Annotated in this window: 79 protein-coding genes, 1 pseudogene, 1 riboswitch and 1 other annotated feature (1 of these 82 running past the window's edge); of the genes and pseudogenes, 47 read left to right on the plus strand and 33 right to left on the minus strand. The window is 48.3% G+C overall.

Features of this window, described 5'->3' with window-relative positions:
* The 9 genes from ACFYU8_RS00005 to ACFYU8_RS00045 form a co-directional block, all read left to right on the plus strand.
* Window positions 1-2,760, plus strand: a 2,760-nt coding sequence (locus ACFYU8_RS00005) for an amino acid adenylation domain-containing protein (RefSeq protein WP_391364930.1), incomplete at its 5' end; no start/stop codon positions are given.
* Between the two features lie 4 nt (window positions 2,761-2,764).
* Window positions 2,765-25,978: a linear gramicidin non-ribosomal peptide synthetase LgrC gene (lgrC, locus tag ACFYU8_RS00010; protein WP_390297143.1), complete on the plus strand. Its 23,214-nt coding sequence runs from the start codon at window positions 2,765-2,767 to the stop codon at window positions 25,976-25,978.
* 74 nt (window positions 25,979-26,052) lie between these two features.
* The gene (gene lgrD / locus ACFYU8_RS00015) at window positions 26,053-41,307 is read left to right on the plus strand and encodes a linear gramicidin non-ribosomal peptide synthetase LgrD (RefSeq protein ID WP_390297140.1); all 15,255 of its coding nucleotides are present in this window, start codon (window positions 26,053-26,055) and stop codon (window positions 41,305-41,307) included.
* 104 nt (window positions 41,308-41,411) lie between these two features.
* Complete coding sequence (locus ACFYU8_RS00020) at window positions 41,412-41,606, plus strand: PLD nuclease N-terminal domain-containing protein (RefSeq protein ID WP_007729128.1); 195 nt, start codon at window positions 41,412-41,414, stop codon at window positions 41,604-41,606.
* A gap of 32 nt (window positions 41,607-41,638) precedes the next feature.
* Entirely contained in the window at window positions 41,639-42,556 is a 918-nt protein-coding gene (locus ACFYU8_RS00025) for an ABC transporter ATP-binding protein (RefSeq protein ID WP_390297137.1), read from the plus strand.
* Window positions 42,556-43,341: an ABC transporter permease gene (locus tag ACFYU8_RS00030; RefSeq protein ID WP_390297134.1), complete on the plus strand. Its 786-nt coding sequence runs from the start codon at window positions 42,556-42,558 to the stop codon at window positions 43,339-43,341. Before ACFYU8_RS00025 ends, ACFYU8_RS00030 begins: the two co-directional genes overlap by 1 nt.
* 15 nt (window positions 43,342-43,356) lie before the next feature.
* On the plus strand, window positions 43,357-44,118 hold the full coding sequence (locus ACFYU8_RS00035) for a CPBP family glutamic-type intramembrane protease (protein WP_390297131.1): 762 nt from the start codon (window positions 43,357-43,359) through the stop codon (window positions 44,116-44,118).
* Window positions 44,119-44,127: 9 nt separating this feature from the next.
* Window positions 44,128-44,445, plus strand: a complete 318-nt coding sequence (locus ACFYU8_RS00040; RefSeq protein WP_390297128.1) for a heavy metal-binding domain-containing protein — start codon at window positions 44,128-44,130, stop codon at window positions 44,443-44,445.
* A 3-nt stretch (window positions 44,446-44,448) separates the two neighbouring features.
* A complete protein-coding gene (locus ACFYU8_RS00045) occupies window positions 44,449-44,673 on the plus strand; it encodes a hypothetical protein (protein WP_007729139.1) in 225 nt (74 codons plus the stop codon).
* 132 nt (window positions 44,674-44,805) lie between these two features.
* On the opposite strand, the gene ACFYU8_RS00050 is transcribed toward ACFYU8_RS00045, so the two are convergent.
* Window positions 44,806-45,987, minus strand: coding sequence for a NupC/NupG family nucleoside CNT transporter (locus ACFYU8_RS00050; RefSeq protein WP_390297125.1), 1,182 nt, complete (start codon window positions 45,985-45,987; stop codon window positions 44,806-44,808).
* Window positions 45,988-46,194: 207 nt separating this feature from the next.
* On the opposite strand from ACFYU8_RS00050, the gene ACFYU8_RS00055 reads away from it, so the two are divergent.
* Window positions 46,195-46,731 carry a DL-endopeptidase inhibitor IseA family protein gene (locus ACFYU8_RS00055; protein ID WP_390297122.1) on the plus strand — a complete coding sequence of 179 codons (537 nt, stop codon included), beginning with the start codon at window positions 46,195-46,197 and terminating at the stop codon, window positions 46,729-46,731.
* A 56-nt stretch (window positions 46,732-46,787) separates the two neighbouring features.
* Here ACFYU8_RS00055 and asnB read toward each other — a convergent pair whose 3' ends face one another.
* Window positions 46,788-48,635 carry an asparagine synthase (glutamine-hydrolyzing) gene (gene asnB, locus ACFYU8_RS00060; protein ID WP_390297119.1) on the minus strand — a complete coding sequence of 616 codons (1,848 nt, stop codon included), beginning with the start codon at window positions 48,633-48,635 and terminating at the stop codon, window positions 46,788-46,790.
* Between the two features lie 131 nt (window positions 48,636-48,766).
* On the opposite strand from asnB, the gene ACFYU8_RS00065 reads away from it, so the two are divergent.
* From ACFYU8_RS00065 to ACFYU8_RS00105, 9 genes are all read left to right on the plus strand, one after another.
* Window positions 48,767-50,518, plus strand: a complete 1,752-nt coding sequence (locus ACFYU8_RS00065) for a LytS/YhcK type 5TM receptor domain-containing protein (RefSeq protein WP_390297116.1) — start codon at window positions 48,767-48,769, stop codon at window positions 50,516-50,518.
* Window positions 50,518-51,246: a LytR/AlgR family response regulator transcription factor gene (locus tag ACFYU8_RS00070; RefSeq protein WP_390297113.1), complete on the plus strand. Its 729-nt coding sequence runs from the start codon at window positions 50,518-50,520 to the stop codon at window positions 51,244-51,246. The genes ACFYU8_RS00065 and ACFYU8_RS00070 overlap by 1 nt, the downstream gene beginning before the upstream one ends.
* Before the next feature lie 150 nt (window positions 51,247-51,396).
* The gene (locus tag ACFYU8_RS00075; protein ID WP_390297110.1) at window positions 51,397-51,744 is read left to right on the plus strand and encodes a DUF485 domain-containing protein; all 348 of its coding nucleotides are present in this window, start codon (window positions 51,397-51,399) and stop codon (window positions 51,742-51,744) included.
* On the plus strand, window positions 51,744-53,270 hold the full coding sequence (locus tag ACFYU8_RS00080; RefSeq protein ID WP_390297107.1) for a solute symporter family protein: 1,527 nt from the start codon (window positions 51,744-51,746) through the stop codon (window positions 53,268-53,270). Before ACFYU8_RS00075 ends, ACFYU8_RS00080 begins: the two co-directional genes overlap by 1 nt.
* 96 nt (window positions 53,271-53,366) lie before the next feature.
* Window positions 53,367-54,923 carry a solute symporter family protein gene (locus tag ACFYU8_RS00085; RefSeq protein ID WP_390297104.1) on the plus strand — a complete coding sequence of 519 codons (1,557 nt, stop codon included), beginning with the start codon at window positions 53,367-53,369 and terminating at the stop codon, window positions 54,921-54,923.
* 47 nt (window positions 54,924-54,970) lie between these two features.
* On the plus strand, window positions 54,971-55,282 hold the full coding sequence (locus ACFYU8_RS00090) for a hypothetical protein (RefSeq protein ID WP_390297101.1): 312 nt from the start codon (window positions 54,971-54,973) through the stop codon (window positions 55,280-55,282).
* Between the two features lie 109 nt (window positions 55,283-55,391).
* Window positions 55,392-56,249 carry a patatin-like phospholipase family protein gene (locus ACFYU8_RS00095; RefSeq protein ID WP_390297098.1) on the plus strand — a complete coding sequence of 286 codons (858 nt, stop codon included), beginning with the start codon at window positions 55,392-55,394 and terminating at the stop codon, window positions 56,247-56,249.
* A gap of 121 nt (window positions 56,250-56,370) precedes the next feature.
* Complete coding sequence (locus tag ACFYU8_RS00100) at window positions 56,371-57,432, plus strand: HD-GYP domain-containing protein (protein ID WP_390297095.1); 1,062 nt, start codon at window positions 56,371-56,373, stop codon at window positions 57,430-57,432.
* A 163-nt stretch (window positions 57,433-57,595) separates the two neighbouring features.
* Window positions 57,596-58,462, plus strand: coding sequence for a universal stress protein (locus tag ACFYU8_RS00105; protein ID WP_390297092.1), 867 nt, complete (start codon window positions 57,596-57,598; stop codon window positions 58,460-58,462).
* A gap of 60 nt (window positions 58,463-58,522) precedes the next feature.
* On the opposite strand, the gene ACFYU8_RS00110 is transcribed toward ACFYU8_RS00105, so the two are convergent.
* Both ACFYU8_RS00110 and ACFYU8_RS00115 read right to left on the minus strand, forming a co-directional pair.
* Entirely contained in the window at window positions 58,523-59,770 is a 1,248-nt protein-coding gene (locus tag ACFYU8_RS00110; RefSeq protein ID WP_390297089.1) for an MFS transporter, read from the minus strand.
* Between the two features lie 62 nt (window positions 59,771-59,832).
* Window positions 59,833-60,426: a TetR/AcrR family transcriptional regulator gene (locus tag ACFYU8_RS00115; protein WP_390297086.1), complete on the minus strand. Its 594-nt coding sequence runs from the start codon at window positions 60,424-60,426 to the stop codon at window positions 59,833-59,835.
* Window positions 60,427-60,576: 150 nt separating this feature from the next.
* Between ACFYU8_RS00115 and ACFYU8_RS00120 the strand changes: the two genes are divergently transcribed.
* Window positions 60,577-61,419, plus strand: a complete 843-nt coding sequence (locus ACFYU8_RS00120) for a deoxyribonuclease IV (RefSeq protein WP_390297082.1) — start codon at window positions 60,577-60,579, stop codon at window positions 61,417-61,419.
* Window positions 61,420-61,469: 50 nt separating this feature from the next.
* Window positions 61,470-61,871: a hypothetical protein gene (locus ACFYU8_RS00125; protein ID WP_390297079.1), complete on the plus strand. Its 402-nt coding sequence runs from the start codon at window positions 61,470-61,472 to the stop codon at window positions 61,869-61,871.
* Between the two features lie 207 nt (window positions 61,872-62,078).
* Here ACFYU8_RS00125 and ACFYU8_RS00130 read toward each other — a convergent pair whose 3' ends face one another.
* Together ACFYU8_RS00130 and ACFYU8_RS00135 are read right to left on the minus strand one after the other, a co-directional pair.
* Window positions 62,079-62,255: a hypothetical protein gene (locus tag ACFYU8_RS00130; RefSeq protein ID WP_167402479.1), complete on the minus strand. Its 177-nt coding sequence runs from the start codon at window positions 62,253-62,255 to the stop codon at window positions 62,079-62,081.
* Window positions 62,252-63,673, minus strand: a complete 1,422-nt coding sequence (locus ACFYU8_RS00135; protein ID WP_390297076.1) for a sigma-54 interaction domain-containing protein — start codon at window positions 63,671-63,673, stop codon at window positions 62,252-62,254. Before ACFYU8_RS00135 ends, ACFYU8_RS00130 begins: the two co-directional genes overlap by 4 nt.
* A 282-nt stretch (window positions 63,674-63,955) precedes the next feature.
* Here ACFYU8_RS00135 and ACFYU8_RS00140 point away from each other — a divergent pair, with 282 nt between their 5' ends.
* The 6 genes from ACFYU8_RS00140 to ACFYU8_RS00165 all read left to right on the plus strand — a co-directional run bounded on the left by ACFYU8_RS00140 (window position 63,956) and on the right by ACFYU8_RS00165 (window position 68,867).
* Window positions 63,956-64,621 carry a CoA transferase subunit A gene (locus ACFYU8_RS00140; protein ID WP_390297073.1) on the plus strand — a complete coding sequence of 222 codons (666 nt, stop codon included), beginning with the start codon at window positions 63,956-63,958 and terminating at the stop codon, window positions 64,619-64,621.
* On the plus strand, window positions 64,621-65,283 hold the full coding sequence (locus ACFYU8_RS00145; protein WP_390297070.1) for a 3-oxoacid CoA-transferase subunit B: 663 nt from the start codon (window positions 64,621-64,623) through the stop codon (window positions 65,281-65,283). The genes ACFYU8_RS00140 and ACFYU8_RS00145 overlap by 1 nt, the downstream gene beginning before the upstream one ends.
* A gap of 44 nt (window positions 65,284-65,327) precedes the next feature.
* Window positions 65,328-66,146, plus strand: coding sequence for a transporter substrate-binding domain-containing protein (locus ACFYU8_RS00150; protein ID WP_390297067.1), 819 nt, complete (start codon window positions 65,328-65,330; stop codon window positions 66,144-66,146).
* Between the two features lie 88 nt (window positions 66,147-66,234).
* Entirely contained in the window at window positions 66,235-66,900 is a 666-nt protein-coding gene (locus ACFYU8_RS00155) for an amino acid ABC transporter permease (protein WP_390297064.1), read from the plus strand.
* A gap of 17 nt (window positions 66,901-66,917) precedes the next feature.
* Window positions 66,918-67,658, plus strand: a complete 741-nt coding sequence (locus ACFYU8_RS00160; protein WP_390297061.1) for an amino acid ABC transporter ATP-binding protein — start codon at window positions 66,918-66,920, stop codon at window positions 67,656-67,658.
* A 27-nt stretch (window positions 67,659-67,685) separates the two neighbouring features.
* The gene (locus ACFYU8_RS00165; protein WP_390297059.1) at window positions 67,686-68,867 is read left to right on the plus strand and encodes a thiolase family protein; all 1,182 of its coding nucleotides are present in this window, start codon (window positions 67,686-67,688) and stop codon (window positions 68,865-68,867) included.
* 298 nt (window positions 68,868-69,165) lie between these two features.
* On the opposite strand, the gene argS is transcribed toward ACFYU8_RS00165, so the two are convergent.
* Complete coding sequence (argS, locus tag ACFYU8_RS00170; RefSeq protein WP_390297056.1) at window positions 69,166-70,881, minus strand: arginine--tRNA ligase; 1,716 nt, start codon at window positions 70,879-70,881, stop codon at window positions 69,166-69,168.
* A gap of 48 nt (window positions 70,882-70,929) precedes the next feature.
* Window positions 70,930-71,194 (minus strand) — a binding site (T-box leader).
* Between the two features lie 43 nt (window positions 71,195-71,237).
* Window positions 71,238-71,732: a hypothetical protein gene (locus ACFYU8_RS00175; RefSeq protein ID WP_390297053.1), complete on the minus strand. Its 495-nt coding sequence runs from the start codon at window positions 71,730-71,732 to the stop codon at window positions 71,238-71,240.
* A gap of 186 nt (window positions 71,733-71,918) precedes the next feature.
* Here ACFYU8_RS00175 and ACFYU8_RS00180 point away from each other — a divergent pair, with 186 nt between their 5' ends.
* Both ACFYU8_RS00180 and ACFYU8_RS00185 read left to right on the plus strand, forming a co-directional pair.
* Window positions 71,919-72,491, plus strand: coding sequence for a sigma-70 family RNA polymerase sigma factor (locus ACFYU8_RS00180; protein WP_390297050.1), 573 nt, complete (start codon window positions 71,919-71,921; stop codon window positions 72,489-72,491).
* Window positions 72,482-74,710, plus strand: a complete 2,229-nt coding sequence (locus ACFYU8_RS00185) for a YcdB/YcdC domain-containing protein (protein WP_390297047.1) — start codon at window positions 72,482-72,484, stop codon at window positions 74,708-74,710. The genes ACFYU8_RS00180 and ACFYU8_RS00185 overlap by 10 nt, the downstream gene beginning before the upstream one ends.
* Window positions 74,711-74,777: 67 nt before the next feature.
* On the opposite strand, the gene ACFYU8_RS00190 is transcribed toward ACFYU8_RS00185, so the two are convergent.
* Window positions 74,778-74,885 carry a YjcZ family sporulation protein gene (locus ACFYU8_RS00190; protein WP_390297044.1) on the minus strand — a complete coding sequence of 36 codons (108 nt, stop codon included), beginning with the start codon at window positions 74,883-74,885 and terminating at the stop codon, window positions 74,778-74,780.
* A gap of 213 nt (window positions 74,886-75,098) precedes the next feature.
* Window positions 75,099-75,200, plus strand: a riboswitch (SAM riboswitch).
* Window positions 75,201-75,316: 116 nt separating this feature from the next.
* Between ACFYU8_RS00190 and metH the strand changes: the two genes are divergently transcribed.
* Window positions 75,317-78,763, plus strand: a complete 3,447-nt coding sequence (metH, locus tag ACFYU8_RS00195; protein WP_390297041.1) for a methionine synthase — start codon at window positions 75,317-75,319, stop codon at window positions 78,761-78,763.
* A gap of 34 nt (window positions 78,764-78,797) precedes the next feature.
* Window positions 78,798-80,663: a bifunctional homocysteine S-methyltransferase/methylenetetrahydrofolate reductase gene (locus ACFYU8_RS00200; protein ID WP_390297038.1), complete on the plus strand. Its 1,866-nt coding sequence runs from the start codon at window positions 78,798-78,800 to the stop codon at window positions 80,661-80,663.
* Window positions 80,664-80,727: 64 nt separating this feature from the next.
* On the opposite strand, the gene ACFYU8_RS00205 is transcribed toward ACFYU8_RS00200, so the two are convergent.
* The 5 genes from ACFYU8_RS00205 to ACFYU8_RS00225 all read right to left on the minus strand — a co-directional run bounded on the left by ACFYU8_RS00205 (window position 80,728) and on the right by ACFYU8_RS00225 (window position 85,309).
* Window positions 80,728-81,714: a phosphotransferase gene (locus tag ACFYU8_RS00205; protein WP_390297035.1), complete on the minus strand. Its 987-nt coding sequence runs from the start codon at window positions 81,712-81,714 to the stop codon at window positions 80,728-80,730.
* A 74-nt stretch (window positions 81,715-81,788) separates the two neighbouring features.
* Window positions 81,789-82,367 (minus strand): mismatch-specific DNA-glycosylase, encoded by a 579-nt coding sequence (locus ACFYU8_RS00210; protein WP_390297032.1) that lies wholly within the window; start codon window positions 82,365-82,367, stop codon window positions 81,789-81,791.
* A gap of 114 nt (window positions 82,368-82,481) precedes the next feature.
* Window positions 82,482-82,631, minus strand: coding sequence for a hypothetical protein (locus ACFYU8_RS00215; protein WP_390297029.1), 150 nt, complete (start codon window positions 82,629-82,631; stop codon window positions 82,482-82,484).
* A 262-nt stretch (window positions 82,632-82,893) separates the two neighbouring features.
* On the minus strand, window positions 82,894-83,613 hold the full coding sequence (locus ACFYU8_RS00220; protein WP_106652816.1) for a 3-ketoacyl-ACP reductase: 720 nt from the start codon (window positions 83,611-83,613) through the stop codon (window positions 82,894-82,896).
* Between the two features lie 175 nt (window positions 83,614-83,788).
* Window positions 83,789-85,309: a carboxypeptidase M32 gene (locus ACFYU8_RS00225; RefSeq protein ID WP_390297025.1), complete on the minus strand. Its 1,521-nt coding sequence runs from the start codon at window positions 85,307-85,309 to the stop codon at window positions 83,789-83,791.
* A gap of 265 nt (window positions 85,310-85,574) precedes the next feature.
* Here ACFYU8_RS00225 and ACFYU8_RS00230 point away from each other — a divergent pair, with 265 nt between their 5' ends.
* A complete protein-coding gene (locus ACFYU8_RS00230; protein WP_390297022.1) occupies window positions 85,575-87,173 on the plus strand; it encodes a peptide chain release factor 3 in 1,599 nt (532 codons plus the stop codon).
* Between the two features lie 177 nt (window positions 87,174-87,350).
* On the opposite strand, the gene ACFYU8_RS00235 is transcribed toward ACFYU8_RS00230, so the two are convergent.
* Window positions 87,351-88,109 (minus strand): alpha/beta fold hydrolase, encoded by a 759-nt coding sequence (locus ACFYU8_RS00235; protein ID WP_390297019.1) that lies wholly within the window; start codon window positions 88,107-88,109, stop codon window positions 87,351-87,353.
* Between the two features lie 179 nt (window positions 88,110-88,288).
* On the opposite strand from ACFYU8_RS00235, the pseudogene ACFYU8_RS00240 reads away from it, so the two are divergent.
* Window positions 88,289-88,647: pseudogene (locus tag ACFYU8_RS00240) on the plus strand (histidine phosphatase family protein).
* Here ACFYU8_RS00240 and ACFYU8_RS00245 read toward each other — a convergent pair.
* The 3 genes from ACFYU8_RS00245 to ACFYU8_RS00255 are packed head-to-tail and all read right to left on the minus strand — an operon-like array spanning window position 88,644 to window position 90,873.
* A complete protein-coding gene (locus ACFYU8_RS00245) occupies window positions 88,644-89,183 on the minus strand; it encodes a GNAT family N-acetyltransferase (RefSeq protein WP_390297016.1) in 540 nt (179 codons plus the stop codon). The pseudogene ACFYU8_RS00240 and the gene ACFYU8_RS00245 sit on opposite strands and share 4 nt — an antisense overlap.
* Window positions 89,184-90,272 (minus strand): M24 family metallopeptidase, encoded by a 1,089-nt coding sequence (locus ACFYU8_RS00250; RefSeq protein ID WP_390297013.1) that lies wholly within the window; start codon window positions 90,270-90,272, stop codon window positions 89,184-89,186.
* Between the two features lie 49 nt (window positions 90,273-90,321).
* Entirely contained in the window at window positions 90,322-90,873 is a 552-nt protein-coding gene (locus ACFYU8_RS00255; RefSeq protein ID WP_390297010.1) for a helix-turn-helix domain-containing protein, read from the minus strand.
* 170 nt (window positions 90,874-91,043) lie between these two features.
* Here ACFYU8_RS00255 and ACFYU8_RS00260 point away from each other — a divergent pair, with 170 nt between their 5' ends.
* Together ACFYU8_RS00260 and ACFYU8_RS00265 are read left to right on the plus strand one after the other, a co-directional pair.
* Window positions 91,044-92,192 (plus strand): MFS transporter, encoded by a 1,149-nt coding sequence (locus ACFYU8_RS00260; protein ID WP_390297007.1) that lies wholly within the window; start codon window positions 91,044-91,046, stop codon window positions 92,190-92,192.
* A 196-nt stretch (window positions 92,193-92,388) separates the two neighbouring features.
* Window positions 92,389-93,372 carry an ABC transporter substrate-binding protein gene (locus ACFYU8_RS00265; protein ID WP_390297004.1) on the plus strand — a complete coding sequence of 328 codons (984 nt, stop codon included), beginning with the start codon at window positions 92,389-92,391 and terminating at the stop codon, window positions 93,370-93,372.
* 53 nt (window positions 93,373-93,425) lie between these two features.
* Here the strand turns inward: ACFYU8_RS00265 and ACFYU8_RS00270 are convergent, their stop codons facing one another.
* From ACFYU8_RS00270 to ACFYU8_RS00290, 5 genes are all read right to left on the minus strand, one after another.
* Window positions 93,426-94,220 carry a DUF817 domain-containing protein gene (locus ACFYU8_RS00270; protein WP_390297001.1) on the minus strand — a complete coding sequence of 265 codons (795 nt, stop codon included), beginning with the start codon at window positions 94,218-94,220 and terminating at the stop codon, window positions 93,426-93,428.
* Window positions 94,221-94,258: 38 nt separating this feature from the next.
* Window positions 94,259-95,065 carry an alpha/beta hydrolase gene (locus ACFYU8_RS00275; RefSeq protein WP_390296999.1) on the minus strand — a complete coding sequence of 269 codons (807 nt, stop codon included), beginning with the start codon at window positions 95,063-95,065 and terminating at the stop codon, window positions 94,259-94,261.
* Entirely contained in the window at window positions 95,062-96,063 is a 1,002-nt protein-coding gene (locus tag ACFYU8_RS00280) for an ABC transporter substrate-binding protein (RefSeq protein ID WP_390296996.1), read from the minus strand. Before ACFYU8_RS00280 ends, ACFYU8_RS00275 begins: the two co-directional genes overlap by 4 nt.
* 46 nt (window positions 96,064-96,109) lie before the next feature.
* Window positions 96,110-97,300, minus strand: coding sequence for a helix-turn-helix domain-containing protein (locus ACFYU8_RS00285; RefSeq protein WP_390296994.1), 1,191 nt, complete (start codon window positions 97,298-97,300; stop codon window positions 96,110-96,112).
* Between the two features lie 151 nt (window positions 97,301-97,451).
* Window positions 97,452-98,279, minus strand: coding sequence for a sulfurtransferase (locus ACFYU8_RS00290; RefSeq protein ID WP_390296991.1), 828 nt, complete (start codon window positions 98,277-98,279; stop codon window positions 97,452-97,454).
* A 99-nt stretch (window positions 98,280-98,378) separates the two neighbouring features.
* On the opposite strand from ACFYU8_RS00290, the gene ACFYU8_RS00295 reads away from it, so the two are divergent.
* Window positions 98,379-98,978, plus strand: a complete 600-nt coding sequence (locus tag ACFYU8_RS00295; RefSeq protein ID WP_390296989.1) for a DUF502 domain-containing protein — start codon at window positions 98,379-98,381, stop codon at window positions 98,976-98,978.
* Between the two features lie 65 nt (window positions 98,979-99,043).
* Here the strand turns inward: ACFYU8_RS00295 and ACFYU8_RS00300 are convergent, their stop codons facing one another.
* Together ACFYU8_RS00300 and ACFYU8_RS00305 are read right to left on the minus strand one after the other, a co-directional pair.
* Window positions 99,044-99,286: a hypothetical protein gene (locus tag ACFYU8_RS00300; protein WP_007724492.1), complete on the minus strand. Its 243-nt coding sequence runs from the start codon at window positions 99,284-99,286 to the stop codon at window positions 99,044-99,046.
* Window positions 99,287-99,351: 65 nt separating this feature from the next.
* Window positions 99,352-99,795, minus strand: coding sequence for a DUF2621 domain-containing protein (locus ACFYU8_RS00305; protein ID WP_390296986.1), 444 nt, complete (start codon window positions 99,793-99,795; stop codon window positions 99,352-99,354).
* A 167-nt stretch (window positions 99,796-99,962) separates the two neighbouring features.
* On the opposite strand from ACFYU8_RS00305, the gene ACFYU8_RS00310 reads away from it, so the two are divergent.
* The 3 genes from ACFYU8_RS00310 to ACFYU8_RS00320 all read left to right on the plus strand — a co-directional run bounded on the left by ACFYU8_RS00310 (window position 99,963) and on the right by ACFYU8_RS00320 (window position 101,855).
* Complete coding sequence (locus tag ACFYU8_RS00310; RefSeq protein ID WP_390296984.1) at window positions 99,963-100,337, plus strand: ATPase; 375 nt, start codon at window positions 99,963-99,965, stop codon at window positions 100,335-100,337.
* A 106-nt stretch (window positions 100,338-100,443) separates the two neighbouring features.
* Window positions 100,444-101,403, plus strand: a complete 960-nt coding sequence (locus ACFYU8_RS00315) for a tetratricopeptide repeat protein (protein WP_390296981.1) — start codon at window positions 100,444-100,446, stop codon at window positions 101,401-101,403.
* A 65-nt stretch (window positions 101,404-101,468) separates the two neighbouring features.
* On the plus strand, window positions 101,469-101,855 hold the full coding sequence (locus tag ACFYU8_RS00320; RefSeq protein ID WP_390296978.1) for a VOC family protein: 387 nt from the start codon (window positions 101,469-101,471) through the stop codon (window positions 101,853-101,855).
* Window positions 101,856-101,936: 81 nt separating this feature from the next.
* Here the strand turns inward: ACFYU8_RS00320 and ACFYU8_RS00325 are convergent, their stop codons facing one another.
* Genes ACFYU8_RS00325 through ACFYU8_RS00335 form a run of 3 tightly spaced genes read right to left on the minus strand, consistent with a single transcriptional unit; the run spans window position 101,937 to window position 104,526 of the window.
* Window positions 101,937-102,743 (minus strand): ABC transporter permease, encoded by an 807-nt coding sequence (locus ACFYU8_RS00325; protein ID WP_390296975.1) that lies wholly within the window; start codon window positions 102,741-102,743, stop codon window positions 101,937-101,939.
* Window positions 102,724-103,527, minus strand: coding sequence for an ABC transporter ATP-binding protein (locus ACFYU8_RS00330; RefSeq protein ID WP_390296972.1), 804 nt, complete (start codon window positions 103,525-103,527; stop codon window positions 102,724-102,726). The genes ACFYU8_RS00325 and ACFYU8_RS00330 overlap by 20 nt, the downstream gene beginning before the upstream one ends.
* Before the next feature lie 6 nt (window positions 103,528-103,533).
* Window positions 103,534-104,526 carry an ABC transporter substrate-binding protein gene (locus ACFYU8_RS00335; RefSeq protein ID WP_390296969.1) on the minus strand — a complete coding sequence of 331 codons (993 nt, stop codon included), beginning with the start codon at window positions 104,524-104,526 and terminating at the stop codon, window positions 103,534-103,536.
* Window positions 104,527-104,652: 126 nt separating this feature from the next.
* Here ACFYU8_RS00335 and rnz point away from each other — a divergent pair, with 126 nt between their 5' ends.
* The 4 genes from rnz to ACFYU8_RS00355 all read left to right on the plus strand — a co-directional run bounded on the left by rnz (window position 104,653) and on the right by ACFYU8_RS00355 (window position 106,748).
* Window positions 104,653-105,594, plus strand: a complete 942-nt coding sequence (gene rnz / locus ACFYU8_RS00340) for a ribonuclease Z (protein WP_390296966.1) — start codon at window positions 104,653-104,655, stop codon at window positions 105,592-105,594.
* 28 nt (window positions 105,595-105,622) lie between these two features.
* Window positions 105,623-105,847 carry a hypothetical protein gene (locus ACFYU8_RS00345; protein ID WP_390296963.1) on the plus strand — a complete coding sequence of 75 codons (225 nt, stop codon included), beginning with the start codon at window positions 105,623-105,625 and terminating at the stop codon, window positions 105,845-105,847.
* A gap of 26 nt (window positions 105,848-105,873) precedes the next feature.
* Entirely contained in the window at window positions 105,874-106,530 is a 657-nt protein-coding gene (locus ACFYU8_RS00350) for a YczE/YyaS/YitT family protein (protein WP_390296960.1), read from the plus strand.
* 128 nt (window positions 106,531-106,658) lie between these two features.
* Window positions 106,659-106,748: a YjcZ family sporulation protein gene (locus ACFYU8_RS00355; protein WP_100169674.1), complete on the plus strand. Its 90-nt coding sequence runs from the start codon at window positions 106,659-106,661 to the stop codon at window positions 106,746-106,748.
* Between the two features lie 111 nt (window positions 106,749-106,859).
* Here the strand turns inward: ACFYU8_RS00355 and ACFYU8_RS00360 are convergent, their stop codons facing one another.
* A complete protein-coding gene (locus ACFYU8_RS00360; RefSeq protein ID WP_390296957.1) occupies window positions 106,860-107,126 on the minus strand; it encodes a stage VI sporulation protein F in 267 nt (88 codons plus the stop codon).
* Window positions 107,127-107,313: 187 nt separating this feature from the next.
* On the opposite strand from ACFYU8_RS00360, the gene ACFYU8_RS00365 reads away from it, so the two are divergent.
* Window positions 107,314-108,234, plus strand: a complete 921-nt coding sequence (locus tag ACFYU8_RS00365; RefSeq protein WP_390296954.1) for a S8 family peptidase — start codon at window positions 107,314-107,316, stop codon at window positions 108,232-108,234.
* 69 nt (window positions 108,235-108,303) lie between these two features.
* Here the strand turns inward: ACFYU8_RS00365 and ACFYU8_RS00370 are convergent, their stop codons facing one another.
* Window positions 108,304-108,630 (minus strand): hypothetical protein, encoded by a 327-nt coding sequence (locus tag ACFYU8_RS00370; protein ID WP_390296951.1) that lies wholly within the window; start codon window positions 108,628-108,630, stop codon window positions 108,304-108,306.
* 69 nt (window positions 108,631-108,699) lie between these two features.
* Between ACFYU8_RS00370 and ACFYU8_RS00375 the strand changes: the two genes are divergently transcribed.
* Both ACFYU8_RS00375 and ACFYU8_RS00380 read left to right on the plus strand, forming a co-directional pair.
* The gene (locus tag ACFYU8_RS00375; RefSeq protein WP_390296948.1) at window positions 108,700-109,146 is read left to right on the plus strand and encodes a YaiI/YqxD family protein; all 447 of its coding nucleotides are present in this window, start codon (window positions 108,700-108,702) and stop codon (window positions 109,144-109,146) included.
* Between the two features lie 2 nt (window positions 109,147-109,148).
* Window positions 109,149-109,817, plus strand: a complete 669-nt coding sequence (locus ACFYU8_RS00380) for a phosphatase PAP2 family protein (RefSeq protein WP_390296945.1) — start codon at window positions 109,149-109,151, stop codon at window positions 109,815-109,817.
* A gap of 8 nt (window positions 109,818-109,825) precedes the next feature.
* On the opposite strand, the gene ACFYU8_RS00385 is transcribed toward ACFYU8_RS00380, so the two are convergent.
* Entirely contained in the window at window positions 109,826-110,707 is an 882-nt protein-coding gene (locus ACFYU8_RS00385) for a LysR family transcriptional regulator (protein WP_390296942.1), read from the minus strand.
* Window positions 110,708-110,841: 134 nt separating this feature from the next.
* On the opposite strand from ACFYU8_RS00385, the gene ACFYU8_RS00390 reads away from it, so the two are divergent.
* A complete protein-coding gene (locus tag ACFYU8_RS00390; protein WP_390296939.1) occupies window positions 110,842-112,059 on the plus strand; it encodes an MDR family MFS transporter in 1,218 nt (405 codons plus the stop codon).
* Between the two features lie 281 nt (window positions 112,060-112,340).
* On the opposite strand, the gene ACFYU8_RS00395 is transcribed toward ACFYU8_RS00390, so the two are convergent.
* Window positions 112,341-113,729, minus strand: coding sequence for an amino acid permease (locus ACFYU8_RS00395; protein ID WP_390296936.1), 1,389 nt, complete (start codon window positions 113,727-113,729; stop codon window positions 112,341-112,343).
* Window positions 113,730-114,231: 502 nt separating this feature from the next.
* A protein-coding gene (locus tag ACFYU8_RS00400; protein ID WP_390296933.1) for a sigma-54 interaction domain-containing protein crosses the window boundary here: on the minus strand, window positions 114,232-115,343 show its 3' portion. 307 nt of this gene lie beyond the right edge of the window; only the last 1,112 of its 1,419 coding nucleotides appear in the window; the start codon falls outside the window, past its right edge — the gene reads right to left on this strand; it ends in the stop codon at window positions 114,232-114,234.

A 115,343-nucleotide genomic window follows, 5' to 3' on the forward strand; every position in this document is an offset into this window, starting at 1 on the left:
AGTCTCGCTTACGTGATCTACACCTCTGGTTCTACCGGGTTGCCAAAAGGAACGCTTGTCATCCATCGAGGCATTGTCCGTCTCGTCAAAGGAACTGACTACGTGACAATCACCGAGCAGGACGTTTTCCTGCAAGCATCGACAGTATCGTTCGATGCGGCGACCTTTGAGATTTGGGGCAGCTTGCTGAATGGGGCAAAGCTGGTGCTGATGCCGCCTGATCTGCCTTCCTTAGAAGAACTGGGACAAGCCATTCAGACTCACCAGGTTACGACGCTTTGGCTGACGGCGGGACTGTTCACACTGATGGCTGATCATCACAAAGAGTACCTGACAGGGGTTCGGCAACTGCTCGTTGGTGGAGATGTCGTCTCAGTTCCTCACGTAAGAAAAGCTTTGGAAATCGAAGGAGTCACGATTATCAACGGGTACGGTCCAACGGAAAATACGACATTCACCTGCTGCTATCCGGTCACAGAGCTGCCAGAGACGATCAGTTCTTTCCCGATTGGCCGCCCCATCAAGAATACGACTGTGTACGTGCTGGATGGCAAAATGCAGCCCGTCCCGATTGGTGTAACAGGTGAACTGTACATTGGCGGAGATGGTCTGGCGAAAGGATATTGGAATCGACCTGATTTGACGGAAGAACGCTTTGTACCCAACCCGTTCTCAACCGATCCACAGGCACGACTCTATCGGACTGGTGACTTGGTTCGTTACCTGCCAGATGGTCTTATCGAATTCATCGGCCGAATCGATAATCAGGTAAAAATCCGCGGATTCCGCATCGAGCTGAGTGAAGTTGAGTCAGTTTTAGCCAAACACCCTGCGCTTGCCGCATCCGTAGTCATTGTCCGCGAAGATGAACCGGGCAAGAAACAGCTCGTCGCTTATGCGGTCAAAGAAGCGGAGAAAGAAATAGACACAGCCGAACTGCGCCAACACTTCAAAGCACATGTTCCGGATTATATGGTGCCATCTGCTTTCGTCATGCTGGATGAATTGCCGCTTACGCCAAACGGGAAAGTAGACAGAAAAGCACTTCCAGTCCCTGTCTATGATCGCAGCCAAGCTGTTGATTCGTTTACACAGGCTACCAACCTAATCGAACAAAGACTGACGGAAATCTGGTGCGCCGTTCTGCGAATGGATCGCATCGGCATTCACGATAACTTTTTTGAGCTTGGGGGCGACTCCATCCTCAGCATTCAAATCGTCGCGCGTGCAAACAATGCTGGCATCCATCTAACTCCGAAGAATCTTTTTGACCATCAAACGATTGCAGATTTGGCAAAGGTTGCAGGCCAAAGCACGAAAATAGAAGCAGAGCAAGGAATGGTAACAGGTGAAGCTCCACTATTGCCGATCCAAAAATGGTTCTTCGAGCAAGAGCAGCCAACACCACATCACTGGAACCAATCGATGCTCCTGCAAGTGAACGAACAATTGGACGAAGAGCATCTGGAGCAAGCGATTACCCACCTGCTCAATCACCACGACGCCCTCCGCCTGCGTTATACCTACACAGATGGACAGTGGAAGCAGACACACGCAGAAGTCGAATCGGAAGTTTTGCTCATCGTGGAGGATCTTAGTATGATCTCGCCAGCTCAGCACATGAGAAGAATCGAAAAACTTTCACACCAGGCACAAGCGAGCCTAGATTTGGAAAACGGACCGCTCATGAAGATCGTGTACTTCGATCTCGGGTATGATCGACCGGGCCGTTTGCTGATTGTCATTCACCATTTGGCGGTAGACGGCGTATCGTGGCGAGTGCTGATCGAAGACTTGCAAACGGCATACATGCAGGCTGTGAAGGGAACAGAGATTCAATTGCCAGCAAAGACAAGCTCCTACAAGGCATGGGCAGTAAAAATGAATGAGTACGCATCTTCTGAACGTATTGTCGCTGAAAAGGAGTACTGGATAGCTGCAGCAGACGAGATGGTGTCCTTTACACCACCAATCCATGACGGTGAGTTGAACATAGAAGGAAACTGCCGGACGATTACGATTTCAATGGAGGAAGAAGAGACAGAAACCCTGCTACAGAAAGTACCGTCCCGTTACCGCGCGCAAATCAATGATGTTCTATTGACCGCGTTAGCACTGGCATACGCCAAATGGACTGGAGAACAATCCCTACTAGTCGCCCTAGAAGGTCACGGTCGTGAAGAATTGTTCTCCGAGGTTGATCTCTCCCGCACGGTCGGCTGGTTTACGTCAATGTATCCACTCCTGATTCGTCTGGATCAGAACATGTCTCAGGAAAATGTGCTGGTAAGAGTCAAAGAGAAGCTTCAACAAATTCCGAACAAAGGCCTTGGATACGGCATCCTGCGCTACTTGACAAAAGATAGCGAGGTGTCCGAAAAGCTAGCGGCTATTCCGCAACCACCGATTAGCTTCAACTATCTGGGACAGTTCAATCAGGCGGGAGAAGGAGATTCCCTGTTTGGATTTGCGACAGGAGAAAGAGGCTCCAATATCAGTCCGGACAACAGACGGGCTCATCTGATTGATGTGGTAGGGGCAGTCACAGGAGGCAAGCTGAACCTAAGCTTCCTCTACAACGAGACATTGCATAGCGAAGCGAGCGTCGAGACTTTCGCCCGTCATTTCACGGAAATCCTGCGTTCACTGATACAAGCGGAGAAACAAAGCTATAGAACCGAAGACTTCGAGGATGCAGACTTGAGTCAGACGGCGTTAAACAAGGTTCTCTCCAAGCTGAAGAAAAGAAAGGGGAATTAATCCAATGGGGGATTTTACTGATCTATACACCTTATCCCCGCTGCAAGAAGGGATGTTGTTCCATTCGCTGTACTCTGAGGGTTCAGCCTATATGGTGCAGAACATTGCCATTCTTACAGGCGAGCTTGACATCGTCAACTTTGAAAAAGCCTGGAACAAAGTGGTGCAAAGACATTCCATTTTGCGTACTGGATTCCTTTGGGAAGAGGTAGAGAAGCCGCTTCAGGTGGTCTTCGAAAGTGTTCCTTTTTCCATACAACAGGAAGACTGGTCACATCACACCGATGAAGAGCAGAAAACCATGCTGACATCGTTTTTGCAAAAAGAAAAAGAGGCAGGCTTCGACTTGAGCGAAGCCCCTCTCATGCGAGTGACGGTCATTAAAAAGGCCAAAGATGTGCACCAGTTCATCTGGAGCTTCCACCATTTGCTCTTGGATGGATGGAGCAGCCCCATTCTTTTTCAGGAAGTCCTCGATTTCTATGAGGCGTACTGCCAAGGCAAGGACTTGAGACTTCCACAGCCAAAGCCATTCAAAGATTATATCTCCTGGCTTCGCCGTCAGGACAAGACAGAGTCTGAAAAGTTCTGGCGCGAGTTCCTAGCGTCCGTCGAGAGTCCCACACCTCTTCCCTTTGAATCTTATCCCTTGAGAGGTTCAGAGCAGGAAAAAGGGATTCATGAATCGACTCGAACCTTGACTAATGAAGTCTCGAAAGCTCTCTTAAAATTAGCTCGAACTTATAAGGTAACGATCAACACCATCGTGCAAGGGGCATGGGCCATTCTCCTCAGCCGTTTGAGCGGAGAAGAAAGCGTGGTATACGGCGTAACCGGTTCCGGGCGCCCGAGCGATCTGCCAGGTGTAGAGCAGATGGTTGGTATGTTTATCAACACATTGCCGATGAAAACGAAAGTCGAGCCTGAGCAAACGTTGGATCAGTGGTTCAAAGAGTTACAGGATCAGCAATCTAGAGTCCGACAGTATGAATACTCTCCATTGGTGGATATCCAGGGCTGGACGGATGTACCGCGTGGACTACCACTGTTTGAAAGTATTTTCGTATTTGAGAACTATCCGCTGGGAGAAGGGGAAGAGAGGGAATTCGGTTTTTTCATCTCTAGTGTACAGCACTTCCAAGAAGTAGATAATCCGCTCACGATTGTCGGGATTCCGGGCGAGCAGTTTAGCATCAAAATGATGTACAGGACAGACCGCTTTGAGCAGGTGGCAATCGAACGGACACTTGACCAAATGGCATCCATTCTAGTAGCAATCGTCGAGAATCCGAAACAATGCCTGTCCTCTATCTCTTTTCTCAGTCAAGAAGAAAGACAGCATCTACTGGTCGGGCAAAACGATACCGCGAGCGACTACCCTCGGGATAAAACCGTTCAACAACTGTTTGCCGAAACAGCAGCCCAATACCCAGATCGTATCGCCGTCGTGTCGGGGGAAGAGCAGTTGACCTATGCCGAGCTGGAGGCAAAAGCCAATCAGCTTGCCAACTACTTGCAAAAGCAAGGAGTAGTAACGGGTACTTTTGTCGGACTTTGCGTAGAGCGCTCGTTAGAGATGCTCGTTGGTATGCTCGGGATTCTCAAAGCAGGTGGAGCGTATGTGCCACTCGACCCTGCGTATCCGCAAGAACGTCTTGCTTTCATGATGGCAGATGCCCAGATTTCAATTTTATTGACACAGGAGCATTTGTCTTCCAAGTGGCAAGAACAAGAGCTTACCATTTTCTATCTCGATCATGCTGGGGAAAAATGGGCAGAAGAAAGTACACTTGCTCCTCAAGCAGATATGACCGCGGACAGTCTCGCTTACGTCATTTACACATCTGGTTCAACAGGTACACCAAAAGGAGTGCTGGTCGTCCATCGCGGAATTGTTCGCCTGATCAAAAACACGAACTACGTGGCCATTACGGAAGAGGACGTGTTCCTGCAAGCCTCTACCATATCGTTTGATGCTGCTACCTTTGAAATTTGGGGTGCGTTGTTAAACGGAGCGAAGCTGGTGTTGATGCCGCCACATCAGCCTTCACTCGATGAACTGGGAGAGGCGATTCAGAATCACAAGGTGACTACACTTTGGCTGACGGCTGGTCTGTTTACGGTCATGGTTGACCACAAGGTGGAGTACTTGCGCGGCGTGCGCCAACTACTTGTCGGTGGAGATGTTGTCTCCGCATCACATGTACGCAAGGTACTTTCACTTGACGGTATCACGGTGATTAACGGCTATGGCCCGACGGAAAACACGACTTTTACTTGCTGCAATCCCGTCATGGAGCTTCCAGAAGGCGTCAACTCCTTCCCGATCGGCCGACCGATCAGCAATACCACGGTGTACGTATTGGACAAACATCAACAACCTGTCCCTCTGGGTGCAGCAGGCGAATTATTTATAGGCGGGGAGGGCCTCGCTCTTGGTTATTTGAACAATCCGGAGTTAACCGCAGAACGGTTTGTGGAGAATCCGTTTGACCCACAAGGAAATTCTCGCTTGTACCGTACGGGTGACTTGGTTCGTTATTTGCCTGATGGCACGATTGAGTTTATCGGGCGTATCGACAATCAGGTAAAAATCCGCGGCTTCCGCATCGAATTAGGTGAGGTGGAAGCAGCACTCAGCTTGCATCCGTCCGTGAACGAAGTTGTGGTCATGGTCCGTGAGATTAAGCCGGGCGAGAAGCATTTAACTGCGTATCTTACCGTTTCAGGAGACATCACGCTCGAAACTACTGATTTGCGTGCATGGACAAAAACGAAGTTGCCAGAATTCATGAGGCCATCATTTTATATTTTCCTTGATGCGATGCCTTTGACGGCAAATGGTAAAATCGACCGCAAACAACTGCCGGAACCGGAATGGACAAATCCAGCTTCCGCCAAAGGCTACATAGAGCCGCGCAATCAGGTAGAAGAGCTGATTGCCAACATATGGTCGCAGGTGCTCCGAGTCGAAAAAGTGGGGATTCACGATAACTTTTTCGAGCTTGGTGGACATTCACTTTTGGCGACACGAGTCATTTCACGTCTACGAGAGGCGTTTGGAATAGAGCAGACGGTTCGCTCCATTTTTGAACATCCGACCATTGCAGCATGGAGTGAACAGGGAGCAGCACTTCTTTTGGGAGATAAAGAAGCGATTGGTGGATCGATTCAGCCTGTGTCAAGACAGAGCAATCTGCCGTTGTCTTTTGCCCAACAGCGATTGTGGTTCTTTGATCAATTCATGCCAGAAAGTCCGATGTACAACATCCCATCTGCGCTTCGCATGCAAGGTGAACTCGACGTAGTGGCATGGGAGAAGAGTTTACAGGCGATTATTTTGCGTCACGAAAGCTTGCGTACCACGTTCCACGAAATAGACGGACAATCCATACAAGTGATTCATCTGCATATGGACTGGAAAATGGACATTCTGGACTTACGCGACCTATCAGCTGAAAAGCAAGAACAAAGGATAGAGCAGTTGGCTGAAGCCGAAACTGCCCGAGCATTTGCCCTTGGACAAGGACCGCTGATACGCGCGACGATGATCCAAACAGATGATCACGCATATGTCTTCTTGATCAACATGCACCACATCATCTCTGATGGTTGGTCGATGGGCATATTCTATCGCGAATTGCTTGCCAATTACGAAGCTTTCAGTAAACAAGAAACACCAGAGCTAGCAGAGCTACCGATTCAATATGCGGATTTTGCCACATGGCAGCGTGAGTGGATGGATGGCGAAATCTTAGAGCAACAGGTTACTTATTGGAAAGAAAAACTGAGTGGAGCAGAACCGCTTCTAGCACTGCCGACAGACCGTTCGCGCCCTGCTGTGCAATCCTATAAAGGAGCCATTTACACCAAGACCTTTTCTGCGGACTTGCTCGCCAAAATGAAAGTACTTAGCCAAGAGTCCAATTCTACCTTGTTTATGACGTTGCTGGCTGCATTCCAAACCCTTCTATACCGCTATAGTGGTCAAGAAGACATAGTTGTGGGAAGTCCGGTAGCTGGGCGCAATCGTCAAGAAACCGAGAATTTGATTGGATTCTTCGTCAACACTTTGGCACTCCGAACCAACGTAACAGGAGATGTAGCATTTACAGAATTACTGGCACGAGTTCGCGAAACAGCGTTGGAGGCATATGCACATCAAGATTTACCTTTTGAAAAATTGGTCGATGAGTTACAGCTAGAGCGTAGCCTCAGCTACTCGCAGTTGTTCCAGGTCATGTTTGTCCTGCAAAACTTCCCGCTGGAGGAAGCAGTAACGTCCGGCATTCAGCTCACACCATTGGATTCTGAGCGACATTTGACGACCTCCAAGTTTGACCTCACATTGACAATGAGAGAGCAGGCAGACGGACTTGTGGCCTCCTTTGAGTACAGCACAGATTTGTTCGACAGATCGACGATAGAGCGAATGACTGGACATTTGCAAAATCTGCTTGAGGCTATCATCGCCCAACCAGAGGAGTCGATTGAAAAACTTGATCTTCTAAGGGAGAGCGAACGAAATAAACAGGTGGTAGAGCTTAACAACACAGGGAGCGACTACCCTCGGGATAAAACTGTTCAACAACTGTTTGCCGAAACAGTAGCCCAATACCCAGATCGTATCGCCGTCGTTGCTGGGGAAGAACAGTTGACTTACGCCGAGCTGGAGGCAAAAGCCAATCAGCTTGCCAACTACTTGCAAAAGCAAGGAGTAGAAACGGGTACTTTTGTCGGACTTTGCGTAGAGCGCTCGTTAGAGATGCTCGTTGGTATGCTCGGGATTCTCAAAGCAGGTGGAGCGTATGTGCCACTCGACCCTGCGTATCCGCAAGAACGTCTTGCTTTCATGATGGCAGATGCCCAGATTTCAATTTTATTGACACAGGAGCATTTGTCTTCCAAGTGGCAAGAACAAGAGCTTACCATTTTCTCTCTCGATCATGCTGGGGAAAAATGGGCAGAAGAAAGTACACTTGCTCCTCAAGTAGATATGACCGCGGACAGTCTCGCTTACGTCATTTACACATCTGGTTCAACAGGTACACCAAAAGGAGTGCTGGTCGTCCATCGCGGAATTGTTCGCCTGATCAAAAACACGAACTACGTGACCATTACGGAAGAGGACGTGTTCCTGCAAGCCTCTACCGTATCGTTTGATGCTGCTACCTTTGAAATTTGGGGTGCGTTGTTAAACGGAGCGAAGCTGGTGTTGATACCGCCACATCAGCCCTCACTCGATGAACTGGGAGAGGCGATTCAGAATCACAAGGTGACTACACTTTGGCTGACGGCTGGACTGTTCACGGTCATGGTTGACCACAAGGTGGAGTACTTGCGCGGCGTGCACCAACTACTTGTCGGTGGAGATGTGGTCTCCGCATCACATGTACGCAAGGTACTTTCGCTTGGCGGTATCACGGTGATTAACGGTTATGGCCCGACGGAAAACACGACTTTTACTTGCTGCAATCCCGTCACGGAGCTTCCAGAAGGCGTCAGCTCCTTCCCGATCGGCCGACCGATCAGCAATACCACAGTGTACGTATTGGATAAACATCAACAGCCTGTCCCTCTGGGTGCAGCAGGAGAATTATATATAGGCGGGGAGGGCCTCGCTCTTGGTTATTTGAACAATCCGGAATTAACCGCAGAACGGTTTGTGGAGAATCCGTTTGACCCACAAGGAAATTCTCGCCTGTACCGTACGGGTGACTTGGTTCGTTATTTGCCTGATGGCACGATTGAGTTTATCGGGCGTATCGATAATCAGGTAAAAATCCGCGGCTTCCGCATTGAACTAGGCGAAATCGAGACGGTGTTGCAGAGCCACCCGGCTGTAAAAGAAACATTACTCATGGTGAGAGAGGAAACTCCTGGAGACAAGCGCCTTGCCGCCTACCTCGTTTTTGCAGAAGAAAAAGAGGTTAATCACATTGAGATGCGATCATATCTCAAGGATAAGTTGCCAGAGCACATGATCCCATCCGCCTTCGTGAAGTTGGACAGCTTCCCGCTGACACCAAACGGAAAAGTGGATCGCCGGGCGCTACCAATCCCTGACTATTCCCGAAATGAGGCGGATAGCGGTTATGTAGCACCTACAACGGATCTGGAAATGAAATTGGCGGAAATCTGGAAAAGTGTGCTGGGTGTTGCGAACATCGGCATCTACGACAACTTTTTCGAATTGGGCGGCGACTCCATTCTCAGTATCCAGATCGTTGCAAGAGCCAATCATTTAGGAATTCGTTTCACACCCAAGCAACTTTTTGAAAATCAAACCATTGCAGAATTGCTACGCGTTGTTACTGATTTGAGCCAAGCAACAGATACAAAATGGAAGAATGAACAGGGCGCTGTTACTGGATATGTACCGCTCACTCCAATCCAAAATTGGTTCTTTGACTCCAATCAACCGTCGCTACACCACTGGAATCAGTCGTTACTGCTGACTGTTCAGCAACCAGTAGACCTTGTTGTATTGGAGCAAACAATCGAGAGCCTACTGGCCCATCATGATGCGTTGCGTATGCGCTTTTCACACCATGACGGCATGTGGACGCAAATGATGGAAGGTCTTGAAGAGAACGTTCCATTCCGTAGCGTGAATCTGTCTAACCTGCCTAAACAGGAACAGGAGTCCAGGCTGGAGGAAATCTCCCAAGAAGTACAAGCGAGCTTAAATATCACAGAAGGCCCCATCGTACAAGCTGTGTACTTCAACATGGGCGAAGAGCAAGCTGGCCGACTGTTGCTCGTCATTCACCACCTAGTTGTTGACGGTGTATCGTGGCGTATTTTGCTGGAGGATCTGCAACATACCTATGATCAAATAGTGAACGGTCAAGACGTACAAATTCCAGCAAAGACGACTTCGTTCAAGATGTGGGCTGAGCAATTAGTTGAGTATGCCAATTCAGACGCTATCCAGCAAGAAAAAGAGTCCTGGCTTAAACAAGTTCACGAGGCGAGTCCGATCCCGATTGATCACTTTTATGAGCCGAGTCAGAATACGGAAGCGACAACCAAGCAAGTAACATTCTCTTTAAATGCAGGAGAGACCCGTGCTCTGTTGCAGGAAACACTTTCTCCTTACCGTTTGAGAATGAACGATGTATTACTCGCTGCCTTAACAAAAGCGATGCACCGCTGGACAGGGAAACAGACGTTGTATTTCCATCTCGAGGGGCATGGACGCGAGGATATTTTGGAAGGAGCAGATTTATCCCGAACCGTTGGCTGGTTCACGAGTATGTATCCTGTACAGCTTACACTTGACGAGACGAAACCGTGGAGCGAACTGCTGAAAGCGCTCAAAGAACAGCTTCGAACAATTCCGCAAAATGGAATTGGCTATGGTATCCTGCACTACTTAAGTCAGGATGACGAGCTGAAAGAGCAGTTGAAGTCTCGAATGAAGCCAGAGATCAGCTTCAACTACCTCGGCCAGTTTGATCAGGTAGTTTCGTCTAACGCTAAGTTTGGCATGGCTGCTGAATCGAGAGGCTCAAATCTTGCACCCGATTCCATTCGCGCTCATTTAATTGATGTAAACAGCGTCATTTCCGGAGAACAACTGCATATCACTTGGTTTTACAACGAAAACATCCACGAGAAAAGTACGGTGGAAGCAGTTGCTCGTGATTATATGGACGCCTTACGTGAGATTATGGCACATTGCCGCTCCGAAGAAGCAGGAGGCTATACTCCTTCTGACTTCCCGTTGTCTCGTCTGGATCAGCGTACACTCGACACCTATGTGAATAGAGATCACTCCATCGAGAACATATATCCACTGACGCCGTTGCAGGAAGGAATGCTTTTCCATTCCCTATACGAACAAGAGGGCGGAGACTATGTGGTTCAATTCTCCATGACGATCCATCATTTGCACGTCGATGCTTTCCAACAAGCATGGCAAAAAGTCATAGATCGTCATTCTATTCTGCGTACCTCCTTTATCTGGGATGGAGTAGTCAATCCGCATCAAATTGTCCGCAAGCACGTACGAGTGACAGTTGATGAAAGAGATCTGCGACATTTACCAACGGATGGGCAGAAAGCAGCGTTAGACGCATTTTTGGAAGAGGATCGCAAGCGGAACTTCTCGATTACAGAACCACCTCTCATGCGTTTGACTTTGTTCAGGATTAGCAACGAAGCTTATCGCTTTATCTGGAGCTTCCACCACGTACTACTGGACGGTTGGAGCTTGCCGCTCGTCCTGAAAGACTGGTTTGCCGCTTATCTAGCGCTGGCAGATGGAAGAGACATTCAGCTTGGGGCTGTACAACCTTTTTCCCAGTATGTTGCGTGGATCCAGCGTCAAGACTTGCAAGCTGCGGAACGCTTCTGGCGCAAGCATTTGAAAGGGATATACGGGCCGACACAAATAAATCTCGGACAAGCTCTCCAATCCCTTGGTGAACCAAAAACCTACGACGAGCGCTTTATCCGATTCTCGACCGAGTTTACAGAACATCTGCAATCATTTGCCCGTCAGCATCAGGTAACGTTGAATACATTCATACAAAGTGCGTGGGGTATGATCCTCGGAGCTTACAGTGGTGAGACAGATGTCGTATTCGGGGCAACTGGTTCAGGACGTCCAGCCGATTTGCATGGCGTAGAAAATATGGTTGGTTTGTTCATTAATACGCTTCCGGTTCGAATCACACTCGATCCAAGCAAAACCGTTCGGGTATGGCTGCGCGAATTGCAAGAAATACAATTGGAGATTCGCCAATATGAGTACACGCCGCTAGTTGACATCCAGAGTTGGAGCGAATTCGAGCGTAACACATCGCTGTTCGAAAGTATTTTTATCTTTGAGAACTACCCGATCGACGAGTCTGTAAAAGAAGTGGACAGCAGTATTCAAATTTCTGATATAGACTCTGCGGAGCAAACAAACTATCCACTCACCGTAGTATGTGGCCCTGGCAAAGAATTTGTCCTCAAAATCGTTTTTGATCAAAACCGATTCGATCATGTACGTATCGAACGTGTCCTAGAGCAAATGACTCTTCTGCTCCAATCGATGACAGCAAATCCTGATCAACCTCTGGCTGATGTGCGCATGATCAGCGGGATCGAACAAGAGCAGGTTTTGGTCGAGTGGAACGAAACGAAGGTGGATTATCCAAACGGGCTTTGCATTCATCAAGCATTTGAACACCAAGTAAAAAAGACGCCAGATGCGATCGGACTTATGTACAAAGAGATGGAAATGACGTATGCCGAACTGAACCAGCGAGCGAACCAATTGGCGCATCATCTTCTTGCCCAAGGCGTGAAATCAGATACGCTCGTCGGAATTTGCATCGAGCGCTCTCCTGAGATGATCGTCGGGATTCTCGGTGTGATGAAGGCAGGTGCCGCCTATGTTCCAATCGACCCGGCACATCCGCAAGAGCGTATTGCCTACATGATCGAGGATTCGCAGGCAAACATCGTGTTGACCCAGCAATCTCTGGCAAACCATTTACTTACAACTAAGGCTCAGGTAATTTGCCTTGATAGTAATGCTCTAGAGAATGAACCTGTTCACGATGTGATGTGTGGGGTTACAGAACAAAATCTTGCTTATGTCATTTACACATCTGGTTCCACTGGCTTGCCGAAAGGTGTTATGGTCGAACACCGTAGTGCGATGAATATGGCTTATTACCTGATCGAGTTGTTCCAAGTCCAGCCTTCTAGCCGCGTCCTGCAGTTATGTTCGTTCAGCTTCGACGTATCTGTCGCTGAGATCGTCATCGCTTTGATTTCGGGTGCGACCTTAGTCATTGAGGATCGGGAAATGCTATTGCCAGGCCCTGAACTCATCTCTGTCTTGCAAGAAAAAGAAATCACAACGGTTATGACAGTGCCCGCTGTACTCGCGGCATTACCTGACGCCGACCTACCTGATCTGAAAACATTAGTGATCGGCGGCGAAGCACCAAGCTATGAGCTCATCACTCGCTATGCAAATCATCGTCAATTTTTCAATTGCTACGGACCAACGGAGGCAACCGTTTGCACCACGTTAATGCTAATGGATTCAAATCTGACGAACACGCCAATTGGCCGCCCAATCGCCAATGCTACCATCTACGTATTAGATGCCAATCTGAAGCCTGTCCCTATAGGCGTATCAGGTGAGCTGTACATTGGTGGAAAAGGCTTGGCACGCGGTTACTGGAATCGTCCAGAGCTTACAGCGGAACGCTTTATCACTCATCCGTTTGGAACGGAAGGCGAACGTCATTATCGCACAGGCGATCAGGTGCGCTATCTGCAAGACGGTAACCTCGAATTCATCGGACGTATCGATAATCAGGTCAAAATTCGTGGCTACCGCATCGAATTAGGCGAAATCGAAAACGCAATGAGAAAGCACTCTGCGATTCGAGAAGCTGTCGTTATCGTACGAGAAAATCGTTTGGCTGCTTATCTGATAGCAATGAGTGAAGAGAAGCCAGCCATAGAGGAGCTCGCTCTCTATCTGAAAGAGACATTGCCAGATTACATGATTCCAGCAGGCATAGTCTGGATGGAGGCTATTCCGCTTACGGTCAACGGAAAAGTAGACCACCGAGCACTACCTACACCAGATTGGGGACTTTTGACCACACAACAAGAGTATGTCGCACCTCGCACACCAACAGAAGAAATAGTGACTAACATTTGGACACAGGTGCTTTCCGTTGAGCAAGTCGGGATTCACGACGATTTCTTTGAACGAGGGGGCCATTCCCTCCTAGCTACCCAAGCAATTTCCCGTATGCGTCAAGCTTTTGGCGTAGATATGCCGCTTCGTACGCTGTTTGATTATCCGACAACGGCTGCGATCAGCGAAAAAATTACGACATTGCTACAAGGGGAAGCGATACTCACTGACATCCCGCTCGTGCCCGTGTCGCGTGACGGACACTTGCCACTCTCGTTTGCACAACAACGTTTGTGGTTCTTGGACAAGCTGTTGCCAGACAGTTCCGTATACAACATCCCATCTGCTGTTCGTCTGCACGGTGAGCTAGACGTCGAGGCATGGGAACGCAGTCTTAAGCTGATCATCCAACGTCATGAGAGCCTGCGAACAACTTTCTCTGATATCAATGGAGAAGCAGTTCAAGTCATTCACTCGAAGATCGAGTGGAGCCTGGGAAGAATCGACTTACGAGACTGGAACGAAGAGGAGCGAGAAGTAGAAGCATTGCGTCTCGCCATAGAAGATGCAGAACAGTCGTTTCATCTGAATCAAGGGCCGTTATTACGCGCAAAACTGATTTGCATTGATGAACAAGCGTATGTATTTTTGCTCAATTTACACCACATCATTGCGGATGGCTGGTCCATGAGTGTATTCATGGGTGAGTTAGTCTCCATCTACGAAGCGTTATCTGCTGGAGAAACACCACAGCTTGCCGAAATGCCGCTACAATATGCAGATTATGCCACATGGCAACGCAATTGGTTACAAGGAGAAGTATTGGAGCAACAATTGACGTACTGGAAAAATCAATTAGGCGATGCAGAACCACTTCTGAGATTGCCGACAGATCGTCCACGTCCTGCCGTTCAGAGCCATAAAGGGGCGATGCATACGATTAGGCTCTCAGAAAAACTGCTCGCCGATCTAAAAGCGCTCAGTCGTGAAGAAGGATCAACCTTATTCATGACCTTGCTAGCTGCCTTTCAGACCCTGCTCTATCGCTACAGTGGTCAAAAAGACATCCTCGTCGGAAGTCCGGTCGCAGGACGAAATAGACAGGAAATGGAGTCACTTATTGGTTTCTTCATTAACACCTTGGTAATGCGTACGGACATGTCTGGGGAACCAACCTTCCGAGACTTGCTTGCAAAAGTACGAGAGACCGCACTGGAAGCGTATGCGCATCAAGACCTGCCGTTTGAAAAACTGGTAGATGAACTGGAGCTGGAACGAAGCCTAAGCTACTCACCGTTGTTCCAAGTGATGTTCGTACTGCAAAACATCCCGATGGAAGTACAAGAATTGTCCCAGATTCGCATCGAGCCTTTCCACAGAGGTCAGGAGGGCGTAAGCGCCAAGTTTGACATCACCTTGACGACCGTAGAAGCAACTGATGGACTTATCGCAACATTCGAGTACAACACCGATCTTTTTGATCCAGCAACGATCGAGCGTATGGGGAAACATTTCTCCAACCTGCTGGAGGCGATTTCGGTAAATCCGATGCAACCGGTCACAGCCATACCTCTCTTGAGTGATATGGAAAAGGAGCAACTTCTCCTTCAATGGAATGATACAAATGTACCTTTTGAACGTGAAACATGCGTGCATGAAAGGGTTGCACTGATTGCACAGGAGTTGCCAAACCAGTTAGCTGTTGTTTCCGAAGAAGGGCAGATCACCTATGCAGAACTGGATGCCAAAGCGAATCAGGTAGCGAACTACCTGCAAAAACAGGGAGTATCCTCCGAAACGCTTGTCGGCATCTGCGTAGAACGTTCCATCGATATGCTCATCGGTCAACTGGGAATACTCAAAGCTGGCGGTGCTTATGTCCCAATGGACACGGCGTATCCACAAGAGCGTCTTGCTTTCATGATGAAAGATGCCAATATGCCAGTTGTATTAACCCAAGAACGACTGTTAGGGCGATTGCCGGAAGGAACTGCGTCATTCATCTGCTTGGATCGTGATTGGAATATCATTTCGGAAGAGAGCAGCGAGGCACCGAATATTGAAATGACAACAGAGAATCTGGCGTACGTCATCTACACGTCTGGCTCTACTGGAACGCCAAAGGGGGTAGAGATCGAACACGCCGCTTTGTTAAATCTCATTTTCTGGCACCAACGGTCGTACAGCGTAGATTCAAATGATCGAGCTTCACAAATCGCAGGAACAGCCTTTGATGCATCTGTTTGGGAAATCTGGCCATATCTAACAAAGGGAGCAACGCTGTATCTCCCATCTGAAGAAATCCGGCTTGTACCTGAGGAACTCAGAGATTGGCTTGTTGCATCGGGTATCACGATTAGCTTTTTGCCAACGCCATTGGCGGAAAGATTGCTTACCTTGGAATGGCCAATCAACGCTAAGCTGCGCTATATGCTCACAGGGGGCGACAAGCTACACGATTACCCACCAGCAACAATGCCGTTTACTCTTGTGAACCAATACGGTCCAACCGAAAACGCGGTTGTCGCCACAGCAGGTGCCGTTCCGACAGAAGCTACTCATGTATTCGCACCATCAATCGGACGTCCAATAGACAATGTGCAGGTATACGTCCTTGATGAAAAGCTAAAACCTGTGCCGATTGGTGTAGCCGGAGAGCTCTATATTGCAGGAGACAGCTTGGCACGGGGTTATCTGAAGCGCCCTGATCTAACCAAAGAGAGGTTCGTAGCCAATCCATACTCACAAAAACCGGGAGCGCGCATGTACCGAACTGGAGACCTGGTTCGTTACCTGCCAGATGGAAACATAGATTTCATTGGTCGTGCAGACGATCAGGTGAGCATTCGAGGATTCCGGGTCGAACTAGGTGAAATTGAAACAGCTCTGTACACTCATCCAGCGGTAAAAGAAACCATCGTCCTCGTACGTGAGGATATTCCGGGCGTAAAACGACTTTCTGCCTACGTCGTACTTGGAGAAAAACAAGAGATTCAAGCAAGTGACTTCCGTAGCTATCTAAAGGAAAAGCTGCCTGAGTATATGGTGCCAGCTGCATTTGTCATCATGGGTAACCTGCCGCTGACGCCAAACGGTAAGGTAGATCGACAAGCATTGCCTCTACCTGATTTATTACACACTGAAACAGAAGGCAGTTTTGCTGCTCCGACAACTGCTATTGAGGCTACGCTTGCAGATATATGGAAAAAAGTTCTAGGTATTAATGAAGTTGGTATTTATGACAACTTTTTCGAGTTGGGTGGAGACTCCATCTTGAGTATCCAAATTGTTTCTCGAGCCAATCAGGCTGGAATTCGTTTGACACCGAAACAGCTCTTGAGAAATCAAACCATCGCGGAATTGGCAAGTGTCGTGACAGCGACTGGCGGCATACAAACAGTAAAAATCCAAGCAGAACAAGGCATCTTGACGGGAGAGGTGCCGCTCACGCCAATTCAATCGTGGTTCTTCACGACTGAACAACCGTCGATCCATCATTGGAATCAATCCTTGCTTTTGACGGTTCAACAACCCGTTGACCTGACTGTTCTAGAGCGTGTCATCGAGAGTCTGCTCACTCATCATGACGCATTACGTATGCGTTATAACCATACGGAGCAAGGCTGGACCCAACATATGGAAGGACGTCCTGAGACCATTCCATTCCGTAGTGTGGACCTGTCCGCTGTTCTAGAAGAAGAACAAGCCGATCGTCTGGAGCAAATCGCAAACGAGGTGCAATCAAGTCTACATGTAAGTGAGGGACCCGTTTTCCAAGCCGTTTACTTCCATTTTGGAGCGGACCAACCTGGTCGTCTGCTGATTATTGCCCACCATCTGGTGATAGACGGTGTTTCCTGGCGCATTTTGCTAGAGGATCTGCAAACTGCTTACGGGCAACTTGTAAACGATCAAGAGGTGCAATTCCCAGCGAAGACGACTTCATTCAAGTCATGGGCAGAGCAATTGCAATCCTATGCGAATTCCGAAGCGCTCGAGCCGGAAAAAGCGTTCTGGCTGGGCCAGAGTGATGAAGTGAGTCCACTTCCAATTGACCGTGCCTTCGAGCTAAGTCAAAACACAGAGGCAACCTCCAAACAAGTCAGTCTTGCGCTTACCATTGAAGAAACTCGCGCGTTGTTGCAGGATACGCTTTCGCCTTATCGCCTGCAAATCAATGATGTGTTGCTTACCGCTTTAACTAAAGCAATGAATCGGTGGACAGGTGAAATGATAGTAGCCATTCATCTGGAAGGACACGGACGCGAGGAAATTATCGAAGGAGCAGACTTATCCCGCACGGTTGGCTGGTTTACGAGCATGTACCCGGTACAGCTTTCGATTGACCCTTCGAAGCCGTGGGGTGACGCTTTGAAAGCGGTCAAGGAACAGCTTCGTCACATTCCAAAGAAAGGTGTCGGCTACGGCATTTCCCGATACCTCAGTCAGGATGAGGAGTTGAAAAAACTCCTAGGTGAAAAGCCGAAGCCAGAAATCAGCTTCAACTACCTCGGACAGTTTGATCAGATCGTTCAAGCCGAATCGAGATTTGGCATGGCGCAAGAATCAAGAGGCTCCAATCTGGGGAAAGACACAATACGTCAGCACCTGATTGATGTAAACAGTGTCATAACCGGAGAACAACTCCATGTCACATGGATATATAGCGAAAACATTCATGAGGAAAGCACGATTCAAGAGCTTGCTTGCAACTATCTGGAAGCTTTGCGCCAGATCATTGCGCACTGCCAGTCCGAAGAAGCAGGCGGCTATACGCCATCTGACTTCCCACTAGCGCGAATGGATCAACGTGCTATCGACAAGCATCTGGGACAGGATCGCCTGATCGAGAACGTCTATCCACTGAGTCCATTGCAAGGTGGCATGCTGTTCCACTCCCTGTACGAGCAAGAGGGGGGAGACTATATTGTTCACTTTGCCATGACGATGGAGGGCTTGCACGTCGATGCGTTTGAACAGGCGTGGCAAAAGGTAGTGGATCGTCATCCGATTCTACGTACCTACTTTGTTTGGGAAGGTTTAGAGGCACATCAGATTGTACGCAAACAAGTAAATGCATCTGTAGAAAAAATCGACCTTCGTCATTTGACGACGGAGCAGCAAAAAACGGAACTGGCGCACTATCTAGAAGCTGACCGTAGACGAAATTTCGAGATTGCTTCTCCACCACTCATGCGTTGGACGTTGTTCCACTTACGTGAGGGAATTTATCGCTTCACTTGGAGCTTCCATCATGTATTGCTTGATGGTTGGAGCGTACCAATTGTACTAAAAGACTGGTTTAGTGCTTATGTGTCCATAGCAGAAGATAGAGAGGTTTCGTACAGCTTCGTCCAACCATTCTCTGCGTACATCGATTGGATACAGCGCCAAGACTTGAAAGCTGCTGAACATTTTTGGCGCGAACAGCTCAAAGACTTCCACGAGTCTACACCATTAGCGATGAGTAACCACTCAGGCGGCCGGGAAAATATGCCGAAAGTGTACGAAGAGAAAGAAATTCGCTTATCGGCGGAAATGACTTCACGTTTGCAAGCCTTTGTCCGTACACATCAGTTGACATTGAATACGCTTGTCCAAGGGGCATGGGCTCTCATCCTGAGCCGATACGGCGCAACGGATGATGTCGTCTTCGGTGCAACAGTTTCCGGTCGTCCGGCTGAGCTGCCTACCGTAGAGGGCATGGTAGGTCTCTTCATCAACACCCTGCCGATTCGTGTATTGATAGATGCGAACAAATCGGTGCGGGAATGGCTACGCGAGATTCAAGAACATCAAGTGGAGCTTCGCCAGTTTGAGTACACACCGTTGGTTGACATCCAAGGCTGGAGTGAAATGGCGCGTAATGCTGCCCTGTTCGAGAGCATCTTCGTTTTTGAGAACTACCCGATTGGTGAATCGGTAAAAGATGAACATTATCAGCTGCAATTATCTGACGTGGAGACGATGGAACAAACGAATTATCCAATCACCGTCGTATGCGGTCCGGGTAAAGAGTTCATCCTTAAGATCAAATACGACCAAAGCCGATTTGCGTCTGAAAATATCGAACGTGTACTGCACCAAATGTCTTACTTGCTCGAATCCATGATGGCAAAACCTGAACAGTGTCTCGCAGAGGTGTCGATGATCAGTGAAAGCGAGCTCCAGCAGGTATTAGTCGAATGGAATGACACGAGCGTGGATTATCCGACCCAGCTTTGCATACATCAGGCATTCGAGAAACAAGTTGAAAAGACACCTGATGCTATTGCACTCGTCTACAAGAAGATGGAGTTGACCTATGCCGAGCTAAACAAACGTGCAAACCAGCTGGCACACAGGCTGATTGCATGGGGTGTGCAACCGGATAAGCTAGTTGGCATTTGTGTCGATCGCTCTCCAGAGATGATCATTGCTTTCCTCGGTGTGATGAAAGCAGGGGCTGCTTATGTGCCTATTGATCCGGCGCATCCGCAGGATCGCATTGCCTACATGATCGAAGATTCGCAAGCGAACATTTTGTTGACGCAAGTATCGCGAAAAGACATGCTACCAGTCCCTTCTAAACAGGTGATTTGCCTCGATAGCGATGAACTGGCAGATGAGCCTACCACAAACGTGGATATCAGCGTCAATGAGCATCATCTCGCATACGTAATCTATACTTCTGGATCAACTGGATTGCCCAAAGGGGTAATGGTCGAGCACCACTCCGTTATCAATTTGACACATGCCCTGATCCATTCGTTCCAAATCGATGCGACGAGCCGGGTTTTGCAATTCACATCATATAGCTTTGATGTTTCTGTCTCCGAGATCGCTATGGCCCTGCTCGCTGGTGCCACACTAGTCATTGAGGATCGCGAATTACTTTTACCTGGTCCGGAGTTGATCCAAGTCCTGCTGGAACAACGCATCACGACGGTGACAATGGTTACCTCCGTACTATCTGCCTTGCCACAAGCGGATTTGCCAGACCTGAAGACCCTGATTGTCGGTGGGGAAGCGTTAAGCCGTGAGCTTGTCGCCCGTCACGCGAAGGATCGCCAGTTCTTTAACTGCTACGGACCAACAGAAACAACTGTCACCGCTACTCTCATGCGTTGTCAGAATAACGGCGAAAATCCATCGATCGGCCGACCCATCGCCAATGTGGAAGTGTATGTACTGGATGCATACCGGCAACCTGTGGCAATAGGCGTACCAGGCGAGCTGTACATCGGCGGCAAAGGAATAGCCAGAGGGTACTGGAATCGTCCTGAGCTTACGGAAGAACGCTTTATCCATCATCCGTTCGGCAAGGAAGGAGAACGCCTCTACCAGACTGGTGACCTGGTTCGCTATACGGAAGACGGACATCTCGAATTCCTCGGACGAATCGACGACCAAGTCAAAATTCGTGGTTATCGAATCGAGCTGGGCGAAATCGAAAATAGACTCAGACAGCATCCAGCCGTTCAAAATGTCGTAGTTATCGCGCGTGAGGAGCGGGAAGGAGACAAGCGTTTAGCAGCTTATCTCGTTGCAGCAAACGAACAACAACCGGGTGATGCTGAGCTTATACACTACCTGAAAGAGACCCTACCGGAATACATGGTTCCATCAGGTTACGTATGGATGGCAGAGATTCCGCTCACGGTTAACGGGAAAGTAAATCGCCGTGCCCTTCCAGCACCGGATTGGGGACACGGTGGGACAGAGAAAGAATATGTGGCACCGCGTACACCAACAGAGGAAATCGTTGCCCATATTTGGTCGCAGGTTCTTGCCGTTGAGGGAATTGGAATTCACGATGACTTCTTTAATCTAGGTGGACATTCGCTCTTGGCTACCCAAACCGTTTCCCGCCTGAAAGAAACATTTGGTGTGGAAGTACCACTCCGTGCCTTGTTCGAAAATCCTAGCGTGGCACAAATGAGCGAAAAGTTAACCGGTTTACTGGAAGCCAAATCGAAAGTTGCCAGCATTCCACTCGCTCTCGTTTCTCGCGACCAGCATCTACCGCTTTCATTTGCACAGCAACGCTTGTGGTTCTTGGATCGCTTAATGCCGAACAGTGCCTTGTACAACATCCCCTCTGCCATGCGGATGCAAGGACACCTCAACATACATGCATGGGGACGCAGTCTGCAGATGATCATCGAGCGACATGAGAGCTTGCGAACAACCTTCACTGACATCAACGGGGAAGCGATACAAGTCATTCACCCAGAAATCGCGTGGAGCATGGGCAAGATTGATTTGCGTGATCTACCAGAAGAGGAGCGTGACACCGAGGTACATCGCCTGGAGAGAGAAGAGGCAACCAAGCCATTTGACCTAAGTACAGGACCGTTACTGCGGGCCACGATCATCCAGATCGGCGAAGAGAATTTCGTCTTCCTGCTTAACATGCACCATATCGTATCTGACGGCTGGTCGATGAACATTTTCATACGAGAGCTGGTTGCGATTTATGAAGCGCTTTGTAAGGAAGAAACGCCGCAACTCACCGACATGCCACTACAATATGCAGACTTTGCAGCTTGGCAGCGTGAATGGCTACAAGGAGAGGCGCTGGAGCAACAACTCGCATACTGGAAAGCGAAACTGAGTGGCAGTGAGCCGCTATTGGCCTTACCGACAGATCGTCCGCGTCCACCTGTACAGACATATAATGGAGCCTTATACACGACGAGTTTCTCAACTGAGTTTGTGGAAAAATTACACGCGCTCAGCCGACAAGAAGGCGCCACGCTCTTTATGACCTTGCTCGCGGCATTCCAAATCCTGCTTCATCGCTACAGCGGTCAAGACGACATTATCGTCGGAAGTCCGGTTGCTGGACGCAATAGACAAGAAACGGAGTCATTAATTGGCTTCTTCATCAACACTCTGGCGATGAGAACCGATATGTCTGGCGCTCCAACCTTCCGTGAACTACTTGCAAGAGTGCGCGAGTCTGCACTGGAAGCATATACCCATCAAGACCTGCCCTTTGAAAAGTTGATAGATGAGCTGGAGTTGGAACGCAGCCTAAGCTATTCGCCGCTCTACCAAGTCATGTTCGCTCTGCAAAACTTCCAAATGCAGACTCATGAACTTGAGGGCATTCGGATTGCTCCGTTTGAAAGCAAGAGCCAAGAAGTGATGTCCAAATACGACATCAGCTTGACTATGGCAGAAACGCCAAACGGCCTGATCGCTACGTTTGATTACAATACAGATTTGTTCGACCAAACAACGATGGAGCGAATGGTGACTCATTTCCATCATTTACTGGAGGGAATAGTCGCCCAACCTGATCGATCGATCATGGCGTTACCACTGCTTCGTCCGGATGAACGTGAACAGCTTATACTCGCGTGGAACAACACAGCTACAAATTACACGTATGAGAAGACAGTACACGAGCTAGTCGCCGAAATGACAAGGAAAATACCGAATCAACTGGCAGTCGTCTCCAAAGAAGGCTCGCTCACCTACGCAGAGCTGGATTCTAAAGCGAATCAACTGGCGAACTACTTGCAACAACAGGGGGTTACGACAGAGACTCTCGTTGGTATTTGCGTCGAACGCTCTGTCGAGATGCTGATCGGCCAATTAGGGATTCTCAAAGCAGGCGGCGCGTTTGTTCCGATGGACCCATCTTACCCAAAGGATCGCCTTGCTTTCATGATGGATGACACGAACATGCCGATCGTATTGACCCAAGAACGCTTGCTTGAAGCATTGCCAACAGGTGATGCAACGTTTATTTGTCTCGATATCGATTGGGATTTGATTGCCAATGAGAGCACTGAATCACCCGAAATCACGACGACAACGAACAATCTTGCCTATGTCATTTACACCTCCGGTTCTACCGGAACACCAAAAGGAGTGGAAATCGAGCAACGCGCTCTTTTGAATCTCATCTATTGGCACCAGCACGCTTACAACGTCACGCCAGAAGATAAAGCATCACAAATCGCCGGAACAGCCTTTGACGCCGCTGTTTGGGAAATTTGGCCGTATCTGACGGCTGGAGCCACGCTGTATCTGCCACAAGAAGAGATTCGTCTCGTACCGGAAAAACTGCGTGATTGGCTCGTCGACTCAGGAATCACGATCAGCTTCCTGCCAACGCCATTAGCAGAGAGCTTGATGTCTGTTGAATGGCCGACCGATTCAGATTTGCGCTACATGCTGACAGGCGGTGACAAACTGCATCACTATCCATCGGCTCATCTGCCATTTACATTGGTAAATCAGTATGGGCCAACGGAAAATGCCGTCGTAGCTACAGCAGGCATCGTACCTGTACAAGCTGGTCAGATAGCTGCACCAACAATCGGACGCCCAATCGACAATGTGCAAGTATACGTTCTTGACGCAAAGCTGCAACCTGTGCCGATCAGTGTTGCAGGCGAACTGTACATCGCAGGGAACAGTTTGGGTCGCGGATATCTAAAACGTCCTGATCTGACACAAGAACGCTTTGTCGAAAATCCGTTCGCTCACATTCGAGGGGCAAAAATGTACCGCACAGGAGACCTTGTCCGCTACCTGCCGGACGGCAACATCGAGTTTATCGGTCGTGCCGACGATCAGGTGAGTATCCGTGGTTTCCGCGTCGAGCTGGGCGAGATTGAAACCGCCCTGTACACTCACCCTTCGATCAAAGAAACGATAGTCCTTGCCCGTGAAGATATGCCAGGTGTGAAACGACTGGCCGCGTATGTCGTGCTAGAAGAAGGTGGAGAGGATCAAGCTGGCAACTTCGACAGCTACCTCAAAGAAATACTGCCGGAGTACATGGTACCAGCCGCATTCGTAATCATGGATGCTCTGCCACTCACTCCAAATGGCAAAGTAGACCGTCGTGCATTACCTATACCGGAGTACACAGTGAGTAATGGAGAATTCGTTGCTCCAGAGACGTTTGTCGAGAGAGTATTGGCCGAAATATGGAAAAAGGTTCTAGGCGTAGAGCAAGTTGGAATTCACGATAACTTCTTCGAACTCGGTGGTGATTCGATTCTAAGCATTCAGATCGTGTCCCGCGCAGCCCAATCTGGAATCCGCTTGTCACCGAAGCTCTTGTTCGAAAATCAGTCGATTGCCGAGTTAACACATGTAATCGGGGAGTCGGTTAACATTTTCGCCGAGCAAGGCATCGTCACAGGGGAAGTGCCACTCCTGCCGATTCAGTGCTGGTTCTTCGAGCAAAAATTGGCAGATCGTAACCACTGGAACCAATCTGTACTTTTAACTGTCAAACTGATCGATCCAGAAATTTTGAGACAAGCTTTCTATCACTTGCTCGGACATCATGATGCCCTCCGCCTCCGCTTCTACCATCAGGAGGGAAAATGGAAGCAAATCAACGATGATTGGACAGATATTATTCCATTTACCGTAGAGGAATTGGGTCATTTGCCTTATGAACAGCAAGTAAAGCGAATCGGGGAAATCTCTGAGGAAGCCCAGGCAAGCTTGCATCTCTCGGAAGGTCCGTTGCTTCGTGCCGTCTACTTCGATTTGGGCAGTGAACAGGAAGGCCGCTTGCTAATTGTCATTCACCACTTGGCAGTCGATGGTGTGTCTTGGCGCATCATCACGGAAGACTTGAGTAAGGCCAGCACCCAATTGCTTCAAGGCAAGCAGGTGCAACTGCCGCCAAAGACCAGCTCCTACAAGTATTGGGCTGAAAAATTGACGGAGTACGCTCAATCAGACAGCCTGCGAGAGGAAGCGGATTATTGGCTAAGCAGCCTCGATACAGAAGTCAACGCTCTGCCAAAAGATTATGAGAACGGAAAGAACCGAGAGCTTACTGCTAGGATGGTTTCTGTTGCACTTACGCAGGAAGAAACCAAAGTACTCTTACAGGAATTGCCTTCGATCTACCAAACTCAGATCAATGACGTCTTGCTCACTGCATTGGCAGAAGCGATCTTCGTCTGGACTGGAAATCAAACCTCCCTAGTCCATTTGGAAGGACACGGACGTGAAGAGCTCTTCGACGATGTCGATCTGTCCCATACCTTGGGGTGGTTCACGAGCATGTATACCATCCTCTTGGATACGAGAGGAACTACCTCTCTCAAAGAAGCGCTACAAACGACCAAAGAACAGCTGCGTAGCATTCCGAACAAGGGGATCGGCTATGGAATTCTCCGTTACCTGAACGAAGAAATGACTGAAAAGTTCAAGTCTTTGCCAAAAGCAGAAATTAGCTTCAACTACCTCGGTCAGCTTGATCAGGCAGTCGATGACACAGAATCCTTGTTTGGCTTTGCAAACGAAGCTAGAGGCGACAACTTCAATCGCAACTCAGAACGTCAGCACCTGCTGGATTTCGGTAGCTCTGTCGTTGGGGGACAATTGATTGTAACGATCGCCTTCAGTGAAGAGATTTATCTCAAAGAAACTGTCAAAGATTTGGTGGATTACTATGTAAACGCGCTACGCCAATTGATCGAGCTAGGTCAGACGGAGACGGCCGCAACACCAACGACAAGTGATCTATCCGAATTCGGTTGGGATGATGAAGAGATTGCCGACTTACTAGATCTCATCCAAGACAAGTAATGAATACGAACTGCATAGAGGCGTCAATCACGGCGCCTCTATGGCAAATTTTTTATGGGAGTGGGCAGGAGAAGATGAATAACATTGAAACGTATTATCCCGTTACTCCTTTGCAGCAGGGACTCATTTTCCACAGCTTGCTGGAACCAGAGTCTGGAGCCTATATCGTACAGATGGGCTTGAAGCTGCAAGGTCCCTTGAATATTCCGTTATTCGAACAGGCATGGCAATGCCTAGTAGACAGACACGCTATTTTTCGCACCAGGTTTATTGGCGGTAAAGTAAAAGAATACGTCCAGGTTGTCTTGAAAGAGCTGAAGGTTTCCCTGGTGGAACATGACATTATTCATCTTTCCTCCTCCGAACAAGAAGCGTTTCTACATGCCTTTACCAAAGATGATCGCAAACGTGGTTTCAATATCGAAGAAGCGCCGTTGATGAGATTAAATCTGTTCCATTTGAGTAGTAATACCTTTCATTTTTCGTGGACCTTGCACCACGTGCTGATAGATGGATGGAGTATGCCGCTAGTCTTCGGGGAAGTATTTGCTGCGTACAACATGCTATGCAATGGGCAGCCTGTACAACTTCCTCCGGTTAAATCTTACCGTGACTACATCGTCTGGCTGAAAAAGCAGGACTTGAAGCAAGCGGAGGCGTTTTGGCGCACGTATCTACAAGGCTTTACGGAAACCACTCCACTTTCATTCGGTCGAGCTTATAAAAATCCGTATCTTGATCAGAAAAATTATCGGGAGCTAGATCTGACCGTTTCCGAGGCAATCTCCAAATCATTACAGACATTGGCTCGTCAACATCGCCTGACGGTCAACACGATTGTGCAAGGCGCATGGGCACTGCTGTTGAATCGCTACAGTGGACAGGATGACATTATTTTCGGCGCTACGGTATCCGGACGTCCTGCCGATTTGCCTGGAGTCGAGACGATGATTGGTCTGTTTATTAATACACTCCCTGTCCGCGTGCAGGTAAAAGCGGAGGAGAGCGTAATCAATTGGCTCAAATCTCTGCAACAACAGCAAGCCGACTTCCGCCAGTACGAATATACCCCACTAGTGGAAATCCAAGGCTGGAGCGACTTGCCGCGTGGACAATCCCTATTTGAGAGCATTCTCGTTTTTGAAAATACGCCTGTCGGTAATTCTAGCGGCGGTAGTGGAGAGAGTGAGCTTTCGATCATAGATGTACATTCCGAGGAGCAAACCAATTATCCATTTACTCTGGTTGCGGCGTCAGGAAAAACAATCGACATCAAAGTCAAATTTGATGAAAGTCAGTTTGAGCTTCCATCTATTGAGCGAGTTCTTGATCAGCTTCATTCACTACTAATCTCTATCGCTAAAAACGCCAAGCAACGGATTGCCGACCTTTCTATGATCAGCGAAAACGAACGTGAACAGGTTCTCGTTCAGTGGAACCAGACGGCGGAGGAATATCCGAGCGGCCTGTGCATTCATCAGGCGTTTGAACAACAAGTGGAGAAATCATCAGATGCGATTGCAGTTACTTATAAAAACATAGAGCTAACCTACAAGGAATTAAACGAGCGAGCAAACCAACTGGCCCATCAGCTCGTAAGTAAAGGGGTAAAACCGGATACACTCGTAGGCATATGCGTAAAGCGTTCTCCTGAGATGATCATCGGTATACTCGGTGTTTTAAAATCGGGAGCTGCCTACGTACCGATTGACCCGGCTTACCCGCAAGAGCGCATCGCCTATATGATCGAGGATTCACAGACAAATGTTGTGCTGACCCAGCAGTCTCTCATGGACATCTTGCCAGCAACACAGGCAAATGTCATTTGTATAGACAGCAATCATGTAACGAATGAACCTATCGCCAACGTTGCTTGCAAGGTCACAGACCATAACCTTGCCTACGTAATCTATACGTCTGGCTCAACAGGACAGCCAAAAGGGGTAATGGTTGAGCACCACAGTGTGATAAATATGGCTCATGCCTTGATCAATGCTTTTGATATTCAGCCAACCAGTCGTGTTCTGCAATTTACCTCGTTTAGCTTCGACGTATCGGTGTCGGAGATTGTGATGGCCATACTCGCTGGTGCGACGCTGGTCATCGAGGATCGAGAGTCCCTTTTGCCAGGCCCTGAGCTGATCCAAGTTTTGCAAGAACAACGCATTACCACCGTATCCATGGTTTCTTCCGTACTGGCAGCACTGCCTGATGCTGACCTGCCTGACCTAAGCACCTTGATTGTAGGCGGAGAAGCTCCGAGCCGTGAACTTGTGGCACGCTATGCGGCGAATCGCCAGTTCTTCAACTGCTACGGTCCAACGGAAGCAACGGTCTGCTCCACTATGATGCGTTGCCATGCTGGAATGAGCAATCCGCCTATCGGTCGACCAATCGCCAACGCGACGATGTACGTTCTGGATGCAAATATGCAGCCCGTGCCTATCGGCGTACCAGGTGAACTGTATATCGGAGGAAAAGGCTTGGCTCGCGGCTACTGGAATCGTACAGAACAAACAGTAGAGCGCTTTATCACTCATCCGTTCGGCAAAGAAGGAGAGCTACTCTATCGGACGGGCGACCTTGTTCGCTATCTGCAAGACGGCAACCTCGAATTCCTTGGACGTATGGATGATCAAGTCAAAATTCGTGGTTACCGCATTGAATTGGGAGAAATTGAAAATTCGCTCAGACAGCATCCTGCCGTCCATGAAGTTGTGGTCATCGTCCGTGAAGAAAAAGCGGGAGGCAAACGCTTGGCCGCTTATCTGGTAGCAACGGGAGACAAGCCAACCGCCGAGGAACTCGCTCTTTTCCTGAAAGAATCGTTGCCTGAATACATGATACCAGCAGGCTTTGTATGGCTAGAGACTATTCCGCTCACGGTTAATGGAAAAGTAGACCGACGAGCACTACCAGTACCAGATTGGGGACAACTTTCCACGCAGCGTAATTATGTTGCCCCCCGTACTCCTACAGAGGAGCTGGTAGCCAACATCTGGTCGCAGGTTCTCTCGGTAGAACGAGTCGGTAGCTACGACGATTTCTTTGAGCTTGGAGGCCATTCTCTTTTGGCTACGCAAACCATCTCCCGCTTAAAAGAAGCGTTTAGCGTAGAGTTACCGCTCCGTGCCTTATTCGAATATTCGACAGTCAACAGACTCAGCGAATTGATAGTATCCATGAACGAGGACAAATCTGGACTCCCGAGCATTCCGCTCGTACCAGTTTCACGTGATCGACATTTGCCGCTTTCGTTTGCACAGCAGCGCTTATGGTTCTTTGACCGCTTGATGCCAAACAGTGCGCTCTACAACATTCCAACTGCCATTCGTTTGCAAGGAGAGCTTAACATTGAAGCGCTGGAGCAAAGTTTGCAGATGATTATTTGCCGTCACGAGAGCTTGCGTACAACGTTCTCCGACATCAACGGGGAAGCTGTTCAGGTGATTCATCCAGAGTTTGATTGGAAACTGAGCAGAATGGATATACGAGAGCTGCCAGATGATAGACGAGACGACGAAGGACAACGCTTGACCAAAGAAGATGCGAACAAGCCGTTTGACCTCGTCACAGGACCGCTCATGCGTGCGACGATTATTCAAACAGGAGAGCAGGATTTCATCTTCCTGCTGAACGTACACCATATCATCGCCGATGGTTGGTCAGCGGGTGTTTTAATCAGCGAATTATTTACCTGCTATCAGGCATTTAGCAAATCAGAAGTACCGCAACTTACCAACCTGCCTATACAATACGCAGATTATGCGGCATGGCAGCGCGAATGGCTTACAGGAGACGTATTGGAAAAACAACTGTCCTACTGGCGTGCAAAGCTGGGTGGAGCAGAACCGCTTCTCGACTTGCCGACAGATCGTCCCCGTCCTGCTGTTCAGTCCTATGAAGGAAACAGCATCACACTGATGTTTGACAAAGAATTGATGACGAATCTGCTTTCCTTGAGCAAACGCGAAGGTACGACGTTGTTTATGACGTTGCTCGCAGCATTCGAAGTATTTCTGTATCGATATACAGGACAAGACGACATCCTCGTCGGTACTCCTGTAGCAGGACGCAGTCACCAAGAGACAGAAGGATTAATTGGATTTTTCATCAACACATTGGCGATGCGAACAGATTTGTCTGGCGACCCTAGCTTCAGAGAGGTACTTAGCCGTGTGCGGGAAACAGCCTTGGGAGCCTATTCCCATCAAGATCTACCCTTTGAAAAGCTCGTAGACGAGCTGCAATTAGAGCGCAGTCTCAGTTACTCACCATTGTTCCAAGTGATGTTCGTTCTGCAAAATATTCCGGTTCAGGTAGAAGCACTTGACGGGATTCGCATTTTGCCACCAAAAGGTAGTCAACAGGTAGAGACAACCAAGTTTGATCTCACTTTGACGATGGCAGAGACGGCAGACGGTCTGTCCGCTACATTCGAGTACAACACATCTCTATTTAATCAGAATACAGTAGAACGAATGATCGAACACTTTACCCAACTGCTCAAAGCCGTTGCTGCCAACGCAAATCAAGCCATCACCGCTTTACAACTGATGGGAGAAACGGAGCAGCAGCAGGTAGTATCTGAATGGAACAACACCGTAGTTGCCTACTCCAAGGATCATTGCGTGCATGAACTGGTGGATCAGGTCGCTCATGAAATGCCCAACCAGCTGGCTATTCTCACACGCGACCAATCCATTACCTATGCGGAATTGAATGCCAAAGCGAATCAACTGGCGCATTATCTGCAGAAACAGGGAATCGGTCAGGAAAATCTGGTAGGGATCTGCGTTGAGCGCTCTATCGAGATGCTGATCGGTCAATTGGCTATTATGAAAGCTGGCGGTGCCTACGTACCAATGGACCCAGCGTATCCCAAGGATCGTCTCGCCTTCATGATGCAGGATGCAGGTATGTCGATTGTACTTACACAAGCCAGACTCGCAGAAAAACTCCCTGCGGGTACGAGCCAATTGATTTGCCTAGACTCAGACTGGGAGTCGATCGCCCAAGAAAGTACGACGATTCCAATGAACTTGACTACGACGAACCAGCTTGCTTATGTCATCTACACATCTGGTTCGACAGGTACTCCAAAAGGGGTTGAGATCGAGCACGCCGCGCTTCTCAATCTAATTTCTTGGCATCAACGAGTATATAATGTCACGTCCGTAGATCGAGCATCGCAGATCTCTGGGACGGCATTTGATGCATCTGTATGGGAAATTTGGCCTTATTTAACAAAAGGATCCACACTTTATTTGCCAGAAGAGGAAATCCGTCTCGTACCGGAAAAACTCCGTGATTGGCTCATCCATTCTGAGATCACCATCAGCTTTTTGCCGACGCCTTTAACAGAGAGTTTGCTGGCTCTGGATTGGCCGAGCCATACCAAGCTTCGTTACATGCTGACAGGAGGAGACAAGCTCCATCACTATCCAAGTGCGAAACTGCCGTTTACCCTGGTGAACCAATACGGTCCAACCGAAAACGCAGTCGTTGCAACAGCTGGTATCGTTCCGATAGGGGCAGGACAAAGCTTTGCACCATCCATTGGACGTCCTATTAACAACGTGCAAGTCTATATTCTCGATGCGCGTATGCAGCCTGTTCCCGTAGGAGTCACTGGTGAGCTATACATTGGAGGAAGTTCCTTGGCGCGTGGCTATCTGAACCGTCCTGAACTGACACAAGAGCGCTTTGTCACTCATCCTTTTAGTGAAATAGAAGGAGCACGTCTCTACCGTACAGGGGATTTGGTGCGCTACCTGGCGGACAGCAACATTGAGTTCATCGGTCGTGCAGATGATCAGACGAGTATTCGTGGATTCCGTGTCGAATTGGGGGAAGTAGAAACAGCCATTCTCGCTCACCCTGCGGTAAAAGAAGCAGTGGTCACTGTCTGCACGGATCATCAAGGAACGAAGCGTCTTGCTTCCTATCTGGTTTTAGAAGAGGACACGGAGATTGCCACAAGTGACATTCGCAAAGCACTAAAGGAAGTACTGCCTGATTACATGGTTCCTGCGTTTTTCATCCCGTTAGATTATCTGCCGCTCACACCAAACGGAAAGGTAGATCGTAAAAATTTGCCTGCACCTGATTTCAATCGTCCTGAGTTGGAAGGGGAATTTGTGTCACCGACTACGGAGAAGGAGCAACACCTTGCCGCTATATGGAAAGAAGTTCTCGGTATTGACCAAATTGGTATACACGATAATTTCTTCGAGCTGGGTGGTGATTCGATTCTCAGTATCCAGATTGTGTCACGTGCCAATCAATCTGGTCTAAGGCTCACTCCGAAGCAATTATTCGAATACCAAACGATCGCTGAATTAGCAGAGGTCGTAGAGGAAAAAGAAGAGATCCTTGCTGAACAAGGTCCTATTATCGGCGAATTGCCACTCTTGCCGATTCAGAAGTGGTTCTTCCAGCTTCCGTTGGAGAACAGACATCACTGGAATCAATCCGTGCTACTCTCCATCCAGGCAGGCATTGATCAGGAAGCACTGAAACAAGCGGTAGGGCACTTACTCTTTCAGCACGATGCTTTACGCATGCGCTATACACAGACAGAGTTCGGCTGGAAGCAAGAGATGGATGCGCCAAGTGATGCGATTCCATTCCGGATTGAAAATCTGTCCCACCTTACACCAGATGAACAATTCAAGGCCATCGAAAAGATTGCAGATGAGACGCAGGCAAGTCTGAATTTGTTTGAAGGGCATGTGGTTCAGTCCATTTATTTCTATTTGGGTCAAGACAAACCCAATCGTTTGTTGATCGTCGCCCATCACTTAGTCATAGACGGGGTATCGTGGCGCATCATTCTCGAAGACTTGCAAAACGCCTACCAACAAATTGCCGCAGGGCAAGAGGTGAAACTACCAGCGAAAACTACATCCTACAAAGAATGGGCGGATGAACTGGAGCGCTACGCGAATTCAGATGCTTTGCAAAACGAAAAAAGATACTGGATGACCAAATCCTCCGTCGATTCAGCACAACTACCTGTGGACGTGACAGATGATGGGGAAAATACAGAAGCAACTACAAAGTCCGTCAGCGCTACATTGACCAGCGAAGAAACCAAAGCACTACTGCAAAACGTACCGCAGGCATACCGCACTCAGATCAATGACGTCCTGCTAAGCGCTTTGGCGAAGTCACTTACTCGGTGGACGGGTAATCGATCTGTGTTCGTAAACGTAGAAGGGCATGGCCGTGAAGAATTGTCAGAGAGAATCGATCTGTCCCGTACCATCGGCTGGTTCACCAGCATGTATCCGGTGCACCTTCAATGGGACGAAACATTCTCCGTAGGAAAAGCACTTTTGACGACCAAAGAAGAACTGCGTGCGATCCCAAACAAAGGGCTTGGTTACGGCGTTCTTCGTTACCTCCATGCGGATCAGAATATTGTCGATGAAATTTCCCACATTCAAGCACAAGTGCTGTTCAACTACATGGGCAAAATCGATCAGATTGTCGATGGCGATTCCTTATTTGGCTGGGCACCTGAGTCCAGCGGTTCCAACCTTAGCCCGGCCGCTCAACGACACCACCTGATCGACGTGAATAGTGTCGTTGCAGGGGAACAACTGCATGTGACTTGGCGATACAGTGAGAAGATTCATCAAGAGAGCACGATTACAGCAGTCGCAAAGGACTTTATGGATGCGCTTCGTGAGATTATTGCCCATTGTGCAACAGAAGAAGCTGGCGGTTACTCACCATCCGATTTCCCTCTGGCTGTATTGGATCAGAAGAGCATCGACAAACACATCGGTTCTGACCGACATATCGAGGATATCTATACACTTTCTCCGCTCCAACAGGGGATGCTGTTCCACTCGCTATATGCACACGACAGCGGGGATTACGTTGTCCAATTTGCCATTAATTTCAAAAACCTGAATGTGCCGGTATTAGAGCAAGCATGGCAAAAAGTTATGGACCGCCATTCCATTCTAAGAACGTACTTCATCTGGGAAGGTTTGAATCAATCACACCAAATTGTCCGCAAAGAGGTAAACGTATCTCTCCGTCAGGAAGATTGGCGCCATCTGCATACGGATGTACAGGATGAGATGTTTACCGCTTTTCTAGAGGAAGACCGTAGACGAAGCTTCGATATTACACATGCACCTTTGTCACGATGGGTTGTTTTCCGAACAGGAGAAGAAAGCTATCGCTTCGTTTGGAGCTTCCATCACGTTCTACTTGATGGCTGGAGCGTTCCTTTGGTACTTAATGAACTGTTTGCCTATTATGCCTCGATCAGCGAAGGACAAGAAGTTAAGCTTGGACATCCTCAGCCGTTTTCCCAGTACATTGCTTGGTTGAAACGTCAGGATATGCAGGAAGCCAAGCGATTCTGGGTAAACCAACTAAAAGGCTTCTACGAACCAACCACCTTGGGAATGAGCAAAACAGTAGTCACCGCGGGACCGAAGCAATACGAAGAGAAGAGCATCCTCATGTCAGAAGAAACAAGCGAGCACTTGCAAAAATTCGTACGCGAACGTCAGTTAACACTCAATACCTTGGTACAAGGGGCGTGGGGCTGGATTCTGGGAAGCTACAGCGGGGAAGAGGAAGTAATTTTTGGTGCGACAGGTTCAGGTCGTCCGGCAGACCTCTCCAATGTTGAGACGATCGTAGGCTCCTTCATCAATACCTTACCTGTTCGGATATCATTGCAGACGAACGCGACCGTGCTAGAGTGGCTGAGAGACTTGCAGCACAGACAGTTAGAGATACGCCATTATGAATACACTCCGCTGTTCGACATCCAAGGATGGAGCGAACTGCCGCGTGGATCTGCACTGTTTGAATCGATACTCGTATTTGAGAACTATCCGGCTGTACAAGCAGCAGGGCAAGAAACAGACGAGTCTAATGCAGCTTTGCCCAGTGTTTCTTTGGAAATTCACGATGTAGCAGCTGTCGAACAAACTAATTATCCACTTACCTTGGTGGCAGCACCAGGCAAGCAAGTGGCAATCAAACTCAAGTATGAACAAAACCGTTTTGATGACGCGATGATCGACCGGGTCTTGAACCAAATTACCCAACTCATGGTCACTATGAGCAAGTCTCCGGAGATGCATCTGAGTGACGTGACGTTGATAGATGATATCGAGCGGGAGCAGGTACTCTTCGATTGGAATCGCACGGAGAAGGAGTATCCACGCGATCTTTGCATCCATCAGGCATTTGAACAACAAGTCGCGGAAACTCCAGAAAATATTGCACTTGAGTATAAAAAACAAGCCTTGACTTATGCGGAGCTGAACCAAAGAGCCAACCAGTTAGCGCATCTGCTTCTTGCTCAAGGAGTGCAGCCTGATACGACTGTTGCCATCTGCGTGGAGCGCTCCATGGAAATGATCATAGGCATTCTTGGTGTGTTAAAAGCGGGAGCAGCCTATGTACCGGTTGATCCAGCTCATCCCGAAGAAAGAATGTCCTTCATGCTGGAAGATTCACAAGCAGCTGTCGTGCTGACACAAGCGAGACTTGCAGAGCCATTCACAAAAACGAAAGCTAACGTCATCTGCCTGGATGAAGATATGTTCTACGAGCAGATGTCCGTAGAAAACGCACAAAGCGATGGAGTATCAACCAATCTCGCCTATGTCATCTACACATCCGGTACCACTGGATTGCCTAAAGGGGTAGCTGTTGAGCATCGCAGTGTGATGAATATGGTGCAGGCTTACATGAATTACTTCGAAATATCCGAATCCAGCCGTGTCCTGCAATTTACGTCATTTGGCTTCGACGTTTCCATTTCTGAGATTCTACAGGCTCTGCTCTCTGGAGGAACGTTAGTCATCGAAGATCGTGAGTCTCTGTTACCAGGCCCAGACCTCGTTCGCACCCTTCGTGAACGTCGCATCAGCAAGGTATCAATGGCATCTTCGGTACTCGCGTCACTACCTGTTGAAGAGTATTCCGATCTGGTCTGCCTTGAGGTGGGAGGAGACGCATGCAGCCGTGAACTGGTTTCCCACTATGCAAAAGGACGAAAATTTTATAACTGCTACGGACCGACGGAAGCAACAGTTGGTACGGTCATCGCTCTTTTAACGGATGCTGACAATACCCCGACTATTGGTCGTCCATTCCCGAATACCAAGCTGTACGTGTTAGATCGAAATCTTCAGCCAGTCCCTATCGGTGTTCCGGGAGAGCTGTACATTGGTGGCGAGAGTCTTTCGCGTGGTTATTGGAATCGTCCAGAGCTTACAGCAGAGCGTTTTATTCCGAATCCATTCGGTCAACCGGGAGAACGACTCTATCGAACAGGCGACCTCGTTCGTTATCTGCCAGATGGCAACGTGGACTACATCGGTCGTGTCGACGATCAGGTAAAAATCCGTGGGTTCCGTATCGAGTTAGGCGAAATTGCAGAGGCATTGAGACAACATGAAGCAATCAAAGAAGCAGTCGTTATTGCGAGAGAAGCTAGACCTGGTGACAAACGATTGGTAGCATATCTGACCAATGCTTTGGAGCAGGAGACGTCCATAGACGAAATCAAGCTATGGCTCAAAGAGAAACTTCCCGAGTACATGATTCCGTCGCATTTCATGTGGCTTCCGGAAATTCGACTTACGGTCAACGGAAAAATTGACCGCAAAGCATTACCTACACCAGATTGGGGCCAGCTTACAGCTGTATATGTCGCTCCACGTACCCCAGTGGAAGAAATGGTCGCCAACGTCTTTGCTGAAATACTCTCCACAGAGAAAGTGGGCGTACATGACAACTTTTTCGAATTAGGCGGACACTCCCTGCTCGCAACGCAGACAGTTTCACGCCTGCGGGAAATCTTTGGGGTAGAGTTGCAAATTCGTACGTTGTTTGAATACCCAACAGTCGAAGGGCTTAGTGAACAGCTGGTTATTCTCACCAAGCAAACATCCATCAAGATGGCTCCACCGATTGTGAACGTATCTCGCAAAGAACCGCTCCCATTGTCATTTACTCAGCAGCGTTTGTGGTTCCTGGAGCAGTTCACGCAAGGAAGCTCAGTCAACAATATTCCTTCCTTCCTACGTATCCAAGGAGACCTCAGTATATTCGCTTGGGAAAAAAGCTTGAAAGCCATCATACAGCGTCACGAGAGCTTGCGTACTCGCTTTGAGGTTCGTGACGGACGACCTGTTCAAGTGATTCACCCTCAGGATGACTGGGTAATGAACCAAACCGATCTGCGGGCTATGGACCCTGCTGAACGGGAAGCGGAAGTCAAACGCCTTGCCGAGCAGGCCACACTCGAGCCATTTGACCTGACCAAAGGTCCGTTGCTCCGTGCAAATCTGGTTCAGTTCGACGAAAAAGACTTTGTGTTCCTGTTCGTGATGCACCACATTGCTGCAGACGGTTGGTCGATGGGAATTTTGATGAGCGAATTAATGACCAATTACAAAGCGTTTAGTCAAGGAGTGGCATCGCCACTTACGGAATTGCCGATCCAATATGCAGATTTTGCCGTCTGGCAGCGTGAATGGTTAAGTGGAGAGGTTCTTGATGGACAGCTCGAGTACTGGAGAGAAAAACTCAAGGGCAGCGAACCATTACTGCAACTGCCAACAGATCGACCGCGCCCATCTGTACAAACATACGAAGGAGAGAAGCTCTCCATTCAGTTTGGAGCCGACCTCTTGGAAGAATTGCGTAATCTGAGCGGAAAAGAAACGACTACACTCTTCATGACATTGGTTGCAGCCTTCCAAACTCTGTTGTACCGCTATACGAATCAAGAAGATATTCTCGTCGGAACTCCGATTGCGGGACGTAACAAACAAGAGACGGAGCAGTTGATCGGTTACTTCATCAATACACTCGTTTTACGCACAGATATGTCAGGTCAACCAAGCTTCCGCGAATTGCTTGCACGCGTTCGTGAAACAGCTCTGGGAGCTTATGCACACCAAGACGTTCCGTTTGAAAAATTGTTAGATGAACTGCAGCTGGAGCGTAGCATGAGCTACTCGCCACTATTCCAGGTGATGTTTATTCTGCAAAACATCCCGATGCAGGTAGATCCTGTTCATGATATTCAGATAAGCAGCTTTGACGTCGGCGCGGAAGCCGTCACCTCGAAGTTCGATTTGACGGTGACCATGCTGGAGACATCAGACGGTCTCATCGCTACCCTGGAGTACAACAAGGCGTTGTTTGATCACAGTACTATCGTTCGAATGTTTGATCATTTCCACAAGCTTCTGGAAGAAATCATTGCCAACCCGGATCAGTCAATCACCTTGCTACCGCTCATGCGTGAGGAAGAGGAACAACGACTAATTACCGAATGGAATCGTACAGAAGCGCCGTACTCGAAAGAAAAATGCGTTTATGAAATGATTGAGGACATGGTGGCGAAAGCCCCGGACAACATCGCTCTAATCGTAGGAGATCAAACGATTACCTACAGCGAGTTGAACAGACAAGCGAACAAGCTGGCTCATTATTTACGCAAGCAAGGAGTAGGACCCGAAGTGCTCGTCGGTGTCTGCGCACAGCGGACAACCGAGATGATTATTGGACTTTTGGCCATTATGAAAGCAGGCGGCGCCTATGTGCCAATCGACCCAAGCTATCCGGCAGACCGCATTGCCTACATCATCGAACACTCACAGGTTCCAGTCCTATTAACGCAAGAAAATCTGCTGCCAACTCTGCCTGAGCACCACGCCAAAGTGATCTGCCTAGACAGTGATTGGGAAGTAGTTGCCGACGAAAGCGAGGAGAACCCGACCAAGCTTTCGACTTCTGACAATTTGATCTATGTCATCTACACGTCAGGTTCTACAGGCAATCCAAAAGGTGTAGCACTCGAACATCGCAGTGTCATCTACTTCCTATCGTGGGCACTCGACACTTTCACTCCAGAGGAGATGAGCGGCGTACTATTCTCCACGTCAATCTGCTTTGACTTGTCTGTCTACGAAATGTTCGCAACACTGACCATGGGTGGCAAAGTTATCATGGCGGAAAATGCATTACAATTGCCAGCCTTGCCAGCAGCCAATCAGGTGACACTGATCAATACCGTACCGTCAGCAGCAATGGAGCTTGTGCGTATGAAAGGTATTCCAGCGTCGGTGCGCGTCATGAACCTATGCGGTGAGCCACTTTCTAACAAGTTGGCGCAGGAATTGTATACCTTTGAAAACGTAGAAAAAGTCTTTAATCTCTACGGACCGACAGAGGACACCGTTTACTCTACACACTCAATCGTGAAAAAAGGAGCCATCATCGAACCACTGATCGGACGACCGCAGTTCAATACTCAAGTATTTGTATTGGATAGCCATCGCAAACCAGTTCCAGTAGGGGTGCCGGGAGAATTGTACCTCAGTGGATCAGGCTTAGCACGTGGCTATCTACACCGCCCCGATCTGACCATGGAACGCTTTGTGCAAAATCCGTTCCGTGAGCCAGGGGAGAGAATGTACCGGACTGGAGATCTCGTACGCTACTTGCCAGATGGGAATCTTCAGTTTATGGGACGTGTTGATTACCAGGTCAAAATCCGCGGCTACCGCATCGAGTTGGGCGAAATCGAATCTGTCCTGAGACGCCACCCTGATGTCAAGGAAGTCGTGCTGGTCGCTCGTGAAGACAGAGAAGGAGACAAACGTCTGGTAGCGTACATCGTGTTCGAAGCGAATCACACAAGTACGTCTTATGACCTGAACCACTTCCTGACCGACAAGCTTCCAGCCTATATGATCCCGCAACACTTTATGATCATGGAGAGCCTACCGAAGACGCCAAACGGTAAACTGGATCGCAAAGCGCTACCGAAGCCGGAATACGACCGTTCGGAATCAGGCGTCGAATACAAAGCGCCGCAAACGCCAGTCGAGATCATGTTGCATACACACTGGGTCGCCGTACTGGAAATGGACAAAATCGGAGTGCACGACAACTTCTTTGAGGTTGGTGGTCACTCATTGCTCGCTACCCAGCTTATCTTCAAGATTCGCGAAGAGCTACAGCTTGAGGTACCGCTGCGAATCCTGTTCGAGACCCCGACTATTGCGGGTATGGCTAAGACCATCGAGGAAATTCTCAAACACGGTCTTTCTGCTGTTTCCCATGACATCGACGCAAAGGATCTCAAGGATGAAGTCGTACTCGATCCTGCGATTCAGCCTGAGCATCCGTACGTAGGTGATCCAAGCCAGTTCCAAGCGGCATTGTTGACAGGAGCCACTGGTTTCCTTGGTGCTTTCTTGTTGCGTGATCTCCTACAGATGACAGACGCTGACATTTACTGCCTCGTTCGAGCTTCTGACGAAGAGGAAGGAATGGCACGACTACGCAAAACATTAGAGCTATACGAGTTATGGAATGAGGAGCAGGCGCATCGGATTATTCCTGTAATCGGTGATTTGGCACAGCCACGACTCAATCTGTCCGACGATCAGTACTCCGAGCTGGCTGAAAAAGTGGATGTGCTCTACCACAACGGTGCTCTAGTTAACTTTGTCTATCCGTACGCAGCTCTGAAGAAAGCAAACGTAAAAGGGACTGAGGAAATCCTCCGCCTTGCTGTAGCCAAAAAGACCAAGCCTGTGCATTTCGTCTCAACGATTTTCACGTTTGCATCCGAAGAAACGGAAGAATCCATGGCCTTCCGCGAAGAGGACATGCCAGAGAACAGTCGCGTCCTCACTTCCGGTTATACACAGAGCAAGTGGGTAGCCGAGCATATCGTCAATCTCGCACGCGAACGCGGCATTCCAGCGGCGATATACCGTTGCGGACGGATGACTGGGGACAGCGAAACAGGAGCATGCCAGAAGGACGACCTGATGTGGAGAATTGCAGCAGGGATTATAGATTTGGGCAAAGCTCCTGACATGAGCGGGGATCTGGACATGATGCCAGTTGATTTTGCAAGTAAAGGAATCGTTCATCTCTCCATGACCGAGCAGAGTTTGAGCGAAAACTTCCACTTGCTCAACTCGAACGCAACCGATTACGAAGACCTGATTTCAGCGATTGAAAACAGAGGATTTGCTTTGGAACGAGTCACCATGGATGAGTGGATTGAAGCGGTGCAAGAAGATACGAAAGAAAAAGGCAATGAGGCCAACTCAGCCGCTCCGCTCGGCAACTTGTTCACAGACGGCCACACAAGCAGAGGAAGTGTAGTCTATGTAGGCAATAAAACGACTCGTATGCTGCGCCAAAACGACATTGAATGCCCGGAAATCGACGAAGAAGTTTTTGGTAAAGTCCTTGATTACTTTATCAGAAGCGGCCAACTAAAATTACCGGAACAAGCCCAGCTATAAAAAAATAAATGCCCATCCGTCACCTCATTTCATGGCGGCGGGTGGGAAAGTAATCAAAATAATGATAAACTTTAAAATAACTATAAAATTTGGAGGTTTTATCCATGCCGTTCGATATTCAGCTTCTTGCACCTATCATTGCTATTCAATTGATACTAGCAGTTATTGCTTTAATTGATTTGGCTCGACGAGAAGCGTACCGAGTTGCAGGTGGAAAAAAATGGCCGTGGGCTCTCGGCATTATCTTTATAAACACCTTGGGTCCGATCGTGTATTTCTTTGTAGGCAGAAAAGACTAGCTCAAGAGAACCGAGGAAAGGGTTGACATTCTTTGCGAGTAATTGAATGTGAAGGCCTCACAAAGGAATATAAAGACCATAAAGCGTTAAAGAACGTTACCTTTTCCGTCGATGGCATCGGTTGTGTCGGTTTTCTTGGGGGGAATGGTGCCGGGAAAACGACGACTATCCGCATCCTAACCGGATTGGCTGCACCGACCGGAGGAAAAGTGAGAGTAGTAGGCTACGACGTCGTGACCGACCGCAATAAAGTCACAAGTGAAGTAGGGTATTGTCCACAAATCCCAGCCTTTTACAACTACATGACAGCGACAGAGTGGATGCATTGGGTCGGTAGACTTTATGGATTGGACAAGCACACAATTGCGCAGCGGACAGATGAACTCTTGGAGTTATGCGGAATCAATGAGGCGAGGAACCGCCCAATAAGCGGTTACAGCGGAGGGATGAAACAGCGTCTGGGGATTGCCCAGGCGCTCATCCACAATCCCAAGCTACTCGTCTTGGACGAGCCAGTTTCCGCGCTCGACCCCATGGGCAGATATGACGTCTTATTACTAATAGAAAAGTTGAAGCAACATATGACTGTCTTCATGTCGACCCACATTTTGGATGACATCGAAAGAATCGCCGACCAGATCGTCATCATCAAGGACGGTACGGTGGTGCTGTCGTCCAGTTTGGATCAGCTGCGAGCAAACCATGTGGAGCCACTGATTGAGTTCAAGCTTGATCAACAGGACATAGATTTAACCGATGTATTGAATGGGCTAACCTGGATCAGGGAATGGAACCTAGACGGCGGTATTTACAAAGTTCTTACCAATGACATGGAAAAAGCCAAGGCACTCCTGCCTCACATTCTTCTGGAAACTGGCGGGACACTGGCGTATTATCACTTGTCCGTATCGACCCTCGAAGATATTTTCCTAAAGGTTGTGAATAACTGATGACTTCCCATCCAATGATCAGAAAAGAATTTAATGAATTGGTCAAAACCTACAAGATTCTCATTATCCCGATTGTGTTTATTGCTTTAATGATTACACAGCCGATCACGATGAAAATGCTCCCTGATATTTTGGCCAATTCTACTGGACTGCCGGAAGGGGCAGTCATCAAAATTCCAACCCCGTCTGCTCCGGAAGTACTCTCGACGGCGATTAGCAAGTTTAGCTCACTCGGCACGTTTGTGCTAATCCTTATCGTCATGGGATCAATTGCTGGAGAGAAAGCCTCTGGGGTAGCATCCATGGTATTCGTCAAGCCCATCAGTCGAGCCAAATACTATCTCGCCAAAGCCATTACCTACTACACTTTGACAATGGCAAGTATGCTGATCGGGATGGGGATAACCGCCTACTATACAGAGATCCTTTTCGGAAAACTAGATTGGACCCATGTATGGATAGGTACGTTGATGTACATACCGAATCTATTTCTTGTCGTCACTACAACTCTGTGCGCCTCCAGCTTTTTTAGCAATGCTGTTGGTGCCGGTGGAGCCTCGCTGGTATTCAATATCCTGATCTTCACTGTTCCACAATTTCTCGGTAAATTTTTGGATATGGTATCTCCAGGTGGATTGTCAAATGCGGCGATGATGATGATTCAAGAAAACTCAACTCTGGCTCAAGCAGCTATCACAGGTTTACCGGGCCTCGCAGGTGTCTTTATACTCAATATCGTGTTTTTCTTTATGGGCTGGTACTTTTTAGAACGATCAGAAATCTAAAGAGGAGGCGTAGAAATGGAACATTTTTGGCTGATTTGGTTGGTTAGTGTACTGTGCGCTCTATGCGCTATACCGATTCAATCCAACACGATTCGCCAACATGTACAGCTGCAAGCCGCCTTCGATCCTAATAACAAAGTCCCGCCTATTTCCGTCATGGTTGCGATTACGATCATTCAGAGTTGTGTATTTCTGGCTCTGGCAACTGCTATAGGCTTATGGCTCATGCCTTCCACTGGTTTTCGACTCTGGATTCTCGATCACTGGGTGTCCGGAGTGGAGCTGCCTTTTTCCATCTGGTCGTTTTGGGCCATATCTATTGGTTCAGGTATCGCGGTAGGCCTCTTGGTAAAATTGGTGGACCGTTATTTCTTTCAACTACACATGACCCCAATAATGGGTAAAGAACCGATTTCATCACGGTTCTTCGGCTTTCTCTCGTCTTTTTACGGAGGGGTTTGCGAAGAAGTGCTCATGCGTTTAGGGGTTATGACTGTTGTCGTATTTTTGGCACAGAAGATTGGATTGATGGGAATTTCCTATTGGCTGGGCATCTGCGTCGCCGCCATTGTTTTCGCTGTATCCCATCTCCCAACCAATTACATGACGTACGGAAAAGGCAAGATGGTCACTGTATGGACGTTGTTGCTAAACGGTATCTTGGGCATCTTGTTTGGCTTCCTATATTGGCGATACGGTTTAGAAGCTGCGATCATTAGTCATTTTAGCGCTGACATCGTGCTACATGTGATCTTCAAAAATAAAAGTAGAAAGTAGGAGAAGCAAATGATAGTTGTAACAACAGAAAACATTCCAGGATATCGTGTCGTTGAAGTAAAAGGAACGACATTCGGCTTGATCGTTCGAGCACGCGGAATTGGGGGAGACATCATGGCAGGTCTTCGTTCAGTAGTTGGCGGAGAAATCAAGGAATACACGGTGCTCTTGGAGGACGCGCGCAAACAGGCGCTTGACCGCATGATAAAAAACGCAACTGCCATGGGAGCTAACGCTGTGGTAATGTGTCGTTACGACTCTGGAAATATGGGAAATATGGGTGAAGTTGTCGCATACGGTACAGCAGTAGTCGTTGAAAAGGCGTAATGAATGATTTATATTCTTTATTACATCGTGTTTCAGATCTTGCTTTTCATCACCTTGCTAATCATTTCCAAAATCAAGGACAAGCGACTACACGCAGACCACGGAGAAATCGTCCCGCCCGGATTTGAGTCGACTAATGAAGTGACGATTGATCCTGTAACTCAGGAAAAGCGTCGTGTATACTTCAATCCGAAGACCGGGGATCGCTATTACAAAGTTGAAAAATAAGCGATGAGGGTTAGATGGGAAGTAGTCTGAACAGCAGCCGCATACAGAGGACGAGCAGTACTTAGCCGTACCCTTTGCATACAAAAAAAGTGTCCCTACTGCACATGGCAGAGGGACACTTTCTCATTTCACTTACAGGACGAAGCTGACAACGACACCAGACAAAAGACTTACCAGCGTGGCACCGAACAACAGCTTCAACCCAAAGCGAGCGACCACATTGGATTGTTTCTCATTCAGCCCTTTCACCGCACCAGCGATAATGCCGATAGAGGAGAAATTCGCGAACGAAACGAGGAAGACAGAGAGAATTCCTACTGTACGCGGGCTCAGTTCAGATACGACCTTGCCCAACTCGATCATCGCCACGAATTCGTTCGTTACGAGCTTCGTCGCCATGATACTACCAGCTGTCATCGCTTCCGCAAAAGGAATGCCCATAAGGATGGCAAAAGGAGCGAAGACAAAACCGAGTATTTCTTGGAACGTCCAGCCGAAAATCATGCCGAACAAGCTATTCACAGCAGCGATCAAGGCAACAAAACCGAGCAGCATTGCACCCACGACTACCGCTACCTTGAAGCCATCCATAATGTACTCGACGAGCATCTCGAAAAAGGATTGCTTCTCATTGCTTTGAATATCAAGCAAATCTTCTTCTTCTTCCACCGTATAAGGGTTGATGATAGAAGTGATAATGAAGCCGCCAAACAGATTCAGGAACAGTGCTGTGACGACGTATTTCGGCTCAATCATCGTCATGTACGCACCGACAATCGACATCGAAACAGTCGACATGGCTGACGCGCACAGCGTATACAGACGGTGCTCCGGCAAGGAACCAAGCTGTTTTTTCACAGTGATGAAGACTTCATTTTGGCCGACAATAGCGGAAGCGACAGCGTTGTAAGACTCCAGCCTACCCATGCCGTTAATTTTGCTCAGAACAAAGCCAATTGCCTTCATGATAATCGGCAAAATCTTGAAGTGCCGCAAAATACCAATCAGGACGGAAATGAAGACGATTGGGAGCAATACACTAAGGAAAAAGGACATTTGTCCGTCGTTTACCAGATTGCCAAATACGAAATTGATCCCTTCTGCCGCAAAGGCAAGAAGCTTTTCAAACGATTTGGAAATGGCTGAAACGAATATAAACCCAAACTTGGTATGCAGAAGAAGAAAGGCAAGCAAAAATTGCAGAGCAATCATGACGAATATCGGCTTGTATTTGACCTTTTTACGTCCATTGCTCCCTAACAATGCTAACCCGATCACGATGAGTAAGCCAGCGATGGGAATGATGAAATTCATTACAACCTCCAAGAAATTAAATAGTACTAAACTTAAAAGGCAAAAAAACGCACTCCCCGATTAGAGAAGTGAAAGCGGTTTATATTCTATCATCCCATTAATATGATTGCAATTTATATGTATGTTCAGAATTATTGTCCATTACGTTTGGAACGCTGAAATCGGGCGTACTAGCATAAGCCCACCACCATACGGTTTATGGAGGAGGTGAAATCCTTGGATGAGTTGCAGAGGCTCAAGCAGTTTATTACTTCAGCAGAGCATGTCTGGACTCAGATCGCGAATTCGCCGAGAGGAAAGCCTGTTTATACCGTAAACGGTGTGGATTACACGCCATTGCCCGAAAAATACAACACCAAACGAAAAATCTCCCGTGTTTTCCGCCGGTATTGGGGGAAGCAACTGACGGAAGTGATGATTCGGAATCTCCATTTGCGGATGCTGAAAGGAAAGCTCTGTGTTCCTTATCGTGACATCCCACCTTTTCCAGCAACCGTGCTGTCGTTGCAGATAAAAGTGAATCTGCAGAATCATCGGACCGTGGCTGCGATTCTGAGTGGGGGAGGGAAAAAAACACGAGTGGACTACCGTTTGATCCGAGTCGGCGCAACCAAAACGTTCACGATCATGAAACGCTCAGGCGAGCAGTTTGATCTGAGATATCAATCTCTTGCTACCATTCCCCTCAACCCAAAGTCACAACCCGCACCTAGACACAAGCAACGGGGAAAAACCAAAAAGTAACGAAAAGCTCCTCTAATCCCCCGTAAACCATAAGGGGCGAGGAGCTTTTGTTTTCGTTAGTCACGAATAGATACATGGTACTCCCGCAGCCAATAATCCAGCTGGCCGAGATAGGCAAACAACTGGGGTGTACTCATGAGCTGACCGAAAAACGGGATGCTCGAAGCCTGTGCATCTGACTCGGCAATTTTTCGAATAGTTGGTACATCAACCAGTTGAAGCAGCGGAGAGGAAGAGTCGTCTAAAATATCCAGCAGCCAAGAGCGAACGGCTTCCGTATAGGCCGGATTGTGTGTTTTCGGGTACGGGCTTTTCTTGCGATACAGGACCTCGTCCGGCAAAATTCCTTCCATAGCTTTTCGCAAAATTCCTTTTTCCCGATTCCCATGCGTCTTCATATCCCATGGGATGTTCCAGACATATTCCACGATGCGGTGGTCACAGAAAGGGACGCGCGCTTCCAGACTGGCCGCCATACTCATTCGGTCTTTGCGATCCAACAGTGTGTTCATGAACCATGTTATATTCAAATAAAACATTTCCCGTCGGCGAGCTTCAATCGGATCTTCGCCAGGAAGATGTGGGACTTCATCAAGAGACTCTTCATATCGCATGGCGACGTATTCCTCGGGTTTGACCCAATCACGTAGATCAGGTGATAGCCAGGACGCACGTTCTTTCGTCGCTCTCGACCAAGGGAACGTGCCGGCATTCAGCAGGTCTTCGCGATGAAACCATGGATACCCGCCAAATACTTCATCGGCGCATTCTCCAGAGAGGACAACGGTCGTCTCTTTTTTTATTTCGCGGCAAAACAGGTAAAGGGATGCATCCACATCAGCCATACCCGGCAAGTCACGGGCGAGTGTCGCTATTTTCAGGGAGTCAATCAAATCGTCTGTATCGAATTCGATCGTGTGATGTTGGGTTCCGAGAAACTTTGTAACGAGTTGCACATAAGGTTCATCCTCATTTGGTTGAAAAGTACTCGCCTTGAAATGCTTTCTGTTGTCGACATAATCGATGGAGTAGCTGTGCAGGGTTCCACGGCCTGTTTTTTGAAAATGATCGGCCGCGACAGCTGTTATAATGCTCGAGTCTAATCCGCCTGATAAGAGCGTCGAAACGGGCACATCTGCAACCAATTGGCGTTCAATCGAATCCGTGACTAACTCCCTGACACGTTCAGCAGTTGTCTTCAGGTCATCCGTATGTGGACGGCTTTCGAGCTGCCAGTAGCGTTTTTGCTTGACGCTATCACGCGTCACCAACAGATAGGAGCCAGGCCGCACCTCGTGTACGTTGTGAAAAACACCATGACCGGGCGTACGAGCGGGACTGATTCCGAAAACCTCCGCCAAGCCTTCACGAGAGAGCTCTGGTTTGACCTCAGGGTGAGCGAGCAAGGCTTTTAGCTCGGAGGCGAGCAGAAATGAACTGCCTCTTTGCGCATAAAATAATGGCTTAACCCCCATACGGTCACGGCCGACAAACAATCTTTGTTCGCGTTCGTCCCAGATCGCAAAAGCAAAGATACCGTTTAACTTTGACAGACAATCTGGGCCCCACTCCAAGTACGTGTGCAAAAGCACCTCCGTATCCGAGTGAGATTGAAAGGTATGTCCGCAAGCAAGCAGTTCTGCTCGCAAATCCTCGGTATTATACAATTCACCATTGTAAATCATGGTGCAGGCATGTTCGTTTTTGAGAGCCGACATAGGCTGCTGTCCGCCAGCAGGGTCTACGACTACAAGGCGACGATGACCGAGGGCCGCGCGCGGAGTCAGCCAATAGCCTTCTGCATCAGGGCCTCGATCCTTGAGGCATTGGGTCATTTTTTGCAGCACATCACGTTTACCAGATAAGTCCTTTTCCCAATCAATCCAGCCTACAATTCCACACATTGTATGATCACCCTTCTCCTGAAGCATTGCACACACAGCGTATGCAATCAGCCTAGCGAGGTTGTCTGTCCAGCAGGGAATTGAGAGTAATATGCGGAATTTATAGAAGATTTAAACTAAGGGAGGCTGCGGTGGACAATCTCACGTTATTGCTCATCGAGAGGATGGGCATTCTTTTGACGCTGGCATTTATTTTGACAAGGACACCGTTGTTTCGCCAGCTTTTAGACCGCGAATTGCACGTTGGGACGTCAATCGCATTTTCCGTCATGTTCGGGTTGTTTGGGATTGCAGGTACATATGCAGGAGTGGTCGTGCAAGGGGAGAGCTATCTTCCTGCTTTTTGGATTTTTCGTTTGTCGTATGACGAAATAATCGCCAATTCTACTTTGGTAGGCGTCGTCATTGGTGGTTTGCTCGGAGGGCCTCTCGTTGGCCTGGGGGCAGGTGTCATTGCTGGGCTTCATGTCTTCCAATTGGGAGGATTCGCCGCAGCCTCGATGGGCTTGTCGGTCCCGATCACGGGCTTGTTGGCTGGATACGTAGCGCGTTTTTTCTCGCAGGAGCGGGTTATTTCTCCGTCCAAAGCCATGTTTATCGGCATGTTCGCGCCCATTATTCAGATGTCACTTTTATTGATCATGTCCGCTCCGCCCGAGTTGGCGCGAACCATGGTAAACGTGATCGGGATTCCGATGGTGCTAACGAACAGTGTTTCGATTGCGATTTTTACGACGATGATACGGGTTGCCTTGCAAGAGGCAGAACGTTCGGCTGCCATTGAGGCGGAGCGTTCCTTTACGATAGCGGAAAGGATTTTGCCACACCTGAAAAGGGGGCTCACACCACAGACTGCTCAGTCAGCAGCCCTCGTCTTACAAAAAGAAACGAAGGCAGCAGCCGTTGCTGTAACAGATCGAGAGCGGCTTCTTGCGCACGTAGGAGTAGGGGCAGATCACCATCATCCGGGAGAAGCGCTCAGTAGTGAGCTCGATAAGCGGGCCCTGATTGGCGGGGGAATCGACAAGGGATTGACGCGAGAGAGCGTCGGATGCAAGCGCAAAAATTGTAACCTGCATGCAGCGATTCTCGTGCCGATTAAAGAGGGGGACAGCGTCGTCGGTCTGATCAAACTCTATTATCGGAGGCCGCAACAAATAGGAAAAGTCCAGGAGGCGCTAGCGAAAGGGCTCGGCAACCTGATCTCCAATCAATTGACACTATCCCTCACGGAGCAAATGAAAGGGTTAATGAAAGATGCTGAGTTGCGGATGCTGCAGGCGCAGATTCATCCTCACTTTTTGTTCAACACGCTAAATTCAATTGTGACCTTGATACGAATTGATCCGCAGCTAGCCCGGCATATGACCATTCAGCTTGGCGTGTTCATGCGATTCAACCTGAAGCTCACAGCGAGTCCGCTTGTCAACGTGAGACAGGAGTTGGATCACCTGCATGCTTATTTGGAAATTATCAAAATCAGATTTTCCGAGCAATTCGCCGTTCGCACCATCATTGATGCGGGTGTAGAAGAAGCCCTTATTCCTCCTGGCACGTTGCAGCCGTTATTTGAGAATTGCATTCAGCATGGTGTTTCCGACATCACGAACGGCGGTGAGATCATCCTCCATGTGAAACGGCAGAATCTGCATGTTGTTTTTCAAATAGAAGATAATGGCCAAGGCTTTCCTGACAACTTACTGCCAGTTCTGGGAAAGGTGCCAATGGAGAGTAAGGAGGGCAACGGAATTGGCATCCATAATGTCAACCAACGTCTGATCAGCTTGTGCGGACAAGATGCCCAACTCCATTTTGCCAATAAACAAGAAGGTGGCAGTACGATTACCTTTACCATTCCGATTACAAAAGAGGTGAGTGCCTGATGCCAATACGAGTCATGATTGCAGAAGACGAGCGACTAGCACGCGAAGAACTGAGTTATTTACTGCTACAAGAAGGAGACGTAGAATTGCTGCCCTATGCCACCAACGGGCGAGAGCTGTTGGAAATGGTCGATGTGCACGAACCGGATGTCGTCTTCCTGGATATGAAAATGCCTGAACTGGAAGGCGCGCAGGCAGCCAGAATGCTCGCCTCACGCAAGCAGCACCCCCTTATCGTTTTTTGTACTGCGTATGAGGAATTTGCCATCGATGCGTTTAAGCTGTACGCTGTCGATTATTTGCTGAAGCCTACGGAGCCTAAGCGGCTGGTAGAAACGATGCAACGGATACGAGAGCGTCTGGTTAAGCCGAAAGTAGAGCCTGTCCAGACCAAACGAACCAAGCTGTTGGTAGAAGATAATAGTAGATTAGTGGTCATTGATCCAGCGACCATTGTCTATGCGATGCGAGAGGAGCGATATGTGCAAATCATCACCCAAACGGCTACCTACTCGACGCGGATGACCTTGACACAACTGGCGGAAAAGCTTTGCGCATACGACTTTTTCCGTACCCACAAAAGCTATTTGGTCAATCTTCAATACGTAAGCGAGCTCGAACCTTGGTTCAACGGTGCCTACAATCTGATTTTGAAGGGAGAAGGAAGACCGCGCATTCCCGTATCTCGGACCTCCGCTAAAGATTTGCTCAAACGTCTTGAGGAGTAAGCTTGGTGATCAAGCATTTGCAGATCGTGGTGAAAAATCTGCCACTGACACACACTCCCCGACATCTTACGCAGAAAAATACACGGATAGAAAAGGATTCTCTACAATGAAGGAAGCGCTTACATTTCTGTTGATGAGGGGGAGGTTCCCATGGGCAAATCCGCTTCGGCAAAAAAAGCCGAGGATCAGAAGAAGAACGCTGTTGATTATGCAGCAGTGATTCAGTCAGCTACTTTCAAAGAGCTCTTGAGAAGGAAAAAAGCGTTTATTTTGCCATCTTCTATTTTTTTCTTCGTGTTTTACTTTACCCTTCCGATTTTAACCTCCTACTTCACCGTACTGAATCAACCAGCGTTTGGAGCCATTTCGTGGGCGTGGGTATTTGCCTTTGCTCAGTTCATCATGACATGGGGTCTCTGTATCCTGTACACCAAGCGGGCTGAGAAGTTTGATCAACTCGTTGAGAAAATCAAACAAGAGGCAGGTGGAAGGGGCTAATGAACGTAACCGCATTTTTACTCTTTCTCGTCATTGTATTGTTGACACTTGTCATTACCTTTTACGCTTCGAAAAAGACGAACACGACCAGTGAGTTTTACACTGCTGGAGGAGGATTGACGGGTTGGCAAAACGGCCTCGCGATTGCGGGAGATTACATGTCGGCTGCTTCCTTCCTTGGAATTGCCGGGATGATAGCATTGAGCGGGTTTGATGGCTTCTTCTACAGTATCGGCTTTCTTGTTGCGTATCTCGTTGTGCTCTACTTGGTAGCAGAACCTTTGCGTAATTTAGGAAAATACACGATGGCTGATATGATAGCCGCACGTTTTGACAATAAAAAGGTTCGTGGTGTCGCCGCTCTCAATTCGATTGCCATCTCGATTTTTTATATGATCGCGCAATTGGTCGGAGCAGGGGCCTTGATCAAGCTGCTCTTGGGGCTAGATTACACGACCTCCGTATTCATCGTAGGCGCACTGATGACGATCTACGTCGTTTTCGGCGGAATGACGGCAACCTCATGGGTGCAGATCGTAAAAGCGGTTTTGTTGATGGTCGGTACATTTATCATCTCCATGATGGTTTTTGCCAAATTCGATTTTAACCTCTTGAAAATGTTCGAGCAAATGAAGTTGGCGACACCATTGGGAGAGCAGTTCCTCAATCCTGGTAACAAGTTTAAAGTGGGGCTCGATACCATTTCGCTGAATCTCGCACTTGTGCTCGGAACAGCTGGATTGCCGCATATTTTGATTCGCTTCTTCACCGTCAAAGATGCAACGACAGCTCGCAAATCGGTTGTGTACGCGACGTGGATCATTGGTGCCTTCTATGTCATGACGATCTTCCTCGGCTTCGGGGCAGCAGCGTTTGTAGGAGCGGGGAATATGGACCCTGCGGGCAACATGGGAGCTCCACTGCTTGCGCAAGCGTTAGGTGGTAACTTCTTGTTCGCCTTTGTATCTGCGGTTGCCTTCGCTACCATTCTCGCGGTAGTGGCTGGGCTGGTGCTCACTGCGGCTTCTGCCTTCGCGCACGACTTTTACGGACACGTATTACGGCAAGGAAAAGCAACAGAAAAAGAGCAAATGAAGATGGCTAAATGGGCGTCTGTCGGTGTCTCGATTGTCTCTATCTTGCTCGCTTTGTTTGCGCAAAATCTGAACGTGGCCTTCCTTGTTGCGCTGGCTTTTGCAGTAGCGGCGAGTGCAAATCTCCCGGTGATTTTGTTCACGATCTTCTGGAAAAGGTTCAATACGGCAGGAGCAATCAGCGGAATGCTCGTCGGTTTGTTCAGCTCCCTCATTCTGGTTGCGTTGAGTCCGAACGTCTGGAATCCTGTAGCTGGAAAAGCCATTTTGGTCGGCGAAGCGCTGTTCCCGTTGCCGAATCCGGGCATTGTCTCGATCCCGTTAGGTTTTTTGGCTGCATGGATCGGAACCATGATGTCCAGCTCCCGTGACGATAAGAAGTACGATGAAATTTTGGTGAAAGCGAATACAGGAATGAAAGATTCAGCGTAGAAACAGTAAAAGTAGGAAGCTCATGCCACGAAGAGAAGGCTGGGGTTAACCCCTGGTCTTTTTTTTCATTTTTACAAGATGGGAGAAGTATTGTCCATGACGACGATCATCTTTTTCCTTGCCGTCATTATCGGCACGATGGCCATCACTTATTCGGCTGCCAAACAGACAGGAACGACGAAAGACTTCTATGCGGCAGGAAATCGCTTGAACGGGTTACAAAATGGCATTGCCATTGCCGGCGATTACATGAGTGCTGCCTCGTTTTTGGGGATTGCGGGAACCATTGCGATGTACGGCTTTGACGGGTTCGTGTATGCGATAGGTTTTTTTGTCTCTTATCTGATTATTTTGTTTTTAGTTGCGGAGCCGTTGCATAATTTGGGGCGCTATACGTTGGCAGACGCGATTGCCGTCCGATTTGACAGCCTTTGGCTACGTGGCGTTGTTGCTTGTACGACTCTATTAATTACGATATTTTACATGCTGGCGCAATTAGTTGGGGCAGGTGCCCTCATTCATTATTTATTGGGAGTCCGTTACGATACGGCTGTCCTGATTGTCGGGAGCCTGATGACATTTTACGTCGTGTTCGGCGGGATGGTGGCGACCTCCTGGGTTCAGATTATTAAAGCGATACTGCTCCTGACAGGGACGTTGATCCTCAGTCTGATCGTTTTTGCCCGTTTTGATTGGAGCTTATCCGAAATGTTTTCACATGTGAGTACGATTACACCTCTTCAGGAACAGTTCTTACAGCCGGGAAATCAACTTCATGATCCGCTTGAAACGATCTCACTGCATTTGGCTTTGATTCTCGGTACCGCCGGGCTCCCACATATTATCTCCCGGTTATTCACAGTCAAGGACGCCAAGACGACTCGAAATTCGATTTACACCGCAACCTGGGTCATCGGCGCCTTTTATTTAATGACGATCTTCCTCGGATTTGGGGCGAGCACGTTTGTAGGCTACGAGGCATTGAAGAATGTGGGCTTCGGGGGTAATCTGACGGTCACGCTCTTGGCAGATGCTCTCGGCGGAGAGTTTTTGATGGCGTATATTGCTGCTGTTGCCTTTGCGACGATATTGGCAGTAGTGACAGGACTCGTGCTCTCCGCCTCTTCTGCGTTCGCGCATGATGTTTACAGTCATCTGATCAGACGAGGGTTGGCTTCGGAAAAAGAACAGGTCACCATGGCAAAGCTTTCGTCTGTTGCGGTGGGCGTGATCTCCATTTGGCTGGCAATCGGTGCAGAAAAAATGAACGTGGCGATTCTCGTTGCGCTGACGTTTGCGGTAGCAGCCTCATCCAATTTACCACTTTTGTTGTTTACGTTGTATTGGAAGCGGTTTACCGTGCGCGGAGCGATTTGTGGAGTCCTGACAGGTTTAACTGCATCAGTGGTACTGGTCATTTTGGGTCCGACTGTTATGAATCCACTGACCGGACTTATTCGTGCGGAGCCATTATTTCCACTGACGAATCCTGGACTGGTCTCCATACCACTCGGCTTTTTAGGGGCTGTGCTCGGAACCCTGCTGGATCGGCCTGATCCTGATGCCGAGATGAAGTACCAACGCGTACTGTTTCAGGCGTTGACGGGAATTCGAGTTCCACCTAGCAAGAAAACGGAACAAGAATCTGCATAAAGCCTCTACACCTGCCCCACTCTAAGAGGAGAAGGAGGAGGGGGCAATTGGGTACGACCAAAGAGACAGACGGTTTATCACATGACCAGCCCGATGTCTATGAGCGCGCAAGGCTGGCACTGGATGATCTGATTGGAGAGCTATGTGAGGCACTGGGAGAGGAAGATTCCGAATCCTATAAGCGAAAAGGCTATGAGATGATCGGGAGCTACTTTCGAGAGCCGGTCAATACCGGGGAATTAACGTTGATCTATGCAGCGGTGCTTGCGGATATCCTCTATAAGCTGGAGTTGACGCAGCAAGGGGAAAATGTAACGATGGTCCGCGATCAGTACAGTATGATGAAAAAAGACGATTGAGTGGCGACCCTATTATGGGTCGTTTTTTGATTGGCACGATCGAGCCCTGCATGTTTCATTGGGCAACCATTCATACTACGGGTAAACGACATCAAAATGGGTGATAGGAATGGAAAAGGTAGGGCTCGTTTTGCAGGGAGGGGGGAGCCGTGGGATTTATACCTCTGGCGTTTTGGATTACTTCATGGAGCAGGAGCTATACATTCCGTATGTGATTGCTGTGTCAGCAGGTGCGTGTAATGGGGCGGCATACTTGGCGAGACAGCGCGGATTGGGCAAGATTTATCATACGAAATACATACGGGACCCCCGATACTTTCACTGTAAAAATTTGATCACGAAGCGTTCGTTGTTTGGCATGGATTTTATTTTCAATGAGATGCCTTACAAGCTGGAGCCGTTCGCCTTTGATCGGTTTCGTGAAGCGAAGGAACGGTTTGTCGTCGTCACAACGGATTACGCGACAGGGGAAGCCGTTTACTTTACGAAAGACGATTGTGCGGATATTTTCCATGTGATTCGGGCTTCATGCAGTCTTCCGTTTTTATCACCCAAGGTTACGATCAACGGGCGCAAGCTATGGGACGGGGGCATCGTGCATCCGGTACCTTTCCTAAAGTCCATGCTTGATGGCAATCAAAAACATATTGTTGTGCTCACTTCTTCTTGTCCGCCAGAGGATTGGATGCGAATGCTTTCGCGTGTCGAGCGTCTTTTTTCGAGAAGTACGCGCTTGTGTCAAGCATTCATTCGTCATTTTCGCATCTATTGCGAGGCTATTGAACAGGTAAAAGAGATGCAGAAGGAAGGCAGAGCGTTTGTCATCGCACCTCCAGCGGGTACCTTTATACGAGGTTTTGAACGTCAAGAAGAGAAGCTGGAGCATTATTACAGGCAAGGCTACGAGGATGCACGCACCAAATTTTCTGAGCTTTGCACATGGCTTGGTCTTGGCTGGAACAGGTGAAAAATGAGGAGGCAACTGGTAGCACGGATGTTTTTTCGGCAAAATCACACGAAACAGGTTTTTCCCATGCGAAGATAGGGAAGAAGCATCAGGGGAGGATGGAATCAGGAGGAAAGACCCCATGAAATATGTGAATGTAGACCTAGTAGAGCCAGGAGATGTTTTGGCTCGAAGCATTTATACAAGCGAGGGCTTGACGCTCTTGCATACAGGTGTCCAGCTGACTGTCGGAATGATAAATAAATTGCGTCGGTTTGGCGTCACAATGTTAAGCATCAAGGACCCGCTGCTCGATGAAGTGAAAGAGCAGGAGGTCGTCACGGAGACCACTCGGAAGGACGCGATCCGGAATCTGTCACAAGCGATTTCGTGTGTGCAGTCTGGTAAAAATTTTGATGTCCGCGGCATTCAAAAATCAGTGGGAAGTATCATCGACGAAACCTTGAGAAATCGTCGCGTGCTCTTGAATCTGGGAGAAATTCGCACGACCGACAACGCGATGTACATTCATTCCTTGAATGTGTGCATGATGGCGACGGTAATGGGCGTAGGATTAGGCTATAACACCGCTCAATTAAAAGAGCTCGCCATCGGAGCACTCTTGCATGACATTGGAAAGCTGTCTGTCGACAAGGAAGCCCCGGCCTACAAAAAGAACAGCAAAACCAATCATCATACGTGGCTGGGCTTTGATCTGTTGCGAAAAAAACATGAGATGAGCATCGTCTCCGCACACGTTCCTTTACAGCATCATGAATGGGTGGACGGAAGTGGGCAGCCCCGAGGCCTGACTGGCGATGATATTCATGATTTCGCCAAGATTGTTGCGATTTGTAACTACTACGATAATCTCATCTCTCCTTTTTCAGCGGAAGAAGAGACGTTGCCGGCGTATGAGGCTTGCGAAAAAGTCATGGGACTTGCGGAGAAACGTTTTGATCATAAAATGGTGATTCACTTTTTGCGCTCGATTGCCATGTACCCGACAGGAACCTCGCTGAAGCTCTCGACAGGAGAGATCGGTGTGATCATTGACCAAAATAGAGGCTTGCCTTCGCGCCCGGTAGTTCGGGTCATTCGAAGAGACCAACAGACGAATCGTCGGATGGTGGATGATCATGAGATCACGGACATTGATTTGAGTGAAAAGCCTACAATTTTTATTACAGCTGTCATGGAGTAGGGCATTGAAAGAATAGGACTCCCTATCAGGGAATATCCCTACCAAGATCAGGGAAAACCCCTACATACACCTAGGACCCACAGGACTACAATGGACTCAAGGCAGATGGATACATACAGTTACACCACATTTGCCAGATGAAAAAGAGGAAGGACGTGTCATTATGTCCCGTATTCTAGTCCCTGTCGATTTCTCAGCGCAGTCCATTCAGGCGGTCCGGTTCGCGCTGGCCTACGCCAAAAATAAGCATGAAATCACATTGCTCCATGCCATCTCGCCGTTTCCTTCACGCAATGTTGTCAGAAGGTTAGGACGAGATGTCGTAGAAGATTATCAATTGGATGAAGCAAGAGATGATCTGAAAAAATTCCTGGCGATCGTAGAAGAAGCTGGTATCACGTATGAATTGGAGATTGAGTTCGGAGAGCCGCATGAAGTCATTGCGAAGCACGCTGCGAATGACTATGCTGCCATCGTGATGGGAACACATGGTTACGGTCGCATAACAGGCTTCCTGTTGCAGAGTGTCAGCTATCCGACACTCCACGATGTCAAAGTTCCGGTCTTCCTCATTGCGGAGGAGACAGATGAGAGCCGCTTCCCTTGGAATAAAGTACTCATTGCAGTAGATGGCTCCGATCATTCGATAGAAGCTGCGAAAAAAGCCATCGAGATGGGCCAGCACCTTCCAGATGTATCTTATACGCTTCTCTCCGTTGTCATCCCGCCAGTCACGTACGCAGGTGTGTATGGCGTAGGTTGGGATAACATGAATACACTCGAAGGCTGGGGACGTGAAACGTTAAAGCCATGCGAGGAGTTGCTTGAAGCTGCATCGCTGCCTTATGAAAGCAAGGTCGTAGTAGGAGATCCAGCTACTGTGATCCGCCAGACGGCTGAAGAAATCGACGCGGGACTGGTAGTGCTCGGTCATCATGGCCAAGGTGCAGTTGCAGGTACGCTACTTGGCAGTGTCACATTTAAAACGATTCATCGTACGAAAACACCACTCCTGATTGTAAAAACATAGCATGTTGCTAGAAAAAGCTGTCCGCTTGGTGGACAGCTTTTTTTACTTGGTCGCCTTCCCTTACGACAGCGTTTGCGCTTGTTTGTGTTCGAGATGATGATTCGCTCCATCTTGTGTAACTTCTGCCGAATCCCACTTGATTCGCGCACATCCCCATGCAGCTAGCAGAACGATTACGGATGCAATCAGAAAAACCGTGATCAATGAAGTCATTTGCATGAGTGGACCTGCCACAAAAGAACCGATCATCATGAGTCCGATCATGAGTGGTGAAATCGTTCCGTTCACCCGTCCGATATACGTTTCATCAACGAGCTTGATCATGAACATACTGATCACGATTTGTAAAAATGCCATCCCAATACCGGTAAAAAAGCGCATCGCGGCGGTTACGTATATCCATACAGAAAGAACTTCTACGGCGACAGAGAAAGCGAAGAATAGTAATCCACCTGTAATGACCCAGCGACCATTCAGGCGGTCAAGGTAAACGGAAGCTAAAATGCCACCCAACAGCATACCCAATCCGTCTAGCGCACTAAACCATTGAATGGCTTCCTTGGAGAGTAAAAGACGGTCCGTAACGATGAATACCTCCAGCGAATTAATAAAACCCGATGACAACCCCAGACACGCAAAGGTAATCGCGAACCCGCGCAAAGCTGGTCGCTTTTTTACATAAGCAAAGCCTGCTTTAATTTCAGAAAGAAGAGTTCCGCCTTCCTCTGTTGCACTGGCAGTTGAGGGAGGAAGTGTCAAGAGGATCAGTGCCGAGACGAAGAACAGGCCTGCCATTGTTAACAGGGAAGGGTAGATGCCCCACTGATCAAAAAAGAAGGTACCAACAATCGGGCCAACTAGTAGAAAAATCGACCCCATACTTTGTGAAATAGACACGGCTGCTGCCACTTGTTCATCAGGAATATGGCGCTTCATCATCTTGGCAGAAGAAGGCTGGGAGAACTGCGACACGATAGCTGAGATAAATGTCGCGAAGAAGATAGCGATCCACATCCCTTGCCAAAGCAAATAGACGATAACCAAAACAGAGAGGACGCTTAACAGGTTCCCGGCTATCATCGTTCGCTTCGGATTCCAGCGATCAGCCAATGCTCCGCCAATAATCGAGAAAACCAAGATTGGTGCAAGTTCGATAGCGGTCAAGAGCGATACGGCGGTCGGATTGTTGCCGCTCGTCTCCATCACATAGTAGAGCAAGGCCATGTTGCGAATCCATATCCCGATGTTTTCTAATGTATCCGTGATAAACACGGTGAGAAATACTCTGTTTCCCCAAAGACCTTTCATAGGTCATTTCACTCCCGAAAAGTTATACCGAACGTCCGGTCTAATTAAAGGTGAAAAAAATGCTACTTGGCAATAATGCCATGCAGCAAAACGTCAATGCTCCTCTTCAGCAGAGCATGAAGACGCTCGTCTTCCATTTGATAGCCTACGTTGATGATTCCGTTCATTAGCCCTTCCAGTATCATGGCCATTTCTTCAGGGTCACAGGGGGCGATCTCGCCTCGGTCGATCCCTTCTTGAAAAAGCGAGGTATAGAGGGTATAGGTGGAGCCGAGCATTTCTAAGACTTGTTCCAAAATGACTGGATCGGCGAGCTGGCTACCGGAGAACTCTTCGCCAGCTTTTTTTAGAGGATGGGACAAAAAATCCTCCAAGAAAAAAGCAGCTAAGCCGTACAGTTTATCAATGGATGTCTCGAATTCTTTTTCTTTTTCCTGCCACAGGTCTACCCATTCGTTGTACTGCTTTTCTAGCAAATACAGGAACAACTGCTCCTTGTTTTTGAAATGGTAATAGAGGCTGCCTTTACTCGCTCCAGTTGCTTGGCAAATGTCCTCAATGGAAGTGGCTGAGTAGCCTTTCTGAGAAAATAACTCGGTTGCTTTCTCTACAATATGCTGTTTGGTTTTCTCCCCATCGAGACGACGCTTTGACATTTTACGAAGACTCCTTTTCTAGACTGAACGTTCGGTTTATTTTTAGTTTATTCGATCTAACAGGGAAGCGCAAGTGCTCTTGCTTCATTCGATTGAGAAGAAGGGACAGAGGGAAAAATGGTAAGAAAGTGAGTGAGGGGAGGGATAGCCTTGCAAATCGGCTGTCATGTCAGTATTCGTCATGGATACGAGGAGGCGGCGAGATCAGCCTACAACGAAGGGGCTATGTCATTTCAATTTTTCCCGAAAAACCCGCGAAGCTTAGGCATCAAGCAATTCGATGCCCGTGACGCAGAGCGATGTCGTGCTTTTTGTCAGGAAAAAGACATGCTCTCTATCGCTCATACACCCTACCCGGTGAATCTATGCGTCGAGGAACAGGAGCTATTTGCAGTCACTGTGGGCTCCGTACGAAACGACCTTGAAATTGCCGAAGCTTGTGGAGCGTTGGGCGTGGTCGTTCATTTTGGACAGTATAAAGGCGCTGATGTACTTACCGGCTATAAAATCATGATCCAGATGGTCAATCAAATACTGGATGGCTGGAAGGGAAATGCCCAGCTGTTAATTGAAAACAATGCCGGACAAGGCAACCGAATGGGCACGACACTCGAAGAGCTTACGCAGGTTCGACAATTGTTTGCCGAGCCACAAAAGGTAGGCTTTTGCCTAGATACATGTCATGCATTTGCCAGCGGATTGTGGAGTGGGAAGGATTGGGGGGAAGTAGCCGATCGGATGCGAGAGCTTGATTATTTTACGAGCTTGCGGGCCGTTCATCTGAACGATTCCGTCTATCCGAGTGGTTCCTTTCGAGACCGGCATGCCTCCATTGGAAAAGGGATGATCGGTGATGCAGCCATTGCCGCTTTTTTGCAAACTCCCGAATTGCAAGGACTTCCCATCGTTTTGGAAACAGCGAGAGGCTCAGAAGGGGGACATGGCGAAGAAATCAAGCATGTTCGTCTGCTCAGAGACAATTGGCAGGGCTGACATGTTGTGGTAGAGTGTGAAATGATGTGTTCAACACGGGAGGGGTACCTATGAAAAAGCGTATTAAGGTGACGATTGCGGATTTTGCTCCGCTTGCAGAAAACTTGAATAACCCGGAGGAGCTCGCTCTGTACGAAACGGCGAACGGAAATACATACGATGCTGAAATCGAGCATGATGGATATGCGATTGTGGATGTGACAGACGAGGATTACATCGAGCTGGCTCCAGCAGAGTATCAGCTGATGATCGAGGAGTGGACAAACGCCGGACAGATTGGCGAGTGGACACTGCAAACCATGTCTGACCCGGCGGATGACAAGGCTTTGCTTTACCGCACAGTGGACAAGGCTGGAACGGAAATACAAGCACCGCAATCATTGCCGAAGCAAGTCGTCGAGCTGGTTGCAAATACATGGTTTGGCAAAAAAGCAAAGAAGATTGAGGAATAATCGAGGAAAGAAAAGGAGCGCTGCGAGATAGCGCTCCTTTTTTTATATTAAGAAAGTATAAGTGTGAGGAGAGGGATCTGTGCTCCCTTTTGTTTATACTGAAAAGAATGATCTTAAAGGTTTAAAAGGTATCGGTGAACAACCAAAGCTGGTGAGAAGAAAAAGCGCAGGGCTCGTAGACCTTGACAACGCCTACCCAGTCGGAACTTAAAAAAGGGGACCACGCTTGTCGAACACTTCTTCCTTGAGAAACATCCGCCCGTAGGGTGGCTTTGGCTCGACGGTCCCCTTTTTTAAGTGGAGACGGACAGTCAATCCCCCCTGCGGGCGTGTCAGAGTCGAAGAGAACTGCGCTTTTTCTTCTCCTCCACTATGTTGACTCACTCTTCCTCAGCCTCCAATTGAATCTCATACTTTTTAATCCGGCGCATGAGAAGAGACTGTGTAATGCCGAGGGAGGCAGCTGTTTTGCGGGTCGTTTTGTGTGTACGCAATGCTTGCAGAATAAATTCCATCTCTATTTTCTCCATCCGCTCTGTAAGCGAAAGAGAACCGAGTGAGAGAATACCCTCCTCGAGCTCACGAATACTCCGCAGCTCTTCTGGCAAATCACTGACTTGGATTTGATCCAGCTTCGACGTGATGACGATTCGCTCTACCAAATTTTCCAGCTCCCGCACATTTCCAGGCCATTCATATTGATGCAAAACATCCAGCGCTTCCGGGGAAAAACGCCGTTTTTGGTTATGCTTGCTATTGAATCGCTGTAAATTGTGGTGGAGTAACGGGAAAATATCGTCTTTTCTCTCCCGTAATGGCGGAACATTGATGGGCAAAATATTAAGGCGATAGTACAGGTCGTGTCTGAATTTTCCCAACCGCACGAGCTCCTGAAGGTTGGCATTGGTTGCCGTTATGATGCGGATGTCAGCGGTGTATGTTTTGGTGCCGCCGATCGGCATAAACGTTTTGTTTTGCAGGAGCAGCAATAATTTTGATTGCAAGTGGTAGGGAAGCTCGCTGATTTCGTCCAAGAAAAGCGTCCCTTTGTCCGCCATTTTCACTAATCCGCTTTTCCCCGAGTGACTCGCCCCCGTAAACGCCCCTTTGTGGTAGCCGAACAGCTCTGACTCGATCAAGGTTTCGGGAATGGCGCTACAGTTGACATGGACGAACGGTTCGCTGCTTCGTTCGCTCAATTGATGGATTTGCTCCGCCAGATAGCTTTTTCCTACGCCTGTTTCACCTGTAATAAACACGGTTGTGTCGACAGGGGCTGCTTTTTTCATCAGTTCCAACAGGGCGAGATAGGAACGACTGTTGCCAATCAAGGTTTGGGAGGAGCTCTGGCTCGCTTCCCACTTCATGAGCTGAATCTCTTCGCTGTACCGCTTTAGCAAAGCAACCGTCTCTTCCAGCTGCGAACTGGCACGGGCAGCCTCCGTGATATCGCGTGAGTGGGAAACGATCAGCTCCGGTCTCCCATCCTCATCTGGGATGATATGTCCGGTCACCAGGAACTTCCCTTTATTATTGACGAGTTGAATGGTTGTGGTCGGTTTTCCCGTTTCCAAAACCAAGCGGGTGACAGAAGGGCTGAATATCCCCATTTCTTCGAGATCAGATACGTTTTGCCCGATGAGTTCAGCTTTTGGTAGACCACACAGGTTTTCACTGGCATTGTTTAACCATAGTGTAGTTCCCTGCGCATCAGCAATGAATATGCCATCTGCCAGTGTGTTCAGGATGTCAATAAAACGATCAACAGAAGACAGTGCTAGTATCTCCGCAGCTTTTTCCATGTTGAGTAGCTCCCCGCAGTTTTCAACTGATTGTACAAGATCAAATCGATCGTTGTATAGTGAATCGAAATTAAAAATAGTTGAGTCGAAATAGATTCATGGAAAAAGTTAGACTTTTCCTACTTTTCGATTCAAAGGTGAATCTATTTCGACTCATCAGGTGGGAATTGCTTTTTTCTTGATTCCGTCTTCATGCTGTTTTGAAGCTTGGCACAAGAGTTGCTATTACATAGATGAACGTAAGCGATTTATCCAAGAATAAGAGATAAGGAACGGCATGCGATGTTATCAAAACTGGTGACGCACGAACAAGCAGTGGAGCATGTTCTGGATGGCACCCGGCTGATGTATGGCGGATTCGGCACGATTGGCTCCCCGGCAAACTTGATTGATGCGATCTTGCACAAAGGCGTGCAAAGCTTGATACTCATCGGAATTGATGCCGGGTATTCGGAAGTCGGAATCGGTAAGCTGATCAGTCATGGACGGGTGAAGCAGCTAATTACTACACATATTGGCTCCAATCCTGAGGCAGGTCAACAGATGATGGACGGGAAGCTGGAAGTGACATTCTGTCCACAAGGAATTTTCGCAGAAAAGATTCGTGCAGGAGGTGTTGGTATTCCGGGAATCATTGTGGATGCGCATGTGAGTGGAGAGCGAACGGAAGGAGCAGAGCCGTTTTCCTTTGACGGAAGAACTTGCCGTATTGAAGCCGCCCTTACAGCGGAGGTAGGGATCGTCTATGCGAAACAGGCGGATACCTACGGGAATCTCATTTATGACAAGGCCGCAAGAAACCTGAATCCCCTTGTAGCGATGGCTGCGGATATCACGATCGCTGAGGTGGAAGAGATCGTTCCCGCAGGAGAGCTCGACCCGGATAAAATCGTGACACCTGGCATTTTTGTGGATTATATCGTGGTTCGCGGCGGAGGGAACAGCTAATGGGGCTGGAAATGGATCAGCGAAATATGGTCGCGTGGCGAGCAGCCAAAGAGGTAGCTCCCGGAATGGCAGTGAACTTGGGGATCGGGATACCTGAGCTCGTCGCTGATTTTATCCCGCATGAATGGCAAGTGATGTTTCACTCGGTGAATGGAATCTTGGGTGTCGGACCTACACCATTAAAGGGAGAAGAGGACCAGCATATTTCTAATGCAGGTGGAGGACCTGTTACCGTTGTACCGGGGGCATCGTATTTCGACAGCACCTTAGCGTATGGCATGATCCGAAGAAAAAAGCTGGATGCAGCGTTTATCGGGGCTTTGCAGGTGAATCGCCGAGGAGATCTGGCAAACTGGATTGTTCCTGGCTCACGGGTCCATGGAATTGGCGGGGGAGCGGAGCTGGCCTATTATGCAAAGAAAGTGATTGTGCTCATGAGCCATGTGAATCAGGCAGGAGAACCCAAAATTCGCAGGGAGTGCACATTGCCGCTGACGGCGAAGGGCTGCGTCGATCTCATTATCACCGAGAGGGCGGTTATTGAGGTGACCCAAAGAGGCTTGCTTTTGACAGAGGTAATGTACCCGTACACCTTGGAAAATGTCATTACGCATACCGGAGCACCTTTAATTATTTCAGAAAATTTACAAATGGTAGAGTAATGAAAAATGTAAGCGTGAACATATAAAATTGGGGGATGGAACACATGAAAAAAACATGGAAAACGATCGCAGGAGTCGTATTTTCTTTGTCACTACTGGTAACCGGATGTAGCCAAGGCGCTTCCACAAACAGTACGGGAGGACAAGCAGGTGTGGCGTCTGCTGGAAATGCATCGTCCATGACAAAAGAGGCAGGCGTATTTGTATACGCGGCTTCAGGGGAATATCAGCCATTTAGCTACTTCAAGGATGCACAATTGACCGGATTTGATGTGGAGATCGGCAACGAGATCGCCAAGCGCTTGGGTCTTGAGCCAAAGCCAGTCACATCGCCTTTTTCCGGCATTATCGCAGGGGTAAAGGAAGGGCGCTACGATGCGGCGATTGCCAGCCATGTAATTACAGAAGAGCGCAAACAGCAGGTTGATTTCGCAGATCCGTACTACCTTTCCGGTGGTCAACTGTTCGTGCGACCGGATGGGACCATTAGCACGCTGGAAGGATTGAAAGGCAAGGAAGTGGCAGTTGCACTTGGCACTACACATGAAAAGATGGCAAGGGAGTATACGGATAACATCAAAACGTATGACAGCGATGTAACGGCTTTGCGTGCCTTGGAGCAAGGCAAACATGATGTCGTGATTACAGATAGTGTCGTAGGGGAAATTGCCATTGCGCAAGGCTTGAAGCTCAAGAAAAGCGGGACGCCACTCTCGGTAGTCCAGCATGGAATCGCGGTGCGCAAAGGAAATACGGAATTGCTGAACAAGATCAACGAAGTGCTCAAGCAAATGGTCGAAGATGGTACCTACCTCAAATTGAGCGAAAAGTACTTTAATCGCGACATCAGCAAAGCAGAATAACAAGTCGCAATCCTTTCACCCGCCTGTCGTACTTTGGCACACCACAGTATGACAGGTATATTCCATTATGAGCGAGGGGTGGCATCAAGTGCCCAGTATTGCCCATCTGACAGAAGAATTTCTCCGTACATTGCCGTTTTTTTGGAAGCCGTTGCTGCTGACGTTTCAGTTGACGATCGCTTCCGTCATCGTAGGCTCGATCATCGGGTTGTTTGTCGCTTTGTTAAAGGTATCCAAGCTTCCAGTCGCACGGTTCGTAGCCAATGCGTACATCATGATCATTCGCGGTACGCCACTGATCGTACAAATTTTCGTCTTGTATTTCGGTTTTTACAAAATCATTGACCTGGGTCAATTTTGGTCGGCAGCGCTCGCTCTTGCGATTCACAGCGGAGCTTATATCGCAGAGATTTTCAGGGGCGCTATTCAGTCGATTGATAAAGGACAAATGGAGGCAGGGCTGTCTTTGGGCATGTCCGCTCGTCAGACCATGCGTCGGATCATTTTGCCGCAAGCGATGAAAAGATCGATCCCGCCACTTGGCAATCAGTTTATTTTGTCTTTGAAGGAATCGTCACTGGCCGCTTTCATTGCTATGGATGAGTTGTTCTCACTGGCCCGCCGCTTGTCAGCGGAAACATTTGATGAAATGACGTACTTTTTGATTGTGGCGTTCTATTACTTGGTTGTTGTCATGGTGTTTACGTTTGTGGTCCACATCATGGAGAAGCGTCTGGCCAAAGGAGAGGCGTAAAGCGGAGGGGAAAGACGATGGAAAAGCAAACAGAAATGATACGCGTGCAAAATTTGAAGAAAAGCTTCGGGAAAGTGGAAGTTCTCAAGGATGTTACCCTGCAAGTCGGAAAGGGCGAGGTCGTCGTCTTGATTGGTGCCAGTGGATCGGGTAAAAGCACATTGATTCGATGCATTAATTTTCTTGAAATCAAGGACGGCGGAGAGATCTATATCGAAGGAAAAAGCATCGACCCGAAAAAAGATGACTTGACCAAGGTACGACAAAAGGTAGGCATGGTGTTCCAGCACTTCAATCTGTTTCCGCATAAAACGGTTCTGGAAAACGTCATGGAGGCACCGCTGATTGCAAAGAAAGCGGACAAGGAAGCAACGAAGCAGGAAGCGCTTCAGTTACTGCAAAAGGTAGGTCTTTCTGAAAAAGCGGACGTCTACCCGGCCAGCCTCTCCGGTGGACAAAAGCAACGCGTGGCAATCGCTCGTTCGCTGGCGATGAAGCCTGCGATCATGCTCTTCGACGAGCCAACCTCAGCGCTTGACCCAGAACTGGTAGGGGAAGTGCTGGAGACAATGAAGCAGCTCGCGCAAGAAGGGATGACGATGATTATTGTGACGCATGAAATGGGGTTTGCCAAGGAAGTGGCCGATTGGGTTGCGTTTATGAATCAAGGCAAGATCATCGAGATGGCTAGGCCCCAAGAAATATTCAACAACCCGAAAGAAGAGCGCACGAGAGAATTTTTGAACCGTGTACTGTAATGGCAGAAAACGAAAGGGAGCTGGGGCATGAGAGACGTGGTCATTGTCGCGGGTGTGCGCAGTGCAGTGGGTGCATTCGGTAAAAGTCTGCGTGACGTACCGGCAACAGAGCTGGGGCGGCAAGTATTGGAAGGCTTGATGAATAAGGTTGATTTGCCTAAGGAAGAAGTCAATGAAGTGATTTTTGGCAATGGTTACGTACATGGGGGAGGACTCAATGCTGCTCGTATCAGCTCGCAGCTGGCGGGTTTTCCCCACAATGTCTATGGTCACATCGTTATTAAAGCTTGTGGTTCAGGATTAAAAGCGATTGGCAACGGTGCGCTAGCCATTGCAGCAGGTCAAGAGGACGTGGTGATTGCGGGTGGAGTAGAGTCCATGAGCAGTGTTCCCTACCTCGTGAAGAACCGCTGGGGCAGTAAATTCGGCAACTTGGCCATGGAGGACGCTCTCTTGTCCGATGGATTGATCTGCTCGCTGACCGGTGAGCATATGGGTATGACCGCAGAACGGCTGGCTGTACAGTACGGTATTTCCCGTGAGGAGCAGGATCGTTTTGCCTACGAGAGCCACGTAAGAGCAGCGGCAGCAATCGAAGCAGGCACGTTCACGAGTGAGATCGTACCGATTGAAATCAAGGATCGTAAAGGCACCCGCGTTTTTGCGCAGGATGAATCCGTACGCCATGATATCAAGCTGGAGGAGCTCGCCAAGCTAAAAAGTGTTTTTCAAAAAGAAGGGGCCATTACTGCTGGAAATGCGTGCCCGATGAATGACGGTGCAGCGGCTGTATTGATGATGTCTCGTGAAAAGGCGGAGGAAGCGGGTTTGACTCCGCTTGTGAAAATAAAGGCTTTTGCCAGCGCAGGAGTCGAGCCTGACGTGATGGGAATCGGACCAGTTCCCGCCACGCACAAGGTATTGGAGAAAGCAGGATTGACGCAGGGTGACATTGGGCTCATCGAATTGAACGAGGCATTTGCCGCCCAGGCTTTGTCTGTGATCAAATGCCTGGAGCTGGATACGACTAAGGTGAATGTCAATGGTGGCGCGATTGCCTTGGGGCACCCTGTCGGAGCAACTGGTGCCAAACTGACTGTGACGTTGATGAATGAAATGATGCGCAGACGCGAGAAGTACGGCATGGTGACACTGTGTATGGCAGGTGGCATGGGGATGTCCGTGATCTACGAAAATTTGACGTTGTAAACTCCACATGTGCAAATAAAAAAGCCCCGAACGTTGCTATGTCGGGGTTTTTTGCATGAAAGCTTGATCGATTGAAAAGGCAGTGTGAGCGTGCTCTTTAAGGCGAAGAGCGCATGCAAGCCAGTGAGACGTAAGGTAAAATCCGTCTTGACGAAATGTGCACTTCTTCCCATCGTTGCTCTCCTCTTTCAACTGCCGTAGTTCCATTATCTGACAAATGGTTGAAGATGACACGGGACAATCAAAAAAGCCGGTGCTTTCCTACAAGAGGAAGGCAACCGGCTTTTCGTATTCATTCTTACATCTCTTCTGGTGCCGCCAGACCGAGCAGACGCAGACCTTCCTTCAGCACAGCAACGACTGCTGCTACGAGCTGGAGGCGGGAAGCTTTCACATCTTCTTCGTCAGCCAGGATGCGTACATTCGCATAGAACTTGTTGAACGTTTGTGCCAGGTCGATCACATACTTGCCGATTTGCGATGGATCAAAGTTATCGGCAGCACGTTCGATTACCTCTGGGAACGCGTTCAAGAGGGTAATAACTGCCCAAGCCTCTTTGCTGTCGAGTGCACCGGAAGCCAGGTTCACCGTCGTTGCAGGCTGGTAGCCACCTCTGCGCAGCAGTGAGCATGCACGCGCGTGTGCGTATTGCACGTATGGTCCTGTTTCCCCTTCGAAGGTCAGCATTTCTTCCCAGGAGAAGTTGACATCATTCAGGCGGAAGTTTTTCAAGTCATGGAAAATAACTGCGCCTACCCCAACTTGAAGAGCTACTTCTTCTTTATTGGACAGCGTAGGGTTTTTCTCTTCGATAACTTTTTGGACGTCTGCAATCGCTTGTGCCAACACTTCTTCCAAGAGTACAACTTTCCCTTTGCGTGTGGACATTTTCTTTCCGTCCTTGAGCATCATGCCGAACGGGATGTGGTGCATATCTGCGGACCACGCATAGCCCATTTTTTCCAACACTTTATAGAGCTGCTGGAAGTGGAGTCGTTGCTCGTTTCCTACGACATAGATTGCTTTCGCAAAATCGTACGATTCGTGGCGGAAGAGGGCAGCGGCCAAATCACGCGTTGCGTAAAGGGTAGCGCCGTCTGATTTTTTGATCAGGCATGGCGGCATATTGTATTCGTCGAGGTTCACGACCATCGCACCGTCGGATTCAGTCAAGAGACCTTTTTCCTCGAGCAACGTAACAACGCGATCCATTTTGTCGTTGTAGAATGCTTCACCGTGGGTGGAGTCGAAGGCTACGTTCATCAGGTCGTAGATCTTCATGAATTCCTTGAGAGATTCATCGCGGAACCATTTCCACAGATGCTGTGCTTCTTCGTCGCCATCCTCGAGCTTTTTGAACCATTCACGACCTTGGTCTTCCAGAGTAGTATCGTTCTCCACTTCCTCGTGGAAACGAACGTAGAGGCTGAGCAGCTCCTTGATCGGTTCTGCTTTTACCTTTGCTTCGTCACCCCAGAGGCGATACGCAACGATCAGTTTACCGAACTGAGTTCCCCAGTCACCCAAGTGATTGATGCGCACTGGCTCGTAGCCTTGCTTTTCCATGATGTTGGCAATCGCGTTTCCGATAACGGTAGAGCGCAGGTGACCCATGGAAAACGGCTTGGCGATATTCGGGGAGGAGAGATCGATTGGTACTTTGCGTCCTTGACCGATGCTGTTGCTTCCGTATGTGCTGCCTTGGGTAAGAATTGTTCCGATTACTTGCTCTGCCACATTTTCTTGATCCAGGAACAGGTTCACGTACGGACCTACTGCTTGTGATTCGCGCAATGGAGCACCGGAGAGCTGTCCAGCCAGCTCTGCTGCGATCATCGGCGGAGCTTTACGCAATGCTTTTGCCAATTGGAAGCAAGGGAAAGCAACATCGCCCATCGCAGGATTTGGCGGTGTTTCCAGCATGCCGTATACAGCTTCTTTGGTCAGTGTGTCTACGCCCATCGAGGAGAGCGCAGCGGTAATTTTTTCAGCGACTTGGTGTTTGTAGCTCATTTGAATATTCCCCTTTCAAAAATAAAAAAACCTCTACGTCTCCTGTGAAAAAGAGACGAGAGGTTATACTCCCGCGGTGCCACTCTTGTTGTTTTTCCCTCCCATGAAACAGGAAGGCAAAAACCGCTTGATCTGCTGTAACGGGCAGTCCCGGCATAGCCCTACACGATCCTTTGCCAATGATGACTGGCGTAGGATGTTCAGGCTGCATCTCCGAGGGGCGCTTCCTCACATGGTTTGGCATCGGGCTCACACCGTCCCCGACTCGCTTTCGTCCTCGCACAAGGAGTACTTTCCTCATCAACGATTCGTTTGTGTCTCTAGAATTATAGCTGTTTTGTCCGGCAGGATGCAACTTACTGTTCCGGTTTTTTCAAAATCTTATCTAATTCCGCGAAATACTGCTTGGTCAGTTCTTCTCTTTCTACCGAGCTGAGGTTATCCGCGTTCATCATTTGCTCTTTGTACTGTTCCAGCTTTTCGAGCATGGCCAGCTCGGCAACAGCGGCCTCATCCAGATCGAAATTTTCCGATGGATCGAACGGAATCAATCGATTGTCGTTACCACTACGCAAGTAGGAGGAGCGCCAGTTCTCCGGAAACTGATAAGGCTGTTCGCCAAACATAATCCCTAAAATATCGTCGGATTCAATCGGCAGGAAATGATCGTAATCGTCTTTTCTGCCTCCCTCGGACAAGTTAATGTGGGACAAAAAATAGTGGAGATAATGTTCCCCGGTTTCGGTATTCTTAACGATGGAATAAGTTTCAAATTCGGATGTGGATAGTTCTTTTATGATCTCCAAACAGGACAGAAATTTGTCTTTTTCACGTGCTTGCAAGGCATCCATGATAGTATCGTTCCTTTCGCTCTACAATAAGCCTCATGATAGCAAAAGCAGTGTGCTCTGACAATGAAAGTGGGGCAAACGAGTGCAGCAGGGGGACGATGAATAAAAGATTTGGATAATCTTGTCACAAAAGCGAGCCAGCTGGATCAAATACATATCAACACGGAACAAGGAGGTGAACAGCGCGTGAATGCAAGTGTCAAAAGTAGTGATGCGGACTGGACACTTCAATTGACCAACGAGGAGAAGCTGACGAGACTCATGAGCGAGTACGGAGACAACATCGTGCAGCTCGCTTACTTGATCGTCAAGGATAGGGGAATCGCGGAAGACATTACTCAGGAAGTGTTCTTAAAAGCGTATCGGGGTCTGGATCAGTTCCGCCATCAGAGTAGCGTGAAAACGTGGCTTTACCGAATCGCGATCAACGAGTCCCGCAAATATTTGCGTTCATGGTCCTTTTGCCAAATTTTTTCTACATACCTCTCCAAAGAGGAAGCACCCCCGGAAAAAGTAGACACGGCAAATGTTGAATCGGCAGTCATCGGACGAATGAGCAAGGTACAAGTAGCGGAGCAGGTGATGAAGCTCTCGCCGCTGTACCGAAAAGTCATGGTACTCCATTATTATGAAGATTTGTCGATAAAAGAGATTGCGCAAGTGTTGGATATTTCAGAAGATGCCGTACGAACCCAATTGTCCCGGGCCCGAAAACATTTTAAGGCATTGTGTGAAAAGGAGGGATTGGAATGGATGTAGATAAGCAAATGCGAGAAGCGGTACGGAATGGGAGTCAAGAATCTATAGAAGAAGTGAGGTTTACAAAAGAGATGGAATTACGGATCAGGGGTGCGATTGCACAGAATAAACACAAGAACCGAAACAGAATATTCATGGCAGGATCTCTAGCAGCTTGCTTGGCGGTAACAGCTGTGGGCATGCACCAACAAGGCTGGTTTCCACAGATGCCGAGCGGAAAAAATTTAGCGAATGCGGTCGCGACGACTGCAACGAATAAAAAGAATACAGAGGCAAAGCAGAACAGCGTAAAGGTGTCGCCGGAAGAGGCTATTTTGCCGTTGAAAAAGGCGATCCCAGCCATAAGCAAGACAACAATAAGAGTGGATAGCACGAGCCATGGGATCAGTGATATAACCTTAATGGAAGGAAACAATGTACGTGCCAGTGTCGCTTATGATATCCAGACTGGAAAAATTGAGAGCTTTATGATCAATGGAGAAAGGCCAGATTACCCAGAGAATTGGGACGAGACGTCCGTAAAAATGCCAGCAGCCAAAACTGCCGAGAGTGTAGCGAACGCATTTCTACAAAGTTTCTTGGGGGAAGAGAGCAAGTCCTATCAGCATCTGGGCACTGAGACCTATGTGAATGAGTTTAGGGAAGAAAGCATATGGCTGAGCGTGAGCTATCAACGAATGGAAAATGGCAAGCCTGTTCCTTACGACATCCTATCTGTACGAATCAATTCGAAAGAGCAAGTCTCGTTTTTCGGGCGATTGAACAAGAGCGAACAAGCTTTTTTCACCAAGCTGACAGATGCCATGCCCGATTTGAATCCTTCGCTTCTTCTTTTTGATAAAGAGAAGAGCCGCGATGGCATGTCAATAGCGGTCGGAAACGTGAATAAGGAGGGACATCAGGCTTCCCTTCAGATAGTTGGCAATGGCCAAGCCTTGGAATCCTATTCAATCGAGGAGAAGGATGAAAAGGAAGAGCCGAGCTGGAAGCAAGCAAAAGGAGCAAAAGCTGTGGAGCAAGAGCGACAGTTCCTGAACAAGCTGCTCGGGGCTGATAGCGAGAACTATCGTTTAGAGGATGAGAGCAAGCCAGGTGTGTACCAGCGTTATCATAACGGACTGCCAGTGCTATCGGATCAGATACGCATGACAACAGATGAATCTGATCTCCTTCGCTTTTTCAGGAAGGAGCCCGATACATTCGACCCTTCGCAGTACCCAGATGTGTCAACAGCGGTTTCTGAAGAAGTCGCCATCCAAGAGCTGAGTGAGCATATGAAGCTTCGATACGTGCAGAATCCGAGAATACGGCCAGAATCAAAACAAGGAGAGAAGTGGCAGCCCATTCTGGAGTACACGCCAGCTGTTTCCTTCATGCAAAGAGGACGTGAAGATGGTACGGAGTGGCATATCGACGCGACCAGTGGCAAGATTGTGTATGGAACGGGAGATAACGGGCTTGCCTATGATCAGCTGAATACGAAGAAAGCACATCCGATCGAATCTCCGAAAGAATACGTCAAGGTTCGCTCCAAGGATGAGGCAAAAGCACTGCTGCAAGCGGAGTTCGGCGTACAGGTAGAAGGCTTGACCTACAGAGAGAGTGTACGTGAGCGCGATGGACGCAAGGAATACGTCTGGTATGATAAAAATGACAAGTATATCGACGTAGAAGTTATAGCAGAAACAGGCAGTGTCGTCGGGCTGGGAACACCGCGTTCCGATACAGCAGTGACAGTCAAACGCCAGCAAGCGGAAGAGGCTGCATTCGCCTTTCTGCATAAATACGTCGATCCAGGTGTAAAAGAAGTGCAATTGGCACAAGTTATACAGCCAGGCGAAGCGAATCCTGTGTCAACGGGCGAATGGGAATTCAGATTTTTCATGAGCAAGGATGGCATTCCTGTACAGGATCGCGAGCAAAAAGCGGCTTATTCGGTAACGGTCGATCCGTCTACGGGCAAAGTGACAAAGTTTGATAACTACAGAGAGACGCACGAGTTGGTGGAGCTTCCAGCATCCGACAAGATCATCTCGAAAGACAAGGCTGTTGAGGAGTATTTACGCGTCATGCCTTTGAAGCTGGTCTATTTGATGAAAGATGTGGATGGGCAAAAATTACCTCAACCAAAGCTGGCGTATGTGCCGTGGAGTGAGGAAAAGCTTGCGAACAAATTTATGGCCCTTGATGCAGTGACAGGCAAAATCATCGCCGATTAACAAGAAAAAAAGGCTATCCCGCAGCCATTTCTGATGGCATTTGGGATAGCCTTTTTTAAACACTTATCTAACATTCGTCACACGAACACCCGATAATTACCAACAGGATAAACAGCACGAGCACGATTGCGAAGCATTCACCGAAGAATCCGCTTCCGCAGAATGATGTACTCATCTTTGTTTCCCCTCCTTTCCGTTATACTCCAGTCTATACACGAATGCCGTTATTGGACTGGGCGGATGCCCAGCTTAGGCAAAAATGGGCGCGAAAGAGAAGAGGCTCAGTAAAAAATAGACAATTCACAATTGACGGGGAGACAAAGGGGGTGTTAAGATACTTGCAAACATTCAAGACATTTCGCAAAACAACTAAATGACAAGTGTACGACTCTTATCCAGAGAGGCAGAGGGACTGGCCTGATGAAGCCTCGGCAACCGGTAAAAATCCGGTGCCAATTCCAGCAAAGCTACGTGCTTTGAAAGATAAGGGGAGGTCTCAGGCGTTTTCGTCTCTGCTGACAAATCCTCTTCTTTCAAAGAAGAGGATTTTTTTATTTACCCAACTATAAAGAATAAGCCGATGCAAGGGAGAAAAGGGGCACGTCAATGAAACCAACTTTTCGCGAACAGCTTTCCCGGAAAATTCTGATTCTGGATGGTGCAATGGGCACCATGCTTCAACAGGCGAATCTGACTGCTGATGATTTCGGTGGTGAGGCCTATGATGGCTGCAATGAACTACTGAACTTGACCAGACCAGATGTGATCCGTTCGATTCACGAGAAATATTTGGAGGCGGGCGCAGACATTGTCGAGACCAATACGTTTGGTGCTGCTTCCATCGTTTTGGCCGAGTACGATGTGGCCGAGAAAGATCTTGAGATTAATATAGCGGCAGCCCGCTTGGCCAGAGAAGCGGTGGATGCCTATTCCACAGAGGAGTGGCCGCGTTTTGTAGCAGGGGCAATGGGACCTACGACTAAAACCCTTGCGTTGACAGGTGGCGTCACTTTCGAAGAACTGGTCGAGGCGTATTATCGTCAGGCAAAAGGTCTGATTCTCGGCGGCTCCGATGTTCTTCTTTTGGAAACCTCGCAAGATACGTTGAACGTCAAGGCTGGCGGAATCGGGATTCGCAAAGCTTTTGCAGAGCTTGGACAGGAGCTCCCAGTGATGTTGTCAGGTACGATTGAGCCGATGGGCACGACGCTGGCGGGCCAAAACATTGAGGCGTTTTACATCTCCTTGGAGCATATAAAGCCAGTCTCCATTGGTCTGAACTGTGCGACAGGTCCAGAGTTCATGCGTGATCACCTACGGACGTTGTCAGGAATTGCCCAATGTGCAGTCAGCTGTTATCCGAACGCAGGCTTGCCCGACGAGAACGGCCATTACCATGAAACGCCACAAGGACTGGCCTCGAAAATACGGGCCTTCGCTGAACAGGGCTGGATCAACGTCGCTGGCGGTTGCTGTGGAACAACACCTGACCATATTCAAGCGATGGCAGAAGCGTTGAAAGACTGCAAGCCGCGCGGTGAAGATGTAGAACCGCTGAGTGCGGTCTCCGGGATTGAAGTCGTTTACGTCGAAGATGACAATCGTCCTCTGCTAGTAGGCGAGCGGACCAATGTCATCGGCTCCAAAAAGTTCCGTGATCTGATTGCAGCTGGTCACTATGAAGAAGCATCTGATATTGCCCGGGCCCAAGTGAAGCGCGGCGCACATGTCATCGATATATGCTTGGCTGACCCTGATCGTGATGAATACGAAGATATGGAAAAATTCCTACAGTTCATCGTGAAAAAAGTAAAAGCACCCCTCATGATCGACTCGACAGATGCCAAAGTCATGGAGCTGGGACTTCGCTATTCGCAAGGGAAGGCCATTCTCAACTCGATCAACCTGGAAGACGGGTTGGAGCGTTTTGAGGAGGTTGTGCCGCTTATTCACAAATTCGGTGCCGCCGTTGTCGTCGGAACGATCGAGGAAGCGGGGATGGCTGTCACTCGCGAGAAGAAGCTAGAGGTCGCCCAGCGCTCGTACGACATTCTCGTCAACCAATACGGCGTGAAGCCACAGGATATTATTTTCGACCCACTCGTCTTTCCAGTAGGGACTGGGGATGAACAATACATCGGCTCTGCAAAAGAGACCGTAGAAGGAATTCGCTTGATTAAACAAGCCTTGCCAGCGTGTAAGACGATTTTAGGTGTGAGCAATGTGTCCTTCGGTTTGCCTGCTGCGGGTAGGGAAGTGCTGAATGCGGTCTTCTTGTACCACACGACTCTCGCAGGGCTTGATTACGCCATCGTCAACACGGAAAAGCTGGAGCGCTACGCTTCGATTCCAGAAGACGAGAGAAAGCTGGCAGAAGCCCTTCTATTCGAAACAACGGATGAGACATTGGCAGCCTTCACCGAATTTTATCGCCAAAAGAAAAAGGAAGTCAGTGTGGAAGTCTCCTCGCTAACTCTCGAAGAGCGCTTGTCCCGTTATGTAGTCGAAGGCTCCAAGGATGGTCTGGTGGAAGACCTGAAGCTGGCTTTGGATAAATACACACCACTCGAGATCATCAACGGTCCGTTGATGGCTGGGATGGAAGAGGTAGGTCGCCTGTTCAACGGCAACCAGCTGATCGTGGCAGAAGTATTGCAGAGCGCGGAAGTCATGAAGGCATCCGTATCGTTTCTGGAGCCATTCATGGAAAAAAACGATGCTGCCGCGAAAGGCAAAATCTTGCTAGCGACCGTCAAAGGCGATGTGCACGACATCGGAAAAAACCTCGTGGAAATTATTTTGTCAAACAACGGCTACAATGTCGTTAACCTGGGGATCAAGGTACCACCAGAGCAACTGATTGCCGCATGCAGAGAAGAAAAGCCGGATGCCATCGGTCTGTCTGGACTATTGGTAAAATCCGCGCAGCAAATGGTTATTACTGCACAAGACCTGCGTGTTGCAGGCATCGATGTTCCGATGATGGTTGGCGGTGCAGCGTTGACGCGCAAGTTCACATCGAACCGGATCGCACCGGAATACCGCGGAATTGTTTTATACGCAAAAGATGCCATGGATGGTTTAGATCTCGTGAATCGTCTGCAAAACCCGGCAGAACGTGATCGCTTGGTAGAGGAACAGCAGCATCTGCAAGAAGCAGTCGCAACGGCTCAGCCTGTTGTCGAGGAGAAAAAAGCACCTGTGCCAGCTCGCTCAGCCATCAGCAGAACCGTTCCGATCCATCTGCCGCCAGATTGTGATCGCCATGTCCTGCGACAATACCCGATCAGCCACCTGCAGCCGTATTTGAACCTGCGGATGCTCCTCGGAAAGCACCTCGGTGTTCGCGGAAATGTAGATAGATTGATAGAGGCAGGCGACGAGAAGGTACTGGAACTGTACGGCATTGTGGAAGAGCTAATAAATGAAGCGAAGGAAAAAGGAACCATTACGACACACGGTGTGTATCAGTTCTTCCCGGCCCAGTCAGAGGGCAACGATATTTTGGTCTATGATCCAAAAGATCACAGCAAGCTGATCGAGCGCTTTTCGTTCCCGCGTCAGCTGGAAGAACCTCATCTCTGCCTGTCCGACTTCCTGCGACCAGTGGAGAGCAAGGAAATGGATTATGTCGGATTCCTAACCGTAACGGCTGGGGGAGGGATTCGCGAAAAATCTACGGAGCTAAAAGAGCGTGGTGACTACTTGCGCTCTCATGTCCTCCAAGCCTTGGCATTGGAGTTGGCTGAGGCATTTGCTGAGCGAATTCACCACGTCATGCGCGACGTGTGGGGCATACCGGACCCGGTTGAGATGACGATGCTCGAGCGCTTCGGTGCCAGATATCAGGGCATTCGTGTATCTTTCGGTTACCCTGCTTGCCCGAACCTGGAGGATCAGGCGCAGTTGTTCCGTCTGTTGCGTCCAGAGGATATCGGTGTTCAGTTGACAGAGGGCTTCATGATGGAGCCAGAAGCTTCCGTATCGGCGATGGTATTTGCTCACCCCGAAGCGAGGTATTTCAATGCAGGTCCATCTATTTTCGAAGTCTAGATGATAAATGAAATATAGGAGAGAAGGGATTGAGTTGACGACGAGCAAGAAAGATTTACGAGCCTATTTGAAAGATCACCTGCTAGTCGGAGATGGAGCGATGGCGACCCAGCTGCACGGGCTGGGCGTCCCGGTTGGCGTCAGCTTTGAGGAACTGTGTTTGTCCAACCCGCGTTTGGTGCATGACGTACATACGTCTTACTATCAGGCCGGTGCACGTTTCTTAGAGACAAATACGTATTCTGCCAACCGAGATGCGTTGAGTCGTTACGGTTTGGAGCATAAGGTAGCGCGGATTAACCGACTCGCAGTCGCCATTGCACGGGAAGCTGCACAGGATGACGCGTATGTAGCTGGGAGCATCGGATCGATATTGGCTGGACGGGTGAAGAAAAAGGTTTTGGATGAATACCGTGACCAGTATGAGGAACAGGCTATTGCGCTGCTGCATGCGGGGGTAGATGGACTGATTCTGGAGACGTTCCTGGACTTGGAAGAGCTGCTCCTGGCGATTGAAGTAATCCGTCCGCTCACAGATGTACCTGTAATCGCGCAGTTAGCCACATTGGAAGTAGGGCGCACACGTGATGGCTACGCGTTGACAGACGCTTTCTCCGAGCTGAAAGCCGCAGGCGTTGACGTGATCGGATTAAACTGCCGCCTTGGTCCGGCTGAATTACTTCGCTCGTTTGAAAATACAGTGATTCCAGAAGATGCACTGTTATCCGTATTCCCGAATGCGGGGCGTCTGGGAATGACGGACGGAGAATACGCTTTTAAATCATCACCTGAATATTTTGGACAGAGTGCGCTTCGCTTGCGTGAGCAGGGGGTACGGTTAATTGGCGGATGCTGCGGAACCACACCCGCACACGTGAAGGCGATTGCGGATGCACTTGAGTCACTTGAGCCGCAAGCGCGTGTGAACCCGACCATCGTAGCTGGAGATCGTCCTTCGATATCTGTGCAGAACACGAGGGAGAGGGAGAAACCGAGCATTGTCGAGCGCGTAAAAACAGCAACGACGATCATTGTCGAGTTTGATCCGCCGCGTGATCTGGATGCAGACCAGTTTCTCCACGGTTGCTGCGAGCTGCACAAAGCAGGAGCAGACGCCATTACGTTGGCGGATAACTCGCTAGCGACAGTGCGGATGAGCAACATGGCTCTCGGGGCACTCATGAAGGGCAGGCACGGAATTGATCCGCTCTTGCACATTGCTTGCCGGGACCGCAATCTGATTGGGCAGCAATCGCATTTAATGGGGCTGCATGCTTTGGGGATCGACCAAATATTGGTGATTACTGGCGATCCTTCGCGCTTTGGCGACTTGCCAGGTTCCAGCTCGGTATTTGATGTGACCTCGTTTGATCTGATTCGCATGGTGAAGCAGTTGAACGAAGGTGTTTCGTTCTCAGGACGTCCGTTAAAGCAAAAAGCCCAGTTCATCGTGGGCGCCGCCTTTAATCCGAATGTCCGAAATATGGATGCTGCCGTTGCTCGCTTGGAAAAGAAAGTCGAGGCAGGCGCGGATTACATTATGACACAGCCTGTGTACGATACAGAGTCCATTCGGAATGTGTACGAGGCGACGAAACATATTGGCATTCCAGTCTTTATCGGGATCATGCCGCTGACCAGCTCACGCAATGCGGAGTTCCTGCATAATGAAGTGCCGGGAATCAAGCTGTCGGCAGAAGCGCTGGAACGCATGAAAAAAGTACAGGGAGAGGCCGCTCGCCAGGAAGGAATCGCAATCGCAAAGGAATTGGTCGATACGGCCGTTCGTTACTTCAATGGCATCTATCTGATTACACCTTTCAATTATTACGAGATGGCGGCAGACCTCATTCAATATACGCGCCAGCAAAGCTCATTGGTGAAGCAGGCCCAGCCTTAACGGTATTCGTGAGTCAAATATGGAAGGCCCATGTTGTATAGACAGGCTATAGCCTTGTTGTCTATTATACAAGGGCCTTCATTTCGTCTAACATAAAGGCGGTCTTGAGAGCTTCCCTATTGCAAAACTGTTGAATCTCAGCAAGGTTCATCTTAGCATACAGCTTCTTGCGTAAAAAACGCTCAATGATATGCGGGAAAGCGAGATCGACAAAGAGCAAATGCAGCTGCTCAATCGATAGAGGATTTTCTTGGAGATAGCCACTCAATATGTGAGAGAACAAGTCCGCGTTCCACAGGTCTTTTTTTCGCATAGCAAGGGATAGAACACGGGCAATGTCTTTGGATGGAAAATCGTAACGTACGTCCTCCCAGTCAATGATTGCAATTCTTTGATTACTGACGAGCAAATTCCCGTTGTTAAAATCTCCGTGACAGAGAAAGTGGTTGGTCAGTGGTTCCTTTTTCCATTTCGAGTAGTATGGAGAGGCTAGCAAATGTTCCTTGGCTGTCATCCCTGCTTGTTTAAAAAAAGGAATGTATTCCCTGATAGCAGCGTATTTATGATTTTTCTTCCCGGCATGTCGGAACGCCCACTTATCAAGGGCAGCTAAATCTGTCTTGTACTCCTCGGACCATTTTACTGCGCCATTGTAAAGACTGCCATGTTTGGAGGAAAAACCGAGCGAGCTCGCATGAAATTTGCCTAATACGCTGCCGACCCGTTCCATTCGAATAGGGGAGTTATACGCAATATTTGGCCAGGATAGTCTTTGGTGGAGAACGAAAAGCTTTTCTTTATGGGGTATGTAACGCTTATTATTTTTGGTACGTTGAACGTCGGGGATGAGTACACCGTTTTTGCGCAAATGAGCTTCTGCATTCAGCATGAAATGTAAACGTTCCTTTTGCTGAGGGAAAGCTTTTCCGATGAATTTGCCATTGGTTGTTTCCAAGTAAATGACGAGTGATTTGGATGTATCCCGTATGATTTTGTGATGCAGAACAGTCGTGTCGTATTTGTTCTGGATTTTTTTGATGAGGTCGTCCACTGCTCATGCCCCCTCCTTGCGTACAGAGCTACAAGTATTGTACGGAAGAAGAGGAGTGGTTGACACTGAAGGATCTACATAACAGGCGAGGGAAGAGGGTGCCAATTCATCTCGCGTAAAAAATGACTGAGCTCAGTAAACTTGGCGATTCGTTCCTCGCGTGTAAAAGATGCGTTAGCCCCACTGGTAGATGGGACGACAAACACATAACTGCCAGACCAATCTTCTGTCCCAAAGTACCTGATTGGCTGCAGCCCAAGTGAAACGGCTTCTTTTTTTTGTCCGGTCGCGTGACGAAAAGCAGTAATTCCGTTAAAACAAATAACACGAGGCCGGTAGGTCTGGATCATTTGAACGAACAGCTGTGCCCCTTCGGCATAATCCTCGTTACGCAGGTCTGTTGCGGAGCGGGTAGGGCGTGAGACCAGATCGGTAATGCCATAGTTGTAGTCCAAGAGGGTAGCGGTTTCCTCGGGCAAGAGCTTGTGAGGTGTCAGGCCTCCTTCGTACAATCCGCGCCAAAACAAGTTGGCTGGATTGGCGTAGTGGAAACCCGTCGAAGCCGATATACGTCCTGGATTGATACCGCAAAATAAGACCGCCAAATTGCGGCGAATGTATGTGGGCAGCCATTTTTCTGTGAACTCGACCAAAGCGAACCCCTCCTGTTTACCACATTGTAGCACATCAGTGAGCGCTTTCAGAAAGGATCAAAAAAAGCTGCCAGATTCGGCAGCTTCAGGTTATATTGGATCAAGTAATGGATCTTATAACTGGGGATGCGGATACGGCAGCACTTGCTGTGGCTCATTGAAGACGAATTGCTCCATTTCATTCCGGACGTATCTTTTCGTCTCAAATGGAACGACTTCTTGTTCTTCGTTACCCCACAACCAATTCGACAGCATTTGTATCATAAGGATACCCTCCACTTTGTGGAAATGTTTTACATGTTCATCATACTCCTGTTGAGGGCATTTTTGGTTGGGTAGGTGTGAATAAGGCGTGAAGAAATCGTGGATAGAACGTGAACAAAAAGGAAGCGATTTCACACGGCTCCGAGAAAACTCTCCGTTCTTCTCCGTTCTCTATTTGCCAGCAAATCCTTTCCTAAAGAAAAAAGCGAAAAGAAATCCGCCTGTACGAACGGACTCTTTTCGCTTTTTTGCCATGTCATTTCTATGGATTAGTGGACCACAGTCCAGCGGATTTCACAAAGATGCGTTTGTTCAGCTTCAACTGGCTGACCACGAACTCAGCAATATCCTCAGGCTGCATTGTCTTTTCAGGATTTCCATCGGTCAGTCCCAAGTCAATTGCCATATCGGTTGCTACTGTGCTAGGGGTAAGCGCCGTTACGCGAATGTTGTGTTTGCGCACTTCGAGAGCCAACGATTCTGTCAGACCGAGAACACCAAACTTGGATGCACTATACGCACTGGTGACAGGAGCCCCTTTTTGTCCAGCAGTAGAGGAGATGTTGATAATGTCGCCAGAGTTTTGGTCAATCATGCCAGGGAGTACTGCGCGAGTCACGTAGTACACACCCATCAAATTGACTTGGATGATTTGTTCCCACTCGCTCGTTTCCAGCTCCAGGAATTTACCAAATTTAGCGACGCCTGCATTGTTGAGCAGGATATCAATTTGACCCAGTTCATTTTTGATAGAGGTAACGGCTGTCGTGACATCATCGTAGCTGGAAACGTCTGCTGTCGCAATCGCTACCTTCACGCCATATGCTTCTACTTCCTTGGCTACTTGCTTCAAATTTTCCTCAGAGCGAGCCAAGAGGCCGAGATTCACGCCTTCTTTTGCCAAAGCAATTGCCGTAGCACGACCAATGCCTTTGCCTGCACCTGTTATAATTGCTGTTTTACCTTTTAGATCGATAGCCAATCGAAAACACTCCTTTTTCAAGACAATAGGAATCTCATGTATATTGTGTAGTGTACTAGCATTTATCCGCGGGGGGAAGAATGCACTTTTATGTACGTAGGTTACAAAAAGTAACTGAAAGAAAAATGTCCTCCCAATAAGAAGGGAGAACATTTGCTAGCAAGGGTAGAACTGCTTACAGCTTGTATACGTCTGTGTATTTTTTCTCGAGGTAATTCATCAAGTAAGTCGCATTTGTGCCTTCGCCTGTAATCGCTTGAACGAGTTCACGAGGACTTTTCATTTTACCGTATTGATGAATTTTATCCTTGAGCCACTCACGGATCGGTGCGAAATCGCCTTTGGCGATCAACTCCTCGTAGCCGTTGATCTCACTCTCCATAACGTGGACGAATTGTGCCGCATACACATTACCCAGCGAGTAAGTAGGGAAGTAGCCGATCATTCCGCCTGACCAGTGTACATCCTGAAGGACACCAAGTGCATCTGTCGGTGGTTCGACACCCAGATATTCCTTCATTTTTTCGTTCCAGATTTTTGGCAGATCAGCTACTTGAATGGTTTGGTTGATCAAGCCTTTCTCGATTTCGTAGCGGATCATGACATGCAGGTTGTACGTCAACTCATCTGCTTCTGTCCGGATAAAGGAAGGAGTAACAGCGTTGACCGCGCGATGCAGATCTTCTACAGACACGCCTTCGAATTGGGTAGGGAACGCTTTTTGCAAGTCAGCGAAAAAGTGATTCCAGAATGGCAGACTGCGTCCGACCATGTTTTCCCAGTAGCGGGATTGGGATTCGTGAATCCCCATGGAGGTACCATCGCACAGAGGCGTGAACAGCAGGTCTGGATTGATGTTCTGCTCGTACATCGCGTGGCCAGCCTCGTGAATACAACTAAAGAGCGCGGAATTGAAATCATTTTCGTCATAGCGCGTCGTGATGCGGACATCACCCGGATTGAAGGTCGTGCAGAACGGATGCGCACTGCGATCCATGCGACCAGCCTTGAAGTCGTACCCGATTTTTTCCAGGATAAAGCGACTGAAAGCTTCTTGGTCAGCCACTGGGAAGTTTTTCGTCAAGAACGATGTGTCCGGCTTGTTCGGGGAGTCGGCGATCGCTTGTACCAGCTTGACGGTTTTCTCGCGCAGAGTAGCGAAAATCGGATCGAGCTGATCGACAGTCATGCCAGGCTCATACATGTCCAAGAGGGTGTTGTACTTGTTTTTGCCGTCATGACCCCAAAACTCGATGAACTCGAGCTGGAAGTTCACGATTTTCTCCAGGTACGGCTGGAACAGGGAAAAGTCGTTGTTGGCACGGGCTTCTTCCCACACTGTTTCTGCTTTGGCGGTCAGCACGACGAACTCCTGATGCCTGTCAGCAGGAATTTTCTTGTTGCGGTCAAATTCTTTTTTGCATTCAAGCACACTGTGACGCGTAATTTCATCCAATGTTTCGAGAACAGAGGGCTCACTCAGCTCCGTCAAAAGCGCTTCCATTTCTTTAGACGTCGCCAGCTTGAATTGCTCTCCTGCCAATGTCCCGATGATTTCGGAACGGGCATCCATTCCATTGCGAGGTGCTTGTGTAGCCTTGTCCCAATAAAGAACGCTCAGTGCTTGCGTGTAGCTGGTTATTTTCTTCACATAGTCACGGAATTCGGCCGCACGTGTTTCAACAGTCGTTGACATAGGGTTCCTCCTATAGATTTGTCATATCATGGTAATCAATATGTAAGTCATGCAGTCAAAAAATTTTTACTACTGAATATTATAGCTTTTTTTAGGAAACTTGGCTATGCAAAGCCTTTTGCGTGGCCTTATACGATCTTCCTTGAAAGAATTATTTTGGCCGATCGTACATGAAAAATTACGAGGTGGAAGCGGCAAGCATTTGTCGGTATAATCGTAAAGGAAACGAATGTGGTTACTTATTTGCGATGACAGGAGAATGAAGATGAGTCAATCCAATCCCCAATGGGAAAATGAGATAGCAAAACGCCGTACCTTCGCCATCATCTCCCACCCGGATGCGGGTAAAACGACAATGACCGAAAAGCTGCTCTACTACGGCGGAGCCATCCGTGAAGCAGGGGTGGTCAAAGGGCGCAAAAATTCCAAGCACGCTACCTCCGACTGGATGGAGATCGAGAAAAAGCGTGGAATCTCCGTTACGTCCAGTGCGATGGATTTCGAATACAACGGGCACCATATCAACATCTTGGATACACCTGGTCACCAGGACTTCAGTGAAGATACGTACCGTACGCTGACGGCTGCTGACGCTGCTGTGATGATTATCGACGTAGCAAAAGGGGTAGAGGCACAGACGATCAAGCTGTTCAAGGTCTGTCGGATGCGGGGTATTCCGATCTTTACGTTCGTGAACAAACTGGACCGTCACGGAAAAGATCCATTCGAGCTCTTGGAAGAAATTGAGCGCGTTTTGGGTATTCGTTCTTATCCGATGAACTGGCCGATTGGGATGGGTAGCTACTTCAGCGGCGTATTTGACCGCATGAAGTCCCGTGTCGAGCTGTATCAAACCAACACACAGCACGAGGAAATCTCCTTTTTCCCTGTAGAGGGAGCAGAAGATTCATTGATTGGCGATCGTGTCGGTCAAGAGCTGTGGCAGCAATTGCAGGACGAAATTTCCCTGTTGGATGTTGCAGGAGATGAATACGATCCTGAACTGATCAACCAGGGACAACTGACGCCTGTTTTCTTTGGTAGTGCCATTAATAACTTCGGTGTACAAACATTCCTGGACAACTTCCTGCAAATGGCGCCAGCGCCTTCTGCGAAGAAGAGTACAGAAGGCTTGATTGATCCGTATACGAACTCGTTCTCCGGCTTCATCTTTAAAATCCAAGCCAATATGAATCCGGCTCACCGAGATCGCATCGCTTTCTTGCGTATTTGCTCCGGGAAGTTTGAGCGGGGGATGGCCGTTAAGCACGTCCGTCTTGGCAAAGACATCAAATTGGCGCAGCCGGTACAGTTTATGGCACAGGACCGCGAAATAATCGAAGAATCGTTCGCTGGAGATGTCATCGGTCTTTTTGACCCGGGCATTTTCCAGATCGGCGATACACTCTGTGTCGGAAAAACATTTGAGTACGAAGAAATGCCGCACTTCTCGCCGGAGTTTTTCTCCAAAGTGATGGTGAAGGACGCGATGAAGCACAAGCAATTCCAAAAAGGGATCATGCAGTTGACCGAAGAAGGAACGGTACAGTTATTCCGTACGCATCCAATGGAAGAGCTGATTCTTGGCGTAGTAGGCGTGCTGCAGTTCGAGGTATTGGAATACCGTTTGAAAGCCGAGTACGGGGTAGACATCATGCTGACTCGTATGCCGTATCAAATCGCTCGCTGGCTCGAAGGGGAGAAAGCAGACCTCGATGTTGTGAAGAACAGAACCGTTACGGATCGTTATGGCCGTCCAGTGATGTTGTTTGAGAGCGAATACCAGCTGCGTGTAGCGATGGATAAGTACTCGAATATCAAGTTCCATGATAGTTCTCTTGGTTTGAAAACCGTTCTTTCTTAAATTGAAAAAAGAATGGTAGGGCCTCCCGATTACGGTGAGGCCCTCTTTATTGTTCGTTGAAAATAAAGTTTTAGACTGCCGCTGATATGTCTACCACTATTCAACTATCTAACCCGTTAACACAATGAAGACTTTGACATTATTTACATGATCTCAGTTACTGGTGAGCTAATGACCTCAATTACTTTGAGCTTTACATAAAAGTAGCATGTCTTTAACGATATCGACTACAACATTTGGCTGATCAATATGAATTGCATGACCGGCATTTTCAACAATTATATGCCTACTACGGGTTGATAATTTAGTAAGCTCTTTATGTAATGCGATCCAAGCAGACATAGATTCAGGATTATGATGAGGTTGTAATGTACCTGATACGACAATGAGTGGCTTGTTACCAAGTGATTTAGATTTTCGAGCTTGTTCAAAGCTTTCTTCAATCTCTTGAATAGAGCCTTCAAGAACAAACTGACTATAGTACTCTTCCTGAACTTCTTCCGAAAATAAAGGAACCATGATTCTATTTTGATCTTCATGACATGGATCTAATAAAATCACTCCGGCAACTTCTTCTGGATATGTACTTGCATATAGTCGAACATTCAATCCCCCAAAAGAGTGCCCGATCAAAACATAAGGGGGGGACACGTTTGCTTTCTGAAGCAAGATTCTAAGATTCTCAATGATTTGCTGACTATGTCGAGGTCTGTCATCACTTTCACTTTCACCTATACCTGCTCTATCATAAATGAACATCCTTGTTTGGTTTGAAATTTCAGCACTAATAGAACTCCAGTAGTTTAATGTGCACCCATAACCAGAATCAAAAACCACCGTTGGAAAATCACTTATTTCACCATAATGTTTAAAACATAGTTTAACTCCACCTATGTCGAGTTTTTGACTCGTTTCATTTATTACAATGTCACTCATTTTATCTCCTCCAGATATTTTTCATTAGGTCAATTTCCACAAACAATTTAATAATCCCTTTTTTTTGCAAGTTCGCTTTCATGAACAATGGAGATGCCTTACCCATTAGTTGAATAACTTACCTTCAGCCTAGAACTTTATTTTCACTGAACATTTATCCCTCATAAGGAGGCAATACGATGCAAATTTTGTTAATTCGAAATGGACAATCTGAAGCAGACATTTTGAATGTACATGAAGGCAAGGAGAATGGCAGCGCGCGTTCAGGAGCAGTTTCCTCTAGATTTTATTTGGGCGAGCACGGGGGGAGCAAATCTATTCCGCGATCAGACATCTCAGTACTTCCTATAAAAGAATTGCGATTGTTTCCCACGGCGGCATGATCTCCAGAATCATCGAAAGCTTCTTGCAACAGCCTCTCTTGCACGACATTTACTTTGGCATAGGCGACACAGGTATCCACTTGTTGGAGTATAACGAATACGGACGTCTGATCCATTTCACGAATTCCACGACTCACTTGGACAGCATGGACTAGAACTCGATGGCAAAAAACGTGAGCTCCTCCGCATCATTTGGAAGGGTAATCAACCCTTTTTCGTGCAGACCGATTTTCTTCAGGAGCTTGGCAGAAGATGCATTATCGGGGGCGGTGATAGCTACAATACGCTTTAAGCCGACCACTTCTTTTCCGTGGACAAGAACGGCAGAGGCTGCCTCATATGCGTAACCTTTGCCCCAGTATGCGGGTAGATAGGCAAAGCCGATATCGACATCTTCCAACGAATCTCTTTTGATCAGTCCACATAAGCCGATCGGAACATTCCCTTCCTTCAACTCTGCCAAATACAGACCAAAGCCATGACTCTCGTACATCGCAACAGCGCCATTCAAAATATAGTTGCGGGCGTCTTCTGTCGTACGAAGACCACGATCGCCAATAAATCGAATCCAAGAAGGCTCATTCATCAGTTTCAAGACAAAATCAGCGTCTTCGGCAGTTTGCCAGCGGAGGATGAGGCGATCTGTTTCTAACACTTTCAAAGGAACGACACCAACCTTTTCTTTTATCATTTATCCAATGATTTGCAACTCTTTGGGAAAAGACGTCAATACTTCTACGCCATCCTTCGTGACGAGCACGTTGTCCTCAATACGGATGCCACCGATCTTCGTGTGATAAATGCCCGGCTCAATCGTGAAGACCATGCCTGGGATGAGTTCTCCTGCTGCCTGGCTATGAACGTACGGGGCTTCATGAAGCTCCAATCCGATCCCGTGCCCTACACGATTGATGAAAAATTCTCCATAGCCTCGACCGGCAATGACTGCTCGTGCAGCTAGGTCAACATCTGCGATCGGAGCCCCTGGTCGAACGGCCTGTATCCCAGCCATATTCGCTTGCAAGACCGTATCGTACATATCTAGCAATTCTGTACCCAGTTGACCGACAGCAAAAGTACGTGTCAGGTCTGATACATATCCATCGACATAGACCCCTGCGTCAATCAACAAAACCTCTCCCGCCTGAATCACTCGCTCACCTGGGTCACCATGGGGCAGTGCTGCTCTTTCTCCAGACAGTACAATCGTTGAAAAGGAAGGGCCTTGGGCTTTTAGCTTCTTCATCTGGTATTCCAGCTCTGCGACGACGTCCAATTCCGTCATTCCTACGGAAATCAGAGGGAGCGTACGGCGTAGAGATTCCTCCATCACCCAAATAGCACGCTTGATCGTAGCGATTTCAGTGTCATCTTTAGCCACCCGTATACTGCACAGCAATTCTCCGACATCCACTGCTTCTGAAGCGTGCACTATCGATACGAGCGCCTCATACGTTTTCGCTGTCAAATGATTCTTCTCCACACCAATATGGGAGAGGGGAGTCGGCAGCAATTGCTGAAGTACGGTTAGCGCATCCTGTGAATCGTCATGGGTGCAAATCGGGATGACAGGACATGCCTCCTGTGCTTTCTCACCGTCCAACAGTGGAACGAAGAGGAAGGGGGACGAGCCTCTCACCAAAACGAGGCCCATAAAACGTTCATGTGGCTCCGACAAAAATCCGGTAAAATAGTACACGTTTTTGGGATGCGTAATAATCAATGCGTCCAGTTTCCTGCTTTCCATATACGCGTGCAGCTTTTCCAGTCTTTCTTGCATCCAGATCACCCTTTTTTATTGGTAGACAATGCTGAAAGGACCCGTTGAGTTAGCTTCTGAAAATGACAGGCGTCAAAACCGATAGGATCTCGGCTTCTTCAACAGCGGAAGGATTGTACCACGTATGAAGAAGAGAGGAAGGGAAGTGGATCGTGTCTCCTTGCTCGAGATGGTATTCCGTACCGTCGACGACGATGGTGACACATCCTTTTACGACGTAGTAAAACTCTTCACCGGGATGCTGAAAGGCGACATGTTTCATCTGTCCGGGTGGCAACACGTTGAGGAGGGGCTCAAGCGCCCTGTCGGGGAAATTCCCGCCGATTCGAACATACTTCACAGGTGAACCTTCAATCTGCAACGTTTGACGCTTTTCAATGGGCGTGTGGTACGTGACTTCTTCTGTTACTTCAAAGAAGTACGTAATGGGGACACCTAGACATTCCGCAATTTTTTGCAGAGAGGTAATAGCGAGCGAGCTGTTGCCACGCTCTACTTGTGATAAGAAACTGACGGAGAATCCTGATTTCTCACTTAAGTCCTTTAAAGTAAGCTCTTGCTGCACACGTAGCGCACGAATTTTTTTGTAAATGTGCTCCAAAGAGTCACCTCCTGCTAAAAAGCAATTACGGTATTACAGTAAATATTACGGTAATACAAAACTAATTGCTACATTTATTCCGAATCTTCCCTCTTCTTTTATTATCCTACTTGTACAATTCCCTTCATATACTGGGACAAAGACAGGCCGTTAGAGAGGAAGGGAATGCTTTGAGGGCTCTCCTGTTAGTGGTTTTGTTTCTTGTTGCCTTTGACATGCACGCGCAGACGCCTCTTCTTGCGCCGTATTTAAACGTATTGGGTGTATCCGCTGCGATGATCGGCTTCGTGCTCGGCGGGTATGCGATCAGTAATTTGACAGGCAACCTGATCGCCGGTCCTTTTCTCGATCGTTTTCCGAAAAAATGGTTTATCGCAGGTGGTTTGATATTGGCTGGCGTGATGCTGATTGGTCAAGGCATCGTGCAAAATACCGCGGGCTTTTTTACCTTTAGGCTGATGCTTGGGTTTTTGATGGCGTTTGTCTCTCCTGCTTGTTCTGCCTTGCTCGGAGAAACAGGGAAGACGGCACTTGAGCAGGGTGAAATCATGGGGAAAAAGGGATTGGTCCTTACCTCGGCAGGTATCGTATCCCCGGCTGTCGGGAGCTTTTTGGCGGTGCAGTTCGGTTATGGTCAATCATTCGTGATTCTCGGCTACATGATGATCATTGCTGGCGTTTTCGCTTGGATGATGTTGCCGGAAAGAGTAGAGGGAAGCACGCCGTCCACTCCACGAAAGAAAGGTGGAGGCAAGCAGAGCCTTACCGCCATCATGGAAAATCGAATGCTGTACCCAGCGTTTCTTGGGGGATTTGCGATCATTTACGCTCAGGGAACGATCATCTATGAAGTGCCCTTGCTTATCCAAAGACAAGGACTGTCCCCGGCAGTCACCGGCATATTGTTCAGCTTGAAAGGGTTGGGGGCACTTGCGATTCTGTTGCAGTTTTGGCTGCATCGCGTCCCGATCGAGACGAGAACGTTTGCTGGATTGGGCGTACTCAGCCTTCTTCTGTACACCCTGGCAATCGGGCTGGCCATTCCGATTCACGTCATGATGTTTTTCTTCGGTGCGTGCTTCGGTATGCTGTTCCCAGCTTTAGCGACGATTTTGACGGTCCATTCACCCCGTGAGATGTACGGGAGCGTGTTTAGTATCTACTCAGCGGTGTTATCGATCGGAGCGGTATTGAGCCCAGTATTGGCAGGCTTGCTGGGGAATTGGCACCATTCCTACTTCATTGCGTTTTTTGTAACAGCTGGCGTGTGTCTGATCGGGGGACTGCATCGATTCTTGTTAAGCGGGGTTCCAAGATAAAGCAGCAAGACGGTTAGAAGAGGGACGTTCTGCTTCGTAGGCAGGAGGTCTTTTTTCGTTTCCATAAACAAAAAGTTGAGCATCGCAGCATAATCCGCTATAATACCATTTGTGATTTTGATTATTATTCTCAATATGAGTGTGGTCAAGCTGGAGAAAGTGGCTTGATACATAGTGCAGATGGAGGAACAACCGCATGAAAAAAATAGCGAAACATTCAATAGCAAGCATGGTATTAGCAAGCTTAGTGCTCATCGTGAGCGCATGCTCTGGTTCGCCGAACGCTGCGACTCCTGGGACGCAAACGGGTGATAGCCAAACGACGGCCCCAGCTGCTGATGCGACACGGGTACTGAAGGATGCGATGGGAAATGAGGTAAAGGTGCCAGCCCAACCGCAGCGTGTGATTGCTTCTTATTTGGAGGATCATTTAGTAGCGTTGGGAGTCAAGCCAGTTGCCCAATGGTCAGTAGGGAACAGCGAGACACAAGGCTACCTGCAAAAGGAGTTGGCGGGTATTCCAGCGATTCCTTATGATCTGCCACCGGAAGTAGTCATGAGCCACAGTCCTGACCTGATTATTTTGGATAGCGCGACCTTGATCCAGGGCGACAAGTATAGCCAGTACGAAAAAATCGCGCCAACCTATACCATTGGAAAAGAAAAGAACACCGATTGGCGCAAAGAGCTCCTGACAGTAGGAGAAGTCCTCAACAAGGGGGAAGAAGCGAAGAAAGTGCTGGCGGAGTATGAGACATTTGCAGCCGAGTCCAAACAAAAGTTGCAGCAAGCGATCGGGGAAAAATCAGCGGCATCACTGTGGATGACTGGGAAAAATGTGTATGTAGCACGTCAGGACTTGTCTAGCGGCGATGTGCTCTACAAGGACCTCGGGTTTAAGGTTCCTGCCATCGTTCAGGAAATCTCCAAGTCAGGAGAAGCAAACTGGAACGCAATTTCCATGGAGAAATTGGCTGAACTCGATGCCGACTACTTGTTTATCGTAAACAGTAATCCGACTGCTGTGGAACAACTGCAAAAGGATCCAGTATGGGCGAATATCCCTGCTATGAAGAACGGAAATGCTTATATGTTTGCGAAAGATTCCAGCTGGCTATATACAGGCGTCATTGCCAACCGACAAATGATCGAGAATGTAATGAGCAACGTTATCAAATAAAAAAGAAAGCCTATCCACCCTTTGCTGTTTCGTGCGAAGAGTGGATAGGCTTTTTACATGTGTTTCTTGCTATCATGGGAATGGGATCTTCTGGCTTTTACGTGCTTCAATTCCGCCACGATAATAAAGCTCACGATGACAAGTAAAAACCACGAGCTGATTTTACTGAGATGCACGAGCTCCCAGCCTGCCCTTTGATTGGGATAATTCCAGGCGCCGAGGAACGTCGCTATATTTTCCGCAATCCAAATGAAAAAACCGATCAAAAAGTAACTGAGGGGAATCGGCATGAACAGCTTCTCGTTGGCAACGTAAAAATAAACACGAGTTTTCCAAAAGACGATGAAGATAGCCGCCATCAGGACCCAGCGCAAATCCCATATATAATGGTGGGTGAAAAAGTTGAGGTAGATCATCGCGCCCAAGATCGTAGCGATCATCGGATGCGGCCAACCCTCGATACTGACATGTAATCTCCGCCACGCTTGACATAAGTAGCTCGCGACGCTGGCGTACATGAACCCACTGTAAAGAGGAACGCCAAACACCTTGCTGTACGCATCCTCCGGATAGCTCCAAGATCCCATATGCACCTTGAATATTTCCAGGCACAGCCCGATCACGTGAAAGACCGTGATGACCTTCAATTCGTCCCGAGACTCCAAGCCGCTTTTCACCATGAAGATCTGGAAGAGTAAGCAGAGCAAAAGCAGGAGGTCATACCTCGGCAAACCAGGAATGGTAACGAGCTTGGACAAGGCAAGCGAACCAAAAATAAAGACCGGAAACAAGCAAGACATGGCTTCTTGATAGCCGAAATGAAGCAATAAACGAATAGGTCGTATCATTTGTCTGTCCTTTACGATCTGAAAGTAGTTTCAGAGGGCTAATCATCCGTAAGCACAAACCGCACAAGTCTATTAATAGCGGAAGGAAGCACGCTTACGTGGCCCTCATCTTCGAATTGGATGTAGCTCACGTGAACACCTTTGGTAGCGAGTGGTTCCATGCGCTCGACGACCCTCTGAGCACCCTCGACCATGAAGGAGAGCTCATCACCGCCGACAATGACAAGAAGCTTTACTTCATGGTCACCTTTCCATTGAGCGATGAAGCGTTCCTGCTCCCTCAACACCTCGTCATTACCCCACCAAACGGAAGGGCTACCTGAAACGACGTGTGAGAAAAGCTTCGGACGCGAGAACATCGTATACAGTGTGAAATGACCACCCAAAGAGTGGCCGAAAATGGCCTGTTTGTTCGGATTTATTCGCCATTCGGAAGAAATAGCGGTCATCAGCTGCTGTTCAAGGAAATCGAGGAACAAATCAACTCCACCATGCTCTGGCCAAGGCTGCCCATTCGGTCGCTCAGGAAGTGTAGCAGCATCCACCGGCATGGTCAGATCGTGACAACGGCGGTCCATGTCGAATGGTAGACGTGATGGATAGCCGATTCCTACAACAATGGCTGGGTTGAAGCCCTTTGGCTTGCGCGTTTGCAACTTCACCGTCTCTGCAATCGTTCCGAACATTGCATCGCCATCCACTGCATAGATAACAGCATATCCTTCAGGAGGGGCCTCAGCCTCAGGAATCGCAATCATAATCCGATAGTCACGACCTTGGCTTGATTGCAGTGTCCACTCTACACAATTACGAGGGGAATAGCCGTTTTTCTCTATGATTCTCATTTTGCAATCAATCCTTTCACATCGTCAATGACTTTCATATGAGCGATCAGGCCGCCACTTAACCAGTGATCTCCCTCTACCTTAAACGTACGACCGTTCTTCACAGCCCCCATGCTTTTCCAAACAGCACTCTCCGTTAATTCTTTCTCATATGCATCTCCCGTACCAGCGTCATTAATGAGGAAAATGTAGTCTGCATCCAAATCAGGCAAGCTCTCTAGTGACAAATTAATCCCACCGCCGGATACAACCTGACTCGGCAAAAAGCCTAGTTCCTTGGTAAGGACGTATCCACTGAAGAAATCATACTTGACGAAGAACATCCCTCTGCCATTAAAGCGAATGATCGCTGCTTTTTTGCCTTGGATATGGGGGGCCAGCTCCTTTTTGGCTGACTCAACATGCTCCTTATACTTTTGCAAAGCTAGTTCAGCTTCCGCCGACTTGCCTAACAGATCGCCAACTATCCGTATGGAAGATTCAAGATCTTCATTTGCATGCTTGAACACATACGTCGGAGCAATCATCTTATATTTATCGTACACGCCGCTTTCGATATGATTGGCATTGTGCAACAAAATGAGATCTGGTTCATGGGCCATCACCGCTTCTGGTTCTGGAGGCAATCCACCTGCGAAGGTAATGGATGGCACATCTTTGAGCTTATCTTGCAAATACATCTTCGGTCTTGAGCCAGTTGACCATTGCACGGCAGGCGCTACGCCAAGTGCGACCAATGTATCTTCCAGATTGGGAGCGAATATTTTGGCAGGTGCGGATGGCAATGTCACCTCGTTACCCATTTCATCTTTTAGGACTCGTGGGTAAGTAGGCTGGTCGGAAGAGCTCTTTGCCGATCCTGCGGCACTCTGAGTCGCGGACGAATCGACCTTCTGCGTCAATGCCTCACTGCTTCCATTGTTCCCGCAGCCTGCGGCCAGTCCAGCAACAAGCATCGTCGTGGTCAGCATCAGCGCAAGGCTAGTTTTCTTTGTCATACAAGTAGAATCCCCTCTCGTTGATAATGTTTCTCACTGAAAAACATTATAATTCACGAAAGAAAGGGGCTCCATGGACAACACCTTGAATCGCATTTGGACTTTTCCCGGTTACCATCAGTAGCATTTCATCCAGCATCCGATTCATAGCAACCGGTGAATACTCGTACCACGGATTGGAAGGCAAGGGATAGAGGTACCCATTTTGAACAGCGCGAAGTCCTCTCCAAAGCGAATGATGCTGGAGTGTCAGCCAGCTTATGCGTGTTGACTCATCCAGACAAATGAACAACAGGATTCGCTCCGGGTCTAAGCTCGCAAGCTGCTCGAGCGTGATTGGCTGATTGCAAGGTTCCATTTCCTCTTCCACAAGAGTAAGCTGCAAATCATCGCACAGAAGCTCCTTCATCCCCTTGTTGTTGTAGAGATGGATGCCATCCCGATAAAGTCGAATAATCGCAAAATTATCTTGTTTGGTCTCGGTTTTCAGGTCTCCGCGTACGGCAGCAGCCTTCGCCTCATAAAAAGCGATCCAGGAATCACATACTGCTTCTTTGCCCGTGTAGCTAGCAACTTCACGTAATTGCTCTCGCCAGCCAGAAGATTGCAGGGTCAAGACGTCGATGCCATGTGCGCACAAACGTTGTCTGGTCGTCTCGGGAAGCTCTATGTGGCTAATGACAACATCCGGTTTGGCAGCCAACAGCATGATTTCCTGCTCGTCATCGTTCCACTGTGTTTCGACCGCTTTTAGATGAACCGCAATCTGTTGCTGATACTGCTGATAGTAATAGGGGGTCCACTTCGCATCTAAAGGAGCAGCGACTGGTATAATCCCTAGTACCACTAGATGTCCCAGCAGGGAAGGGGAGTAGACGGCAACTTTGCGCTCGCAAACCCTTTCATATGCGGAGGGGGACACACCCACTTCTTTTTTGAACTTCCGGCTAAAGTAAAACTCATCACTATATCCGATTGTTTTCGCAATATCTCGCAGCCTCATGTCCGTCTCGCGTAACAATCGCTTGGCGTTATTCATACGCAGACGAGTGACATAGTCCATGACACTTTGTCCGTAAGCCTTCTTGAACGAATCACCAAAATAGCTCGGACTTAAGTGTGCCATCGCTGCCAACGTAGTTACGTTTAACGGACGATCGAAGTTACAGATCATATAGGCGCGAACCTCGCTGAGTGACATTTGGCGACTAGGCTCGTATTCTTCGTTATGCTTCATGAATCCATCCACCTTTTCAGGCAAGTGCACAATTGTGCGATAATGATAATTATTATCTATGAATGGTAGCGAAAATGATAGAGGAAGAAAAAATAAGACGACCGCTCCCCGGTATAGTAGGGAAGCGATCGCTGCCAGTTCAATTATGGAATTACTCTTCGCCTGTAGCTACCGGATTATCTGCATACGAGCTCCAATCACTCCAGCTGCCCAGATACAATTTCACATCGGTTCGACCAGCAGCATGGAAAGCAAGCAGATTGGAGCAAGCTGTCACGCCTGAGCCGCAATAGACGATCAATTCTTTATCGGCATAAGGGGCGAGGCGCTTTTGCAGCTCGTCAGCCGGGAGCATGGTCTGATTAGCAGTAAGGTTGTCTTTGTAAAAGAAATTGTGCGCCCCCGGGATGTGTCCTGCTTTTGCGTCGATCGGTTCGTTGTCGCCGCGGTAGCGTTCTGGTGCACGAGAATCGAGCAATACAGTATGCTCGTTGCGTTTTTTGACACCTTCCATGTTAACCAGCATATCGTGGCGGACATGGGGGACGAACTGACGAGCTTGTACAGTAGGTACTTCTGCTGTTACCTCATAGCCAGCCTTTTTCCAAGCAGCGTATCCGCCGTCCAGTACAGCTACCTGATCGTGACCAAGGTATCGCAGCAGCCACCATAGACGTCCTGCCATCGCCAATTCCTGATCATCGTAGGCGATGACAGTCGTGTTGGCATCGATTCCCGCTTTCGAAAAAAGGTCAGTCAGCAGATCCGTATCTGGCAGTGGATGACGTCCACCATGCTCGCTTTTTGCGCCAGAAAGGTCACGGTTCAGATGAAAGTAGAGGGCTTGCGGGATATGGTCCTTCCCGTATTCCTCTGCACCTGCTTCAGAAGCACTTAAAGCAAAACGACAATCGACGATCACCATATTTTCATCGTTCAGATGATCCTTGAGCCATTGAGGTGTGACAAGTGCTTGCATGAATCTCCCTACTTTCGCTTTTTTTCTTCATCATAGCAGATGGTAGTCCGATCAGGTACAATATTTACGGTAAGGTGGTTAGGAGAGAGGAGAAGAGAGATGAAGCGTTTCATTCGCTATTTTTTTGAGGGGTTATTGTTTGTCATTCCTTTGGCAGTGACGATATATATTTTGTACTGGATTTTCACGACAGTGGATAACTGGTTCTATCTGTTGGTCAACAACTGGTTTAATCTCCAAATTCCTGGACTTGGCTTCCTCTTGACCATTCTCGGCATTACGATTGTAGGTTTCCTTGCATCCAATGTGCTGACACGCGGAGTGCTTTCGCTCGTGTCCACCGTTTTCGAGAAAGTGCCGTTTATCAAACTCATTTATACGTCCATCAAGGATTTGATAGGAGCATTTGTAGGGGAGAAGAAGAGCTTCGACAAGCCGGTGCTCGTGACGCTATCAAAGGATGGAAATGCGAAGGCAATCGGATTTATCACAAAGGAAAGCCTCGATTCTTTCGGCCTCTCAGACCACGTAGCGGTATATTTGCCGCAGTCGTACAATTTTGCAGGAAATCTCCTGTTGTTTCCGAGCGATCAAGTACAGTTGCTTGATACGGAAAGCTCAGAAGTCATGGCTTTCCTGGTATCGGGTGGAGTATCCGGAGGACCGCAAAATGAGAACAAAAAAAGCAGTGATGCATAAAAAAACAAACCTCCAGCGCCACTTATCTAGTGGTTTTGGAGGTTTGTTGCTTCTTGTTATTCATTTTAACTGCTAAAAAATCCACTATGGCTGGAATATTTGCGACGATAGTGACGATGACCGTATGTTCGATGCCCCATCTTCCAGAAAGGCCGGTATCGGTAATCACTGCTGCTGTACTTGTGATAGCCACGTCCGGTCATTTTCCACAAGAACCGGGCGCCTTTCTTAAAGAGAACCGCCACAATGACAATCGCAACGATCAATATTACGAAACCGATTCCCAAAATCGTGAGTAGGACTGACATCCACATCGTCTCCTTGCCAAAAAGGTCTTCCCCTTTTTTACGGATGACTCCACAGGAAGTTTCAATTATCCCTCGGCATTCAAATATTTCTCATAGGGCGTGTAGTCGATTTCTTTTGATGTCAGGTGGGCAATAAGCCATTTGTGGTCACGCTTGGGGGTTGCTACGATATACCCCTTTACAATCAAATCTGTTGTAATGGTGGTTGCTTTCTCTTCCAGCGCGATCTGGCCGATTTTCGCTGCGATGGAACGTCTCGCAACATCACGAAACAACTGTGGCACAGGTTCAACCAATTCATTGAGCAAGATCAGACCCTCATCGGTCCAGAGTGTTCGCGTCTGATCAATGTAATGATCTTGCCAATCCAAGTCAGATTTTCCGTCTTGCTTGGGCATGGACTTGAGAAATTTGCGGAACATGAAGTACCCGCCAATCGCCATAAGACTTACGAGAACAATGGTCCAGCCAACGATAAACAGGGAAAACCCTGTAGACATTTCACCCATACCTTGTACACCTCATTACCAATATCCATTCACTAGTAAAAATTGTACCTTATTTTGGTTCGGGCAACAAACTTTTTGTGCGTTTACCTATCCTTAGGGTTTGCTCTTCCCAAGAACACATACAATTTAGTATGATTAGAATTAATCTTTACTGGGAGTTGACGCTCATGTTCAAGCTTGGACAACGCGTCGTCATTGTTGCCGACTCCTTCGAGCAAGGTTTGCCTTTGGGTGAATACGGTTACCTGATTGCTCGTGACCGCAATCCGGACAGCGCATTTTCCTGGGTTTTACGCATTCCGAAAATTGATAAGCATATCGCCGTTGTAGAAGAGGATATCGCCTTGGAGGAGCAATTGCTGGAGGAAGAAGCTGATCGCATCTCACAGGAGGCTTTACTTGATTTTGCATTGGCGACAAGGAACGAAGCACTGTTTCGACAATTGATGGGCATGGAAGCTGCAGAAGAGGCAAATGACGAACCCGCGAAGGAATCAATGGAGGAATTTATCCGTAAAGTAAATATCAAAGCATGGATCTAATTGGCGGTTTTCCTTGTGTGGAGAATCGTTCTTCTTCTTTGGAAATATCTTGTCCCTTTAACAAGCATTTGAAACTTTTGTGAGGAAATGAAAGCGAGGCTGTTTCATGTCTGAATTTGTGACGTTTACCAATGAGCTTGGTCAAACCATCGATATGTCCCGAGAGGATTACCAGAAAAAAATCATTCCGCAAAATCTGGATAAGTACTGGGATGAAAAAGATAAGCTTCGCGATTTTGCGATGGAGTTGGTGAAGGGTCAATTTCATGAGCAAGCCGCTGTCGCCGCCGACAGGCTTCTCGAATTATATGGGCCAATTGAGTCTGCTCTCATTTTCCGTGCAGTCGTTCATATGCAGGCGAGAGAATTTGAAAGTGCTAAAAAAATCCTGACAGATTGTCTGGAACGATTCCCGTCCTCGGGTACGGCTTGCACCAATTTGGCAAAAATCTTCGCGTTTGAGGGAGATGAGGCAAAAGCGTTCGAGACCCTACATACAGGTTTGCACAAAGACCCGAATCAAGAAAATGGCTTGAACATGTTTGTCGAGAGCTTCTTGCAAAGAGGGAAAAAGGATGAATTGAAAGGGCAGCTTGAGGCGCTGGCAAGTAAAGAAGGCGCTTGGAGACCACCGCTGCAGCTGGCTCGTCTTGCTTTGGCGGATGAGGACCTCCTGCATGCGATGAATTGGTACACGGTAGCGATTGAAGGAGCGAAAGACCGCTTTGAGGTCGTCATGACTGTGACTGGTGAATTGGGACAAGCGGGTTATGTCTATCAGTTGATTCAGATTTGTGAAAAGTTCTGGACGCCACATTTCCCATATCCTTATGCTGGCTTCAACTATGCCAACGCGCTGTTGGCGACCGATCAAATGGAAAAGGCAATTGTCATCCTGCGAAACATGCAGGAGCATTTGCCAGATAACTACAAGCCAATGGTCGATCACTTCCTGAATCGGGTGCCGGGAGCACTGGAAGTCGAGGCTGCGGCACAACAAAAGGTCGTTGAGACGCAAGCAGGGGATACGGCAACGAATAAGAGCTGGTGGAAGTTTTGGAAGTAAATCGATAGTGGTAGCGCCCGGCATTTGGCTGTCGGGCGTTTTTCTATACGAAAAGGGGGATCGCGATGCTGCATCATATTGAAGTGTATGTCTCCAATCTGGCGCGCTCAAAAGATTTTTGGGGCTGGTTGCTAGAAGGTGAGTTGGGCTATGTGCGCTATCAAGAATGGGCAAGTGGGATTAGTTGGAAACAGAACGGTACTTATCTGGTATTTGTGCAGGCAGAAGAACGCTTCCTCGATACCCCGTATCATCGTTGTCGAGTGGGTCTGAATCATTTGGCATTTTACGCACGGGATCAAGAACATGTGGAAAAGCTGCGGGAGGAAGTGGCTCGTCGTGGCATCACCTTGCTCTATCAGGATCGACACCCGCATGCAGGAGGAGAGGGGCATTACGCCTTGTTTTTCGAGGACCCAGATAGAATAAAGGTCGAGATCGTTGCCCCCTAACCTCGTCAGAACATTTTGGTCCATGGAAAAACGGTGCAATCATCCCCGGAAGATGAATGGCACCGTTTTTGTAGAAGCCATCTATTTAAACTGGCTGGTGAGCCGCCGCTCTATATAGGCTACGCCTTGATACATCAGGGTAGCGATAACAGCGATAATAGCGAGACTCATCATGACCAGGGTAAAATTAAACACTTGGAAACCGTATATGATCAAATACCCCAAGCCTTGCTGGGATACGAGAAACTCCCCGACGATGACACCCACCCAAGAGAGACCGACATTCACTTTCAGCGTTGCGAGTAGGGTTGGAATGGTAGCTGGCAAAATGACGAGCGTGAAGATTTGTCGTTTGCTGCCCCCGAGTGTTTGGACGACTTTGACGTAATTTTGATTGACTTCCTTGAAGCTGGTGTAGACGTTGATCGTGGTGATGATGATAGAAATCGCGCAGCCCATGGCAATGACGGAGAGCAATCCAGGCCCAAAGCCGACAATGAAAACCGGACCGAGTGCTACCTTGGGCATACTGTTGGCAATAACCAGATAAGGTTCTAGTACGCGAGAGAGAAATGGCGACCACCAAATGATCGTTGCGATAAGAGCACCGAGTATTGTTCCCAAAAGAAAGCCAATGATCGTTTCCCATACTGTCAAACCGACGTGTGGGAGAAGACTGCCATCCAGCAATTGCATCCAAAATTGAGCCCAAATCTTGGATGGATAGCTGAAGATGAGCACATTAATGGTGTTGGTTCGAGCCAAGAGCTCCCATAAGCCGAGAAAAACGAGAAAGAGGAACAACTGAGTGGAAAAGATGGAAAAGCTCATACGCTTTTCTAGCTGCAAGTAGCGGCGATGGAAGGATTCAATTTCCTTTGGCTGCATCAGATACTACCTCCATCTCTTTCCACACGCGATGGAATAAGTCTTGGAATCCATCATGATTTCTAGCGTCGAATGGCAGAGCGTCCCGGATAGGGCTGGGCACGACAATCTCGCTGTTGATGCGTCCCGGGTTGCGTGAAAAGATATAAACGCGATCACCCATTGCGATCGATTCGGAGAGATCATGTGTCACAAGGACTGCCGTTTTTTTGTGCCGACGCAGCGTTGAAAAGATCAGGTCTTCGAGCTTGAGTTTGGTCTGGTAGTCCAATGCCGAAAATGGTTCGTCAAGCAACAGCACATCAGGCTGACAGGCGAGTGTACGCACGAGTGCAACCCGCTGCCGCATGCCGCCGGACAGCTGCTGAGGTGAGGATTTGCGCACATCAGACAGTTCCATTTCATCCAGCAGATGCAGGGCGTACTCTTCTGTCTCCCTGTTACGGATGCCTTGGATATCGAGTCCGAGAAACACGTTATCTTCGATGGAACGCCAGTTGAACAAATAATCTTGCTGAAGCATGTAGCCAACTTGCCTAGACGTTCCGCTGACTTTTCTTCCGTCGATCCACACCTTGCCTGCTGTCGGCTTCTCGAGCCCTGCAATGAGTGAGAGCAGCGTAGTCTTTCCACAACCGCTGGGACCAACCAGACAAATGAATTCGCCTTCCTCCACGCGCAGGTTAATGTCTTGGACCGCCATGAACGCCCTGGTCGTGGATAAATAAAGATGGGTCACGTGGCCGAGTTCTATTTTTGCCGGCGTAGAAGAAATCTGCTTCATGACGGCCTATTTCCCTTCCTTGGATTGGGTCGCAAAAGTGGTGTTTACCAGCTTGGTGTAATCAGCGCGTTGCTTTAACTCACCGGCTGCATCCATAATGTCTTGGAGTTGGTTCCATTCTTTTTCGTCCAAAATAGGATCAGTCGCATAGGAGCCCTGCTCCAAGTAACGTTGAACCGCGTTTTCCAAAATAGTGGGATCGATTTGCTGGAAGTACTTCGCGATCACATCTGCCGTTTCTTTTGCACTGTGGCTGGCAACCCACTGTTGCCCTTTGTAGACCGCATTGGTAAACTTTTGGATAGTTGCTGCGTTGCTGTCGATATAGCTTTGTTTTGTCATAAAGACGGTGTAAGGAACGGTTCCGCTCTCTTTGCCAAAAGAGGCGACGACATGGCCGACTCCTTCCTGTTCAAAGCGGGAGGCTTCCGGTTCAAACAGTTGTACATACTCTCCGGTACCAGATGCGAAGGAAGACGCAATATTTTTGAATTCGATATTCTGAATCAATTCCAGGTCGCTTTGCGGATTGATCTGGTGCTTTTTGAGTACATACTCCCCGACCATTTGCGGCATGCCGCCTTTACGTTGCCCCAAGAAGACACTGCCTTTTAGTTTGTCGAAAGTAAAGTCATCCATTTTGTTGCGGGAGACGAGAAAGGTACCGTCCGTTTGCGTGAGCTGTGCAAAGTTGACAACTGGATCGGCTGCTCCTTGCTGAGAGACGTAGATGCTGGTCTCGGAGCCGACGAGCGCGACTTCGATGCCGCCGGATAACAGAGCCGACATCACTTTATCTCCGCCGGGAATGGTTGAGAGCTCAACTTCCAGACCTTCTTCCTTGAAAAAACCTTTTTCAAGTGCGACATATTGCGGAGCGTAAAACAAAGACCGAGTCACTTCACCAATTCTTATTTTTTCGGGAGTGCTGGAGCAGCCAGTCAAGACGGCCGTCAGAACGAGAAAAGCGGCCAGCCCCAGCGCCAAAAATCGTTTCATGAGTAGGAGTCCCTCCTTGCTAGGCTTTGTATGTTGTAGGCTATGCGCCCAGACAAAAAAGGGTGAATGCCTAGAGAGCGAGACAGGCACATGATGAGAGAGGGCCACAAAGGAGATGGAAATAGCGTGATCGTAACATTTTTAGGCACCGGATCAGGTGCACCCACTACGCGAAGAAATGTGAGTGGGATCGGCTTGCGATTTTTACAGGCTGGCAAGTGGTGGTTGTTTGACTGTGGAGAGGGGACTCAGCACCAGTTACTACGAGCGCCGATGAAAATTAGTCAATTGGATAAAATCTTTATCACTCATTTGCATGGGGATCATTTGTACGGACTGATTGGACTGCTTGCGAGCCGGTCTTTGCGCAATACTGAACCGACTCCGTTAGAATTGTACGGACCACCAGGGCTCGACCGATATTTTCGAGCTGTCATGGAGGCAAGTCCGGTTCATTTGCAATATCCATTGGAAATAAAAATCGTCAGTGAAGGTGTAATCTACGAGGACGAAGAGATCGTGGTGAGTTGTCGAATGGCGAAACATCGCGTGCCTTCTTTTGCTTATGCCGTGATGGAAAAGGAGAAGACAGGAGCTTTTCAAGTAGAACTGGCAAAGCAGGCCGGGGTGCCGTCAGGGCCGCTATTTGGAGCCTTGAAGAGAGGAGAACAGGTCACGCTCGAGGATGGTCGAGTTCTGGACGGAAAGGACTTCGTTGGCGAGCCGCAGCCTGGACGCAAAATCGTCTTCAGCGGAGATACAGAACCAAGCCAAGCAGTCTTGGAGCTGGCCAAAGGGGCAGATTTGCTCGTCCATGAAGCGACCTACGCCCATCACGACAAAGAGCTGGCGACCAGAAGCGGACATTCCACAGCACGCGAGGCGGCTCAAATTGCCAAAGAAGCAGGCGTGAAAGAACTGTGTCTGACGCACTTCAGTCCACGTTATGAAGATGAAGACGGAGATTTTTCGATGGAGGATCTGTTGGCAGAAGCGCAGCAAATTTTTCCGGCGACCCAATTGGCAGATGATCTTGGCAGCATTTCTGTAAAGCGAGAGAGAAAATGAATGATCACGATGGAGGAGGTGGGGGAGCATGAAGCGGATTACCTTTGCTACACCAGAAGAACTTATTCAACATTGTGAGACGGAAGAAGTCAGCCTCGTCGTCGAATATCGAGACGATGAAAACAAGCAACGTCAGGTCATTTTGACGGGAGAGCAGCTTGCAGAGGCACAGACCTACCTGAACTTCTCCAAATCCGAAGCGTATTACCGTAAGGACGGACTTTTTTACGAAGTCATTGCAGGCTGGAAGTAAACTACATCGTCAGGAGATGAGCAGACGTGTCCGGCAGAGGGTTCAACAGGTCGATTGCAGTGCGCTACATGATGTTTGTGCTTGGCTTGTTCGTTGGTGCACTGGGTACGGTACTGGCCATTAAAGCAAACCTCGGGGTAGCACCTTGGGAAACCTTTCACATTGGCCTGCAAAAAACATTTGGATTAACGATTGGCATATGGTCTCAGATCGTAGGAGTCGTTGTCATTTTCGCCACTTATTTGGTGGCAAAATTGAAGCCGAATTTTGGAATGTTCTTAAATATGATTTGCTTTGGCGTTTTTCTCGATCTTATCTTATGGTCGGATGTTATTCCTGAGCTGCAATCTATCTGGGCGAGGCTCTTGATGTTTCTCGTAGGTGTGATTGTTTTGGCTGTCGGGATCGGGATGTATTTATCTCCTTCTCTTGGGGCAGGACCGCGCGACAGCTTCATGCTGGCGATGAACGAGCGTCTTGGCTGGAGTATCCAGCGAGTACGACTCATCATAGAAGTAACCGTACTGCTTGCAGGTGCTGCTTTGGGCGGACCTGTGTCAATCGGCACGATACTGATTGCACTGTTAACGGGACCGATGATTCAACGGACGATTCCGTTTTGGCGTCATGTCATGAAAAAGCAGTATGGACTGCCAGAGCCAGTTGAAAGACAAGCGAGTTAACCTCCTTGCCATTTGCCAGTAACTGTGTGAAAAACAGGGAAAAACGGTCTTGTATAGGCGATGGTCCAATCATTCTTGAGCATTCGCACATACAGTATGACTAGTTGCTGGCAAAGGAGGGAAAGCGAATGAGTCTGTTCAACGGAGGATTTGACGACTTTGCTTTAATACTGGTGTTGTTCGTATTGCTCGTGATCGTTGCTTGCTCTTGCGACTAACGAAAACACTGGGTATCAGCTTGGCATGAAGGGAGAGCGATTTTTCGCTCTCTCTTTTTGTTTTGCAAAAAAAAAGCCTCGCCAAAGAGGGGCGAAGCCCAAAAAATGATCTTATCCGAGCCGATCATGCACTTGCTTTTTTACACTGGACATTTGTTTATCCGAAAGTTTGACACCTACAGCTTTGCTAACTTTTTTGATCAACTCGCTTAATTTCTTTTCGTCTCTCAAGTCTTTCATGGAGAAGTCTTTTGCCAGCGATCGAATATCACCCATCGTCCATTTCTTCTTGCTTTTTTTGTTAATGGTTTTCAAGAGGGAACTTGGATTGTCCTTCGCTTTGAGTTTGACTCTTGCAGTTGCTTTTCCTTTTGCCATGATGTTTCGCTCCTTTCAAAGGAATACGCCTGCCCTATGCAGTTATATGGAAAAGCAAGGGAGTTCGCTTGGACAGATTCACGCGGCAATTCGCCTATTTTGGTCAACGTTGTGCAATGGCCTAAACCCATAGGGGGAGCCGTGACATAGGATGAGTCAGAACGACGCATGACAGGAGGCTAGTAGGTTGAAAATTGTCAGCTTTCATCGGGATACGCCGTTTACCGAGATACTGTCAGAATTGAAAACCAAGGTTCTGTCCAAAACTGAGAGACTTCCATGGCGATGCTATGATGACCTTTCTTGCCTATGTGTCAAACAAAAGATTTTTGAGCAGCATGAGCAGCTTTTTCGAAAGTATAAAGCGATGATAGAAGAGAACATCACAGTAAGTGTCCATGCGGAAGGGGAGGATGAAATTCCGTGGGGCGTGCAATACGTGGGTGCACAGAGATTGTGGCGAAAGGGGCGCGGAGCAGGCGTCAAGGTCGCCGTTATCGATACGGGAATCTCCCGCGATCATTTTGATTTGAAGGATCAAATAAAGGGTGGCATCCAACTTGTGCGCGGCAAACAAAACGGACACGGTACGCATGTAGCGGGGATTATCGTAGCGGAAATGAATCAAAGGGGCATTGTCGGCGTTTCTCCAGAGGCCCATTTATATGATGTACGTGCTTTTGATCAAGCGGGCAACTCATCTTTGTCTACCATTTTGCAGGCCCTGCAATGGTCGATTGCCAATCGGATGGATGTCATCAACATGAGCTTTGGCATGCCCCAGCATAGCGAAGCAATGGCGAGAGCAGTTGCTCGGGCCAATCAGCAAGGAATCGTGATGGTAGCTTCGGCAGGCAACGGAGGGGGGGAAGCGGAGTATCCAGCGCGGTACGATGGTGTCTTAGGTGTCAGTGCGATTGATCAAGCGGGAAAATTGGCAACCTTCAGTGCAAGAGGCAAGGGCGTAAATATGAAGGCACCTGGGGTTGATATCCTGTCTACTTGGCCGGGGAATCAGTTTAAAAAGCTGAATGGCACGTCGATGGCCGCTCCGCATGTGGCAGGGCTGAAGGCGTTAGAAATTGGGCGCAAGCGAAAAAAAGCATAGCGTTCCTTATGAAAAAACAGCTCCGAGGCTAAAAATGAAGCCAAGGAGCTTTTGCTTTTAATAAACGAATTATTGATGGGTTTTGGAGCCATGGTCTTGCTGGACACGGAACCATATATTAAGATCATTAATAACACTGGCCAAATCGTGAATCTCGCTGTTCAATTCGCAAGACCGTACGAAATTTTCTTCTTCGGACATTTGATTAGTTTTCTCAATAATGACCTTCTCTACCCCGTGTATTTGATCCGGAATGGTCGCGCGGATTTCTTCCCATTCCAGTAATATGTCCGCTCTTTCTAGATTCGAATAATCTTCCCATTCCAGATGCAGCACGGGAAGACGTATACCTAGCCGTTCATCATGGATAAATTGATAGCGCAAAGGTGAACTCACTCCTCTCCACCTCCATCATACCAAAAATGAATCGGTACGTGGAGAGAAATACACATGAAAGGAGATCCCATGTCAAAAGGACGTGTTCTTATCGATGCGGACGCTTGTCCGCGCCAAGCTCTCTTGACTGCCCAAGCATTGTGCAAGGAGCTCGACTGGATCTGTTTGACCTTTGCCAGCTATAATCATCAAATCGGCAACGAAAATCATGTAACGGTAGATGCTGGCCCACAAGCGGTAGATATGAAGCTGGCGAACGAAACGAGCTCAGGGGATGTCGTGGTGACGCAAGATATTGGTCTGGCAGCACTCATTCTCGGGAAGAGAGCCTATGCACTGACACCGCACGGGATGGTTTTTGACCCAGAACGGATTACGTTTCATTTGGAAGAACGAAATGAAAAAGCGAGATATCGGCGCGGGGGAGGTCGTACGAAGGGGCCTGCTGCTCGTACGCGTGAAGACGATCAGCGATTTGCTGAGTCCTTGCGCTTTTTGATGGAAAGAGGAGATTAACAATGAATCAGACAACTAGAAAAAATGAATATGTACTCGGAGCACTTACGTTTGCTGTTCTTGCCACAATCATGTTTGCGCTCTATGTAGCGGGTAAAGTGGCAGGTATGGATCAGGCTGCAATCGTATTTGCAGAGTCGATTCGCTCGGAAGCAGGGACTGCTTTTTTCCGTTTTGTAACCAATCTTGGCGGAGGTATGTTCCTTGTACCTGTAGCGGTAATCATTTTCGTTGTCCTATACATAAAGAAATATCGTGTGGAGGCAATGTTTATTCTCATTTCCCTTGGTGCTAGTGAAATAGCAAATGAGCTCTTAAAGCTGTTCTTTGCCAGACCTAGACCGAGTGGCATCAATCTGATTGAGTTGCCGGAGTCCTTTTCGTTTCCGAGTGGTCATGCAATGATTGGACCAGCCTTTTATTGCATGGTTGCATGGTGGATTGCCCAATGGTTTGCGGAGAAAAGATGGTCGTTGCTCGTGCAGCCTGCGGTTTTTATTTTCGTGGCTTTGCTCGCGTCAAGCCGTGTGTACTTGGGCGTTCATTATTTGAGTGATGTGCTTACTGGCTTTTTCCTGTCGATGTGCTGGTACTATCTCCTTCGTCTTGGCTATGAAGGATGGATGGGGAGACGAAGCACGGTCGTCGACCCCATACCACATTCCAGGTAATCACGAAGCTATGTGGAATACCCTAATTCACTCATTAAACTCAGCCATTTTTCTACGCTGGGTTTATTTTTTTTGTCCTTAGGCAAGACGATATACGCTGAGCGTTTGGGAGGCTTATTGCCTGTTATGATCAGTTCCTTCAACCTACCTGCCGCAAGCTCAGCTTTTACGGTAGAGCGCGTCATCAAGCTCACTCCGAGACCTTCTTTGATCAAATCGATGGCGAGCTCTGCTTTGTCTACTGTCAGCTTGGGTACGTAATTACGTGGCAGTGTCTGTCTGATCCACTCGTTGAAGGGAGGGCCCCAATTCACGTACAGCAACGGCAGATTGCGCAGCTCGCGCGAATCGACGTGAGTAGATGCGGCAATGGGGCTCTCTGGACAGCAAACCAGGACAATCTCATCATCCCACGTCGGAATGACCTCAAAGTTGGGAAGGGACGGAGGAACGTACACGATTCCGATTTGAATCACGTTGTCCAGCAAATACTGGATGACATCGGATGAGTGCCCTGTCTTTGTGCTGATAGCAATTTGTGGATACCGATAGTGGTACTCTTTCAAGATCGGCTCGAGGGTGGACGTCCAGATTGCGTTTAAGCTGCCGATCGATAAATAGTCTTCATAAGGCTGGAGGGAAGCGACTTCATTTAAGGCTTCATGGGACAGTTTGAGGATTCTCTCTGCATACGGTAAAAGGGTTAAGCCCGCTTGGGTAATCTCAACACTTCTTTTATCACGAACGAAAAGAGGCTTGCCAACTTTTTCTTCCAGTTGCTTGATTCGCATTGTCACCGTAGACTGGACTAAGTGGAGCATTTCCGCAGCCTTGGTGAAATTCTTCGTCTGGGCCAATGTGTAGAAAGCGCGTAATTGTTCGAAGTCCATACAGTTGGAATCCCTCTTATCTAAATATTTGATTACCATATACAAAAATGTTCGTTTCCCAAATTATACCCTGTTCGCTAAGCTGGGGATATCCTTATTTCATGCGGGGTATCGGGAGAGCGAGGGGTATTTGAATGAAGTGGGAATGGTGGCGAGAAACGCCCTTTTCAGTGAAGCTGCTGTTAAGCACATCTTTTATGATGAATATGGGTTTTTATGCCTTAATCCCATATCTCACTTTGTATTTGACGGGTAGCATCGGCTGGACACTGACGATGGCAGGGATTGTCCTGAGTGTCAGACAGTTCTCCCAGCAAGGTCTTGCCTTTTTAGGCGGTGTGATGGCGGATGCTTTCGGATACAAAGGAGCGATGTTCCTCGGATTGGGCGTACGTGCCGTTGGTTTTGCGATGTTCGCATTCTGTACCGAGACGTGGCACTTTTTTGTTGCCGCGATTCTTTCTGGATTGGGTGGGGCGTTGTTTGAACCCGCTTGTTCTGCTGCCTATGCGATCATTACACCTGAGGCCATTCGAAAAGAAGTATTCTCCCTCCGCAATGTGCTTGGTAATATTGCAGTTGTCGGTTCCCAAATAGTAGGGACGGCACTCTCGGCCATTGATTTTACGTACATTTCGTTGTTTGCAGGGGCCGTGTTCGGACTGAATGCAATCGTGATCTTCTTTTTATTCCCACCGATTTGCGCCACTAATACACGGCATAGTATATGGGAAAGTATGTCCACGGTAGTGAAGGACAAGCAGTTTGTAAGATTTACCTTTATTTTGATGGGGTATTATTACCTGAATATGCAGGTATTCTTAACGATTCCGCTGTTTGTTGAAAATGTTACGCATAGCAAGGCGAATGTAGGGATTGTGCTTTCTGCGCTCTCGCTGTTTGTGATATTGTTTCAGATGAAGGTTACACAATTGCTGGAGGGTTATCAGCAAAGGCTTACCTTGATTGGTATCGGGACGTTGTTTATGAGTGTGGGACTATTTCTGTTCACGTTTGCCGATTCATTGTGGCTCATTCTCTTGGATGTTTTCCTATTTGCACTGGGTAGCATGATTGCGGTACCGAATCTGGTGGATGTCGTTCCGCGTTTTGCTCCCAAGGACTTGGTGGGCGCCTATTACGGTTTCAATGGGTATTCGATTGCCATCGGGGGTTCTTTCGGACAGATAGCGGGAGGATGGGTGTACGATGTAGGGCTGCGCATGCAAACACCGTGGCTACCGTGGACCATTTGTTTGGTCATCGGATTTTGGGTGGCCTGGATGCTGCATCGCATGGAACAACAAACCGGACAAATCGGAAATGGTCTAAAGAAAATAGCTCGATCGTAAATATTTTTGGGCGAAATGAAACATTTTCCATCGTTCATACGTATATAACGATAGAGATGATTGGCGCAAGAAAGTGAGGGAATTTTATGGAAGATATGAAAAAGCTCAAGCGTATGTTGCTGGTAACGAGTTCCCTTGGATTTGCAGTCTTTGCCATGGTAGTCGTTACGGAAATTGTCCGGATCTCATTGTAGCATTGCCAAGCTTATCGCATCGCATATAAAACATGAAAAGCTTGCAGTCCCTTATTGAATGAGGGGGCTGCAAGCTTTTTTTTGGCTTTAGGCTTCGAGTTTCTTTTTAAAATGGAATTGATACACGCATATCGCAATGATCATGAACGGAACTCCGCAGTACAAGGCGATGCGCTGTTCTGGATCGAATGCCAGACTCACGAGAACGAGCAAGTTCAAGATCAAGGAAATCAAAGGCAGGATCGGGTACAAAGGTGTACGGAACTTCAAATCCTCCAGCTTGCCGCCATTTTTCAGGTAATGGCGACGGAAAGCGAGCTGTGAAGCGGAGATGGAGATCCATCCTATCTGTGCGCCGAGACCAGCGATGGACAACAGTACCATGAACACCGTATCTTCTGCAAAAATACCAGACAGTAGAGACAAGAGAGCAATTGCAAACGTAATCAACAAGGCGTTCATCGGAATCCCTTTTCCATTTATGGCCCCAAGCTTTTTCGAAGCCATTCCTTCTTTGGACAGGGAGTAAAGCATACGAGTTGCTGCGTACAATCCAGAGTTGGCTACAGACAGAAGTGCTGTTAGGACAACGAAGTTCATAATGTCAGCCGCATAAGGAATCCCAATACTGTCAAATACGAGCACAAATGGACTTTCAATCACACCCGCCTGTTGGTGTGGAATCATCCCTGCCACAATGGCAATCGCCAGAATGAAGAATACGAGTGTGCGCCAAACCGTCGTACGAATGGCTTTCGGAATTGTCTCCTCTGGATTCTTACTTTCTCCGGCCGCAATCCCGATCAGTTCGGTACCTTGGAAGGAGAAGTTCACAGTGATCATCGTCATCAACAAACCTGTAATTCCAAAAGGAAGAAGAGGGCTTTCTGTAAAGTTGGAGAGCATTGGCGCAGGCTGACCGTTTTTCAGGTCGATGAAGCCAAACATCGCCGCTCCACCCAAGATGATGAACAAGATGATAGCGCTTACTTTAATGCTGGAAAACCAGAACTCGGATTCACCGAACGCTCGAGCTGATAAAGCATTTAATGCGAAGAGCACTACACCGAAGATCGCGCACCACATCCAAACAGGTGAGTCAGGGAACCATCGTTGCATCAGCAGTCCTGATGACAACAACTCTAAAGCAACGGTCACGGCCCAACCAAGCCAATACAACCAACCTACACCAAACCCAAGTGCTGGGCTAACAAAGCGGGTCATATATGTTTGGAACGAACCCGCCACTGGCATGGCAACTGTCAGCTCGCCCAGACATAGCATAGTCAGGTACATGATAAAGCCGCCGACTAAATAGGAGAGAATGGCACCAACTGGTCCTGCCTGACTAATTGTATAACCTGATCCGAGAAATAACCCGGTTCCGATTACGCCGCCAAGGGAAATCATAAAGAGGTGTCTGCTGTTCATCGTTCGTTTCAATTGATTGTGCTGTTCCATGTTGCTTGTGGACATATAACCCTCTCCTTCACGCGAGTATGCTAAATGGATGTATGCGTTTTCAGGCGCGATAGATATATGCTCTGCAAGAATGATACCAAAAGAAATATTTTATGAAAATAATATTCTTGAGGTGTATACTACCAAAAAGTGCAAAATGATTCGGCAGTTAATGCAAAATAATTAAAAAAACGCCAAATATCTTGGCGTTTATTGAACTTCATGAGATTACATGAAAGTTTTTAGAAGGTAACGATAAACCAACAAAACTGTTGAGAAGAAAAAGCGCAGGGCTCGTAGACCTTGACAACGCCTACCCAGTCGGAACTTCAAAAAGGGGACCACGCTTGTCGAACACTTCTTCCGTGAGAAGCTTCCGCCCGTAGGGTGGCTTTGGCTCGACGGTCCCCTTTTTGAAGTGGAGACGGCCAGTGACTCCTCCATGCTGGCGTGTCAGAGTCGAAGAGACCTGTGCTTTTTCCTCCTCTCCACTATGTTGACTCAAACTAGAAATGCTTTATCCCTTGATCCCCAACTTACGCAAGCGATACTGCAAGCTTTGACGACTGATTTGCAATTCCTTAGCTGCTCGAGAAATATTTCCATTATAGCGTTCCACAACATGGTGAATATATGCTGTTTCAAATTCTTGCATGGTTTCCTTCAACGGTTTTCCTTCGTCCACAAATGGCAACGCGTGAGGGGAGGGTTGCTCGACCGTCACGGAACTGGCTGGCGTACGACGCAGAAAGTGTAAGGGCAAGTGTTCATAACGAATGGTTGATTCGTCAATCATCAAATTCATGGCCCCCTCAATCAAGTGTTGAAGTTCACGCACATTACCAGGCCAATCGTGCTGGATAAAAAATTGCAGAACCTCGTCACTGATGCCTCTTACTTCCATTTGGAACAGCTCATTGTATTTTTCGATAAAATGGCTCACCAGCATCGGAATATCTTCCTTGCGTTCCCGAAGCGGGGGGAGAAACAACGTAACGACTCCGAGGCGATAGTACAGGTCTTTTCGCAAATGTGAGTTCGCGATTGCCTCAACAGGATCTTCATTAATAGCCGCAATGATGCGTACATCGATCGTTCGATCCTTTGTGTCACCAATGCGTCTAATCGACTTCTCTTGCAGAGCACGCAACAATTTTGCCTGTAGTGGCATACTAAGCGAGTTGATTTCGTCCAGAAAAAGTGTTCCGCCTTCCGCTTGCTCAAACAATCCAGGTCGCTCCACTGCGCCGGTAAATGCTCCGCGAGCAGTTCCAAACAAAAGCCCTTCGATCAGGCTATCTGGAAGAGCAGCGCAGTTTTGTGAAATAAGAGGACCAGCTGCACGCAGACTGGCATTATGGATGCTTTGCACGAACAGCTCTTTCCCGGCACCAGTTTCACCGACTACCAATACGGAAGAGGAGGTGCGTGCTGCGCGTTTGGCATTCTCTATGACATCGAGAATAGGACCGCTTCTCCCGATAATGTGCTCGAATGTGTAGCGTGACCCGTTTTTTTGCAGCAGGTTTTCTCTGATCAATCGTTCCATTTTGGTGACATCATTTGCGATTTCCATCGCGCCGATGATCTTGCCGTTTTCAATGATGGGGTACGTATTGTTGATGGTTG

Origin of the sequence: Brevibacillus sp. NPDC003359 (genome assembly GCF_042878995.1) — a bacterium.
In the GTDB taxonomy this organism is placed as follows: Bacteria; Bacillota; Bacilli; order Brevibacillales; family Brevibacillaceae; genus Brevibacillus.

Bases quoted from the DNA above. Each gene is read 5' to 3' on its own strand.
- lgrC (WP_390297143.1), top strand. From the start codon at position 2,765: ATGGGGGATTTTACTGATCTATACACCTTATCCCCGCTGCAAGAAGGG.
- lgrD (WP_390297140.1), top strand. From the start codon at position 26,053: ATGAATAACATTGAAACGTATTATCCCGTTACTCCTTTGCAGCAGGGA.
- ACFYU8_RS00020 (WP_007729128.1), top strand. From the start codon at position 41,412: ATGCCGTTCGATATTCAGCTTCTTGCACCTATCATTGCTATTCAATTG.
- ACFYU8_RS00030 (WP_390297134.1), top strand. From the start codon at position 42,556: ATGACTTCCCATCCAATGATCAGAAAAGAATTTAATGAATTGGTCAAA.
- ACFYU8_RS00035 (WP_390297131.1), top strand. From the start codon at position 43,357: ATGGAACATTTTTGGCTGATTTGGTTGGTTAGTGTACTGTGCGCTCTA.
- ACFYU8_RS00040 (WP_390297128.1), top strand. From the start codon at position 44,128: ATGATAGTTGTAACAACAGAAAACATTCCAGGATATCGTGTCGTTGAA.
- ACFYU8_RS00045 (WP_007729139.1), top strand. From the start codon at position 44,449: ATGATTTATATTCTTTATTACATCGTGTTTCAGATCTTGCTTTTCATC.
- ACFYU8_RS00050 (WP_390297125.1), bottom strand. From the start codon at position 45,987: ATGAATTTCATCATTCCCATCGCTGGCTTACTCATCGTGATCGGGTTA.
- asnB (WP_390297119.1), bottom strand. From the start codon at position 48,635: ATGTGTGGAATTGTAGGCTGGATTGATTGGGAAAAGGACTTATCTGGT.
- ACFYU8_RS00070 (WP_390297113.1), top strand. From the start codon at position 50,518: ATGCCAATACGAGTCATGATTGCAGAAGACGAGCGACTAGCACGCGAA.
- ACFYU8_RS00075 (WP_390297110.1), top strand. From the start codon at position 51,397: ATGGGCAAATCCGCTTCGGCAAAAAAAGCCGAGGATCAGAAGAAGAAC.
- ACFYU8_RS00080 (WP_390297107.1), top strand. From the start codon at position 51,744: ATGAACGTAACCGCATTTTTACTCTTTCTCGTCATTGTATTGTTGACA.
- ACFYU8_RS00085 (WP_390297104.1), top strand. From the start codon at position 53,367: ATGACGACGATCATCTTTTTCCTTGCCGTCATTATCGGCACGATGGCC.
- ACFYU8_RS00095 (WP_390297098.1), top strand. From the start codon at position 55,392: ATGGAAAAGGTAGGGCTCGTTTTGCAGGGAGGGGGGAGCCGTGGGATT.
- ACFYU8_RS00100 (WP_390297095.1), top strand. From the start codon at position 56,371: ATGAAATATGTGAATGTAGACCTAGTAGAGCCAGGAGATGTTTTGGCT.
- ACFYU8_RS00105 (WP_390297092.1), top strand. From the start codon at position 57,596: ATGTCCCGTATTCTAGTCCCTGTCGATTTCTCAGCGCAGTCCATTCAG.
- ACFYU8_RS00110 (WP_390297089.1), bottom strand. From the start codon at position 59,770: ATGAAAGGTCTTTGGGGAAACAGAGTATTTCTCACCGTGTTTATCACG.
- ACFYU8_RS00115 (WP_390297086.1), bottom strand. From the start codon at position 60,426: ATGTCAAAGCGTCGTCTCGATGGGGAGAAAACCAAACAGCATATTGTA.
- ACFYU8_RS00125 (WP_390297079.1), top strand. From the start codon at position 61,470: ATGAAAAAGCGTATTAAGGTGACGATTGCGGATTTTGCTCCGCTTGCA.
- ACFYU8_RS00135 (WP_390297076.1), bottom strand. From the start codon at position 63,673: ATGGAAAAAGCTGCGGAGATACTAGCACTGTCTTCTGTTGATCGTTTT.
- ACFYU8_RS00140 (WP_390297073.1), top strand. From the start codon at position 63,956: ATGTTATCAAAACTGGTGACGCACGAACAAGCAGTGGAGCATGTTCTG.
- ACFYU8_RS00145 (WP_390297070.1), top strand. From the start codon at position 64,621: ATGGGGCTGGAAATGGATCAGCGAAATATGGTCGCGTGGCGAGCAGCC.
- ACFYU8_RS00150 (WP_390297067.1), top strand. From the start codon at position 65,328: ATGAAAAAAACATGGAAAACGATCGCAGGAGTCGTATTTTCTTTGTCA.
- ACFYU8_RS00160 (WP_390297061.1), top strand. From the start codon at position 66,918: ATGGAAAAGCAAACAGAAATGATACGCGTGCAAAATTTGAAGAAAAGC.
- ACFYU8_RS00165 (WP_390297059.1), top strand. From the start codon at position 67,686: ATGAGAGACGTGGTCATTGTCGCGGGTGTGCGCAGTGCAGTGGGTGCA.
- argS (WP_390297056.1), bottom strand. From the start codon at position 70,881: ATGAGCTACAAACACCAAGTCGCTGAAAAAATTACCGCTGCGCTCTCC.
- ACFYU8_RS00175 (WP_390297053.1), bottom strand. From the start codon at position 71,732: ATGGATGCCTTGCAAGCACGTGAAAAAGACAAATTTCTGTCCTGTTTG.
- ACFYU8_RS00185 (WP_390297047.1), top strand. From the start codon at position 72,482: ATGGATGTAGATAAGCAAATGCGAGAAGCGGTACGGAATGGGAGTCAA.
- ACFYU8_RS00190 (WP_390297044.1), bottom strand. From the start codon at position 74,885: ATGAGTACATCATTCTGCGGAAGCGGATTCTTCGGTGAATGCTTCGCA.
- metH (WP_390297041.1), top strand. From the start codon at position 75,317: ATGAAACCAACTTTTCGCGAACAGCTTTCCCGGAAAATTCTGATTCTG.
- ACFYU8_RS00215 (WP_390297029.1), bottom strand. From the start codon at position 82,631: ATGATACAAATGCTGTCGAATTGGTTGTGGGGTAACGAAGAACAAGAA.
- ACFYU8_RS00225 (WP_390297025.1), bottom strand. From the start codon at position 85,309: ATGTCAACGACTGTTGAAACACGTGCGGCCGAATTCCGTGACTATGTG.
- ACFYU8_RS00230 (WP_390297022.1), top strand. From the start codon at position 85,575: ATGAGTCAATCCAATCCCCAATGGGAAAATGAGATAGCAAAACGCCGT.
- ACFYU8_RS00235 (WP_390297019.1), bottom strand. From the start codon at position 88,109: ATGAGTGACATTGTAATAAATGAAACGAGTCAAAAACTCGACATAGGT.
- ACFYU8_RS00245 (WP_390297016.1), bottom strand. From the start codon at position 89,183: ATGATAAAAGAAAAGGTTGGTGTCGTTCCTTTGAAAGTGTTAGAAACA.
- ACFYU8_RS00250 (WP_390297013.1), bottom strand. From the start codon at position 90,272: ATGCAAGAAAGACTGGAAAAGCTGCACGCGTATATGGAAAGCAGGAAA.
- ACFYU8_RS00265 (WP_390297004.1), top strand. From the start codon at position 92,389: ATGAAAAAAATAGCGAAACATTCAATAGCAAGCATGGTATTAGCAAGC.
- ACFYU8_RS00270 (WP_390297001.1), bottom strand. From the start codon at position 94,220: ATGATACGACCTATTCGTTTATTGCTTCATTTCGGCTATCAAGAAGCC.
- ACFYU8_RS00275 (WP_390296999.1), bottom strand. From the start codon at position 95,065: ATGAGAATCATAGAGAAAAACGGCTATTCCCCTCGTAATTGTGTAGAG.
- ACFYU8_RS00280 (WP_390296996.1), bottom strand. From the start codon at position 96,063: ATGACAAAGAAAACTAGCCTTGCGCTGATGCTGACCACGACGATGCTT.
- ACFYU8_RS00285 (WP_390296994.1), bottom strand. From the start codon at position 97,300: ATGAAGCATAACGAAGAATACGAGCCTAGTCGCCAAATGTCACTCAGC.
- ACFYU8_RS00290 (WP_390296991.1), bottom strand. From the start codon at position 98,279: ATGCAAGCACTTGTCACACCTCAATGGCTCAAGGATCATCTGAACGAT.
- ACFYU8_RS00295 (WP_390296989.1), top strand. From the start codon at position 98,379: ATGAAGCGTTTCATTCGCTATTTTTTTGAGGGGTTATTGTTTGTCATT.
- ACFYU8_RS00300 (WP_007724492.1), bottom strand. From the start codon at position 99,286: ATGTCAGTCCTACTCACGATTTTGGGAATCGGTTTCGTAATATTGATC.
- ACFYU8_RS00305 (WP_390296986.1), bottom strand. From the start codon at position 99,795: ATGGGTGAAATGTCTACAGGGTTTTCCCTGTTTATCGTTGGCTGGACC.
- ACFYU8_RS00310 (WP_390296984.1), top strand. From the start codon at position 99,963: ATGTTCAAGCTTGGACAACGCGTCGTCATTGTTGCCGACTCCTTCGAG.
- ACFYU8_RS00315 (WP_390296981.1), top strand. From the start codon at position 100,444: ATGTCTGAATTTGTGACGTTTACCAATGAGCTTGGTCAAACCATCGAT.
- ACFYU8_RS00320 (WP_390296978.1), top strand. From the start codon at position 101,469: ATGCTGCATCATATTGAAGTGTATGTCTCCAATCTGGCGCGCTCAAAA.
- ACFYU8_RS00325 (WP_390296975.1), bottom strand. From the start codon at position 102,743: ATGCAGCCAAAGGAAATTGAATCCTTCCATCGCCGCTACTTGCAGCTA.
- ACFYU8_RS00330 (WP_390296972.1), bottom strand. From the start codon at position 103,527: ATGAAGCAGATTTCTTCTACGCCGGCAAAAATAGAACTCGGCCACGTG.
- ACFYU8_RS00335 (WP_390296969.1), bottom strand. From the start codon at position 104,526: ATGAAACGATTTTTGGCGCTGGGGCTGGCCGCTTTTCTCGTTCTGACG.
- ACFYU8_RS00345 (WP_390296963.1), top strand. From the start codon at position 105,623: ATGAAGCGGATTACCTTTGCTACACCAGAAGAACTTATTCAACATTGT.
- ACFYU8_RS00355 (WP_100169674.1), top strand. From the start codon at position 106,659: ATGAGTCTGTTCAACGGAGGATTTGACGACTTTGCTTTAATACTGGTG.
- ACFYU8_RS00360 (WP_390296957.1), bottom strand. From the start codon at position 107,126: ATGGCAAAAGGAAAAGCAACTGCAAGAGTCAAACTCAAAGCGAAGGAC.
- ACFYU8_RS00375 (WP_390296948.1), top strand. From the start codon at position 108,700: ATGTCAAAAGGACGTGTTCTTATCGATGCGGACGCTTGTCCGCGCCAA.
- ACFYU8_RS00380 (WP_390296945.1), top strand. From the start codon at position 109,149: ATGAATCAGACAACTAGAAAAAATGAATATGTACTCGGAGCACTTACG.
- ACFYU8_RS00385 (WP_390296942.1), bottom strand. From the start codon at position 110,707: ATGGACTTCGAACAATTACGCGCTTTCTACACATTGGCCCAGACGAAG.
- ACFYU8_RS00390 (WP_390296939.1), top strand. From the start codon at position 110,842: ATGAAGTGGGAATGGTGGCGAGAAACGCCCTTTTCAGTGAAGCTGCTG.
- ACFYU8_RS00395 (WP_390296936.1), bottom strand. From the start codon at position 113,729: ATGTCCACAAGCAACATGGAACAGCACAATCAATTGAAACGAACGATG.